The sequence below is a fragment of the Brevibacterium pigmentatum genome (genome assembly GCF_011617465.1).
GTDB classification, from domain to species: Bacteria; Actinomycetota; Actinomycetes; order Actinomycetales; family Brevibacteriaceae; genus Brevibacterium; species Brevibacterium pigmentatum.
Window position 1 is genome coordinate 3,275,853 of sequence record NZ_CP050153.1, and the last position, 115,343, is coordinate 3,391,195.

At 65.6% G+C, this 115,343-nt stretch carries 98 protein-coding genes, 2 tRNA genes and 2 pseudogenes (2 of these 102 cut by a window edge); 28 read left to right on the top strand and 74 right to left on the bottom strand.

The window, feature by feature from the left end; all coding sequences use genetic code 11:
* A protein-coding gene (gene pepN, locus GUY30_RS14900) for an aminopeptidase N (RefSeq protein ID WP_167199227.1) crosses the window boundary here: on the top strand, positions 1 to 1,492 show its end. The gene continues 1,556 nt to the left of window position 1, outside the view; the window shows 1,492 of its 3,048 coding nt (coding positions 1,557-3,048); its start codon lies off the left edge, out of view; its stop codon occupies positions 1,490 to 1,492.
* Positions 1,493 to 1,779: 287 nt separating this feature from the next.
* Here pepN and GUY30_RS14905 read toward each other — a convergent pair whose 3' ends face one another.
* The 5 genes and pseudogenes from GUY30_RS14905 to GUY30_RS14925 all read right to left on the bottom strand — a co-directional run bounded on the left by GUY30_RS14905 (position 1,780) and on the right by GUY30_RS14925 (position 8,684).
* On the bottom strand, positions 1,780 to 2,772 hold the full coding sequence (locus tag GUY30_RS14905) for a C40 family peptidase (protein WP_228281409.1): 993 nt from the start codon (positions 2,770 to 2,772) through the stop codon (positions 1,780 to 1,782).
* A gap of 324 nt (positions 2,773 to 3,096) precedes the next feature.
* Positions 3,097 to 4,227, bottom strand: a complete 1,131-nt coding sequence (locus GUY30_RS14910) for an LLM class flavin-dependent oxidoreductase (RefSeq protein WP_167199230.1) — start codon at positions 4,225 to 4,227, stop codon at positions 3,097 to 3,099.
* A gap of 67 nt (positions 4,228 to 4,294) precedes the next feature.
* Positions 4,295 to 5,486 (bottom strand): annotated as a pseudogene (locus tag GUY30_RS14915) (IS3 family transposase).
* A 162-nt stretch (positions 5,487 to 5,648) separates the two neighbouring features.
* Complete coding sequence (locus GUY30_RS17970; protein ID WP_228281411.1) at positions 5,649 to 7,844, bottom strand: DUF222 domain-containing protein; 2,196 nt, start codon at positions 7,842 to 7,844, stop codon at positions 5,649 to 5,651.
* 231 nt (positions 7,845 to 8,075) lie between these two features.
* Positions 8,076 to 8,684 carry a helix-turn-helix domain-containing protein gene (locus GUY30_RS14925; protein ID WP_167199233.1) on the bottom strand — a complete coding sequence of 203 codons (609 nt, stop codon included), beginning with the start codon at positions 8,682 to 8,684 and terminating at the stop codon, positions 8,076 to 8,078.
* Between the two features lie 194 nt (positions 8,685 to 8,878).
* Between GUY30_RS14925 and GUY30_RS14930 the strand changes: the two genes are divergently transcribed.
* Complete coding sequence (locus GUY30_RS14930; RefSeq protein ID WP_167199236.1) at positions 8,879 to 9,907, top strand: NAD(P)/FAD-dependent oxidoreductase; 1,029 nt, start codon at positions 8,879 to 8,881, stop codon at positions 9,905 to 9,907.
* Positions 9,908 to 9,982: 75 nt separating this feature from the next.
* On the opposite strand, the gene GUY30_RS14935 is transcribed toward GUY30_RS14930, so the two are convergent.
* The 20 genes from GUY30_RS14935 to GUY30_RS15030 form a co-directional block, all read right to left on the bottom strand.
* Positions 9,983 to 10,378: a universal stress protein gene (locus GUY30_RS14935; protein ID WP_167199239.1), complete on the bottom strand. Its 396-nt coding sequence runs from the start codon at positions 10,376 to 10,378 to the stop codon at positions 9,983 to 9,985.
* A 140-nt stretch (positions 10,379 to 10,518) separates the two neighbouring features.
* Positions 10,519 to 11,988 carry an APC family permease gene (locus GUY30_RS14940; protein ID WP_407645285.1) on the bottom strand — a complete coding sequence of 490 codons (1,470 nt, stop codon included), beginning with the start codon at positions 11,986 to 11,988 and terminating at the stop codon, positions 10,519 to 10,521.
* 69 nt (positions 11,989 to 12,057) lie between these two features.
* Entirely contained in the window at positions 12,058 to 12,759 is a 702-nt protein-coding gene (locus tag GUY30_RS14945; RefSeq protein WP_167199242.1) for a type 1 glutamine amidotransferase, read from the bottom strand.
* The gene (locus GUY30_RS14950; protein ID WP_228281415.1) at positions 12,756 to 14,060 is read right to left on the bottom strand and encodes a dipeptidase; all 1,305 of its coding nucleotides are present in this window, start codon (positions 14,058 to 14,060) and stop codon (positions 12,756 to 12,758) included. The genes GUY30_RS14945 and GUY30_RS14950 overlap by 4 nt, the downstream gene beginning before the upstream one ends.
* Positions 14,061 to 14,145: 85 nt before the next feature.
* The gene (locus GUY30_RS14955; RefSeq protein WP_167201105.1) at positions 14,146 to 15,303 is read right to left on the bottom strand and encodes a DUF819 family protein; all 1,158 of its coding nucleotides are present in this window, start codon (positions 15,301 to 15,303) and stop codon (positions 14,146 to 14,148) included.
* Positions 15,304 to 15,514: 211 nt separating this feature from the next.
* Positions 15,515 to 15,823: a DUF3870 domain-containing protein gene (locus GUY30_RS14960; RefSeq protein ID WP_035321156.1), complete on the bottom strand. Its 309-nt coding sequence runs from the start codon at positions 15,821 to 15,823 to the stop codon at positions 15,515 to 15,517.
* A 121-nt stretch (positions 15,824 to 15,944) separates the two neighbouring features.
* A complete protein-coding gene (locus tag GUY30_RS14965) occupies positions 15,945 to 16,745 on the bottom strand; it encodes a serine hydrolase (RefSeq protein WP_228281417.1) in 801 nt (266 codons plus the stop codon).
* 93 nt (positions 16,746 to 16,838) lie between these two features.
* A complete protein-coding gene (locus GUY30_RS14970) occupies positions 16,839 to 17,972 on the bottom strand; it encodes a S66 peptidase family protein (RefSeq protein WP_167199248.1) in 1,134 nt (377 codons plus the stop codon).
* Entirely contained in the window at positions 17,965 to 19,620 is a 1,656-nt protein-coding gene (locus GUY30_RS14975) for an ATP-binding cassette domain-containing protein (RefSeq protein WP_167199251.1), read from the bottom strand. Before GUY30_RS14975 ends, GUY30_RS14970 begins: the two co-directional genes overlap by 8 nt.
* On the bottom strand, positions 19,620 to 20,603 hold the full coding sequence (locus GUY30_RS14980; protein ID WP_228281419.1) for an ABC transporter permease: 984 nt from the start codon (positions 20,601 to 20,603) through the stop codon (positions 19,620 to 19,622). The genes GUY30_RS14975 and GUY30_RS14980 overlap by 1 nt, the downstream gene beginning before the upstream one ends.
* On the bottom strand, positions 20,603 to 21,691 hold the full coding sequence (locus GUY30_RS14985) for an ABC transporter permease (protein ID WP_228281420.1): 1,089 nt from the start codon (positions 21,689 to 21,691) through the stop codon (positions 20,603 to 20,605). The genes GUY30_RS14980 and GUY30_RS14985 overlap by 1 nt, the downstream gene beginning before the upstream one ends.
* Before the next feature lie 99 nt (positions 21,692 to 21,790).
* The gene (locus GUY30_RS14990; RefSeq protein WP_167199254.1) at positions 21,791 to 23,611 is read right to left on the bottom strand and encodes an ABC transporter substrate-binding protein; all 1,821 of its coding nucleotides are present in this window, start codon (positions 23,609 to 23,611) and stop codon (positions 21,791 to 21,793) included.
* A 258-nt stretch (positions 23,612 to 23,869) separates the two neighbouring features.
* On the bottom strand, positions 23,870 to 25,297 hold the full coding sequence (locus GUY30_RS14995) for a type III PLP-dependent enzyme domain-containing protein (RefSeq protein ID WP_167199258.1): 1,428 nt from the start codon (positions 25,295 to 25,297) through the stop codon (positions 23,870 to 23,872).
* Positions 25,298 to 25,395: 98 nt separating this feature from the next.
* Positions 25,396 to 27,225, bottom strand: coding sequence for a PucR family transcriptional regulator (locus tag GUY30_RS15000; RefSeq protein ID WP_167199261.1), 1,830 nt, complete (start codon positions 27,223 to 27,225; stop codon positions 25,396 to 25,398).
* Between the two features lie 115 nt (positions 27,226 to 27,340).
* Positions 27,341 to 28,075 (bottom strand): response regulator transcription factor, encoded by a 735-nt coding sequence (locus GUY30_RS15005; RefSeq protein ID WP_228281421.1) that lies wholly within the window; start codon positions 28,073 to 28,075, stop codon positions 27,341 to 27,343.
* Positions 28,075 to 29,493, bottom strand: coding sequence for a sensor histidine kinase (locus GUY30_RS15010; protein WP_167199264.1), 1,419 nt, complete (start codon positions 29,491 to 29,493; stop codon positions 28,075 to 28,077). Before GUY30_RS15010 ends, GUY30_RS15005 begins: the two co-directional genes overlap by 1 nt.
* A 103-nt stretch (positions 29,494 to 29,596) precedes the next feature.
* On the bottom strand, positions 29,597 to 30,961 hold the full coding sequence (gabT, locus tag GUY30_RS15015) for a 4-aminobutyrate--2-oxoglutarate transaminase (RefSeq protein ID WP_167199267.1): 1,365 nt from the start codon (positions 30,959 to 30,961) through the stop codon (positions 29,597 to 29,599).
* Positions 30,962 to 31,190: 229 nt separating this feature from the next.
* Positions 31,191 to 32,396 (bottom strand): CAF17-like 4Fe-4S cluster assembly/insertion protein YgfZ, encoded by a 1,206-nt coding sequence (gene ygfZ, locus GUY30_RS15020; RefSeq protein WP_167199270.1) that lies wholly within the window; start codon positions 32,394 to 32,396, stop codon positions 31,191 to 31,193.
* 1 nt (position 32,397) lies between these two features.
* Positions 32,398 to 33,000: a heme-binding beta-barrel domain-containing protein gene (locus GUY30_RS15025; RefSeq protein ID WP_167199273.1), complete on the bottom strand. Its 603-nt coding sequence runs from the start codon at positions 32,998 to 33,000 to the stop codon at positions 32,398 to 32,400.
* Between the two features lie 196 nt (positions 33,001 to 33,196).
* On the bottom strand, positions 33,197 to 34,000 hold the full coding sequence (locus GUY30_RS15030) for an ammonia permease (protein ID WP_228281422.1): 804 nt from the start codon (positions 33,998 to 34,000) through the stop codon (positions 33,197 to 33,199).
* Positions 34,001 to 34,116: 116 nt separating this feature from the next.
* Between GUY30_RS15030 and GUY30_RS15035 the strand changes: the two genes are divergently transcribed.
* The 4 genes from GUY30_RS15035 to GUY30_RS15050 are packed head-to-tail and all read left to right on the top strand — an operon-like array spanning position 34,117 to position 39,128.
* Positions 34,117 to 35,010 carry a winged helix-turn-helix domain-containing protein gene (locus tag GUY30_RS15035; protein WP_228281423.1) on the top strand — a complete coding sequence of 298 codons (894 nt, stop codon included), beginning with the start codon at positions 34,117 to 34,119 and terminating at the stop codon, positions 35,008 to 35,010.
* The gene (mshD, locus tag GUY30_RS15040) at positions 35,007 to 36,008 is read left to right on the top strand and encodes a mycothiol synthase (protein WP_167199276.1); all 1,002 of its coding nucleotides are present in this window, start codon (positions 35,007 to 35,009) and stop codon (positions 36,006 to 36,008) included. The genes GUY30_RS15035 and mshD overlap by 4 nt, the downstream gene beginning before the upstream one ends.
* A gap of 4 nt (positions 36,009 to 36,012) precedes the next feature.
* Positions 36,013 to 38,157, top strand: coding sequence for an RNA degradosome polyphosphate kinase (locus GUY30_RS15045; RefSeq protein ID WP_228281424.1), 2,145 nt, complete (start codon positions 36,013 to 36,015; stop codon positions 38,155 to 38,157).
* A complete protein-coding gene (locus GUY30_RS15050; RefSeq protein ID WP_167199282.1) occupies positions 38,154 to 39,128 on the top strand; it encodes an NUDIX hydrolase in 975 nt (324 codons plus the stop codon). Before GUY30_RS15045 ends, GUY30_RS15050 begins: the two co-directional genes overlap by 4 nt.
* Positions 39,129 to 39,137: 9 nt before the next feature.
* Here the strand turns inward: GUY30_RS15050 and GUY30_RS15055 are convergent, their stop codons facing one another.
* Positions 39,138 to 39,947: a methyltransferase domain-containing protein gene (locus tag GUY30_RS15055; protein ID WP_167199286.1), complete on the bottom strand. Its 810-nt coding sequence runs from the start codon at positions 39,945 to 39,947 to the stop codon at positions 39,138 to 39,140.
* Between the two features lie 325 nt (positions 39,948 to 40,272).
* Between GUY30_RS15055 and pstS the strand changes: the two genes are divergently transcribed.
* The 4 genes from pstS to pstB all read left to right on the top strand — a co-directional run bounded on the left by pstS (position 40,273) and on the right by pstB (position 44,500).
* Positions 40,273 to 41,373, top strand: coding sequence for a phosphate ABC transporter substrate-binding protein PstS (pstS, locus tag GUY30_RS15060; protein ID WP_167201117.1), 1,101 nt, complete (start codon positions 40,273 to 40,275; stop codon positions 41,371 to 41,373).
* Between the two features lie 247 nt (positions 41,374 to 41,620).
* Positions 41,621 to 42,511, top strand: a complete 891-nt coding sequence (gene pstC / locus GUY30_RS15065) for a phosphate ABC transporter permease subunit PstC (protein ID WP_228281899.1) — start codon at positions 41,621 to 41,623, stop codon at positions 42,509 to 42,511.
* A gap of 14 nt (positions 42,512 to 42,525) precedes the next feature.
* Complete coding sequence (pstA, locus tag GUY30_RS15070; RefSeq protein WP_167199292.1) at positions 42,526 to 43,665, top strand: phosphate ABC transporter permease PstA; 1,140 nt, start codon at positions 42,526 to 42,528, stop codon at positions 43,663 to 43,665.
* Positions 43,666 to 43,720: 55 nt separating this feature from the next.
* Positions 43,721 to 44,500, top strand: coding sequence for a phosphate ABC transporter ATP-binding protein PstB (gene pstB, locus GUY30_RS15075; RefSeq protein WP_167199296.1), 780 nt, complete (start codon positions 43,721 to 43,723; stop codon positions 44,498 to 44,500).
* Positions 44,501 to 44,863: 363 nt separating this feature from the next.
* Here the strand turns inward: pstB and GUY30_RS15080 are convergent, their stop codons facing one another.
* Entirely contained in the window at positions 44,864 to 45,517 is a 654-nt protein-coding gene (locus GUY30_RS15080) for a winged helix-turn-helix transcriptional regulator (protein WP_167199300.1), read from the bottom strand.
* A gap of 161 nt (positions 45,518 to 45,678) precedes the next feature.
* On the opposite strand from GUY30_RS15080, the gene GUY30_RS15085 reads away from it, so the two are divergent.
* Positions 45,679 to 46,239 (top strand): dihydrofolate reductase family protein, encoded by a 561-nt coding sequence (locus GUY30_RS15085; protein ID WP_167199304.1) that lies wholly within the window; start codon positions 45,679 to 45,681, stop codon positions 46,237 to 46,239.
* Between the two features lie 182 nt (positions 46,240 to 46,421).
* Entirely contained in the window at positions 46,422 to 46,880 is a 459-nt protein-coding gene (locus tag GUY30_RS15090; RefSeq protein ID WP_228281428.1) for a DUF4383 domain-containing protein, read from the top strand.
* Between the two features lie 91 nt (positions 46,881 to 46,971).
* Here GUY30_RS15090 and GUY30_RS15095 read toward each other — a convergent pair whose 3' ends face one another.
* The 3 genes from GUY30_RS15095 to GUY30_RS15105 all read right to left on the bottom strand — a co-directional run bounded on the left by GUY30_RS15095 (position 46,972) and on the right by GUY30_RS15105 (position 49,537).
* Positions 46,972 to 47,985 carry an inorganic phosphate transporter gene (locus GUY30_RS15095; protein WP_167199307.1) on the bottom strand — a complete coding sequence of 338 codons (1,014 nt, stop codon included), beginning with the start codon at positions 47,983 to 47,985 and terminating at the stop codon, positions 46,972 to 46,974.
* Positions 47,986 to 47,988: 3 nt separating this feature from the next.
* Complete coding sequence (locus GUY30_RS15100; RefSeq protein ID WP_228281430.1) at positions 47,989 to 48,654, bottom strand: DUF47 domain-containing protein; 666 nt, start codon at positions 48,652 to 48,654, stop codon at positions 47,989 to 47,991.
* Between the two features lie 295 nt (positions 48,655 to 48,949).
* Complete coding sequence (locus tag GUY30_RS15105; protein ID WP_228281431.1) at positions 48,950 to 49,537, bottom strand: hypothetical protein; 588 nt, start codon at positions 49,535 to 49,537, stop codon at positions 48,950 to 48,952.
* A gap of 175 nt (positions 49,538 to 49,712) precedes the next feature.
* On the opposite strand from GUY30_RS15105, the gene GUY30_RS15110 reads away from it, so the two are divergent.
* From GUY30_RS15110 to GUY30_RS15120, 3 genes are all read left to right on the top strand, one after another.
* On the top strand, positions 49,713 to 50,651 hold the full coding sequence (locus tag GUY30_RS15110; protein WP_228281432.1) for a hypothetical protein: 939 nt from the start codon (positions 49,713 to 49,715) through the stop codon (positions 50,649 to 50,651).
* 104 nt (positions 50,652 to 50,755) lie between these two features.
* A tRNA-Lys gene (locus GUY30_RS15115) sits at positions 50,756 to 50,828 on the top strand.
* Between the two features lie 204 nt (positions 50,829 to 51,032).
* Complete coding sequence (locus tag GUY30_RS15120; RefSeq protein ID WP_167199309.1) at positions 51,033 to 51,512, top strand: RDD family protein; 480 nt, start codon at positions 51,033 to 51,035, stop codon at positions 51,510 to 51,512.
* Between the two features lie 20 nt (positions 51,513 to 51,532).
* Here the strand turns inward: GUY30_RS15120 and GUY30_RS15125 are convergent, their stop codons facing one another.
* Both GUY30_RS15125 and GUY30_RS15130 read right to left on the bottom strand, forming a co-directional pair.
* The gene (locus GUY30_RS15125) at positions 51,533 to 52,237 is read right to left on the bottom strand and encodes an O-methyltransferase (protein ID WP_167199311.1); all 705 of its coding nucleotides are present in this window, start codon (positions 52,235 to 52,237) and stop codon (positions 51,533 to 51,535) included.
* 39 nt (positions 52,238 to 52,276) lie between these two features.
* Positions 52,277 to 52,528 (bottom strand): PspC domain-containing protein, encoded by a 252-nt coding sequence (locus tag GUY30_RS15130; RefSeq protein ID WP_167199316.1) that lies wholly within the window; start codon positions 52,526 to 52,528, stop codon positions 52,277 to 52,279.
* 448 nt (positions 52,529 to 52,976) lie between these two features.
* On the opposite strand from GUY30_RS15130, the gene GUY30_RS15135 reads away from it, so the two are divergent.
* Positions 52,977 to 54,218: a PH domain-containing protein gene (locus tag GUY30_RS15135; protein WP_167199333.1), complete on the top strand. Its 1,242-nt coding sequence runs from the start codon at positions 52,977 to 52,979 to the stop codon at positions 54,216 to 54,218.
* A gap of 66 nt (positions 54,219 to 54,284) precedes the next feature.
* On the opposite strand, the gene GUY30_RS17975 is transcribed toward GUY30_RS15135, so the two are convergent.
* The 4 genes from GUY30_RS17975 to GUY30_RS15150 form a co-directional block, all read right to left on the bottom strand.
* On the bottom strand, positions 54,285 to 54,509 hold the full coding sequence (locus tag GUY30_RS17975) for a GNAT family N-acetyltransferase (RefSeq protein ID WP_228281903.1): 225 nt from the start codon (positions 54,507 to 54,509) through the stop codon (positions 54,285 to 54,287).
* Between the two features lie 32 nt (positions 54,510 to 54,541).
* Positions 54,542 to 54,697: a hypothetical protein gene (locus GUY30_RS17980; RefSeq protein WP_228281433.1), complete on the bottom strand. Its 156-nt coding sequence runs from the start codon at positions 54,695 to 54,697 to the stop codon at positions 54,542 to 54,544.
* Complete coding sequence (locus GUY30_RS15145; protein ID WP_167199336.1) at positions 54,694 to 56,043, bottom strand: FAD-dependent oxidoreductase; 1,350 nt, start codon at positions 56,041 to 56,043, stop codon at positions 54,694 to 54,696. Before GUY30_RS15145 ends, GUY30_RS17980 begins: the two co-directional genes overlap by 4 nt.
* Positions 56,044 to 56,158: 115 nt before the next feature.
* Positions 56,159 to 57,886, bottom strand: coding sequence for a glycosyltransferase family protein (locus GUY30_RS15150; protein WP_208091435.1), 1,728 nt, complete (start codon positions 57,884 to 57,886; stop codon positions 56,159 to 56,161).
* A gap of 115 nt (positions 57,887 to 58,001) precedes the next feature.
* Here GUY30_RS15150 and GUY30_RS15155 point away from each other — a divergent pair, with 115 nt between their 5' ends.
* Positions 58,002 to 58,574, top strand: coding sequence for a GNAT family N-acetyltransferase (locus tag GUY30_RS15155; RefSeq protein ID WP_208091436.1), 573 nt, complete (start codon positions 58,002 to 58,004; stop codon positions 58,572 to 58,574).
* A gap of 80 nt (positions 58,575 to 58,654) precedes the next feature.
* Here GUY30_RS15155 and GUY30_RS15160 read toward each other — a convergent pair whose 3' ends face one another.
* From GUY30_RS15160 to GUY30_RS15180, 5 genes are all read right to left on the bottom strand, one after another.
* Complete coding sequence (locus GUY30_RS15160; protein ID WP_167199338.1) at positions 58,655 to 59,716, bottom strand: N-acetylglucosamine kinase; 1,062 nt, start codon at positions 59,714 to 59,716, stop codon at positions 58,655 to 58,657.
* A complete protein-coding gene (murQ, locus tag GUY30_RS15165; RefSeq protein WP_167199341.1) occupies positions 59,713 to 60,744 on the bottom strand; it encodes an N-acetylmuramic acid 6-phosphate etherase in 1,032 nt (343 codons plus the stop codon). Before murQ ends, GUY30_RS15160 begins: the two co-directional genes overlap by 4 nt.
* Positions 60,741 to 62,249, bottom strand: a complete 1,509-nt coding sequence (locus GUY30_RS15170) for a sodium:solute symporter (protein ID WP_167199344.1) — start codon at positions 62,247 to 62,249, stop codon at positions 60,741 to 60,743. The genes murQ and GUY30_RS15170 overlap by 4 nt, the downstream gene beginning before the upstream one ends.
* A 103-nt stretch (positions 62,250 to 62,352) precedes the next feature.
* Complete coding sequence (locus tag GUY30_RS15175) at positions 62,353 to 63,558, bottom strand: anhydro-N-acetylmuramic acid kinase (RefSeq protein ID WP_167199347.1); 1,206 nt, start codon at positions 63,556 to 63,558, stop codon at positions 62,353 to 62,355.
* A complete protein-coding gene (locus tag GUY30_RS15180) occupies positions 63,555 to 64,277 on the bottom strand; it encodes a GntR family transcriptional regulator (RefSeq protein ID WP_167199350.1) in 723 nt (240 codons plus the stop codon). Before GUY30_RS15180 ends, GUY30_RS15175 begins: the two co-directional genes overlap by 4 nt.
* Positions 64,278 to 64,495: 218 nt before the next feature.
* Here GUY30_RS15180 and GUY30_RS15185 point away from each other — a divergent pair, with 218 nt between their 5' ends.
* On the top strand, positions 64,496 to 65,158 hold the full coding sequence (locus tag GUY30_RS15185; RefSeq protein WP_167199353.1) for a 4a-hydroxytetrahydrobiopterin dehydratase: 663 nt from the start codon (positions 64,496 to 64,498) through the stop codon (positions 65,156 to 65,158).
* Positions 65,159 to 65,271: 113 nt separating this feature from the next.
* The gene (gene mgrA, locus GUY30_RS15190) at positions 65,272 to 66,312 is read left to right on the top strand and encodes an L-glyceraldehyde 3-phosphate reductase (RefSeq protein WP_167199356.1); all 1,041 of its coding nucleotides are present in this window, start codon (positions 65,272 to 65,274) and stop codon (positions 66,310 to 66,312) included.
* 13 nt (positions 66,313 to 66,325) lie between these two features.
* Here the strand turns inward: mgrA and GUY30_RS15195 are convergent, their stop codons facing one another.
* The 10 genes from GUY30_RS15195 to GUY30_RS15240 form a co-directional block, all read right to left on the bottom strand.
* A complete protein-coding gene (locus GUY30_RS15195) occupies positions 66,326 to 66,901 on the bottom strand; it encodes a hypothetical protein (protein ID WP_167199359.1) in 576 nt (191 codons plus the stop codon).
* A gap of 69 nt (positions 66,902 to 66,970) precedes the next feature.
* Positions 66,971 to 68,221, bottom strand: a complete 1,251-nt coding sequence (locus GUY30_RS15200) for a phosphotransferase (protein WP_167199363.1) — start codon at positions 68,219 to 68,221, stop codon at positions 66,971 to 66,973.
* Positions 68,218 to 69,438, bottom strand: a complete 1,221-nt coding sequence (locus GUY30_RS15205; protein ID WP_167199365.1) for a phosphotransferase — start codon at positions 69,436 to 69,438, stop codon at positions 68,218 to 68,220. Before GUY30_RS15205 ends, GUY30_RS15200 begins: the two co-directional genes overlap by 4 nt.
* The gene (locus tag GUY30_RS15210) at positions 69,435 to 71,393 is read right to left on the bottom strand and encodes an ABC transporter ATP-binding protein (protein ID WP_167201125.1); all 1,959 of its coding nucleotides are present in this window, start codon (positions 71,391 to 71,393) and stop codon (positions 69,435 to 69,437) included. The genes GUY30_RS15205 and GUY30_RS15210 overlap by 4 nt, the downstream gene beginning before the upstream one ends.
* Positions 71,390 to 72,586 (bottom strand): glycosyltransferase family 4 protein, encoded by a 1,197-nt coding sequence (locus GUY30_RS15215; RefSeq protein ID WP_167199367.1) that lies wholly within the window; start codon positions 72,584 to 72,586, stop codon positions 71,390 to 71,392. The genes GUY30_RS15210 and GUY30_RS15215 overlap by 4 nt, the downstream gene beginning before the upstream one ends.
* Positions 72,583 to 73,902, bottom strand: a complete 1,320-nt coding sequence (locus tag GUY30_RS15220) for a glycosyltransferase family 4 protein (protein WP_456061986.1) — start codon at positions 73,900 to 73,902, stop codon at positions 72,583 to 72,585. Before GUY30_RS15220 ends, GUY30_RS15215 begins: the two co-directional genes overlap by 4 nt.
* An 82-nt stretch (positions 73,903 to 73,984) precedes the next feature.
* Positions 73,985 to 75,304 carry a glycosyltransferase family protein gene (locus tag GUY30_RS15225; protein WP_228281438.1) on the bottom strand — a complete coding sequence of 440 codons (1,320 nt, stop codon included), beginning with the start codon at positions 75,302 to 75,304 and terminating at the stop codon, positions 73,985 to 73,987.
* 75 nt (positions 75,305 to 75,379) lie between these two features.
* Positions 75,380 to 76,039, bottom strand: a complete 660-nt coding sequence (locus GUY30_RS15230; RefSeq protein ID WP_167199374.1) for a response regulator transcription factor — start codon at positions 76,037 to 76,039, stop codon at positions 75,380 to 75,382.
* Complete coding sequence (locus tag GUY30_RS15235; RefSeq protein ID WP_228281439.1) at positions 76,036 to 77,535, bottom strand: sensor histidine kinase; 1,500 nt, start codon at positions 77,533 to 77,535, stop codon at positions 76,036 to 76,038. The genes GUY30_RS15230 and GUY30_RS15235 overlap by 4 nt, the downstream gene beginning before the upstream one ends.
* Positions 77,525 to 77,953: a hypothetical protein gene (locus GUY30_RS15240; RefSeq protein WP_167199376.1), complete on the bottom strand. Its 429-nt coding sequence runs from the start codon at positions 77,951 to 77,953 to the stop codon at positions 77,525 to 77,527. Before GUY30_RS15240 ends, GUY30_RS15235 begins: the two co-directional genes overlap by 11 nt.
* Before the next feature lie 129 nt (positions 77,954 to 78,082).
* On the opposite strand from GUY30_RS15240, the gene GUY30_RS15245 reads away from it, so the two are divergent.
* A complete protein-coding gene (locus GUY30_RS15245) occupies positions 78,083 to 78,907 on the top strand; it encodes a DedA family protein (RefSeq protein ID WP_167199378.1) in 825 nt (274 codons plus the stop codon).
* Between the two features lie 67 nt (positions 78,908 to 78,974).
* On the opposite strand, the gene GUY30_RS15250 is transcribed toward GUY30_RS15245, so the two are convergent.
* From GUY30_RS15250 to GUY30_RS15260, 3 genes are read right to left on the bottom strand one after another with little or no spacing between them, the layout of a single operon-like run.
* The gene (locus GUY30_RS15250; RefSeq protein WP_167199380.1) at positions 78,975 to 79,835 is read right to left on the bottom strand and encodes a shikimate dehydrogenase; all 861 of its coding nucleotides are present in this window, start codon (positions 79,833 to 79,835) and stop codon (positions 78,975 to 78,977) included.
* The gene (aroQ, locus tag GUY30_RS15255; protein WP_167199382.1) at positions 79,832 to 80,284 is read right to left on the bottom strand and encodes a type II 3-dehydroquinate dehydratase; all 453 of its coding nucleotides are present in this window, start codon (positions 80,282 to 80,284) and stop codon (positions 79,832 to 79,834) included. The genes GUY30_RS15250 and aroQ overlap by 4 nt, the downstream gene beginning before the upstream one ends.
* A gap of 2 nt (positions 80,285 to 80,286) precedes the next feature.
* A complete protein-coding gene (locus GUY30_RS15260) occupies positions 80,287 to 81,036 on the bottom strand; it encodes an IclR family transcriptional regulator (protein ID WP_167199384.1) in 750 nt (249 codons plus the stop codon).
* A 241-nt stretch (positions 81,037 to 81,277) separates the two neighbouring features.
* On the opposite strand from GUY30_RS15260, the gene GUY30_RS15265 reads away from it, so the two are divergent.
* Positions 81,278 to 82,603 carry an MFS transporter gene (locus GUY30_RS15265; protein WP_167199386.1) on the top strand — a complete coding sequence of 442 codons (1,326 nt, stop codon included), beginning with the start codon at positions 81,278 to 81,280 and terminating at the stop codon, positions 82,601 to 82,603.
* Positions 82,600 to 84,498, top strand: a complete 1,899-nt coding sequence (locus GUY30_RS15270) for a bifunctional sugar phosphate isomerase/epimerase/4-hydroxyphenylpyruvate dioxygenase family protein (protein WP_167199388.1) — start codon at positions 82,600 to 82,602, stop codon at positions 84,496 to 84,498. The genes GUY30_RS15265 and GUY30_RS15270 overlap by 4 nt, the downstream gene beginning before the upstream one ends.
* A 28-nt stretch (positions 84,499 to 84,526) precedes the next feature.
* On the opposite strand, the gene GUY30_RS15275 is transcribed toward GUY30_RS15270, so the two are convergent.
* Positions 84,527 to 85,444: a DUF8548 family protein gene (locus tag GUY30_RS15275; protein WP_167199391.1), complete on the bottom strand. Its 918-nt coding sequence runs from the start codon at positions 85,442 to 85,444 to the stop codon at positions 84,527 to 84,529.
* Positions 85,445 to 85,704: 260 nt separating this feature from the next.
* On the opposite strand from GUY30_RS15275, the gene GUY30_RS15280 reads away from it, so the two are divergent.
* Positions 85,705 to 86,022 (top strand): XRE family transcriptional regulator, encoded by a 318-nt coding sequence (locus GUY30_RS15280; protein ID WP_208091437.1) that lies wholly within the window; start codon positions 85,705 to 85,707, stop codon positions 86,020 to 86,022.
* A 193-nt stretch (positions 86,023 to 86,215) separates the two neighbouring features.
* Here the strand turns inward: GUY30_RS15280 and gap are convergent, their stop codons facing one another.
* The 11 genes from gap to GUY30_RS15335 form a co-directional block, all read right to left on the bottom strand.
* Positions 86,216 to 87,211, bottom strand: coding sequence for a type I glyceraldehyde-3-phosphate dehydrogenase (gene gap / locus GUY30_RS15285; RefSeq protein ID WP_167199394.1), 996 nt, complete (start codon positions 87,209 to 87,211; stop codon positions 86,216 to 86,218).
* 245 nt (positions 87,212 to 87,456) lie between these two features.
* Positions 87,457 to 88,554 (bottom strand): GlxA family transcriptional regulator, encoded by a 1,098-nt coding sequence (locus tag GUY30_RS15290; protein ID WP_167199397.1) that lies wholly within the window; start codon positions 88,552 to 88,554, stop codon positions 87,457 to 87,459.
* Between the two features lie 44 nt (positions 88,555 to 88,598).
* On the bottom strand, positions 88,599 to 88,967 hold the full coding sequence (locus GUY30_RS15295) for a carboxymuconolactone decarboxylase family protein (RefSeq protein ID WP_228281440.1): 369 nt from the start codon (positions 88,965 to 88,967) through the stop codon (positions 88,599 to 88,601).
* A 160-nt stretch (positions 88,968 to 89,127) separates the two neighbouring features.
* Positions 89,128 to 90,984, bottom strand: coding sequence for a serine hydrolase domain-containing protein (locus GUY30_RS15300; RefSeq protein ID WP_228281441.1), 1,857 nt, complete (start codon positions 90,982 to 90,984; stop codon positions 89,128 to 89,130).
* Between the two features lie 319 nt (positions 90,985 to 91,303).
* Positions 91,304 to 92,794 (bottom strand): PQQ-binding-like beta-propeller repeat protein, encoded by a 1,491-nt coding sequence (locus tag GUY30_RS15305; RefSeq protein ID WP_167199400.1) that lies wholly within the window; start codon positions 92,792 to 92,794, stop codon positions 91,304 to 91,306.
* A 195-nt stretch (positions 92,795 to 92,989) separates the two neighbouring features.
* The gene (locus tag GUY30_RS15310; RefSeq protein WP_167199403.1) at positions 92,990 to 93,610 is read right to left on the bottom strand and encodes a response regulator; all 621 of its coding nucleotides are present in this window, start codon (positions 93,608 to 93,610) and stop codon (positions 92,990 to 92,992) included.
* Positions 93,607 to 94,980 (bottom strand): sensor histidine kinase, encoded by a 1,374-nt coding sequence (locus GUY30_RS15315; RefSeq protein WP_228281443.1) that lies wholly within the window; start codon positions 94,978 to 94,980, stop codon positions 93,607 to 93,609. Before GUY30_RS15315 ends, GUY30_RS15310 begins: the two co-directional genes overlap by 4 nt.
* Positions 94,981 to 95,128: 148 nt before the next feature.
* Complete coding sequence (locus tag GUY30_RS15320; RefSeq protein WP_167199406.1) at positions 95,129 to 97,426, bottom strand: MMPL family transporter; 2,298 nt, start codon at positions 97,424 to 97,426, stop codon at positions 95,129 to 95,131.
* A gap of 128 nt (positions 97,427 to 97,554) precedes the next feature.
* Positions 97,555 to 98,121 (bottom strand): isochorismatase family protein, encoded by a 567-nt coding sequence (locus tag GUY30_RS15325; RefSeq protein ID WP_167199409.1) that lies wholly within the window; start codon positions 98,119 to 98,121, stop codon positions 97,555 to 97,557.
* A gap of 168 nt (positions 98,122 to 98,289) precedes the next feature.
* Positions 98,290 to 98,778, bottom strand: coding sequence for a DoxX family protein (locus tag GUY30_RS15330; RefSeq protein WP_167199412.1), 489 nt, complete (start codon positions 98,776 to 98,778; stop codon positions 98,290 to 98,292).
* A gap of 70 nt (positions 98,779 to 98,848) precedes the next feature.
* Entirely contained in the window at positions 98,849 to 100,009 is a 1,161-nt protein-coding gene (locus tag GUY30_RS15335) for a CPBP family intramembrane glutamic endopeptidase (protein ID WP_228281444.1), read from the bottom strand.
* Positions 100,010 to 100,202: 193 nt separating this feature from the next.
* Here GUY30_RS15335 and GUY30_RS15340 point away from each other — a divergent pair, with 193 nt between their 5' ends.
* Complete coding sequence (locus GUY30_RS15340; RefSeq protein ID WP_228281448.1) at positions 100,203 to 101,753, top strand: APC family permease; 1,551 nt, start codon at positions 100,203 to 100,205, stop codon at positions 101,751 to 101,753.
* Positions 101,754 to 101,813: 60 nt separating this feature from the next.
* Here GUY30_RS15340 and GUY30_RS15345 read toward each other — a convergent pair whose 3' ends face one another.
* A complete protein-coding gene (locus GUY30_RS15345) occupies positions 101,814 to 102,326 on the bottom strand; it encodes a GNAT family N-acetyltransferase (RefSeq protein ID WP_167199415.1) in 513 nt (170 codons plus the stop codon).
* A 144-nt stretch (positions 102,327 to 102,470) separates the two neighbouring features.
* Between GUY30_RS15345 and argG the strand changes: the two genes are divergently transcribed.
* Both argG and GUY30_RS15355 read left to right on the top strand, forming a co-directional pair.
* Positions 102,471 to 103,892, top strand: a complete 1,422-nt coding sequence (gene argG, locus GUY30_RS15350) for an argininosuccinate synthase (RefSeq protein ID WP_139467983.1) — start codon at positions 102,471 to 102,473, stop codon at positions 103,890 to 103,892.
* 259 nt (positions 103,893 to 104,151) lie between these two features.
* The gene (locus GUY30_RS15355) at positions 104,152 to 104,901 is read left to right on the top strand and encodes a DNA alkylation repair protein (protein WP_228281449.1); all 750 of its coding nucleotides are present in this window, start codon (positions 104,152 to 104,154) and stop codon (positions 104,899 to 104,901) included.
* A gap of 12 nt (positions 104,902 to 104,913) precedes the next feature.
* On the opposite strand, the gene GUY30_RS15360 is transcribed toward GUY30_RS15355, so the two are convergent.
* Positions 104,914 to 105,627, bottom strand: a complete 714-nt coding sequence (locus tag GUY30_RS15360) for a hypothetical protein (RefSeq protein WP_167199421.1) — start codon at positions 105,625 to 105,627, stop codon at positions 104,914 to 104,916.
* 191 nt (positions 105,628 to 105,818) lie between these two features.
* Positions 105,819 to 105,891, bottom strand: a tRNA-Arg gene (locus GUY30_RS15365).
* 374 nt (positions 105,892 to 106,265) lie between these two features.
* Here GUY30_RS15365 and GUY30_RS15370 point away from each other — a divergent pair.
* Positions 106,266 to 108,098, top strand: coding sequence for a phosphoenolpyruvate carboxykinase (GTP) (locus GUY30_RS15370; RefSeq protein ID WP_167199424.1), 1,833 nt, complete (start codon positions 106,266 to 106,268; stop codon positions 108,096 to 108,098).
* Positions 108,099 to 108,518: 420 nt separating this feature from the next.
* Here the strand turns inward: GUY30_RS15370 and GUY30_RS15375 are convergent, their stop codons facing one another.
* The 4 genes and pseudogenes from GUY30_RS15375 to GUY30_RS15390 form a co-directional block, all read right to left on the bottom strand.
* On the bottom strand, positions 108,519 to 108,752 hold the full coding sequence (locus GUY30_RS15375) for a hypothetical protein (protein ID WP_167199427.1): 234 nt from the start codon (positions 108,750 to 108,752) through the stop codon (positions 108,519 to 108,521).
* Positions 108,749 to 110,110, bottom strand: coding sequence for an inorganic phosphate transporter (locus tag GUY30_RS15380; protein WP_167199430.1), 1,362 nt, complete (start codon positions 110,108 to 110,110; stop codon positions 108,749 to 108,751). Before GUY30_RS15380 ends, GUY30_RS15375 begins: the two co-directional genes overlap by 4 nt.
* A gap of 319 nt (positions 110,111 to 110,429) precedes the next feature.
* Complete coding sequence (locus GUY30_RS15385; protein ID WP_167199433.1) at positions 110,430 to 111,845, bottom strand: aspartate aminotransferase family protein; 1,416 nt, start codon at positions 111,843 to 111,845, stop codon at positions 110,430 to 110,432.
* Positions 111,846 to 111,917: 72 nt separating this feature from the next.
* Positions 111,918 to 113,402 (bottom strand): annotated as a pseudogene (locus GUY30_RS15390) (CoA-acylating methylmalonate-semialdehyde dehydrogenase).
* A 113-nt stretch (positions 113,403 to 113,515) separates the two neighbouring features.
* On the opposite strand from GUY30_RS15390, the gene GUY30_RS15395 reads away from it, so the two are divergent.
* Complete coding sequence (locus GUY30_RS15395; protein ID WP_167199436.1) at positions 113,516 to 115,225, top strand: PucR family transcriptional regulator; 1,710 nt, start codon at positions 113,516 to 113,518, stop codon at positions 115,223 to 115,225.
* Between the two features lie 87 nt (positions 115,226 to 115,312).
* On the opposite strand, the gene GUY30_RS15400 is transcribed toward GUY30_RS15395, so the two are convergent.
* Positions 115,313 to 115,343: the final stretch of an Ldh family oxidoreductase gene (locus GUY30_RS15400; protein WP_167199439.1), read on the bottom strand. Its footprint extends 974 nt past the window's final position; the window shows 31 of its 1,005 coding nt (coding positions 975-1,005); the start codon falls outside the window, past its right edge; its stop codon occupies positions 115,313 to 115,315.

Here is a 115,343-nt window from a genome sequence, read left to right on the forward strand (position 1 = left end):
CGTGACGTCGAGTTCGGGTACGCGGCTGCGCAGCCCGGATGCGGTCGACGACAGCATCGACGGTGCGACCGGAGCCGCTCACGAGGCCGGGTCCGGTGCGAGCGGCAGAGCTGAGCCGCCGCGGCGCCGGTCCGGGTCGGAGAAGATCACGGGGGCCACCATCACTCAGGCCGATTCGGCCGAGGGCTCGGCTCTGCTGCGTCCGCACACGATCGAGATCGCGACACTCGGACGGCCGGGGCGGGCGATCGTCCCCCTCGATTCCTTCCGCTTCGAGTTCTCGAGCGAGTCGGCCGATGTGGAGCAGCTCATCGGTCGCAGTGCCGGCGTGATCACTCTGCTCAACTTCAATGATCTGGACTATGCGCGGGTGCGCTTGGATCCGGAGTCGGTGGAGGCGGCGGTCACCTCGGCGTCGCGGATTGCGGACCCGTTGTCGCGGGCTCTGGTGTGGTCGGCGTTGGACAATGCCGTCCGCGATGGGCTCATGCCGGTGCAGAAGTACCTCACGGCTTATGCCCGCAGTCTGGGCAAGGAGAGTCACGCCGGGATCATGGCGGGACTCAGTCAGACCTCTCTGACTTGCATCGACCAGTGGGTGGCGGATCGGAACTTCGATGCCGCGATCATGGGCCTGCTGGGAGCAGCGCTGGATGCGTTGGCTGCGGCGAAAGCCGGGTCGGATGCGCAGCTGCATCTGGCCAATCTGGTGTTGGCGCTGACGTCGCGGACGGCGCGATGCGCGGCCGGCAGCTCGGCCGTGGCCATGGGGCGTGGATTCGCCAGTCAGATCCTAGCAGTGCCGGTCGGCGAGGAGATCGACCGGATGTACGCCGGTGCTCCGGGTCAGTCGGGGCAGGTTGCTTCTGCGGGACAGTCTGATTCCGTGGGGCATTCGGCGGAGGCTTCCGGCGGTTCCGGTGCAGGTCGCGGTGCCGACCATTCGACTGCGACACTGCCGTTCCGCGGTCTCATCAATGATCATGCGCTGAGGTGGAATGCGCTGACTGCGCTCGTGTGCCTCGGATGGGCGGATCAGACCGATATCGCGCGGGAGAATCATTCGGATCCCAGCTCTTCGGGTCGGCTTCACGCCGAGACTGCCAGTGCCGCCCTGCCCCTGCCGATCGTCAAGATCCGCGCATGGGAGGCGATCCGCGAGGCGGGTGCGCTGAGCAACGATGTGCTGTCGGCGATCATCTCCGGGTTCATCGCACCGAGTGCGATGCCGCTCATCGAGGAGTATGTCGATGAGTACTTCGACGGTCTGCTCGGTTTCTGGATGGACAATTCGATTGAGATCGCACGCCGTCTGGTGCTCGGCCTCTACCCTCGGTGGTCCGTCGACGAGGAGGCTGTGGTCGAGAAGACCGACGCTTGGCTGGCTGCCAACGTCGATGCGCCTGCGGCCCTGCGCCGGTTGGTCATCGAACGTCGCGATGATCTGGCCCGCGCCATCTTCCTGAAATCGACTCAGAGCTCGCGGCACTGATCGACTATCGCCTTGGCTGGCGCGCCTCGGCGATAACATTCTGAAACCACTGATGGCCGGGCCCTCATCGGGGCACCGGCCATCAGTGTGTCGGCTGGTCGCTGTTTCGATCTGGTCGGACTGGTCAGGTGCCCGACTCGGTCAGAATCAATCCAGAATCGGGACGTTCCGACTCAGCCCAGTCAGCACAGGTCAGAGGATCCGGCGGGCTCCGGAGAATTCGTTTCCTGTGTCCCACTTCTTCCAGTCGGTGACGTAGACGTCCTTCGACGCGTTCGGCGAGTGGATCATCTTGCCGTCGCCGACGTACATGCCGAGACGTGGTGGACAGTTCCCGAGCTGGTTGAGAAGAACAGCAGGTCACCGGGCTTGAGGTTCGACGAGGAGACTGCCTTGGCCTTCGCCTGTTCGCCCGAGTCACGGGGCAGGTCGATGCCGTGGGCTTTGAAGATCGAGTAGGTGAATCCGGAGCAGTCGAATCCGTAGGCAGAGACTCCGGCCCACAGGTAGCGCAGGCCTTCGAACTGCTTCGCGGTCTTCACGAGGTCTTTGCCGCTGGGCTTCTCGGGTTTGTCGCCGACATCGTAGACATCCACATCTTCGATGCCGATCCAGGCGGCTCCGCCACCGGGGAGTGCCACACGGACATCGTCGACGTCCTGCGCGATGAGGGGCAGGTCGACGTTGAAGCTCACATCGGCACCGGTGTCCTTGGTGAATTCGATGCCTTCGAGTTCGCTCTTGGGCTTCGTGACCACGGCGCGGGGCTGGTCTTCGCGGAGCTTTCCGAAGCGGTCGTTCTCAACAAGCTGCTTCTTGGGCAGCCAGCCCGGGTAGCCCTTTTCGTCCTTCGGGGTCTTCTGGTCGGTCACGGCGACCTTGGCCCAGCTGCCCTTGATGTCGAGGACGGAGACTTCCGAACCGTAGGTTGCCTGGGTCTCGGCCTTGCCGGTGAGTCCGCGGCGCACATCGGTGGGCTCGAGGTTCTCGTTCCACTTCTCGAGGTCGACGGGGTGCTGGAGCGCAGGCTTATCGACCTTGCGCGGTGCCTTCGGGTCAGTCCACAGCGTCGCTACCGTGACATCGACGTAGGCGGTCTCGCCCTTTTCGATCTTGCCGTCGGTGATTCGTTCGAGTTCTTGGCCGGGAACGACATCAGCTGAGATGCCGGACGTTTTTGCGGCGTCGGTCGAGGACAGATTGCTCGACAGTGCAGGAGCACCGGCGCCGAAAACCAGTCCGACCCCAAGTGCTGCCGAAACAGCAATTTTGGTACGCATTATTTCTCTTTCGGTCTGCGGGCCGCAGGCCCGCGCGGGGGAAGTCTCCGAAGGTGCGCGAGCGCATTCGGCGTACAGTTTTCGATTCCTACCCGGCCCTTCCGAATGGAGTGACCACGCTGGAAACGAGGTTCTGCACGGTGTCGATTCTACTGGCTGTCACTCGACTGTCAGCATTCATGACACTGTGACAGGGTAACGCGGATTGGTCGTGGATTGAAGCCCACTTGCTCGAATCGATGCTGAGCTGAGACTTCGATTCGGTGCCGACAGCCGTCCTCAAAGGTTGGCCGGAACCGATAAGAACCGAAATTCCACCCTGTGTCAGACGTCGGCCCCTGCGCCGGTCGCGCCGGAAGCAGCGGTGGCGGAAGCAGCGGTAGCGCCGAGGAACTCGGCGGCAAGCAGCTCGATCGTCTGGATCCGGCCCGGGTCTTTTCGTACGTCTTCACCTTCCATGGCGCCGGCAATCGGCTGGATCATGATCTCGTCGACGTCGAACCTCTCTGCCAGCTCTTCGAGCTGCGCGGCAGCGGATTTCGGGTCACCGATGATCCAATTGCTGGTGAGCTCTTCACCGACCATACGCTCTTGGTCGGTCATCACCGATCGGACGTCGTCGCCGGCCAAGCGCAGCTTCTCCATCGGCCCACCGGTGCGCATTCGGGACATCTGCAGCATGAAGGGCTCCGAGCGCAGCTGTGCCTCTTCCTCGGTGGGTGCCACGACAAGGTTGGCCGTGACGAACGTCTTGGGTTCGTCTCCATAGGCACCCGGAGTGAAGTTGTCTCGGTAGATCTTCATCCCGGTAGTGGCACCGGATGCGAAGTGGTTGGCAAAGACATAGGGCATGCCGAGTTCAGCCGCCAGCCGCGCAGAGTATCCGGATGAGCCGAGCAGCCAAGGCAACGGCTGCGTTCCCGGAGCCGCCGCGGGCGTCGCTTTGAGCACGTGCTCGCGCCCACCATGGAGCGGAACCCGCAGACCTTCGGGCTGCATGAGGCTGAGAGTGTCGATCACGTGTTGAGGGAACTGTTCGACAGGATCGATTGCGCGTCCTTCGCGGTCGACCATGCGCCCCTCACCGAGGTGGCCCCGCATTGCCGCCGAGGTGATCGGATCCGTCCCCGGCGCGCGCCCGATTCCCAGATCGATGCGGTCGCCGTAGACCGCAGACAGGAGGGCGAAGAGTTCGGCGACGGCCAGCGGGGCGTGGTTGGGAAGCATGACGCCCCCGGAACCGAGGCGGATCTGCTGAGTTCCCTGACCGAGGTGCATGAGCTCCGGCCCTGGCATCGTCGATGCGATCGAGGGCATATTGTGGTGCTCGGCCACCCAGTAGCGGGTGAATTCGAGCTTGTCAGCCGTGTCGATGATCTGCTTCGAGGCGGCGAAGGAGTCTGCTGTTGTCTGCCCTGTGCGCACAGGGACCAGGTCAAGGATCGAAAGCTTCATACCGAGGCAACAGCGTGCGCAAACGGAACATTCGGGACTGGTGCAGAGAGAGGTGACAATCGGGGTGTCACGCTGCGACTGCAGGTGACTCAATAATTGTTTCGTACTCAACAGGTGTCAAACGACCCAACCGAGCTTGCCGCCGACGTCGGTGATACGTCCGCTCAATCCACGTCACGATCGCGAGCCTCAACTGCTCTCGGCTCGCCCACCGGCGACGGTCGAGGACATTCCTCTGCAACAGAGCGAAGAAGCTCTCCATAGCCGCATTATCGCCAGCCGCGCCGACGCGGCCCATTGACCCGACGATGCCGTGGCGGGCCAATGCGCGGGTGAATTTCTTCGACCGGAATTGGCTGCCGCGATCGCTATGGACCACGCATCCGGCCACGTCACCACCGCGACGGGCCACAGCCATCTCGAGGGCATCAACGGCCAAGCGCGCCTTCATTCGGGCCCCGATGGAGTAGCCGACGATCCGCGAGGAGTAGATATCCTTGATCGCGCACATGTACAGCTTGCCCTCATCGGTGCGATGCTCAGTGATATCGGTTAGCCACAGCTGATTCGGTCCATCGGCCCGGAACTCGTGGCGGGTGCGCCCATCGGCGTCGGTAACGACACACAAGTCGTCGTGAACAGGTGGGCCGGGCTTCTTCCCATTCTTGGCCCGGGCCTTGCCGAAGACCGAGAACCAGGCGTTATCCGAGCACAGCCGCCATGCGGTGCGTACCGCCATGGGCTCGCCGGCGATCTCAGCTTCGTCGGCAAGATACCGGTACCCGAACTCGGGGTCGTCTCGGTGGGCGTCGAAGAGGGCGTTGGCCCGATACGCCTCATTCACCTCGGCTTCGGGGACAGGGGCCGCCAGCCATCGGTAGTAGGGCTGGCGGGAGAGCTTGAGAACCCGGCACGACACCGCCACGGGGATCCCGTCGCGGCGAGCTCTCTCACGAGCGGGTAGAGCCTTTTGACGGCAGATTCGCCTGCGACAGGTAGGCGGCAGCCCTGCGCAGGACCTCGTTCTCCTGTTCGAGCAGACGGGTTCGACGTCGCAGCTCGCGCAGCTCGGCGGACTCGTCCGTGGTGTTTCCGGGCTTGTTGCCGGCATCGATGTCTGCTTGGCGGAGCCATTTCGCGATGGTGCCTTCGTGGACGCCGAAGTCCTTGGCGATCTGGGCGATCGTGGTCTTCTCGTCGCGGTTCAAGGCGACGCGGACGACGTCGTCGCGGAACTCTTTCGGATAGGGCTGTGGCATGGTGTCAATCCTTCCAGGCTTGCCTGTGAACAAGCCAGATCAGATGTCCCCAAACCCTGCATCAGTCCCTTCCGTACTGCTCGTGTGAGGCACACTGTCCGTCGCAATGAAGCTCAGCTGCGGCGGCCGCCGGTCGGCTGGCCGCCCACAGGCCGCAGGCGATCAGCCGAAGAGGGTCTCTCCGATCTCACGTGCGATGAACCGTGCGTGCAGCACCGGTTCCTGCGCCGGATCGATGGTCGCCGGCGGTACCCAGGCGGGGCGCCCGTCGATGAGCATCCTGCAGTCCCAATCGGTGTAGTCAAGCAGGTGGTGATGAGCTGAGCAGGCCAAGGTGAGATTGTTGACGTCGGTCTTGCCGTTTTCCGCCCACGGGACGATATGGTGCGCTTCGCACCATCCGGGAGGAGTGTCGCATCCCGGGAACGTGCATCCCTGGTCACGACTGGCAAGAATCGCCAGCTGCTTCTCGGTGGCCAACCGTCGCTCTGTCGCCAGTGCCATCGATTTCGCCCTCTCCCCCATGAGGTGGAAGAAGACCGAACCATTGAGTCCTTCCAGAGCAGCGGAGTCGATCGGGAACGGTGCTTCTGCCCCGGTGATGGCTTTGCCGGTCTGGTTCGCCAGGTCTTCGGCCTCAGCAGTGACGACCAGCGCGTAGGCTGCTCCAGCCTTGATGCGGTTCATCTCGATGCTGCCGATGACGCTGGAGAAGCGCTCATAGATGCGACGGCGGACACTCGGCTGTTCAGCGGCCATAGCCACCAGGGTGCCATCCTGTTTCACACCGGCTCCGGGTGGGATCCTTCCATCCGCACCGACCTGCGGCGGGGTGAAGTCGAGCGAGGGGTCGAAACAGTCGGACCGGTCGCCACGCAGAACCTCGCGGAAGGTGTCCACGACTTCTTTGTCACGGTCACCCTCGCCGACTGCCGCATTCGCGCAGCTGTCCTCTTCCAACTGAGAATCGGTTTTGATTCGTGAGGTCAGCAGTCCGTTGAGGATTCCCCCGGTCTCCTCGTCCAGGCATCCCTTGAGGGTCCAGGTGCCGTCTTTCATCTGGCGAAGGTTCACGTTGAAGTTGTCCCGGTCACCTGCTTCCTTGGGCTCTTGACCGTCGGGATCGATCCAACCGAGGATCTCCTCGAACAGCTTGTGGATATCGCAGACACGGACGGTCGGAGCCTTTTCGACGAGCAGGCGCTCGGCCTCGATCTTGTCATCTTCCGACACTTTCGGCGGCAGACTGATCAGGCATTTGGAAATGGTCGACGCTTGATTCGACGACAGAGTTCCTTCACGTAGGGCGGCAGCGAGGATGGGGAATTTCGCTTCGATCGACTCTCCACTGATGCTGGTTCGCTTTCCCAGGAACTCAGCGAGCTGAGTCCTGCGGTAGGCCTCCTGACCCGACACGTTGAGTCGGTGCTGGACGAGCGCCTTCGTCGTCTTCGCTCCATAGTCGCGGGGCGTTCCGACTCGGTCGAATACCGAGAGCGTCACGATCGAGAGGGATTCGTTGAGACGGTTCAGGGTCTCAAGACCGTCGAGGAGTGTCACGGCGTCATCCGGCCCCATGGGGCGAGTGAAGTCGTCGAGCTCATTGAGCAGATGCTTCAGACTCTCGATGCTGCCGGTGACCTCCGGGGCCACGTGCTTGAGGTCCGACCAACGGTATTCGTCGAGCAGCGGATGGGCGTCGGATTCCGAGTCGACGCTTTCGGCCAGAGCCTTGTGCCGTTCAGCGCGTTCCGCCTCGGCGATTCGTTCAGCTTCTTCTTTCGCCTTCTTCCTCGCTTCGTATTCCTCTACGCGCGCATTCCACTCCGCTCTTTCGCGCTCGAGCGCTTCGTCCTCTTCGCGGGCCTGCGGGTTGTTCCGAAGGACTTCTTCGTGCTCGGCGGCGCGCTGGGCTTCTCGCTCTTCGCGCTTGGATTTCATCCACGCGCTTTGGCGTTCTTCGATCTCTTTGATGCACGCCTGAACTTCTTCTGCGGTCTCCGGCATGGTGGTTCTGCTTGTCCAGCGTCCGCCGCCGTCGGGAGGTTCGACGTGTTCGTCGCGGGTTTCGTTCTCACCCGCCTCCTCATCGGCCAGATTGTCGACGATCCCGTCGAATCTGTCGGCGAGGGGGTGGCCACTGAGGTCAAGTCCCGCCTCGGCGAGCAGCTCCCGATAGGTGGGCTCGGAGGATTCGCCGTCGGCAGATGCGGCAGACGGAGCAGCTGATGTCGCACCGGTCGTCGGGAAGTCGGTCGGCGGGGAACCTGGAGGGGATGGTGTCGGTGGTGCGGGTGAGGTCTTTCCTGCCTCGGAACAGTTGTGCTCGTTGTGCCTTCGGTCGGGGATGAGAGCCATATTCTCTGTGTCCGTTCATCATCGTTGATGGGTTCGGCTTAGCTCTATTCTAATTCATGATTAGAACAGACACCATAGTTTTGTACGATTTATTTGAGATACTTCCCCGGACTTACGATATATTTCTATTTACTGTGGTCGAACGGCGTTTTCACGATTCCCGAACGACAGGCCGGTCGATGGACGCTACAATACGGCTCGGCACTGACTCGAGAGTGGCGCCGACCCCTCTCAGCTCTTCATATGAACGCGCTGCCCCTCGGGGCCGAAGAGACTGAGATATTCGACGCCATCATCGTCGGCCCCACCGAACCAGTGCGGAGTTCGCGTATCGAACTCGGCGGCCTCACCAGCGTTGAGGATCATCGTCCGATCACCGAGGATGAGGGTGAGTCGACCGCGGATCACATACACCCATTCGAATCCGGGGTGAGTCTTCAGCGCACCGAGCTTCGGCGTCTGCCGACCGTCGACGATGTGCTTGAACGCCTGCACTCCGATCGCTCCGCGACTGAGAGGCAAGACGGTCTGGTCATGGAACTTCCGCGGCGAGATATGGATACGCGGATCACCGATCGGCGGAGTCCCCACCAGCTCATCCAGCGGGAGTCCATAGACCCCGGCGAGCGGCAGCAACAGCTCCAAGCTCGGCTTCCGCTTCCCGGATTCCAGGCGCGAGAGCGTACTCGTCGACATTCCAGCCAGCTCCGCCACCTCATCGAGAGTGCGATTCTGCTCCTGCCGCAGCCCCCGCAGTCGAGCTCCGACGCCGGCCAACGACTGCCTGATGGCCTCCTGCGCCTCGACCGGCGCGGAACTGCCTGCGAAACTGTCCGACATTCGGCCCGCAGCTTCAGTTCCCCGCGCGCCTGCCGAGCTGCGAGTCGCCCGTTCGCCTGGTTCCTTTGACTCTTCCATGCCTTCAGGATGACAGATTTTGCTGTTTCAGCAAATATGTTTGCGCATTCACATTCCCGAAGAGCACACTCGAAACAGCACCGCATCCCGGCTACCCGCCACCACCCAGGAGAATCATGACCACCCCGACCACGCCCAAGAACTCACAAGCGTCCGCCCCCGGCTCGGGTGCCGAATCCGCGCAGAACGCCTTCGATGTCGCCGTCATCGGCGGTGGCGCAGGGGGACTCGCCGCCTCGATCGCCTTAGCCCGATCGCTGCGTTCCGTTGTCGTCATCGACGCGGGCCAGCTCCGCAACTCTTCAAGCGCACACGCGCACAACGTCCTCGGCCACGAAGGCATCAAACCGCAGGATCTCGTGGCGAAAGGCCGCGCCGAGGCCGAAGAATACGGCGTCACCTTCATCGACGCGACGGTTCGACAAGCTCACTCGATCGAACCGGAGCCCAACCCCGCCGAGGAGGCTCAGCGGCATCGATTCGAACTGACCACCTCGGCGGGGGCCGAGATCAGGGCCCGCCGGATCATCATCGCCACGGGGCTGAGCGACGAACTTCCGGACATCCCCGGCCTGTCCGAAGGGTGGGGCGACACCGTCCTGCACTGCCCCTACTGCCACGGGTACGAAGTGCGCGGACAACGCATCGGGGTCATCGGCACGACACCCATGTCATACCACCAGGCGATGCTGTTCTCCCAACTCAGCGACCGGGTCAGCTTCATCAGCCACAACGCTCCGGCTCCCGATTCCGAGCAGCAGGCCATGCTCGATACGCTCGGAATCGAGTACATCGACTCCACCGTCAGCGAGGTGGACCGCACCGAGTCCGGAGCCGTCGTTTCGCTGGCGGCAGGCGAATCGGCGGAAGGAGCGAACACGCTCACCTTCGATGCGCTCACTGTCGGCGCGTATGGGCGAGCGAATGCCGAACTGTTCACTCAGCTCGGCGGCGAGGTCGTCGCTCACCCGAGCGGGATGGGGACCTACATCCCCACGCAGATGGCCGGGCAGACCGAAGTGCCCGGTGTCTGGGCGGTCGGCAACAGCGCTGATGTGTCGGCGATGGTCGTCGCCAGCACCGCCAGCGGCGTGATGGCCGGAGCGCACGTCAATGCCGACCTCGTCATGGAACGGCTCCGCTGAGGCAAGCACAATGCAGGCGTCACGCATTCGCGCCGTGGCCCGTTTCCACAGGCCACGTCCGCAGCTGTCACGGTCTCAGTGCGTGGCTTTGACGCACAGCACCGGGGCTTCGGCGTCGAGGATGACCTTCTGGATGGTCGACCCGAGCAGGAACTTCCCGACCGGGGTGCGTTTCCGGGTTCCGAGCACGATCAACTCGGCTCCCACCTCGGTGGCGGTGTCGAGGATCTGTTCGGCCGGATCGTATTCGCTGCCCAATGTGAGCACACGAAACTCGACATCCGACCTGGTCAGGTAGTCGTTGACCGACTTGAGCTCACCCTCGCCGAGGCGGTAGGAATCGCTGCGCTGAGCCGAGCGTGAGGCATTGACGACGACGAGTTCCTTGCCGTCCTTCTTCGCCTGCGCGATGCCGGCGTCGAGAGCAGCATGTCCGGCGGGATTGTTGACGTAACCGACGAGTACTGTCATTTTTCACCTTCGTTGGATTGAGCTGTTTGGATCCGAGTGCGCAGGTCGGGAACCCACCGTCCCAGCATATCGAGCGATACGGACATAAGTCGGCGGGCGGCCCCAGCGAGGGACCGCACCACCTCGGCGAGGGGATGGGCTCACGTCAGCTCTTCGGGATTGCGGAACCGGGTGCTCGTGCCCTTCGTCGAACGGTTCCAGAACCAGGTGATGGCCCACAGGACGACGCCGATTCCGACGAGCGCCGCGGCGATCTGATACTGGATCAGCTCGTCGAGGCGGGCCCACGGACCGACGAGGAACACGCAGGTGATGACGCCGATCCACGGCAGAACAGTCGGTGCCTTGAAGTGATCGGCATTGCCGGACTTGTCCTTGCGCAGGATGAGCACGGCGACGTTGACGACGGCGAACACCGCCAGGAGCAGCAGTGACGTGGTGCCGCCCAGGGAAGCCGTGACGGATTCCGGGAGAACAGTCGATACGACGAAGATGAGCCCGAAGGCGATCAGCGTCGTGAAGATGATCGACACCCACGGCGAACGGCGGCCGGCCAGGACCTTCGCGAACACGGGCGGGAGCACATTCTGCTTGGCCATTCCGTAGAGCAGACGGCTGGCCATGAGCATGTTGATCAGCGCCGAGTTCGCGACCGCGAACATCGTCATGAACGGGAAGATCGTATCGATCGGCAGTCCCGGGGCACCTTCGCGGACGACCTCGAGCAGCGGAGTCTCACTCTCCGTGAGCACGCCGATGGGCACGGCTGCGACGGTGACGAGGGAGACGAGGACGTAGATGATGCCGGTGATCGTCAGGCCCGAGAGCATGATCTTCGGGAACACCCGCGGGTCCTTCGTCTCCTCGACCATGTTGACCGAATCCTCGAATCCGACCATCGAGAAGAAGGCGAGCGCCGTGGCACCGGTGACCGCGAGGAAGACGCTCTTGTCGCCTTCGGTCTCGAAGATCATCACGCGCGAGAAGTCGGCGTCGCCCGAACCGAGCGCGAAGAATCCGACGACGATGACCAGCAGCAGACCGCTCAGTTCGATGAGGGTGAGGACGACGTTGAACCACACGCTCTCGCCGACTCCGCGGAGGTTGATGAGCGCGATGAGGGTGAGGAACGCCAGCGCGATCCACATCACTCCTGTGGCGGATATGTCCCAGCCGAAGCCGGCCACGAGGTTCGCGGCGAAGACGTTCGATGCCGTCGACGCCGAGGTGATTCCGGAGCTGAGCACGGCGAAGGCGACGAGGAACGTCACGAAGTGGATCCCGAACGCCTTGTGCGTATACAGCGCGGCACCCGCGGCCTGCGGGTACTTCGTCACGAGCTCCATATAGGAGAACGCGGTGATCAGCGCGATGAGGAAGGCGAGGATCACCGGTGCCCAACCGGCACCGCCGACCTGCCCGGCCACCTTGCCGGTCAGAGCATAGACGCCTGTTCCGAGGATGTCACCGACGATGAACAGCAGCAGCAGCTTCGGCCCCATGACCCGCTTGAGGGTCTCGGGCTGGTGTCCGTCACCGGGGTCGATTGTCGTCGTGGGTTCTCTGTCGCTCACGATTCCTCCGTGTCCAATGCGGCGGCTGTGCCGCATACTTGGCAACCCTGACTGTGGTCAGAGCCTCGCCTAGTATGCCTCAGATACGAGCCTGGCACACAAGCTTCAGTTCCGAACCACTGCCAGAAACGCCGAGAACAGGGCCTTCGAGTCACTTTCGCTCTCCGGCCCGAGCTCCGTCGCTTCTTCCAACAGGGTATCTTTATCGAACCCCAATGTCTGCAGTTTCTCCGCGTCCCAGCGCTCGATGTTCGCCCGTGTCGACTCCGGATGGAACTGCGTCCCCCACGCCCGCCCAACTCGGAACGCTTGGAATTCGCAGGCCTCGCTCGTGGCCAGCAGCGTCGCCTCCTCGGGGAGGGCGACGATCCGGTCGACGTGGCTTTCGACGAACGCCGTCCGCGGCCGGATCGCCGAGAACACGGGGTCCGCGGCCGCCTCGGCGGTGGTGTCGATCCGCGTGTATCCCTTCTCCGGCGCCCCGGTCTGAGCACGCACATCACCTCCGACGACGTGGGCGATGAGCTGCCCGCCGAGGCAGATCCCGAACTGCGGCAGATCAGTCTCCAAGCCGCGGCGGACGAGTTCGGCCTCATCGGCCAACCACGGAGCACGATCCGTCTCATCGGGCATGTACCCGCCGCCCAGCATGACGAGCCCGTCATAGGCATCGAGCTCGGCAGGGCTCGGCAGCGGCGAGACTCCACCGATGCGCAGATCGAACTCGACGTTCTCGCTGATCATCCACCGTGTCAGCAGCCCCGGCTGAGACTCGATGTCATTGACGATGACGAGCAGCCGGGTCATGATTCCACCCCCGCCGAGGCAGCCGAGCCGTTGGCGGCTGAAGCGGCGTTAGCGGCTGAAGCGGTGTTGGCGGCGACGCCGCCCTCCCCCGCCGAGGCAGCCGAGCCGTTGGCGGCTGAAGCGGTGTTAGCGGCTGAAGCGGTGTTGGCGGCGACGCCGCCCTCCCCCGCCGAGGCGGCCCGGCCGTTGTCCGCGGAAGTAACGTTGGCAGCGGACGGTGCCTCGTCCGCGGAGCCGAGGAACGCCGCGTACGCGTCCTCATGTGCGTCGAGGACGCGCATCGCATTGTCGAAGCCGATCTTGCGCAGGTCGGTCTGCGACCAGCCGCGCGAGGCGAGCTCGGCGAACAGGTTCGGATACTGACCGGCGTCGCCGAGTCCGGTCGGCAGCTCGTCGACTCCGCAGATGTCGCCACCGAGGCCGATGTGGTCGATGCCGATCCGCTCGCGTACGTAATCGCAGTGGTCGGCGACCTGGGCCACGGTCACCTCGGGGGCGGTTCCCTGCTCTCCGGCGTCGACCCATTCGCGGCGGGCGTTCGAGACGAACGAGGGAACGAAGGTCATCATCGCCACTCCCCCGTTGCCGGGCACGCGGTCGAGGACGTCGTCCGGGATATTGCGCGGGTGCGGGTTGAGCCCGTACGCGCAGGAATGGGTGAAGAGCACGGGCAGTCTGCTCTGGTCCAGCGACTGGTGCATGACCGACGGCGCGACGTGGGAGAGGTCGAGGATCATGCCGATCCGGTTCATCTCCGCCACGACTTCACGGCCGAAGGCGCTCAAGCCCCCGTGGACCGGTTCGTCGGTAGCCGAGTCGGCCCAGGAATGGGTGGTCGACCAGGTCAGCGTCATATAGCGAGCACCTGCGCGGGCGTAGGACCGCAGCACCGCCAGGGACTCGTCGATCTGCTGACCGCCTTCGACCCCCATGAGGGAGGCGACCTTGCCGGCGGTGCGCGCGGCTCGAACGTCGGCGGCGGTGCGGGCGAAGGCGAGGCGTTCGGGGTAGGCGGTGACGAAGCGCCGGACGGCGTCGATCTGCTCCCACGTGGCCTTGATCGCGTCGGCGCCGGTGATCGAGGAGTGGACGTAGACAGACCAGTACTGTGCCGCCACGTGACCGGCCGCCAGCTGGTCCATCGTGGTGAACGGGGAGACGCTCGGGTCGTTGAGCCCCTCCACGCTGTAGTCGCGTTCCTCGCGCAGATACCAGGCGAGGTCGTTGTGTCCGTCGAAGACGTCGACGGCTTCGGGTGCGGATGCTGTGTCAGGTGCAGCTGCTGTGTCGGGTGCGGTCATGGTCGGGTCCTTCCGGTCGGGCGGATTCGGTCAGGGCTGGAGCAGTGCGGTCGGCCGCCTCGGCGAGGTTGGGGTGGTCCGTTCATCATGCCAGCCCGGACAGGATCTGGGCCGACCAGAGGCCGAGGAACGTGCCGAGGAACGTGCCCATCAGCGCGAACAGCACACCGACGGGGACGAGCTGCCGGTTGAAGGCACCCGCGACGACCGGCGCCGAGGCGATTCCGCCGATGTTCGCGGTGCTGGCCACGGCGATGCTGAAGAGCTCGGTGCGGGTGAGCTTCGCGTAGGTGAGCATGATGGCGATATGGACGACCAGGACGATGATGCCCGCGACCAGGTAGAGCGGCGCTTCGGCCAGGGAGGTGAAGTCCGAGCCGGAGGCGATGATGCCGATGATGAGGTAGAGCAGGATCGTCGCCAGCTCGTTGGATCCGGCGGTCTTGCCGAACCGGGTCGCTCCGATGGCGAGGCCGAGGATGCTGACGATGAGGATCGTCCACGCTGTGCCGTCGATGACCGCTCCGACCTCGGGCAGCAGTTCGCCGAGGCGGATCGCCAGGGCGGAGGCCAGAAGCGCGAACCCGATGAGCCCGAAGATCGACGACAGCGTCATCGACTTCTCCTCCTCGGCGGAGACGCGGTCGGTGAAGTCGAGCTTCGACATATCGGCTTTCGTCCACTTGTCGAACTTGTCGGACACGGTAACGGAGGAGAAGATGAGCAGCAGCCAGAAGGAGTAGAGCACCGTGTCGACGATGAGGACATAGCCGAACACATTCTTCGGTGCTTGGAGGACCTCCTGCACCGCGACCATGTTCGCCGAACCGCCCGTCCACGAGGCATTGAGCGCACCAAGGGCCTTCCACGCTTCGGGGTCGAGGCTGGAATTCAGGATGAGGTAGCTGATGATAAAGCCGACGATGATGCTCGCCGCGGTCACGGCGAAGGTGAGCAGCAGCTTCGGTCCGAGCTTGATGATCTGCCGGACATCGCACTTGAACAGCATGAGCAGGATCATCGCGGGCAGCAGCACCTCGCGCAGGGTGTCGCCTACGGCCGTGATGTCCCCGCCCTCGTGGTCGAAGACTCCGATGGTGTTGAGCAGCGCGGCCACGATGTAGAGGATGACGAAGCCGGGCACATACTTGAAGAGTTTGAAACGCCCGCTCCGGTTCGCAACGACGAGCGCTGCGGAGATCGCCAGAAGCAGGCTGATGAATAGATAACCGTCCGTGATCACTAACGACACTTCCTCATTGAATTCGGCCATCCCGACAGGGGCATTGCGGGAGACGCAGCAGTTGGCGCCGTTGCCGGCGCCACTGGCAGTGCAACCGATGGCAGTGCCGACAGCGGCACCGAGGATGCCCTCCGGGATGGAGCAATGTGCAGTTGTCGATCGGATCCGGTCCGGTGAGGGCCCGGGCAATCGGGATGGTCGGACGTGCTGCTTAAGCGGCAACCTCGCGGTACTTCTTCGCGGCGTTGTTCACTGCCGTGATCAGCGCCTTCTGCGAGGAACCGTGGTAGCGGCGCTGGATGCGCTCGATCAGTCGACCAGGGTCCGTGATGTCGGCATCGACGAACAGGCTCCGAATGAAGTTCCGGGTCAGAGCCAACGTCGCCGTGCAGTCCACATCGAGGATTCGGTGGGTATCCGGCGCGATCTCGAAAGCCACGTAGAACAGACCGAACTGGCTGGTGATCGGGTTGTTCGACGGAGCCTTCGCTTCGCCTGTGAGGTAGATCGTGTCGGACATCGCCCACCAGACTACCCGACAGTTCTCCGCGGCGGTTCGCGGTCGACGGCCGCCGGGACCATCATGGTCACGCGCAGCAGGGGCACGCTCAGCAGGGTCACGCTTGCCACCGAAGTCACGCTCAGAGGAACCGGTGTATCGCGTCGCCGGCCTCGCGCATGACCGGCATGACGTCGACGACGCGGTCAGTGCCCGGCTCCCAGTTCGCGAACACCGCATAGGCGACGCGACGCGTAGGCGTCATCACGATCCCAGCATCGGCCCTGATCGTCCCATTGGTGCCGGTCTTGTTCCACACCCACACGTCGCGCTGATAGTTGTAATGCGCGAGCGGATCGAGGTCGAACGCCGAGACGACCATCGAGGTGTCCGCGCCGGCGCCCAACCAGCGCCGGAAGACCTCGTTCGTCGACTCGTCCCAGAACTCGTCCTTGGCATGCCGTGCCATGAAGTCACTGAGCTCGGCGGCGGTCCCCGTCGACAGGGTGCGCGGCGCTTTGGCCGGACGCGGCCAGCGCAGAAAGTCGTGCAGACCCGAGTTCCGGTACCCGAGCTTCTCCACCTGATCCGCAACATTCTCAAGCCCGACCCGGCGGATGAGCACGTTCGTGGCGAAGTTGTCGCTGAACGCCCCGATGAGCAGTGCGACGTCGAAGATGCTCAGATCGTCCTGCTCCATGAGGTACCAGATCCCGGACTCGTCGACTCGCTCCGACGGCCGCCGATGCAGGCGCTCCTCCAGGTCAAGAGTGCCGTCTCCGTACATCTGCAGGGCCGTGTGGAGCAGGAAGACCTTGCCCATGCTGGCGGTGTCGAGTTCATCGTTCTCATTGTGGGCGAACACCCGTTCCCCACTGTCGACGTCGAAGGCCAGAGCGCTGAAGCGCACTCCGGGCAGTCCATCGAAATTCAATTCGCTCATCATCGTGCTCCTATCAGTCTCGTTTCGTTCATGTCCGCCCACCCGCGATTCGCCCGCCCATCAGATGTGGGCATCTGCACGTGGTCGGCTCCGTCATGTCCGCGCACCCGCTTGATCCACCCACAGCCGCGGTCGCTCCCCGGGTTCCGCCTCGAGCGTGACGTCGACGCCGAGTGGGGCACTCGGCGCATCGGGATCGTGGCCGAAGCCCATCTCCGACACGATCGGTATTCCCAGACCGCCGAGGTAGTCGATCATCAGCGCCTCCAGCTCGTGGACGGGCGCGCAGTCCTGCCAGGACCCCAGCACCACCGCATCCGCCGAGGTGAACCACCCACCGCGGACCAGCTGCACCATGAGATTGTCGAGCCGGTACAGCTCCTCGTCGACGTCCTCGAGCATGAGAATGCTCGGACCGCGCCGCTCGCGTCGTTCCCGCACATCGATGAGCTCGGGACTGCCCATCCCAGCGGCGACGAGACTGAGATTTCCCCCGCCGAGGCGGCCCTGCGCCGTCCCCGGAACGAGAGTCTGAGCCCGGCTGAGCGGGCGAGCCGCAGCGGTCTCCTCCGCTGTACCGTCTTGGGTGGTAGAAATGGTCTCGCCGTCGCCGATTTTCTGTGACCATGTCGACCACTTAAGCGACGTTTCGGTCGCAGATGCGCCCGCAGGCTCCTCGGCGGGGAAGCCGAGTTCGCGGCCGCCCCAGGGACGGAACAGCCATGAGGCCACCTCGTCCGGGACGACCGTCGAGTTCTTGAACGGGTCGTTGCCGACCATCGGGCAGAACAGAGTCGCCACGCCGAGGTGGTGCTCCCATGCCTGGTGGAGTGCTGTGATGTCCGAAGACCCGGTGAGCAGTTTGGGACGGCCGTCCCTGCGCAGCATGTGCTCGCGCATGTGCTCGAAGTCGATGCCGTCGAGCAGTCGCATGGCTCCGAAGCCTCCGCGCAGCGCGATGACCGCGTCGGTGTCCGGATCGCACCAGGCGTCGACGAGATCGGAGCGGCGCTCGGCGTCCGTGCCGGCCAGGTACTTCACCCGCGGATGGCGGCCGCGGACGTTGTCACCCGGCACGACGTTGAGTCCCCAGGATTCGAGCTGGGCGATCGCGCGCTGCAGCGACTCCTCATCGGTCGGCCCCGACGGCGCGATCAGCCGGACGGTGTCGCCGGCCGCCAAAGGGGCCGTATCGAGATATGGGCTCAATGCCTCCGACTCACTCATTCCTCACCAGACTCTGACTTCCCAGTCGCGGAACCGCGGCGAGCAGCTCCTGCGTGTATTCGTGCTGCGGATCGGACAGCACCCTGTCGACCTCACCGTATTCGACGATCTCGCCTCTTCTCATCACGGCCACCGTATCCGCGATGTTCCACGCCAGTCCGAGGTCGTGGGTGATGATGAGCGCACTCATTCCGAGGTTCTTCTTCAGCGCGAGGAACAGCGACAGGATCTCTCCGCGCACGGACGCGTCCAAGGACGCCACGGGCTCATCGGCGATGAGCACCTGCGGGTCGAGAGCCAGTGCGCCGGCGATGACGACGCGCTGCCGCTGTCCGCCGGAGAGTTCCTGCGGAATCGATTCGAGGTAGTCCTCGGCCGGGGTCAGCTCGGCGGCTTCGAGCGCACCGACGACCCGCTCGTACTCGCGGTCCTTGATCCCCTGCACTTTCAGGCCTTCGACCACGGCTTCGTACACGCTGCGCTTCGGATTGAGCGACCCGGCCGGATCCTGCAGAATCATCTGCACTTGCCGCCGGAACGTCCGCAGCTCCTTCGCCTTCCGCGGCAGCGGCTTACCGGCGAACGACAGCTGCGAACCCGGTTCCGCCTCCTGCAGACCGAGCAGCGACCGCGCCAGAGTCGTCTTCCCCGATCCGGACTGGCCGACGACGGCGAGGATCTCCGCCTTCCTCAGCTGCAGATCCACCCGGCGCACCGCGCGTTCGCGGCCCCGCCGGGTATCGAAGGAGACACTGAGGTCCTTCGCCTCGAGCACCACCTCATCCGTCATGGTGAATGGTTCGGCCAGGACCACCTCGGCGGGTTTGAGCGTTCTTGGATTCAGCCGGGATGCGGGGTCCCCGATCTGCGGAAACGCATTGGCGAGCTGCTTCGTGTAGTCCTCCTGTGGGCACAGGCACACCGTGTCGCTGGGACCGTATTCGACGAGGCGGCCGTGGCGCATGATCGCGAGGTCCGCGCAGACGACCGAGAGCACGGCGAGGTCGTGGCTGATCATCAGCAGGGAGATCCCGCGTTCGGCGACGAGGCGGGCCAGGCCGATGAGGATCTGCTTCTGCACGATGACGTCGAGGGCAGTCGTCGGCTCGTCGGCGATGATGATGTCGGGCTCGCAGGCGAGCGCCATGGCGATCATGATCCGCTGTTTCTGCCCGCCGGAGAGCTCGTGCGGATACGCACTCGACTTCGCCACTTCGAGGTTGACCTCGGAGAGGAGTTCGAACATCCGGTCGCGGCGCTTCTGCGGAGTCGTCCACGTGTCCTTCGAGTGGTGCTCGAGGGCTTCGATGATCTGACTCCCGACCTCGCGGACGGGGTTGAGCGAGTGCAGGGCACCTTGGAAGACGATCGAGGCCTGCGCCCATCGGACCGCACGGATCTGGCCGAAGTTCAGCTCCCGGATGTCCTGACCGCCGAGGAGCACCCGACCGTCGAGGCGAGCCGACTTCGGCAGCAGGCGCAGAGCCGACATGATCAGGGTCGACTTCCCCGAGCCGGACTCCCCCGCGATGCCTAGGGTGGCACCGGCGGGCAGGTCGAGGCTGACGTCGTTGACGGCGACGACGTCGCCGCGGTCGGAGGAGGATCGGTAGGTGATCGAGACGTTCTCGAACTGCAGATCGGTCATCAGCGGCTCCTCAGCGCGGGGTTGATGATGGCCTCGAATGCGCGCCCGACCATTGTGAACGCGAGCACGACCAGCAGAATCGCGATGCCCGGGGTGAGCACGTACCACCAGTAGCCGGAGGTCGCCGCGGACACGTCCATCGAGTTCTTCAGGATCGTGCCCCACGATTCCTTGGACGTATCGCCGAGGCCGAGGAACGACAGCGTCGATTCGGCGATGATCGCGCTGCCGACGGTCAGGGTCGTGTTCGCGAGCACGAGCGGCATCACCGCCGGCAGCAGGTGACGGAACAGGATATGGGAATGTCCGGCACCGAGGATGCGCGCCCTTTCGATGTAGAGCCGGGATTCGACGCTCAACGTCTGCGACCGCACGATCCGTGCGGTCGACGCCCATGAGGTCAGTCCGATGGCGACGACGATCGTGAAGACTCCGCGCTCCAACACGGAGGACAGGACGATCGCGAGCAGCAGGGAGGGCAGGACGATGAAGAAGTCGACGATGCGCAGGATGATTCCGCCGAACAGTCCCGTGAAGTGACCGGCGGCCAGGCCCATGATGGTGCCGATGACCATCGACATGACGGTCGCGGCGACACCGACGAGGATCGACACGCGCGCTCCCCAGAGGATGCGCACCCAGAGCTCCCGGCCCAGGTCGTCGGTGCCCAAGGGGTGGTCGAGGCTCGGCGGGGCGTAGCGGGGAACGTCGAGCTGCTTCGTGACATCGAGCATCGAGGCCGGGGCGATGAGCGGAGCGGCGATTGCGATGATGATGAAGAAGAGGAGCACGACGGCACCGATGAGTGCGGGGACGTCGGAGCGGAAGAGCGCCCAGTTCTTCTTCGCATTCTTCAGCCGGCGCTCGCGCACGAGCATGGCGCCGTCGACGGCGGGGGTCGATCCCCGTGTTCCCGATCCACGCGGTTCCGGTTCGTTCGATGAGGGGCCCGGGGCCGCCTCGGCGGGGGTGTTCGCGCTCATCAGGCCCTCCTGACGCGGGGATCGAGGAATCGGTAGACGATGTCGGCGGCGAGGTTCATCACGATGATGATCGCCGAGAACACCACGAAGGTGCCCTGCAGCAGCGGCAGGTCGGGGCCGCGGATGGCTTCGAAGGTGAGTTTGCCCAGTCCCGGCCACGAGAACACGGCTTCGACGGTGACCGCGCCTGCGATGAGTCCGCCGAGGTGGAGGAAGACGACGGTGACGGTCGGCAGCAGCGCGTTGGGTACGGCGTGACGGCGGCGGACCTCATCCTCGGTGAGTCCCTTCGCACGCGCGGTCGTGAGGTAGTCCTCGCTCATCTCCTCGAGCAGTGAGGCGCGCATGATCATGAGGAACTGCGCATAGACGACGGCGACGAGCGAGATGACGGGGAGAATGAGGTGCTTGATGACGTCGATGATCCCGGCCGGTGACCACGGGTCGAGGCCGGGGGTGATCATGCCGCCGGTGGGCAGCCATTGGAGGGTGCCGCCGAAGATCATGAGCAGGATGAGTCCGAGCCAGAACGTCGGTACGGACCAGAAGATCAGCGACGTCGAGGACGCGATCTTGTCGAACAGGGAATTGCGCCGCCAGGCCGAGATCTGTCCGAGCCACAGGCCTAAGACGATTGCGATGACGGCCGCGGTGGCGGTGAGCAGCAGGGTGGGGCCGAGGTATTCGCCGATGAGCGAGGACACCGATTTCCGGTACACGTAGGACTCGCCGAGGTCGCCGGTGACGATGCCGACGAGGTAGTCCCAGAACTGGACGATGACGGGTTTGTCGAGTCCGTATTGGCTGCGCAGTTCGGCGATCTGCGCCGGGGACATCGGTCGTTCCTTCGCGATCTTGAGCACGGGGTCGCCGGGCAGCATGCGGAAAGCGAAGAAGCCGAGCACGATGACGAGGACCATCGAGGTCGCGGCACCGCCGAGTTTGCGCAGGAAGTAGCGGGTGAACGATCCGCCGGCCGGTGGTTCGTCCATATCGACGGTGGCGGGGTTCGTGGGGTCCGGGTTCGCCGTGCCCGTTCCTCGGTCAGGGCGATCCCCGGAATGGGGATCGTGGGTGGGTGTGCTCAATGTGGTGCTCCAGGTGGTGGGGACTGGCCCGTGAGTCCGGGTGCCGCAGCTGGTGCGGGCGGTGCCGGCAGCGCGGCACCCGGGCTGTGGGCGTGGGGACTACTCGCGGTCGTCGGACTTCTTACGACGGCTGAGCAGCCAGCCGCCTCCGCCGAGGACGACGATGACCGCTGCCGCGATGCCGATCCAGCCGCCGGCGCCCATTCCGCCGCCGGTGGCTTCCTCCTCGCTGGCGGGTTCGACCGAGGAGTATCCCCAGTAGCCGACCTGGTTGGCGATGGCGCCGCCGTCGGAGGGCTGTTTGGTGAAGTTGTCGAACCGGTCGGAGCGGTAGGCCTCGAGCTGGTTCGGGTACCACAGCGTCACCGAGGGCGCTTCCTCGTAGTGGATGGCCAGAGCCTTCTGCACGAGGTCCTGACGCTTGGCCTTGTCGAGCTCGACGTGCTGAGCCTTGTAGAGCTTGTCGAATTCCTTGTTGCACCAGCCGTCCTGGCTGGTGCCGCCGTTGCCGTCGGCGTCGGGGCGCTGACCGCAGGTGTTGATGCTCAGCTGGTAGTCGGGATCGGGGTTGATCGACCAGCCGGAGAAGTACATGTCGTAGTCGCCCTTGGTGGTGCGTTCGGACACCGTGTCGACGTCGGAGGACTCGTTCTTCAGGTCGATGCCGATGTCCTTCATCCACGGTTTGATGAACTTCGCGGTGCTCTGCTCGATCGGCGCGTCGGCGTCGGTGAGGAAGCGCAGCTGCAGCTTCTCGCCGTCCTTCTCACGGATGCCGCCGGATCCTTCCTTCCAGCCGGCGTCGTCGAGGAGCTTTTTCGCACGGTCGACGTCGAATCCGCTGATGACGGAGTTGTCGGACTTGAGTGCCCAGTCCGGGTAGACGGCAGGAATGAAGCTCGTGGCCGGCTGGGCATAGTCCTGCATGACCTGTTTGCGCAGGGTCTCGGTGTCGATGCCGGCGCGGATGGCCTGGCGGACCTTCTTGTCCTTCAGCGCCTCGTGGCCGGTACCGAATTCCTTGCCCTTGGCGTCGGCGACGCCCGGGTTGATGGAGATTCCGTTGAAGCGGCGGCCGTTGCCGTCGTTGAGTTCGACGTTGTCCGCGTTCTCCAGCGCCGTGAACTGGTCGGGGCTGAGCCCGGTGATGAAGTCGACTTCGCCGGAGCGGATCGCCTGTACCTGCGCATCGGAGTTCGTGTAGTAGCGGTACTGGATCTCGTCGAGCTTCGGCTTGCCGCGCCAGAAGTTCGGATTCGCTTTGAGCGTGATCGACTTGTTCGCCTCGTAGCTCTCGAGCTGGAAGGGTCCCGAGCCGACGGACTTCTCATCGTTCTTGAATTCGCCGGGCTTGTCGATCTTCGACCAGACGTGCTCGGGCACGACGGGGATCTCTTGGCCGGGGTTGTTCGCCTGCGGCTTCTTCAGGGTGATCTTGACGGTGCCGTCGTCGGGGGTCTCGACCTTGTCGAAGTTCTCGACGAGGCTGCCGTTCGCCACCGCCATCTCTTCCTTCTCCATCATCTGGTTGTAGGTCCAGGCGACGTCTTTCGAGGTCAGCGGTTCACCGTCGGACCATTTCATGTCCGGACGGATCGTGTAGGTCCAGACCTTGCCCTCGGAGTCCGTGTTCCATTCGGTGGCGAGCCCCTCGGTGATCGAACCGTCCTTGGCGTCGTTGGCCACAAGGTTCTCGTACATGTACCGGAAGGTGTTCGTCGGCACGAGGTAGAAGGAGGTGAATGGGTTGAAGGAGTCGATGAATCCGTCGGTGGCGATCCGCAACACGTTGTCGGAGGCCGGAGCCGGCGAGGTGGCGGCCTGTGCCGGTGAGGCGGCCATCGATCCGGCAAGAGCCAGTGCTGCGACGCCGGCCAGGCATCGCTGCCAGCCCCTGCGCAGTGAGTGTGAAGTGAACATCTTTGTCTTTCTTCTCGTGCGGTGATTCACTTGTCCTCCTCTGACCCGGGCGAATCGGAGTGTTCTCCCGGGTCAGAGCAGATGTGTTCTCCATCACTCTACGTTCGAAGTGAGGTGAAAACGGCACAACAACACACAAATCTGCTTGCCGATCACTGTGCAGATGCCACAGGCGGCCCGAAATCAGCTGCCTCGTGCGATCTCGACGCCAACTGCCTCGTGCGATCTCGAAATCAGCCCCCTGGTGCGACCTCGACATCAGCCGACGTGCGCGGTCTGTTCGGCAGAGGAGTGACTGCTGTCCGGACTCAGCGGGCGCAGTTCGGGCTCCCCCGCCTCGGCGAGGATTTCAGCGACCGCCTGCCCGCGGCGGATGAGGCTGAACTCGATGCCGCCGTCAGTAGCGGTGCGGTAGCCGAAGATCGGCACACGCGGGAGCAGGTTGTAGGAGAACGGGTTCGAGAAGTAGTAGGCACCCGTCTCGGGCACGGCCACGAGGTCACCGGCGTCGAGCCGCGGCAGCATCCGCTCCCGGGCCAGGAGATCTCCGGAGAAGCAGGCGGGACCGGCGACGTCGGTCGGGACGATCTCGGTGTCGGCCGCTTCGGCGATCTTGGGGTTTCCGTCCGGGGTGAACGGCAGGATCCGCAGGGGCCAGTCGTTCGGGGCATAGGCGGTGCGGGTGGCGACCTGGACGCCGGCCTGGGTCATGACGATGCGGCGCCCGCCGGTGGTCTTCGCGTATTCGACGCGGGTGAGGATGGTCCCGGCCTTGGCGAGGAGGGCGCGGCCGAATTCGGTGACGATGTCGAAGTCGAACAGGCTCGGCACCTGCTCCTCGAGCACCGCGCGGTAGTCGGCGAAGGTCGGGGTGACGTCCTCGCCGTCGAAGTTCACCGATAGTCCCCCGCCGATGTCGATGCGCGAGATCCGGCGGGCCCCGGCGCGGGCGTTGATCTCCTCGGCGAGGTCGACGGCGGCGCGGATTCCGACGGCGGCCTTGTCGAGGCTGATGCCCTGCGATCCCGAGTGGACGTGGATCTGGTTCAGCCAGGGGCGGGCGAGGTAGGCTTCGATGAGGGCTTCTCTGGCGCCCGGGTCGGCAAGTCCGATACCGAACTTCGAGGTCTCCGTGGCGGTGCTCAGGGCGCCGATCGCGCCCGTGCCCGACTGCGGATTGATGCGGACCCCGATCCGCGCCGAGGCGGCCGTGGCAGTTGTGCTGTTCCGTTCGGCCAGGATCGAGTCGAGGCGGGCGAGTTCGTCGAAGTTGTCGGCGTTGATCGAGACGCCGAGGTCGACGGCTCGGCGCAGTTCGGCCCAGGTCTTGGCCGGGGAGTCGAAGACGATGCGGTCAGGGGCGAACCCGGCCGAGAGGGCGAGTTCGAGTTCGCCGGGGCTGGCGACTTCGCACCCGGCTCCGGCGTCGGCCAGCCGGCGCAGCAGCGACGGCAGCGGCACCGCCTTGCAGGCCACCGCGTGGAGCACCTCGCGATCCGATTCGAATGCCGACGTCAGCCGATCGAAGGCGGTGTCGACCCAGTCGAGGTCCATGAGCCCGAGCACGGCAGACTCGTCGCTCAGCTCGGGCACGGTACCCGACGGTGTGGGTGAGGCGCTGTTCTCTGCGATCGTTCGGACTGCTCGGGCGCGACGGTTCGGAATCGCATGGTGGTGGCTGGGCATAACATCCTTTGTTCGAGGTCTGTTGTCACTTTAGGACGGCTGACCTCGGAGAACGGACGATTATTCGCCAATCTTCGCGCGCGCTGATTGTAGGTTTCTCACGACCGGTCGTGAGCGAGCACCGAGAGTTCGAGCCAGAGCCTTTCGGCCGGCTCCGCCGTCGAGAGGCCGGTGATCTCCTCGATGCGGCCGAGGCGGTGTCGCAGCGAATTCGTGTGCACATGAAGTCGGCGCGATGCCTCGGCCGAGTTGCCGACCGTGGCGACGTAGACGCGCAGGGTCTCGAGCAGGCTGCCGTTGTGCTGCCCGTCGTGTGCGGCCAATGCCTGCGCTGGCCCGAGCACTCTGCCGATCATCGGCTCGTCTGCGGACAGCAGCACGTCGGCGACCTGCAGACCGACAACGCTCGCTGCGACGTCACGGATGGTCGCGCCGAGGATCCTGCCGTGGGCGCTCGGACTTCCGTAGGTGCCCGACCTCTTCTGTGTCCTCTCGTCCGCACTTCCATCCTCATTGGCACCAGAGTCGTCCCCGGTGCCGTCTCGCACGGCGTCGACGACGTACGCGGCTTCGGTCCACGATCGGTGCACGGCATCGAGGCGGTCGACCGGTGTGCCGACTCCGAAGCACAGGGTCTCCGACTTCGGCAGGGACCGGCGCAGGGCGGCGATGACGTGGTCGCGCACCTGATCGGCGGTGGTCGGCTCGCTCATCTGCACCAACGCTGCGAGGTGCACTCGTTCCCCGGCCGCCGATCGTCTCGCACCGGCCTGTGCGGAGACCGCGCGAGCAGAGCCGGCGGGCGCAGGCCCGACGGCCGCCGAACCAGCACGGGAAGGACCGGCGCCGGCGGAGCTCACGTGCGCGAGCACGGCATCGGCGAAGGCGGCCCGCAGATGGAACCGCAGGACAGGTTCTCGGTCGGGGGCCACCTCGGTGAAGGCGAGGACACAGAAGCTGCCCGCGAACGGCAGCGAAAGCAGAGTCGCCGAGGGCCCGAGGTCGGCCGAACCGGCGAGGATCGCGGCGAGCGCTTCCCGGCGGATGCGCTTCTCGAACGGTGACCGGCGCAGGGTCCGCAGCATCACGGGCAGGGCCGCGCGGGCGGCATCGCGCAGCACCTCGCGCAGCGGTGCGGGGTCGACCTCGGTCGGATAGGCCGCCCAGATCGTGCCGATGAGTTCGCCCTCGCTGCGCAGGGCGATGACCGACCGGGCCGGTGACGTGCCTTCGGCGGGGCGTTCGACGACGTCGGTCGAACGGCGGACCGTGTCGAGGAACCCGGATTCCTCAAGCTCGGCGATCCGCCAGTCGGGAATGGCCCCGGACAGGATCGTCTCGCGTCGGATCTCATCGAGTTCGTCGCCGAGGTTGGCATGAGCGAGCACTCGTGAGGCCGGGTCTTCGATCGTGATCGACGCACCGGTGGTTTCAGCGATGACGGCGGCCAGGGCGCTGAGGTCGTCGACGTCGGGCCAGGCCAGGGCGCTCGTCGCACCTTCGGTGAGCTGCCGCAGATGCACGAGGATCTCCGACCAGGTCACATGGGGTGAGCGTTCGAGGAGGACCGGCACATCGCCCGCGCTCCCCCGCAGGTCGACCCCGTCGCCGAGGTGGCTGTGCGTTCCGGACGGAACGACGAGGGCGGCGGCTCCCGCATAGGCGGTCAGCACGGCATCGAGTCCGGCAGAGCTGCGCACCGGTTCGGTGGCAAGGACGACGGTGCCGGCCAGGGAGGCGTGGCCGGCCGCCTCGGCGGGCGAAGCGGTGTGCGGTGCGGCCGACGAATCGGTGGGAGCCTTCGGCAGATCGAACCCGAATTCGACGCGAGTGATCGCGACGTCGTCAGCCGTTTCGGTCAACGGCAGGAGGAGCCCCTCCGTGTCCCGGATGAGGCGGGACAGTCGCGGGCTCGCGGTGTCGGTCATGCTCCCACTGTAGTCAACGGGCGACCCCGGTCGGGAGGGGCAGTTTCGACGGGGCCGGCCGCCTCGGCGAGGTGGGAGTGAGCCAGACGGGCAGGGCCGCCTCGGCGGGGGTGGGTCATTCCGGGGAGAAGAATTTGAACTGCAGCGCGCGGACGACGAGCTGAGCGAGGTTGCGCGCGCCCAGTTTGATGCGCAGGTTGCGCGCGTGCGATTTCACGGTGGACATGGCCACGGATTGGGCGGCGGCGATCTCCTCGTAGCCGTGGCCCTGGCAGAGCAGGGTGAGCAGCTCCATCTCGCGAGCGGTCAGCCGCGGAGCCTCGCCGGGGGCATCGGGCAGGTGGTCACCGCTGATGACGATGTCCTCGGCCAGTCCTCTGAGCAGTTCGGGGCTCTCCCCCGCCGAGGCGGCCCGCACGATCGAGACGAGTTCCCTCTCCCCGGCCATCTTGTTGAGAACGGCGAGTGCGCCGGCCTCGAGCCCGCGGGCGATTCCGGGGCCGGGTGACACGGTCGTCAGCAGCACGATGCGGGCGTCGGGGTCGAGGTCCATGATCGCCGCGGTCGCATCGACGCCGTTCATTCCCGGCGGCATGTTGACGTCCATGAGGACGAGGTCGGGACGCTGGGCTGCGAAGGCGGCGATGGCCTCTTCGCCGGAGTGGACGGGGTCGAGGACACGGAAGGAACCCGCATCGGTCAGCGCCGCTCCGACCGCCCGCGTCGTCCATGAATCGTCATCGATGACGAGGACGGAGGTGTGGTCGGTGGATTCCGAGGTCATGACTTTACTGGTCGACTGAGCGGTCGCCGGAGTCGCGTCCGAGACCGTGTTTGGGCGCGACGTCATCAGGCGTCGACCTTGTCGCGGTCGCCCTTCGTGCGGCGGTCGTCGGTGCTGAGGTCGGTCTTCCCGTCAGCAGCGTCGGCGGAGACAGCAGTGCCGGAGTCAGCGGAGCTGGCGGGCCCAGTGATCGGAACAGACGCTGTCGTCGCACCGGCCGCCTCGGGGCTGGCGTCGAAGTCGTCATCGACGACGTCGATCATGGCTTCGTCGGAGGCAGCCGACACGGAACCGGAGATGAAACGGATCGGCAGGGCCACCTCGACGACGGTTCTCTTCTGGTCATCCGCGCCCACCCGGCAGACGCCGCCCATGGCCGTGGCACGGCGCGACAGCGACCGCGGCGCCTGGGTCAGCTCGGTCGGGGATTCGTTCGTGCTGCGGCAGAGCAGCTCGGCACGGTCACCGCTGCCACCGCGCATTTCGACGGCGAGGGTGGACGGGGTGCCCGGAGCGGAGTGGCGGATGACGTTCGTGGCGAGCTCGAGCATGACAGCTCGGAAATGGTGCGACAGGGTGCCGCTCGCATGGGTCGGCAGCGGGGAGAGTGCGGTGGTCAGCGGAACGGAACCGGCCGCGCACCCGTCTTCGATCGCGGTCGTCAGCTGCTCCGCCTCGGCGCGGAATCGGATCCGGGAGGTCGCGGAGTCCCCGGTGCAGCTTTCGGTCTCCCACTTGCTCAGGCTCGTCACCAGCTGCCGGAGGCGTTTGGTGGCTTCGGCATTGACCAGCGCCAGCTCGGCGAGGAGGCGGTCCGCTGTCTCGGAATCGCTTTCCCTTGCCAGGGTGCGGATGATCGCGGACTCGGTGGTCAGCGAGTGCGAGATGGTGTCGTGCATATCGCTGGTGAACCGGGCGCGCATGGCATCGAGGGACTTCTGGTGATCGACTGCAGCACGTTCGCGGCGGTCGATCTCGCTGCGGATGCGGGCCTCGACGAAGGACGCGCACAGGCCGAGGATCGAGTAGGTCAGCCAGCCGTAGCCTAAGTCGGTGAGTCCTTCGAAACCGGCGTCATAGGATCCGAGCCGGGTCGAGGCGCCGAGGTAGACGGCCAGTCCGATGGTGCCGAGGGCGAAGCCGATCCAGCGGCGGCGGCTGATGAGGACCGCGGTGGCGAGGATGAGCGCCTCGGGGAACATGTTCTCGAGATCCGGGTAGAGCATGGAGAATCCGATGCCCAGACCGGTCGTTGCGATGACGATGCTCAGCGGCAGGAAGCTGGCTAAGACGACGAGTCCGTAGGCGAGGATGAGCAGGCCTGCGTAGCGGGGTTCGGTGATCTCGAAGGAACCGGGCACGAGGATCGTCAGCCCCATGATGAGGGCGAGCAGACGGATCGGCAGATCGATGAAGCGCGGTCCCCTGAGGAAGTTCCACACCCGGGACGGGACGCCGGTCGATCCGTCGATGTCTGAAGTCATGGCCCCTATTGTGCTACAACTGTATTCCCCGAACTACCTGACGGCGGCCCAGCAACCTCGCGCGAGGTTGCTGGGCCGCCGTCAGGTAGCAATTGGGGGTGGATTAACCTAGGAGCTCTGTGAGGCCTGCCTCGATGACGTCGAAGGCGTCGTGGAGGAGCTCGTCGGAGATCGTCAGCGGCGGCAGGAAGCGCAGGATGTTGCCGAAGGTTCCCGTGACGAGCACGAGGACGCCGTTCTTCGCACAGTAGTCCGCGACCTTCTTGACCAGGTCCGCGTTCGGCTCGATCGAGTCGTGCTCGACGAACTCGGCGGCGATCATGGCTCCGCGTCCGCGGATGTCGCCGACCTCGGGGTACTTCGACTGCAGCTTCGTCAGACGGTCGACGAGGATCTCGCCGATGTGCCCGGCCCGATCGGCCAGTCCGTCCTCTTCGTAGGCTGCGATCGCGCCGAGGGCAGCGGCACAGGCGGTGGGGTTGCCGCCGTAGGTTCCGCCGAGGCGGCCCGGTCCGACCGAGTCCATGATGTCCGCACGACCGGTCACGGCCGACAGCGGCAGACCGCCGGCGATGCCCTTGGCCGTGGTGATGAGGTCGGGCACGATGCCCTCCCATTCGGAGGCGAACATCTTGCCGGTGCGCGCGAAACCGGCCTGCACTTCGTCGGCGACGAAGACGATGCCCTTTTCGCGGGCGTAGTCGACGAGCGTGGGCAGGAAGCCCTCGGCCGGAACGATGAAGCCGCCCTCACCCTGGATGGGTTCGATGACGATCGCGGCGACGTACTCGGAGCCGATCTGCTTCTCGATCATCGTGATGACGCGCTTGGCCGCGTCCTCACCGCTGATCTTCGTGCCGGCCGCGTCGTTGTCGCGGTACGGGTAGGACATGGGTGCGCGGTAGACCTCACCGGCAAAGGGACCGAAGCCGGCCTTGTAGGGGGCGGCCTTCGCGGTCATCGCCATGGTCAGATTCGTCCGGCCGTGGTAGGCGTGGTCGAAGACGACGACGGCATCGCGGCCGGTGTGGGCGCGAGCGATCTTCACAGCGTTCTCGACAGCCTCGGCACCGGAGTTGAGCAGCACGGTGCGCTTCTCGTGATCACCGGGGGTCAGACGGTTGAGAGCTTCGGCGACCTCGACGTAGCTCTCGTACGGGTTGACCATGAAGCAGGTGTGGGTGAAGGCCTCGAGCTGGGCCTTCGCGGCCTCGACCACGCGGGGGTTCGAGTTGCCGGCCGTGGTCACGGCGATTCCCGATCCGAGGTCGATGAGCTGGTTGCCGTCGGCGTCCTTGAGGATGCCGCCGCCGGCCGCCACCACGTAGGCGGGCAGGCTCGAGCCGACACCGGTCGCCACTGCTGACTTGCGACGTTCCTCGATCTCACGGGACTTCGGTCCCGGAATCTCGGTGACGATCTTACGTTCCTGCGGCAGAGCTTCGCCGCCAATCTCCAAAGCTGTCATAAGGGGAGAATAGGGGCAAACGACGGTTTTTGTCACTTGCCGTCCGAGGGCTGAGCACAACCGCCCTCCGCGGAGAGACGAACCCGTTGGTTCGGCACCGATCGGGTACGGAATCCGTTGCCGTGCCCCGCCCGCCGATTCCTCGTCTCGGGCCGCGGAAATCGGCCCTCGATTCCTCGTTTCGAACCGCGCCCGGCACTCACCTTGAACTGCGGTCGCGCGCCTGGAATCAGCGGTTCTGGCTGCGGGCGTCGACGTCCTTGTTGCGTGCCGGAAGCACGCGCTCGTGTTCGCGCATCGGCACGACGATCGTCTCCTGAGCACCGATGACGCGTTCGCCGTCGCCGATTTCGAAGCTCAGCTGCGCCTCGGGGGCCAGGTTCCGCTTGACCACGGCCAGACCGATCGGTCCGAGCTCCCAGTGCACGGTCACCGAGGTCAGAGTACCCACGGATCGTTCGGACCCGCGGACCTCGGCGAGCGCCTCGGTGCCGGGATCCGGGGCGATATGCCCGGACCCGTCGAGATGAACGAAGGTCAATCGCCGAGGCGGCTGACCGAGATTGTGAACGCGGGCCACCGCTTCCTGACCCCGGTAGCAGCCCTTGGCCAGGTGCACGGCCGTGCGCAGCAGGTCGAGTTCGCCGACGAGGGCTTTGTGGTCGATCTCGTTCCGGCCCGGCCGCCACGCGGCGATTCGCAGCGCCTCCCAAGCGTCGAAGCCGGCCATGTCGAAGCTGTTCGCAGACAGTCCCTGCAGGTCGGAGCGCTTGACGATGCCGATGACGAACGGAGTCTCGAGCCCGGGGTGGTCGGTGCCGGCGACGTCCTTGCCGATGTCGATCTGCGCATAGGAGGCCGAACCGCTGCCGATATGCGGCCATGGGTCGGACCAGGTCCGGGTGACGGGCAGAGCTTCCGGCAGTGAGGTGATGGCGCCGAAGCACTGGTAGTCGTCGCTGAGGTCCTCGATCTCAACACGCATCATGAAGACCATCTTGCGCAGGAAGTCCAGGGTTGCGTCGGTGTCGAGATCGCTGATCGCCCACAGAGCCTCACCGTCGTCGACGAGCCTGAGCCAGCCCTCGATGCGACCGTTCGGGTCGAGCACGAGGGTTTCGGTGGACACACCGGGCGCCAGGTTGTCGATCTTCTGCGTGGTGATCGAGTTCAGCCAGGTCAGACGGTCGGGTCCGTTCAGACGCAGCACGCGGAGGTGGGCGAGGTCGACGAGACCGTCCTTCTCCGCGAGCACCCGCTGCTCACGCAGGGAGGCTCCGTAGTGGATGGGCGTCTCGGCGAGGCCGCCGGCCCCGAGCACCGCGGTCGAGCTCAGTCCGCGCGCCAGCGACGAACGTCGGACCGCCTCGGCGGGGGTGTTCTCCGGCGACGGCGAATCGGAGGTTTCAGAATTCGGCGACACTGGATCAGTCATCTTAAGACAGCTTCTTCAATCTGGCAGAGGAGTGTGAGGCGAGTTCGTGGCCCATTGCTGCCATGTCCCAGGCCCACATGAGTTCGCCGCCGACGAGGCCGTACATCCGCGTCGAGGCGGTGTATTCCTTCGCGGTCTTGGTTCGGGCCACGACGTCGGTGGCCAGGTCGATGCGCGGGCCCTTGACCGTACCGGCGTAGAGTTCCATGACTCCGTGCGGGTGAACGATCTCGGCTTCGATCTCGAAGGCGTCATCGTTCGTGCGCAGGGTCTCGACCGCGGCGGCCGAGGTGAAGCTCTGCGGTTCGGTCGGCACCATCATCCCCGGGCCGACGTCGCCGTCGTCGTGCTGGCGCACGAGCTGCCAGATTCCGGTCTCGAGAGTCAGAGTCGACTCAAGTTCACCGGATTCGCTGAGCAGCCACGCATGCGCGGTGTACTGCAGGAAGGGCGTGCCCTCATGGGCGACGAAGTCGATGCGCTGGCCGAACTGCTTCTCAGGAGTGTCCGCATAGCCGACGACACCGACGCCTTCCCACGACCCGATCAGCCAGGACAGCGGGACGAGCTCGGGATGGACCGAGGCATCGAGTTCGATCACCATAAGGGATCAGCGGTTGTCTTTGAACAGCGCCGTGACGACCTTGATCCCCACACCCAGGGCACCGAGAGCGGCAACGCCGACGAGGCTGGTGAAGACGATTTCGAGAGCAACAAGATTTTCCATGCTCCCAGTCTACAGTTCCTGACAAAGTGATGTGCATCCAGCCCGGGGCCGCGGAACAGAGCCGCCGCCCAGATCAGGAGGCGATGCGTTCGAGAGCGTAGACGACGACTCCGCCGAGTGCGATCGGAGCGGCACCGAGGGCAAGCTGGACGGCGAAGCTGCGCGCCTTCTCGACGTTCTTCTTCACCTCGATGTTCTGCGAGGCTTCGAGATTCGCGGCCTGGAACTTCGCATACGCTACGAGCCCGAGCATCCGATCGACCGCCGCCACGAGCAGACCCATGACCACACCGAGGACGAGCGCAGTGGCCAGGGAGATCGCCGAGGCGAACACGAGCACCGACAGGATCCCCGCCACGGCCGTGGACATGGCGATGGCCAACGGCGAGGTGTAGATCGCCGGCCACGGCAGCGCGGTCATGCACTGCGCCACGATGAGCGAGGCGAGGCCGATGACGATGGCCTCCTTGTCACCGGGGACCGTGATCGCCGCGACCCAGGTGCTCGCGGACAGGACGATGACGAGACCGGAGACCTGAGCGGACACGTTCGCCACCGCATAGGAGGCGCCGATTCCGCGCGTGAGGTTCTGCACGAAGGTCCACAGCAGACCCAGGCCGGCCAGCACGGGCAACCAGTCGAGGTAGGGAGCCGTGGAATCCTGCCAGGCGGCGTAGAGTCCGCCGACTCCGAAGAGGGCGAGCATGATCGAGGTCGCCCGCGGCTGCGGCGAGTCCGTCAGGCGCGGCCATCCATAGGCGACGCCGAGGACGATGAGCCCGGTCGCCAGCAGGAACAGCGTATACCCCCAGTACACGGAGGCACTCAGGGACAACACCAGCACCAAGGCGACGGCTACTCGAATCCATCTGATCACAGCACTATCGTGCCTTATCCGGCGACACCCACGGTAACCACCCCGTGGTCGTGCGTCGGTGCCGTCCCCGTCGCCTCGCTATAATCTTCCCTAGACGACGGGCGCCGAGGAGGTGGATGCAGCACATGCGGATTCTGCACATCTGCCCCACGGCCAGGCTCGACGCTCCGCTCGCCCCCGAATCCCTGCAGTACCTCGGCCATCGGATCGACCGCTGCGGCCCCGATGACCTCCCCGACCGTTCCGATTCCGCTGCGGTCGATGTCGTCATCGCCGACGCTTGCCTCGACCTGTCCCTGGCCCCGCGGATCTCTGAACTCCTCGCCGAGGCGCGGATCACCGCGCCTATCATCGTCGTTCTCGGCGAAGGCGGGCTGGCGACGGCCTCGGCGAAATGGAACGTCGCCGACCTCATCCTCACCACGGCCGGCCCCGCCGAGGTGGAAGCGCGGCTGCGCGTGGCCCGTGACCGTTACGTCGCCTCTTCGTCCACCCACTCCGGCGGATTCCCCGGTGGGACGCATTCCGGATCCGGCCGCCTCGGCGCGAACGGCAGCACTGGAGGCTGGGGACCGGTGCGCACCGGCCGCGGTCCCGCCGGCCGGGGCAGCGGATACGGAGAGTCCGGCCGCCAAGGCGCTGCGGGTGATGGACTCTGGAATGCCGACGGCGAACCGATGGTCGTCGTCACCGGCGACCTGCGCATCGACGAGACCGCGTTCACCGCCGAGCTCGGCGGCCGCAGCCTCGACCTCACCTACCGAGAGTTCGCCCTGCTGAAATTCTTCGCGATGCATCCCGAACGCGTCTTCACCCGCGACGAGATCCTGCTCGCCGTGTGGGGCGACGACTACTTCGGCGGTACCCGCACCGTTGACGTGCATGTTCGCCGCCTCCGTGCGAAACTCGGCAAAGACCTTGAGAACGCCATCCACACCGTACGCAACGTCGGCTACCGCTTCAGCGCCGACAGCGTCACGGACACAGATTCAGAGGACGTGACGGCATGAGAATCCAGGCCAGCGGGGCAATCGCCTCCACACCGATCGACACCCTCACCGAGGATGTGCTCAAATTCCTCGACGATGTGGCGGCGACCGATGGCGCTCCCGAGATCTCCGGCGGACTCATGGCCATCGCCACCGGTGAGGACACCGCCCACGAAGCACAGACCGCCTCGAGCGTGTGGCGCATCTATGCCGGCGACGACACTCGCGACAACTCCGGTAACAGCGCCGGCGACCTCATCGGCTTCGGAATCCGCGCCCTGCAGGGCGATCGTCACGCCGCCGAATTCCTCATCGCCCCCGACCACCGCGGCCAGGGCCTCGGCGAGCGGCTGCTGGCGACGATCCTCGACGAAGAACCCGACGCCTGGTGCTGGTCGCACGGTGACCATCCAGCGGCCAAGCACCTCGCGCAGAAGCACGGGCTCGGCCGTGACCGGGTGCTCTATCAGATGCGCACCGACACCGGACTGAGCCTCGACGCCCTGCCCGAGACCCAGAGTCCAGAGGGAGTCGAGATCCGCTCCTTCGCTCCCGGCGACGAGGACGGCTGGTTGTCGGTGAACAACTCCGCATTCGACTGGCATCCCGAACAGGGCGGCCAGACCCGCGCCGATATCGACGCCGTCGTCACCGCCGCGGACTTCGACCCCGACACCTTCATCATCGCCGCCCGCGACGGTGAGGTGATCGGATTCCACCAGACGAAGATCACGGATACGGAGACCGAGGGCCGCCTCGGCGAGGTCTATGTGGTCGGTGTCGATCCGCGCATTCACGCCAAGGGCGTGGGCAAGGCGCTGACGGTCGAGGGCATGCGACGGATGGTGGCCGCCGGAGCCGAGACAATCGAACTCTACGTCGAATCGGACAACGCCCCGGCGCTAGGCTTGTACGAGCGGCTGGGCTTCCATGTCGCGGTCGCGCACGTGGCCTATGCACCGGCCTCCGCGGAGTCCACCGGCACCGATTCCGGCACCGCGCCGAACGAGAAGGAGTAGAGCGTTGTACGACATCGCAGCCTCGGGCAGGGAACTGGGCCTGCCCGAACCGGCAGATCGTTTCCTCGATCGCGAACTCAGCTGGCTGGCCTTCAACGAACGCGTCCTCGACCTCGCCTCGGATCCGGAGATCCCGCTGCTCGAACGCGTCCGGTTCCTCTCGATCTTCGCGACCAACCTCGACGAGTTCTTCATGGTCCGCGTCGCCGGCCTCAAACGCCGCATCAACACCGGACTGGCCGTGCCCAGCGTCACCGGCCGCATGCCCGCGCAGGTCATGCACGATATCGGAGTGCGCGCATTCGAACTGATGAGCCGGCACGCCGCCCTGCTCAAAGACGATATCGGGCCCCGCCTCGACACGGAATCGATCACGAAGGTCCAGGTTGAAGACCTCACCGAGGATGAGCGGCACCGCGTCGACGAATTCTTCTTCGGCCACGTCTATCCCGTCCTCACCCCGCTGGCCGTCGACCCGGCCCACCCGTTCCCCTATATCTCGGGCCTCTCGCTCAACCTCGGCGTGCTCCTGCGCGCGCCGGAGACGGGCAAGGAGTTCTTCGCCCGCGTCAAGGTTCCCCCGCGTCTGCCCCGGTTCTTCAACGTCGCCGAGGCGACCGACCGACCCGCCGGACGCGACGTCCCCGCCCGCTTCGTCGCCCTCGAGGACATCATCGCCGAACACCTCGGCACCCTCTTCGACGGCATGGAGATCGTCCACCATTCGACCTTCCGCGTCACCCGCAACGAGGACCTCGAGGTCGAGGAGGACGATGCGGAGAACCTGCTCAAGGCACTGGAGAAGGAGCTCCTGCGCAGGCGCTTCGGTCCTGCCGTGCGGATGGAGATCACGGAGAACATCCACCCCCGGGTCCTGCAGATGCTCAAGGACGAATTGGGCATCCACGATTCGGAGATCTACCACTTGCCCAGCCCCTTGGACCTGTCGGGAATGTCCGATATCGCCGATGTGCCGCGCGATGACCTGCACTATCCGAAGATGGTCCCGCAGATGAACAAGGACCTGTCGCTGCGGGAGTCCAGCGACCAGGTCGACGTCTTCGACGCGGTGGCCAGCCGGGACATCCTGCTGCATCACCCCTACGATTCGTTCTCCACGAGTGTGCAGGCCTTCCTCGAGCAGGCCGCGTCGGACAAGAACGTCCTGGCGATCAAGCAGACGCTCTACCGCACCTCCGGAGATTCGCCGATCATCGATGCCCTCGTCGATGCCGCGCAGTCCGGAATCCAGGTACTCGCCGTCGTCGAGATCAAGGCTCGATTCGATGAGGAGGCCAACATCACGTGGGCCCGCAAGCTGGAGCGCGCAGGAGTCCACGTCGTCTACGGAATCGTCGGGCTCAAAACTCATGCGAAGCTCTCCCTCGTCGTCCGCCAGGAGGCCGACGGGCTGGCCCGGTACTGCCACGTCGGCACCGGCAACTACCATCCGAAAACCGCGCGCGGCTACGAGGACTTCGGCCTGCTGACTCGCGATCGGGGCGTGGCGGATGATCTGACGAAGCTGTTCAACCAGCTCTCCGGCTACGCACCCAAGTCCGAATACTCCCGGTTCCTCGTCGCCCCCAGCAATGTGCGCACCGGACTCATCGACCTCATCGAATCCGAGATCGCGATCGCACAGTCCGGCGGACAGGGACAGGTGCGGATCAAGGTCAACTCGATCGTCGACGAGGCCGTCATCGATGCCCTCTACCGGGCGTCGCAGGCCGGGGTCACCGTCGAAGTCTTCGTCCGCGGCATCTGCGCCCTGCGCCCGGGCATCGAAGGACTGAGCGAGAACATCACCGTGCGGTCCGTGCTCGGACGCTTCCTCGAGCACTCCCGCGCCTTCGTCTTCGGCAACAGCGGCGACCCGCTCGTCTACATCGGTTCGGCTGATATGATGCACCGCAACCTCGACCGTCGGGTCGAAGCTCTCGTGCAGATCGTCGACGACGGTCACCGGGCGGAGATCATCGAACTCTTCGATCTCGCCTTCGCCCCGACCACCTCGGCGTTCGACCTGGCCGGCGACGGCCGATGGACACGGCGGACCCACGACGACGAGGGCAACCTCCTCGGCGACTATCAGACGGAGCTCATCCGTCGGCACCGGATGCGTCGGCGAATCGGGGATGAGGCGTGAGCCCGTCCGAGGTCTCTTCGGCGCAGGCGTCATCACGCGTCACGGCCGATGTCCTGGCCGCCGGGGCCGTGTGCTGGAGACAGGGTCCGAAAGGTCTCGAGGTGGTGCTCATCCACCGCCCGAAGTACAACGACTGGTCGTGGCCCAAAGGCAAGGTCGACCCGGGAGAGACCCTGCCGGAGGCCGCGATCCGCGAGGTCAAGGAGGAGACGGGGTTCGACATCCACCTCGGCATCCCTCTGCCCTCCGCCGAATACACGGTCGGCAGGAACACGCTGAAGAAGGTCTTCTACTGGTCGGCCGAAGTCAAGGACGAGGCTGACTTCGCCCCGGTCAACAAGCGGGAGGTCGACACTGCCGCGTGGTTCCCGGTCGACCAGGCGCGGGCGAAGCTGACGTCGTACTCGGATCGGGAGCAGCTCGACGCTTTGGAGAAGTTCGCGCAGACGGATGCTCTGCGGGCGTGGCCGCTCATCCTCGTCCGCCATGGGAAGGCGTTCCCGCGTGCGAAATGGTACGAGACCGAGCACGTGCGTCCGCTGCTCAAACTCGGCACCAGGCAAGCCATGGCGCTGACCGGTCTGTTGGGGGCCTGGGGTGTCCGCAAGCTCGCCTCGAGTCCATGGAAGCGGTGCATGGCGACGCTGACCCCGCTGTCCGCGGCGACGGGAAAATCGATCAAGAAGGTGTCGACGCTCAGCGAGAAGGCGACCGCTGCGAATCCGGACAAGACCGTCCGCTATATCGAGAAGCTGCTGGCAAAGGGCAAACCGATCATCTACTGCACGCACCGGCCGGTGCTGCCGACGATCTTCTCCGTCTACGCCGCCCATTCCCCGAAACGTGTCGAGGCGAAGCTGCCGAAAGACGATCCGTACCTCAAACCCGGCGAGGTCCTCATCGCCTATGTGCGCCCCGGACCGGTGCCGCGCATCGTCGAGATCGAACGCGTCCGCCCCATCGACAGTTGATCGGAGCGCTCAGTCGACTGTGCAGTACGCGCCGTACAACAGCGGCCCGAGGAGGGTGGCGTCCTCGGCATCCAGCTCGGCGGTCAGGCGCTGCGTGAGCGAGTCGATTCCGATCTCGTCGGCGCTCACGATCCCCTGCTGTTCGAGATGGGGCAGCAGTCCGGCCAGGGCGTTCACCCAGCCGAAGCTGGGCGCCTCTTCTCCGCCGCCCAACGGTGCGCTCAAGCTCAGGTGCGGGTCGGGCAGACCGGCGGAACGGTATGCGGCGAAGAGGTCCCGTCCCATCCTGCCGTGGATCCCGACAGCCTCGAACGCCTGCAGAATCAATTCTCTCACTCGTCTCACCAGCGGCGTGTCCACGCTCGCCCACTCCTGGGTGACGTCGAACTCGTGCATGACCAGCAGGCCTCCTGGACACAGGTGGCGTCCGAGTCGCTCCAACGCTTCGACGGGGTTGCCGAGATGCATGAGCACGGCCCTGCCGACGATCGCATCGAACTGCCGGTCGAGGTCGAGGGAGTCGAGGTCCGCCTCGGCGAATTCGATCTCTTGCCGATGTCCCAGCCGGTCGCGGGCCCCGTCGAGTGCTTCGGGATTACGGCCGACGGCGAGCACCTGTCCGTGGGGACCGACGAGATCGGCGGCGATGGCGGCAACGTGTCCGGCACCGGTGCCGATGTCGAGGACGCTCATGCCCGCAGTGATTCCCGCTTCGATGTGCAGCTGTCTGGTCAATGGGTCGAGCACGACCGACTGGTCGCGCAGTCGGGAGTGTTCGCTCTCGGACTCGCCGAGGACGTATCGATTCTGTTCCTTCATGGCAGCGACCGTAGGGACACAGGTCGGACCGGGGCAAGGGATCGACGAACCTCAGAAGCGTGCACGGGTACTGGGCGGGCAGCCTCGGCGACTTTGTGCGCGCACCGGGCGGGCCACCTCGGCGCGGAAATGCCGGTCCCGACAACGATCCTTTCATGAAACCGACGAGATCTGTGATCGAGCACTCACGACGGTTCCAACTCTTCGCCGCTCATTCACCTTCCATTCATGTTCCAACTCCTTGCACTTCACGACTGATCTTTAGCGTGGGGCACGAGCAATCGAGAACTCTCGAGCTGTGTCCACAAACATGAAAGGCATCTTCGTGAAGATGAAGCATCTCGCCCCCTCCGCTGCGATCCTCGCGGTCGGCGCCATCACCCTCTCGGCTTGCGGCGGCCAGTCCGCTACCGGCGAAGAGGCCTCCGGCGGCAGCAGCGACCTGCAGGGCACCCTGACCGGTATCGGCGCCTCCTCGCAGAAGGCGGCCATGGATGCCTGGACCGCGGACTTCACCTCGCAGAACTCCGGTGTGACCGTCAACTACTCCCCCGACGGCTCGGGCGCCGGCCGTGAACAGTTCCTCGCCGGCAATGCGCAGTTCGCCGGCTCCGATGCCCACCTCGACGATGACGAGGTCAAGGCCGGAGAGGAAGCCTGCGGCGCCGAGGGAGCCTACGAGTTCCCCGTCTACATCTCCCCCATCGCCGTGACCTTCAACGTCAAGGGCGTCGACGAGCTCAATCTCTCGCCCGAAACGATGGCGAAGATCTTCAAGGGCGACATCACCAACTGGAACGACAAGGCCATCAAGGCCGACAACCCGGATGCCGACCTGCCGGATCTCAAGATCACCGCCGTTCACCGTGCCGATGATTCGGGCACCACGGAGAACTTCGCCGAGTACCTCAAGGCCACCGCCGAGAAGGACTGGGACGCCGAGGTCGACGGCAACTTCCCGAAGGAGTACGGCGGCGAGGCTGCGCAGGGCACCGACGGTGTCATCCAGACCGTCTCCGACACCGACGGAGCCATCGGCTACGCGGATGCCTCGGCCGTCGGCGAGCTCTCCACCGCCAAGGTCAAGGTCGGCGACGAATTCGTCGAGCTCTCCCCGGAAGCCGCGACCAAGGTCGTCGACGCCTCCGAGAAGGTCGAAGGCCGCAGCGAAGGCGACCTCGCCTTCGATCTGGCCCGCGACACCACCGAGTCCGGTGCCTACCCGATCGTGCTCGTCTCCTACCACCTCGTCTGCTCGTCCTACAAGGACCAGGAGACCGTGGACATGGTCAAGGCCTGGGAGAAGTTCGTGGTCTCGGAAGAGGGACAGAAGTCCGCAGCCGAATCCGCCGGGTCCGCACCCCTGTCGGACGACCTGCGCAAGCAGATCGAAGAAGTCATCGACTCGATCAAGGCTGAAGGCTGATTTCAGCCTCTGACCTGGAGAAATAGCCAGTCGGGAGCGGCGCAGAACCCCTGCGCCGCTTTTCCGCGCCTGTGGAACCGCACCGGTTTCACCACAAGTCACATGAGGAGTACTTGTGCCGATCAGCACAGAGACAACTGAGTCAGGCCCCACAGGGCCCGGCTCCCCATCAGAGACCGGAACTCAGCCGCAGAGCAGCAGTCCCGCGTCTCGGCAGCAGAAGGCAGTCGTCCGCCCCGGCGACCGCATCTTCTCCGCCGCCACACTCATCGCCGGCATCCTGATCCTGGTGATCCTCGCCGGAGTCGCCCTGTTCCTTCTCGCGCAGTCGTCGGACACAATCGCCGCCCAGATCAGCGATCCCTCCCAGATCACCGGCGGCAAGGGCTTCTTCTCCTATGTCTGGCCGCTGGTCATCGGCACGCTCATCTCCGCAGCCATCGCGCTCATCGTCGCGACCCCCTTCTCGCTGGGCATCGCACTGTTCACCACGCATATGGCACCGCGCAGGCTCGCACCCGTGCTCGGGTACGTCATCGACCTGCTCGCGGCGATCCCCTCCGTCGTCTACGGTCTGTGGGGCATCGCGCTGGCCGGCAACCTCACCGGTTTCTACCTGTGGCTGTCGAAGTGGTTCGGCTGGATTCCGATCTTCGCTCCGGCAGCAGACGGATCCGTGTCGCAGACCGGCCGCACCCTGCTCACCGCCTCCCTCGTGCTCTCGATCATGATCCTGCCGATCATCACCTCCCTGACCCGCGAGATCTTCCTCCAGACCCCGCGCCTGCAGGAAGAGGCGGCACTGGCGCTCGGCGCCACGCGCTGGGAGATGATCCGCATGGCTGTGCTGCCCTTCGGCAAGTCCGGAATCGTCTCGGCCACGATGCTCGGCCTCGGACGCGCACTCGGTGAGACCATGGCCGTGGCCATGATCCTCTCGCCCGGCGTCCTCACCGCTTCGCTCGTCGTCAGCGGCAACCAAACCATCGCATCCGAGATCGCGCAGAACTTCCCCGAAGCCGCGGGACTGCGCCTGTCCGAGCTCATCACGGTCGGCCTCGTGCTCTTCGTCATCACCCTGCTGGTGAACATGGGAGCCCGCGCGATCGTCGCCCGCACCTCGGTGAAGGGAAGTTGAGACCAATGACCACCATGAACACCACCACCGAGGCGGCTGCCTCGAAACCGGCGAAGCTGACCTCCAAGCAGCTGCCGAAGGCCACCCCGTGGATCATCGCCGTCGCGTCGATCATCGTGGCGATCGTCATCAGCTTCATCGCATTCGGCGGATTCAACATCCCCGTCGTCGCCGTCCTCGCCGGGGCCATCAACGCGATCGCCGTTTTCGCGATCTCCGCGTCCTACGAAGGCCGCCGCAAGGCCGTCGACCGGATCGCGACCACCATCGTCACCTCGACGTTCGTCCTCGCATGTGTCCCCCTCATCTCCCTCCTGTGGCTGACCGTGTCCAAGGGCGGTGCCGCGATCAGCGGCGACCTGCTCACCCGCACCATGCTCGGCATGAAGGGCGTCCTCGATCAGCAGTACGTCGCCGGTGAGGCGACTCTGGCGGGAGGCTTCTACCACGCCATCGTCGGCACCGTGCTCATCACTGCGGCCGCCTGCGTCATCTCGATCCCGATCGGCGTCCTCACCGCCATCTACCTCGTCGAGTACTCGAACAAGAACCGCCTGGGCAAGGCGATCACCTTCCTCGTCGACGTGATGACCGGAATCCCCTCCATCGTCGCCGGTCTGTTCGCCTTCGCTCTGTTCTCCACGATCGCGAATGTGCTCATGCCCAGCTCTGCTGGAATCGCGAAGACCGGATTCACTGCGGCCGTCGCACTGTCTGTGCTGATGATCCCGATCGTCGTGCGCAACACGGAGGAGATCCTCCGCCTGGTGCCGATGGATCTGCGCGAGGCCTCCTACGCTCTGGGCGTGCCGAAGTGGAAGACGATCGTGAAGATCGTTCTGCCCACCTCGGTGTCGGGAATCCTCTCCGGTGTCACCATCGCCATCGCCCGCGTCATCGGTGAGACCGCCCCCATCATGGTCACCGCCGGGTTCGCGAAGACGCTCAACTGGAACCTCTTCTCCGGTTGGATGTCGACGCTGCCGACGTTCATCTACGACTCGCAGCTGCGGCCGGTCTCACCGGGTGCCGCCGCCCTCGCCAGCTCGGAGCGCGCATGGGCCGCAGCCCTTGTGCTCGTCGCTCTCGTCATGGTGCTCAACCTGCTCGCTCGCATCATCGCTAAGGTGCTCGCACCGAAGGCCGGCCGCTGACCGGCGACGGCTCACAGACTTCCAGACTCACCCATATCCACGGATAGGAAACACAATGTCCAAGCAGATCGACATCAAGGATCTCGACATCTTCTACGGCGACTTCCGCGCCGTCGACGGAGTGGAGATGCAGATCAAGCCGCGCTCCGTCACCGCCTTCATCGGCCCCTCCGGCTGCGGCAAGTCCACGGTGCTGCGCACCCTCAACCGCATGCACGAGGTCATCCCCGGCGCCAGCGTCTCCGGTGAGGTCCTCATGGACGGCAATGACATCTACGGAGCCGGCGTCGACCCGGTCAACGTCCGCCGCGAGGTGGGCATGGTCTTCCAGCGGGCGAACCCGTTCCCGACGATGAGCATCAAGGAGAACGTGCTCGCCGGTGTGCGTCTGAACAACCGGCGCCTGTCGAAGACCGAAGCCGACGACCTCACCGAGCGCGCCCTGCGCGGTGCGAACCTCTGGAACGAGGTCAAGGACCGCCTCAACCTGCCCGGTTCGGGCCTCTCCGGCGGGCAGCAGCAGCGTCTGTGCATCGCTCGCGCCATCGCCGTCGAGCCGCAAGTCCTGCTCATGGACGAACCGTGCTCGGCTCTCGACCCGATCTCGACCCTGGCGATCGAGGACCTCATCAACGACCTCAAGGACAAATACACGGTCGTCATCGTCACGCACAACATGCAGCAGGCTGCTCGTGTGTCCGACAAGACCGCGTTCTTCAACATCGCCGGCACCGGCAAGCCCGGAAAGCTCATCGAGTTCAACGAGACCTCGACGATCTTCTCGAACCCGGACAAGGAAGAGACCGAGAACTACATCTCCGGTCGCTTCGGATGACCTGAGGGCTCGTCGCGGCGGGGTGGGTTCAGTCTCCGTCTCGTCTCGGCGGGAGCCGAAGCGCATCGTCGTGACGAGGTCCCATGCGCGCCTCTGCGACAATGCCTGTCGCCGCAGCAATGCGCGTCACTCAGTGGTCGTTTTGGTCACGCTCTGCTCAGCGGAACGTGACCAGAACGACCACTTTGCGTTGGGGCGATCCGGTGCGCGATCCGGCAGGCGCCGGCGGGATTCGTCCGTGACATGTCATTGTTTGGTCGATCCGCGGCGTTCTGAGCTCCACAATCACCGCGGATCGACCAGAGAATGCACCCTCCCGGACGATCCGCCCCGCGGTTCTCTCACCGCAGGAGCCATCGGTGCCTATTTCTCTCGCGCCGCGTTGCCGTTATTGTCGTCGAGAGGTGCGCGGAAGGCGCGAACGAACTCAGTCAGCAGCGACTCGTCCCCGTCGACGGATACCGTCCCGACGGCCACGGCCGTCTCCGCATCACCATCAGCAAGGAGGCCCCGCAGACCCGGGCCGCTGATGAACAGCTGCGCGGTCGGATCGGCGCCTTCGGCCACGTTCACGCCCGACTCGTCCACTTCAGCATGAGCGACCGCCGGGCCGGCCGTCACTTCCACCTTGAAAGCCCGCACCTTCGCCTCGGTGCGAGAGGTGAGCAACGCGGCGGCCAAGGAACTGTCGGTCGGAATCTCACCCTCACGTGCCTCAAGCATGCGCCGTGAGCCCCAGCGACCGAGTTCGATGAGCACCGGACCGAGTCCCGAACCGTAGTCGCTGAGGCAGTAGACCACACTGCGCCCGTCGATGCTGCGCTCGAGAATTCCTGCTGCTTCGAGTTCGCGCAATCGCGTGGTCAGGAGGTTCGAGGGAATTCCGGGGTTTCCCTGCCGAAGCTCGTTGAACCGCTTGGGACCGACGAGGAGATCGCGGAGGATGATGAGCGACCATCGCTCCCCCAGCACCTCGGCTGCCCGAGCAAGACCGCAGAACTGTCCGTACGACTTCATGCTTGACAGCATAGCAATGTGAGTTCACTATTGAAACTATAGTTCACTTTCTGAACTTAAACGGATATCGGGAATCACGGCCCGCACGAAACACATGAGCCCACATAGAGCGCAATGGTCCGCATGAAGCTCAAACCCCGCCCGACACTCAATGGATCGCCATGCCACGCACAGTCATCGCCGCACTGTTCCAGTCACTCGACGGGATCGCATCCGATCCGTTCAACTTCCAATTCGACTCCTTCGACCAGGAGATGGGCGAATGGATGACCACGGCCATCGGAGGAGTCGACGACTGCATCCTCGGCCGGGTCACCTACCAGGAGTGGGAGAACCACTGGCCGAACCACACGGAAGGCGAGGACGCACCGTTCGCGAACTTCATCAACTCGACTCCCAAGCACATCGCCTCGACGACGCTGTCGCAGCCTGACCTCAAGTGGGAGAACTCGACACTCATCCGGTGCGACCTCGCTGACTTCGTCCGCGATCTCAAAGCCGGCGAAGGCGGCAAGATCGCCATCGAGGGTTCGATGTCGATCGTCCGTCAGCTCGTCGAAGCGAACCTCGTCGACGAACTGACGGTGGCCATCCACCCGGTCGTCGCCGGCAGCGGTCGGTCCCTCTTCGAGGGCGGAACGACGACGAGGCTGGCGCTCAAAGACGTGCAGCGCACCAGCAAGGGCAACCTGTTGGCTACGTACGGTCCGTTCGCCGGCTGATCCTGTGGGTGGATCCGCCTCGATATCGATGCCGTTGTCCAGGTGGATCCACCCACAGGAGACGTCACGGACACCGAGGGGACCGTTCAGGAAGGCGCTGCCGAAAAACTTCGCCCATCGGCCATCCGAATCGGCATCTGCTCCGAACCATCGGTATCAGCCACCTTTGGGAAAGGATCATCATGAATATCTCGATGTCGTCACAGTCGCCCACCGCCTCACGCAGCACCCGCTCGCAGGTGCAGATGGCCTCCGGGCTCTTCGGTGCCGTGTTCCTGCTCGTGGGCATCCTCGGATTCGTCCCGGGGATCACCGCGAACCTCGGCTCGATCACCTTCGCCGGACATCACACCGACGCCGCACTGCTCGGCCTCTTCCAGGTCACGGTGCTCCACAACATCGTCCACCTGCTCTTCGGAGTCGTCGGGATGCTCGGACTCCGCTCGCATGCACTGGCGAAGAACTACCTCATCGTCGGCGGAATCATCTACGCGGTGCTGTGGATCTACGGAATGGTGATTCCGATGGAGTCGATGGGCAACTTCGTCGGACTCAACACCGCCGACAACTGGCTGCACTTCGTCCTCGCCGCGGCCATGATCACCACCGGCTTCGTCTTCGGGCGGAAGCCTCGGGGCTGATTCGTCGGCCCCGTTGTCAGTGATTTCGCCAGAGCCGAGTCCGGGCGCCTCTCGCTCCCGGGCTCGGCTTCGGCGTCAACCGGGCGGCCTGTCAGAGCCCGACGGAGGTCTTGACGATCCAGCCGAGCACCACCGCAAGGAGTGCTGCGGCGGGGATCGTCAGGAGCCAGACTCCGAACATCGGCAGGAAGTATCTCGCCCTGGCATGGCCCTTGCGCCCGGCGTACTGCGTGCCGAGGATCGACGAGCCGAGAACGAAGGTCAGAGACACCGGAACCCGCATGATCAAGGCTGCGGTGTACATAAGGATCGTGGCTGCGCCATCGGCGATGGAGGATTTGAGGGGGTCGAGGCGGACCATCCGCACGGACAGCGTCTGGACCACTCGCCACCCGCTCAGTCCGGTGCCCAGAGCCAGAGCCGCGGCGATGAGGAGGCGCACCGGCCAGGAGATTTCGACGATGGACAGACCATCGTGCGGCGTCGCCTCGACGGCGAGGATGCCGACCATGACCAGGGCCGCGACTTTCTGAGCGTCCTGGACCCCGTGGACGAGCGACAGAGACGCAGTGAGAACGGAATCGACCATGCGTGCGCCCCGGAACAGCGGTTTCGGCGGGGTGGAAGCCAGTGACTTCGACAGGATGAGTGTGAGCACCCACGCCAGAATGAAGCCGAGGATGGGTGAGAGCACCAGCGGCCACACGACGTTGTTCATTGCGTGCTCGGCATTGACGGAGAAGCCGAAGACGATTCCCGCGCCGAGCAGACCGCCGATGAGACAGTGGGTCGACGACACCGGCAGCGCCAAGTAGTAGGTGAACAGGCTCCACGTCGTCGCCGCCACGAAGGCGATGATCAGGCTGGTGAGGATGAGGTCGGCCGAACCGGAGAAGAGCACGATCTGGTTGGCCACGACGATGGCGATTCCCTCACCGAGGAGGGCGCCGATGAAGTTGAAGATGACAGCCAGGCTGAGCGCCCACCCGGGTCGCATCGCGCGTCCGACGACCGCGTTGCCGACGGTCAGGGCGGCGTCGTGGAAACCGTTCGAGCCGGCGAAGATCACCGCGGCGATGACGACTGCCGCCAAGAGCAGCTCCACGGACTACGACTCCTTGATCGCGATGGCTGCGACGACTTTGCCGAGTTCGGTGAACCCATGGGCGGCCCGGACGAACGCCTGCCCGAGTTGGGATACGGCCGCCATATAGGTCAGCCCGCGTTTGGAGTTCGGCACCGCGTCCGACATCCGCCACTGCAGGCTCTCGACCTGGTAGGTCAGCCGGTTGATCGCGTCGACGTAGTCCCACTGGTCGAGTTTGCCCGGCAGCCGGGTGATCATCCGCGAGGTGTGGTCGGTCTGGTTCGACAGCACGGCCAGGGTCTCGGGAACGCCGGACGGCAGCGGGTCGAAGGCTCCGGAGGCGAGGACGTATCCGACTCCGTGCAGCCGATGGCAGATATCGCGCATGTGGTGGCTGAGCAGGTAGAGGTCGTTGCGGTCGAACGGGGTGATGTAGTTCTCGCGCAGCGCACGCAGCATCGCGCCCATGTCCTCATCGGCTCTGTCGCCGATCTCGCGGAGGCGGTCGGCGACGTCGCGTCGTTCGCTGATTTCGATTCCGGACAGTTCGGCGAGCACCAGATTGCACTGCCGCATCTGAGAGACGAGATCGGACAACCGCTCGTAGAACACCTTGTCCTGCGGTACCCGCTTGAGCCGCATGCGCTCCTCCTGCCCGGGGCCCGGACGAGCCGGACGAATATGCATGGTGCCTGGGTGGTATGTGCCGGACGCTGAACCGAGAGCGCCTCTCGGCGGAAGGCCGCTCGAAGCGGCTGAATTTGGAGCCCGGGGCTTCAGCGATCCAGCGTCCGGTGGCCCGAAGGCCACCTCCTACGATACTCGTTCGTGCTCATGAATCCACCGCCGAGGCGGCTCTTCGTCCGTTGAGAATCTCACAGTCGATGTCGTGGTCGGGTGGGAATATCCGGTCCCGACGAGGACCGCGCTCATTTGATTGGGCGGGACCGCCTCGGCGAGGGGATTGCCGGCGGGCTGAGGATCAGTCGAGGCCGCCTCGGCGGTGGGCGACGGCGGCGTCGGACAGGTCCTGGGAGAGCTGGCGCAGGCGCGTGCCGGTGTCGCGGTCGTCGGTGCCTGCGGCGCAGATGCCGACGAAGGCGGCCGCGCGCAGCAGCGCGATGACGACGTCACCGCGGAAGGCGCCGACGAGGATCTCGTCGATGGCGTGTGCCACTTCGTCGGGGCCGGCGGGCAGTTCGACGCCGGCGAGGATCTCGTCGTAGCCGATGCCTTCGGTGACGCGGCGTTGGCCGTCGGAGAACATCTCGGAGAGTTCACGCGGTGCGGACTTGATCCATTGGCGCAGGGCATAGAGGCGCCACAGTGCGCCGGGTGCGGAGACGGCGGGCGCGGCGGACCACATCTCGGCGATGACCTCGAAACCGATGTCATCGGCGAGCTCGACGAAGCGCCTGGTGGCAGCCTCGTCGCGGTTGCCGTGCGCATCGCCGAGCAGCAGTGCCGCGGTCGCATGCGAGGTCTCCGACCGGGCGACGGGATCATCGACGGCTCCGACGGAGTCGAGATCGGCCAGGGGAACGGGACGGTGGAAAGCGCGCTGTGACATGGTCAGGGCAGTTTAGTCCCTGCGGGGGTGCGCGGACTAGGACGTGGAGCACATTCGGGCTTTCGCCGCACGGTCAGGTTCTGCTCCCCGGACTCACAACGGACGCTATTAAACTGGGGTCTGATTCGTGACTGCGACCCGCAGCCGCGAGTGACCGATACGAGGAGGAACTCTCGTGGCACAATCATCAGTGGCGAAGAAGGGTCTCGACAAGGCTGCGAAGCTGGCAGTCAATGACGATGGCACACTCAATCCCCGCGCCCAATCGATGTTGTCGCGTCTGCTGTCCGTGCAGCGCCCCGTCGCCCTGGCCTATGTGCGCAGTCTGCGCCGTCGGCATCCGGATGCGACCCCCGAAGAGCTCATCAAGATCATCCGCCGCCATTACCTGACCCTGACGACCTCGGGCGGCGCGGCAGTCGGTGCGACTGCGGCCGTTCCGGGGCTGGGCACGACGGCCGCGCTCGGTGTGGCCGGAGCAGAGACCGCAGGTTTCCTCGAAGGCACAGCACTGTTCGCCCAGGCGATCGCAGAGATCCACGGGCTGCCGGTGGCCGATGCCAAGCGGGCGAACGCCCTGGTGCTCGGACTCATGCTGGGCAAGGACGGGAAGAACCTCATCCAGAAGTTCGGCAAGCAGAACGGCGGCGTGGAGTCGATGTTCGGCAGCTGGGGTGCCACCGTGACCAAGCAGTTGCCGACTCCCGTGGTCGATCTGCTCGTGCGCAAGCTGCGCAAGACTTTCATCCGCAAGTTCGCAACTCGTGCCGGTGGTTCGCTGGTCGGTCGTCTGCTGCCCTTCGGCGTCGGCGCGGTCATCGGAGCTGTGGTGAACGGCCAGATGGCGCGGAAGGTCGCCGACGAATCGAAGGAAGCCTTCGGCGCTGCGCCGACGGTCTTCCCCATCGAAACCGACCCTGAATACGTCGCGCCGAAGAAGGACCGGAAGCTGCTCGCGGGGCTGCGCAATGTCCGTGCCCTGGTCGGGAAGCTGAAGAAGGACAAGGCCATCGAGTCCGACGTCATCGAACCCCTTGACCCCGACGAGCTCGAGTCACCGGACGGTCTGCCTCGAACCTACACGGGTGAGGATCGGCGCGGACTGGAGAAGTGATCCTTGGGGCCGACCTGGTTTGAGTAAATCGGGCGCGAAGCTCTACTATTGGTTCGTCTCCATCATGCGTCAGCAGGCCTGTGTCCTGCGCTTGTGATGGGGCGGGGCCTCTAGCTCAGTTGGTAGAGCAGCGGACTTTTAATCCGCGGGTCGTGGGTTCGATCCCCACGGGGCCCACCGCAGAGAATGTGCCGCAACATCGTTCACTCGATGTCGCGGCACATTTCTCATTCCCCGCTGCTTTCGCTGCCCGTTCGCAGAGGGGCGAGCGAGGCTGTACCGGAACTGACACAGGATGTTTCCTGACGAGCACCCGCTGCAGGCCGGCGACCGCATAGAGTCAGAGGCATCGGCCGGTCATCAGCGAGAAGGATACACACAATGAGTTCGAACTACCGCGCCCAAGCCGGGCTTGCCGACCACGGCCCCGGTCCTTGGCGCAGCCGCGGACCGCTGACGCCGGCGCCATCGGTTCGGCGCTGGTGGGCGAGGATCCTCGACGCGGTCTTCGTGCTCTTCTTCACCGGCTTGGTCATCGGCATCGCACTGGCTCTCACGGCGGTGAACATCATCTCGATCGACGATGCCACCAAAGTCGCTCTCATCAGCTATCCGCTGATGGCGCTGGTGTTCGGAGCTCTCTACGGTTGCACGGTCTCCCCCGGCCAGGCGCTGTGCGGTGTCGTCACGCTCAAGCACAGCGGCAGACGCGTCGGATTCTGGCGGGGAATGGTGCATTATGTGGCGGTCGCATTCTTCCCGATCACCATCGTGCTGCTCATCTGGACGTTCTTCGACGCGCCGACGATGGACCTCGACCCGATCGATGTCTACTACCGGAGGTCGCCGCAGGTCTGGTAGATCCTGCGCTCAGCTTCGGATCAGCGCCGACGCGCGATGATGAGTCCGTCCCATCCCTTCTCACCGACGGCCTGCAGGGCCGTGGCATCCAGGTCGGGGTTCGCCGTGATGGCGTCGACGACGCTTCGCACTCCTTGGACCCGCGGATCGCTGCTGTCGCCATCGACGACTGCCCCATTTCGGACGACATTGTCGATGACGATCACTGCGCCGGATCGGGTGAGTTCGAGCGCCGCCGCGAGATAGGCAGGATTGCTCGGTTTGTCAGCGTCGATGAACACGAAGTCGAATGGTTCGACACTGTCGCTGATCAGTTGAGCGGCAGACTCCGTCGCCGGACCGACGATCGTCTCGACGCGCTCTGCGACTCCGGCGGCGCGGAAGTTCTCTTCAACGACTGCCACGTTCTGCGGTTCGAGTTCGAGCGTGACGACGTGTCCGCTTTCTCCCACTGATCGGGCGAGCCAGATAGTCGAGTAGCCGGCGAGTGTGCCGAATTCGAGGACGCGTTTCGCGCCGGCGATCTTGACCAGGAGCCCAAGAAACGCCCCTTGGTTGGCTGCGACTTCGGCATTCGGCATCGTCGTCTCTCCGCCGGACTTGCGCGCTGCGACCAAGGTAGGGTCTTCGCCGACGAGCGTCTCGGTGAAATACTTGTCGACCGTCTGCCATTCGGCAGCCGCCGGATAGCGATTTGACGGTGCGGCGGGTTCGCGTTCACTCATGCCCTCATTCTTGCGCATAGAGCGATCGCCGCTCACGTGTCACTCGAGCGAGCGACCGCCGAAGACCTGCTGCAACGGGATCGAATTGTCCTGCCACGGGGTGAGGATCCACGCGACGAGGTAGGCGCCGATTCCGAGCACGGGGAGGAGGAACGAAGCGAGGACGATGAGTCGCATGATCCAGACATTGACGCCGGTCACCTGAGCAAGGCCCCCGGCGATGCCGCCGAGGATGCGGTCGGGACCGCGACGGAAGCCGATCTTGCGGATGGAGTCGAATAGTGAGTTCATGTCTCCGACTCTACGGATCCGCCTGCTCTGAGACACTAGTGCTGACCGTCGAGGCCGATTGAGGAAAACCGGAACCTGCGTAGCTAGAAGCGGATCCTGCGAGCTCCCCACCAGCCAGAATCTCAGTCGTTGAGACAGCGATCACAATTCCTTGGCGCGTCCGCCGGACTCGAAAGTGCATGGGCCGTTACGCTGGTTGAGTTGTGCAATCAAATGTCCGCTTCCGCTGCCACAGCGATGCGGCACAGAGGACTCCATTGTGAAGTGGGTTAAGAAGGCCGTACTCACACTCGTCGTCATTTTCGTGGCGTTCTATCTGTTCAGCCGGCCGGAGGATTCCGCGGAGGCGGTCCGAACCGCATTTGCCGCAGTCGGCACGGGCGTCGGCTCCTTGGTTACGTTCTTCACCTCACTCTCGGCATAGCCGATCCGTGCGCAGGCGACAGTGTTGAGTTCGCTGACCGACCCTCAGGTCGAGAACCACCTCATCAGCGAAGAAGGTGAGGTCATCGTCGATGAAGTGCGGCGGCATCCGCTCGCCTTCGTCACTCCCACACTCATCATCCTCCTGGGACTGGCTCTCGCTGCCATGTCCTTCGCTGTTCCGCCCGAGTATGCCGCGGTCCCACTGGGCATCGGCTGCGCCGTCATGCTCTTCGGCGTCTACCGCGCGCTCTTCGTGCACATGGACCGCTTCGTCATCACGAACATGCGGGTGTTCCGGATTCACGGGATCTTCACGCAGCACAAGGCGACGATGCCGATGGCGCGAATCCTCGACATCTCAGTCCACAAACCCCTCATGGGTCGGATCTTCCGCTACGGCCACTTCGTCTTCGAATCGGCTGCCCAGGACCAGGGCCTTCGCGACATCAGATACGTCGGTCGACCTGACGAACGCGACCTCACGATCCAGACCGTCATCCAGCGCTCCGGACTGCGGGCGACCATCAAGTCCTTCAATACCAAATCCGAGGGCGATGATGACTACTCGACGGAAGACGAAGGCACAGCCGATGACCTCCTGACCGATAAGGACCTCGCCGCTTCCGACTCCCACGCTGAGAACAGCGAGAGCGACGAGGTGCGCGAGCGCATCTTCGACACCGGCGCCGAATCGTCGGTCAACACCGAAGAGTGGAACACGATGGAGCTCGACGTCGGCTACCGGCAGAGGGAGTCCGAAGAGTTCAGAGTCGGCAGTGCACTGCCGGTCTTCGAGGACGCCATCTCAGAGGCGGCAGGCGAATGGGAACTGCGCTGGCCCGAACGCAACCGGATGCAGGCCGCCACGGAACTCATGCACGCCCACCGACGCCTCATCACGGACCTCGATGAGAAACTGCGCCCTCTGGGACTGAACTACGCACGGTACGAGATCCTGCTCCTTCTGTTCTTCGAGCCCAGCGGAGCCATCCCCCTCGTCGATCTCACCGACCGGCTACAGGTCGAAGCCAGCTCGTCCTTCCACTCGGTGAGGTGGCTCGAGGAGAACGGCCTCATCGAGCGGATCCTGGAACCCGGGGATGACGGAGAGGTTCTCGCCGAGCTCACGCCGAAGGGACGCGCCCTGACCGACCGGGCCAGCCACCTCGTCGCCGATATCCGCTTCGGGCTGGGCACGATGTCCACCTCCGAATGCCACCAGCTGACGGCTCTGCTGTCTCGCCAGCGCCGGCTCAGGGACTGAGGCTCAGACCTTCTCGGGGCGCGGGAGCGCGAAGTCCGGCCCACGAAGTCCGCTGCGCACTCAGATCTAATGCCCTTCCCGAGGATCCGCGTCGATCCAGTAACGCCGTTTGGGCGGTCCATCACCGTTCTCGCGCACGTCCTCAAGGACTCCCCCGCACTGTTCGATCACACTCGCCGAGGCGGTGTTCGTCTCATCGCAGGTCACGAGCACACGCTCGACTCCGGCCGAACGCAGACGTTCGACCGAGCGCGACAGAATCTGTCGGGCATATCCTCGGCGACGAGGAATTCAGAGCGCACTCGCCCAGGCCGGAGGTCGATTCACTGCGCCTCGCGCTCGTGGGTGGCGATGATGTCGGCCCAGAACCCCTCGGCCTGGAGGAATTCGAAGTCGTCGGCGCGCAGCTGCTCATGGAACGTCCGCAGATCCGCCTCATCGGTGAGCGCCAATGGGCGCAAGCGCAGGATGTCGTTCATCGTGTCCTTTCGACGGTCGGTTCCTCGCGTCGGGCGAAGTCCGGGGCGTGTTCGGCAGTGATGCCGACACCGAGGATGCGCGCCGGTATGCGGGTGAGCGCGGGGAACGTCGTCAGCAGCCACTCCACCGGTGCAGGTGGGCGGATGGGTCGGTGTCCGTGGACGGCCGGTTCGACCATCCGGTGGATTCCCGATTGGAGGAGTTCGACGGCGCGAGTGGTCGGGAGCCGTCTCAGCTGCAGGCGTCGCAGCTCTGCGGTCCGCACCGATCCTGAACGCAGCGGTTCGGCAAGCGTCCGGGCGACGGCGATTCCGTCCTGCACCGCGAGGTTGACTCCGACTCCGCCGAGCGGGCTCATCGCGTGCACGGAATCGCCGATGCACAGCAGACCGTCGGCGAACCAGCGTCTGGCCTCATTGCGGCGAACGTCGAGAAGCTTCACATCATCGAACTCGATCTGGCCGACGTCTGCCGCGAGCTGCGGATAGGTCTCCGCGACTGCGTCACGCAGCGCTTCGATGCCCTCGGCGCGCAGACGCTCGTCCGCGCCCTTCGGAATGAGGCGGGCGATCTGAACGTGTCCATCGCGGGGAATCGCGACGAAGAGCTTACCGTCCCCGCCTCGTGGGGCCACCGAATCGGGGAGGACTGCCGCGGTGTCGATGCGGAACCACCACACATCGATCGTCGATGTCAGCTCTCTTATGGGCAGCCCCGCCTCGGCGCGGGCCTTCGACCACCTGCCGTCGGCGGCGATGACGAGAGGGGCGCGGAACTCGACAGCGGCCGGGGCGGTAGTCGTGGCTGGAGCATCGGCGTCAACGGTTGGAGGTGCTGCCTCGGTGCCGGAGGAATTCCGCGCGCGCAGACCGACCACACGGTCGTTGTCCCAGATCAACGAGGTGGCCTCGAGCCCCATCCGGAGGTCGAAGTTCGGCTCGTCCTCCCCCGCCTCGGCGAGCAGGTTGAGGAAGTCCCACTGGGGCGCGATCGTCATGAACGGATGGGGCAGGTCGAGTCGGGTGAAGTCGGCGAGCATGATGTCCTCACCGCCTCGTCCGGTGAGGGTGACGCCCTCGACGCGACGGTGCGTGATGCGGGCGAAACGGTGATAGAGCCCGAGTTCGTCGAGCAGCCGCAGGGTCGAGGGGTGGATGGTGTCGCCGCGGAAGTCGCGGAAGAAGTCCTCGTGCTTCTCGAGCACCACGACCTTCACCCCGCCTCGGGCGAGCAGCAGGCCGGCGACAATCCCAGCGGGGCCGCCTCCGCTGATGATGCAGTCGACGTGTTCCGTGTCGTGCCCGGAGGCGTGCGTGCTGTCGGTGGCGGTTGCGGTGTCGACCATGACACCCTCCTCGGCTGGTCGGCGCTTCGGCTCTCGGCACGTTGGATTCGATGGACAGCGTTCACGTCCCAGCGTAGACCTCGAAACGGACGGCGGAAATGGGGTGCGCGGTCGGTCAGCTGGACCGGCCGCCGGCCATCTTCTCCGTGACGTCGAAGCGTTCGCGGTAGCGGCCGGTGAGCAGGCACCACTGCGAGTACAGCGCCGTCGACGAATTGAACACGAGCAGCGTGAGCGGATAGAGCAGCCACTGCAGCCACATCGTCAGGCGGCGTTCGCGCGGAACATGGATCGGCCGCGGCGGCAGCAGGGCGTTGAACACGACGATGGAGACGATGAGACCGATCATGCCGATCTGCTGAATGATGCCCACGGTCATCGGCATCCGCTCCACCAACGAGGTGACCTGCCCCGTCTGCGAAGCCACGACGAAGGGGATCCAGCCGCCGATGGCGATGATGATCAAGATCGAGGCGAGGCTGACGTGGCCCTCGAGCAGGGAGAAGAACCGGAGCACACCTGGCCAGAACGGTGCGCGGGCCGCGGGAGCGAAGACGCGCACTCCGACGTAGGGCACGTCGGAGGCGCCGTAGGACCAGCGGCTGAGCTGTTTGAACTGGGCGACCATCGTGGACTTGAATGTTCCGGCCTGCACCGCGTCCTGGAAGATCGGGACGTGGATCGGCACGACCCGGTAGTCGCCGTCGAAATGGAACCAGCTGCGCCAGTACTGGTGACCGTCCTCGACGATGGTCCGCTTCGACCAGAACCCCATCTCGACCAGCGCGGTCAGCGGCTGCGCGTGGGAGGCGAAATTGCGCAGAGCCAGTCGCCGGACAGTGGTCGTGAGGTTCCAGAAGCAGTTCGCGCTGGCGACCACTCGCGACGGCGCCGGCACGTCCCAGATGTTCGTGATGTAGAGGCTGATCGGCTGGAACGACAGACGCTCCCGATCCGGCGCGACCGCATATTCGTAGGCAACGCAGTCGAAGTAGGACTCGTGCGGAATGTTGTCGCAGTCGAGGCTCGTGACGATCACCCCGCGCGGGTCGATGGCCTGGTCGCGGACCCATTCGGCCAGGCGGTGGCCGGCGTAGGTGATGTTCGCTCCCTTGCCGGCGATCTCATCGGGCAGTCCGGCCGGATGTTCGACGAGGACGAAGGCCCCGAAGCGGTGGCCGTATTCGGCTTCGAGCCGACGCGCGGTCTCGGCCATCGCCGGACCTCCGCGTTCCTCGTGGGCGAAGAAGATGAGGAGCTGTTCAGGCTTCGTCGACGTGTGGAGCAGAGTGCGGATGGTGTCTGCAATGACCGGGTAGGGCTCGTTGTACGCGGCCACGACGACCGCGTGGAACAGGGTCGAGGGCCGCATGATCGAGTGCGGATCGGCGCCGACTTTCGCGACCATGGCTGCGTGATCGGCGGCCCGGAATCCGCCGCGCGGGTGTGCCAAGGAGGATCGTCCGTCCATGGCTCGTTCGAGATCTGTGAGTCGGGCCGCCCAGTCGACGCGGGCACTGCGCCGGTAGCGGAGGAATCCGCGGGCGACGTCGACGGCGCCGAGCATGGCGCGGACGAACATCAATCCGACGATGGAGAGCACATAGACGGCTCCGAGCATCGCATCGACGAACGGGAGGATGAACACGAGGCCCACCGCTGTGAAGCTGATCGCCGCCGGCAGAGCTTCGAAGAACCGGTAGGCGGGAGTCCGCTGCCCGGTCGGAAGCTCGAGGTCGGTGGGTGGAAGTCCTGGATCGGAGCTGGCCTTGAGACGCGCAGAGATCCGTGGACGTGCAGAGTGTGTTTCGACGGCGGTGACTGGTTCGCGGTTCGCTCTCACTCTCTTGATCCTGGGTGCCCCGGCTGGACAGCTGTTTGTCGGAAGATGCAGGTCAGGTGAATTTTTCGTGCCGGACACCGTTCGTCCCGCCTGCCCCGGCCGGTAGCATCCAGTCATGGCCCACACAGTCCGCCCGCCTGAGCCAGCCGATGCCGCGGCCATGGCGCGTGTCCACGTCGACACCTGGAGTGAGACGTACCGCGGGATCATGCCCGACGATCTCCTCGATGCTCCCGACCTCCTCGATCGCCGGCAGCGGATGTGGACGCAGATCCTCGCCGAGGCGGCCCCGACGAAATTCACCTGCGCCGTCGCCGAATCCGATGGACGGTTGGTCGGCATTGCGATGTCGGGCCCCCCGGAAAGCGACTCGGGTCCTTTGGAAAGCGACGGAGACTCGAATGACGGTGCCGGCCCCGAGCACTCGCAGGGCCGAACATCGCGTCCCGAGAGTCGACACCTCTACGTTCTCTACGCCTATCGATCCATGCACGGGACGGGCGTCGGCCAGGACCTCCTCGACGCCGTCATCGATCCGTCCGTGACGACTGCGCTGTGGGTGGCCGATCCGAATCCGCGTGCTCAGGCGTTCTACTCGAAGAACGGCTTCATCGCCGACGGCACCATCAAGACCGACGACTACGACGGAATGCGCGAATTGCGCATGGTGCGGCAAGCACAGGCGTGAATTCGCCTCAGTCAACGCGAAGTGCGAAATAGTCGTCGCTGGAGACGACTTATTCGACTTTCGCGTTGGCTGACGCCTTGTCAGGTCCAGATGACCCTGTCCTGCGCGCTCAGCTTCCCACCGGCACCGAGGTGGCCCAGCGTGAGTGCCCCAACGAGCGGTCCGCCGGCGGGTTCCACGATGGTGACGTTCCGGTCCAGACGACCGGTTTCGGTGCGGAATCCCTCGACGAGGTGGCTCCCTGCGGCGGCGACTCCCCCGGTGAGCGCGATGCGCACGGGTTCTTCTGTACTTCGGTTATCTGCGGACGCGGCGGCAGAGAGCGGGGTGCCGCCGGCAGGGGCCGATGTCGACAGAGCGTTGATCCGGTGGGCCGTGCGCGCGGCGGCGATGGCGCTGCGAGCCGCTTCCTGTCCCGCCTCACGGAGCAGTTCGGCCGATGCTGTATCGCCGACTCGAGCCGTCTCGGCGATGTCGACTGCGAATTCGGCAAGCAGTCCTGCACGGTTGTTGCGGGTATAGAACTGCCCCGGCCACGAGGCAGGTGGTCCGAACCGTCGGGAGGCGGCTTCAAGCAACGCACGCCCTCGTTCGTCGATTCCGTCGTGCGTGCGCAGAGCGAGTTCGAGTCCCTGTCGGCCGAGCCAGGCTCCGCCCCCGCGATCGCCGAAGAGGTGCCCCCAGCCGTCGGCGCGTGACCAAGCTGATGACCAGGTGCCTGATTCGTCCGGCCCCGGATGAGCGATGGCAATGGCCCCGGTTCCGAGCACTGTGATCGCCCCACCGGTCCCGCCGAGTGCGCCGAGGTGGGCGGTCACAGCATCGATGGCGGCGACCGCCGGCACTCCATGCTCGGCAGAGATCTCCGCCAGGACGGCGGAAGGATCTTCGGCGAGCGATGCGATGCCGGTCGCGCCGATGCCGATGCCGCTGACCTCTGAGAAACGGTCGGGCCAGGTCTCGGCGGCCGACCTCACGAGTTCCCGGACAACGTCGAGGACCGTGCTGCCGCTCGATCCGATCTCGATGCGAGTGCCGGTGAGTTGGTCGATGATGCGTGGGGCGGACCCCGCGTCATCGACCTCGCCGAGCGCGGCCCGGCTGCCGGTGCCGCCGATGTCGATGCCGAGAACGAGGGTCATGCGCCCACGGTACCCGGGCCGGTGTCGTCCGGTCCGGAGGCCTTGTCCGACTCGGTTGGCGCATCTGCACCGACGAGTTCGGCGATCGCTGCCCTGACCGAACCGTCATGGGTCTCCAGGGTCGACGCTGCCAGGGAGGGGGCCGCCTCGGTGAAGGAGACGACGATGGCGGTCTTGAGATCGCCGTCGCAGCGCTCGAGCAGGGTCCGCGCGTCGGCATCGCCCAGGTCGGCGGCTTCGCGGAGGATGCGCACGGTGCGTTCGCGCAGCTTCGCGTTCGTCGCGACGACCGAGACCATGAGGTTGTCCCAGGTGCGGCCGAGGGCGACCATGAGCGCGGTCGAGAACCCGTTGAGGGTGAGCTTCTGCGCGGTGCCTGCCTTGAGGCGCGTGGAGCCGGTGATCACCTCGGGACCGGTGTCGAGCACGATATGAACATCGGCTTTCGCGGCCAGGGAGGCGTGCGGGTTGTTCGAGATGAGCACCGTGTGGGCACCGTTCGCCCGTGCCGCGTCGAGCGCCCCGCCGACGTAGGGGGTCGACCCGCTCGCGGCAATGCCGATGGCCACATCGTCTGGCCCGAGCTCCGCACCGGCCGCGGATCCGTCGGCACCGGAATCCTCGGCGTTCTCGACGGCGTTGACCAGGGCCGCCTGACCACCAGCGATGTGTCCGATGACCCGGCCCGGCTCGAGGTTGAACGTCGGCAGGAGTTCGCTCGCGTCGAGGACTCCCAACCGTCCCGAGGTGCCCGCGCCGAAGTAGTGGACACGACCGCCTCGGCGCATGCGGTCAGCGGCAATGTCGACGAGTTCGGCCAGCTGCGGCAGGGCAGCGGCGACCGCATCGATGACCGCGTGGTCTTCGGCGTTGAGGACTCGCAGCACCCCGAGGGTGTCGAGGTCGTCGAGGCCGGAGCTCGCCGGATTGCGCTGCTCCGTCGGTGACAGGGGACGTCCGGTCGACTTCGCCGGCGTCGATTCCGACGGCGGGGACGGGCGGGCTGAGCCCGGCTGGGAGGAGGTCATGGACGGGTGCTTCCTTCCGCCTCGGCGATGGTGGGTTCTTCGACCTTGGTCTTGTGGCGCAGACCGAGCAGGCCGCCGACGATGAAGGTGACGATGACACCGAGCAGCGGGTACCACTGCCACGCGACCCACACCTCACCGGTGACGTACTTCTCCATGACGAAGAAGAACGCGTTGACGGCCACGGCCAGGGCGAACGCGATGTTCGCATCGACGGCTCGGGCCCGTTTGTTGACGATGCCGAAGACGAAGGCACCGAGCAGACCGCCGTACGTGATGCCGGCGATGCCGAGGGCAACGATGACGATGTTGCCGGAGTCGGATTCGAAGACCGTGGCAGGCAGGATGAACGCGATGCCCCAGCCGATCGTCGCCCAGCGGCCGACCTTGAATCCCTGTTCGTCGGTCATCGGGGTGCGCTTGAGCTTCGCGAACACGTCGTTGACCGTCGACGACGACAGGGCCGACAGCGACGAGGACAGCGTCGACATCGCGGCGGCGAGGATGCCGGCCAGCAGCAGTCCGGAGATTCCCGTGGGCAGGCCTTCGATGATGAACAGCGGGAAGATCTCGTCGTCGCGGGTCAGACCGAGGTCCGCCGGCAGCGCGTGATCGTAGTACGCCCACAGTGCCAGGCCGACGAGGAGGAAGATCGCGAACTGGACGACCACGACGAAGCCCGAGGTGATGAGGGCCTTCTGCGCCTCGATCTTCGACCGGCACGACAGCAGACGCTGGACGATGAGCTGATCGGAGCCGTGCGAGGCCATGGCGAACACGGCACCGCCGAGCACCGATGGAATGAACGAAGTGTCTGCGGAGATCGGGTTGCCTTCGAAGACGAAGATGTTCGCCTTTCCGGCTTCGACCGCCTCGGCGAACCATCCGCCGCCGATCGATGCGGAGATGATGATGATCGCCAGGATCCCGCCGAGGACGTAGAGGATCATCTGCGCCACATCGACCCAGACCACGGCCTTGATGCCGCCGATGAACGTGTACACGATCGTGACCAGGGAGAGGACGACGATGATGACAAAGTAGTTCGTGTGGATGCCGAGCCCGTCGAGGATGACCTTGAGCGGGATGGCCGCGGCGAGCACGCGGATGCCGTCAGCGAGCAGGCGGGTGAAGAGGAAGGTCACGCCGGCCGTGGTCTGCGTCGACTGGCCAAAGCGTTTGCCGAGGTAGGCGTAGGCGGTGATCATCTCGCCGTCGTAGTAGCGCGGCAGCATGAAGTAGGCGACGATGACGCGGCCGAGGATGTAGCCGAGTCCCAGCTGCAGGTAGTTGAGGTCGCCGAGGTAGCTCATGACGGGGATGCCGATGACGGTGAGCGCGCTCGTCTCGGTGGCGACGACGGACAGGCAGACGGCCCACCACGGCAGGTCGCGCCCGCCGAGGAAGTAGCCCTTGAGGCTGCTCTGCTTTCCGCTCAGCGCCAGTCCCAGCCACGCCGTTGCGACGAGATAGGCGACGATCACCAGGAGGTCGATGATCTGCATTGGTCTCTCCTTGTCGGGGGTGTGGAGTGTGTCGGGGTCAGTTGTGGAGTTGTGGTCGGGTTGTCAGTGGGGCCGTACGGGCGGTGCCGGTGACGGCCGCGGGTCAGTCGCTCAGCCTCAGTCGGGTGGGTCGCCGGTGGAGGGGCTCGGACAGATGCAGCGGCCCGTCACCGGGTGTGAACCGGCCCGCGATGCGCGGCCCGGTCGCCCCGGTCAGGCTCGGCGCGGTGCCGTCGAGTCCGTGCCAGCTCAGCCATCCGAGAAGCGCCATGAGCAGCGCTTCCTTGCTGCCTTCGGGCAGGCCGAAGGCCTCATCCGTGCTAGTGAGGGTCACACCTTCACCCAGTTCCTCGTCGAGGCGGCGCATGAGTTCCGGATTCCTCGTCCCACCTCCCGAGGCGATGACGGTGGTGACATCGTGGTCTCGTGCCGCCTCGGCGATGGTGCGAGCGGTCAGCGCCGTGACCGTGGCGATCTGATCATGCTCGCCGAGGTGGGGGTGGGTTTCGAGGAATGAGTCGAGGTAGGCGGCGTGGAAGAGTTCCTTGCCCGTCGATTTCGGAGCCGGGCGGCCGTAGAAGGGTTCGGTCAGGAGCGCGGTGAGCAGGTCCTCGTCGACAGTGCCTGCCGCGGCGAGTGCGCCGTCACGGTCATAGCTCTGCCGGCCGTCGGTGATGCGGCGGGCGAGGATGTCGATGAGGGCGTTGGCCGGGCCTGTGTCGAAGGCTATGGGGGCCTCACCGGGAGCGATGACGGTGATGTTCGCGATTCCGCCGAGGTTGAGCACCGCGGTCGGAGTCTCGACGTCGGAGAGCAGAAGAGAATCGAGCAGGCCGACGAGTGGGGCGCCCTGCCCTCCGGCGGCGACATCGCGGGACCGAACATCGGAGAGCACAGGGACTCCGAGTCGTTCGGCGATGAAGGCCGGCTGCCCGAGCTGGAGGGTCGAGGTGGCGAGGCCGTCGGTGATGTCGTGACGAACCGTCTGTCCGTGGCTGACGACGAGGTCGGGTGAGAGGTCATGGTCGGTGCAGAGTTCCGACAGAGCCTCGGCGCAGAAACGGCCGAGGCGGGCGTCGACGCTGCTGACCAGGGACAGCGGAAGGTCTGCCGGTTCGAGGAGGCGGAGGATGTCGGCGGCGAGCTGGTCGTCGAACGGGGTTTCGCGTTCGGCGAGGATCCGCACGGTCAGGGTGGTGGGATCCGCGCCGACGAGGTCGGAGCCGACGGTGGGGTCGGGCATGAACTCGGCGATGACGAGGTCGAGGCCATCGGCGGAGGTTCCGGTCATGAGTCCGGCGATGATCATGGCTGCTCTCCTCCTGTGTGGGCGGGGACGGTCAGCTCGGTGCGGACCTTGTACCGGTCGCCGCGGTAGACGGAGCGGACGAATTCGAAGGGCCGGTCATCGGCGCCGCGGGAGATGCGTTCGAACAGCAGCGCAGGTGAGAGCTCTTCGACCCCGAGGTGCTGGGCTTCGCCAGCGTCGAGAAGGGTCGGTTCGATCGTCTGCATGCTGTGATTGAGGCTGATGCCGAAGTTGCGGCGCAGCAGCTCGTAGAAGGACTGGTTCTCGAGGTCATCGGCGCTCAGCCCCGGGACGAGGGCGGAGGGGACGTGGAGTTCCTCGAGGGCGATCGGTTCGTCATCAGCCAGGCGCAGGCGCAGGATCGCGATCACTTCGTCGTCTTCGGCGATGTGGAGGCGGCGGGCGATGTGCGCGCCCGCCTCGGCGGTGTCGAAGCTGAGGATATGGGACCCGGGCCGCATTCCGCGGGCGAGCATATCCTCGGTGAAGGAACTCGCGGCCAACGGCTGATCGAGCTTCGGCCCGAGGGCGAAGACGCCGGTGCCGTGACGCCTGCGCACCATGCCTTTGGCGACGAGTTCGTCGATGGCGCGGCGCAGGGTCATCCGCGAGATGCCGAGGGTCTCGGCGAGCTGTCGTTCCGGAGGGAACTGCTCACCGGCGGCCATGCCCTCGAGGCGGTCGAGGAGCTGGTCGCGGATGGCGTGGAATTTCGTCACGACACTATTGAGGCATAGGACACACCACTAAATCAAGACCAGTGGTCTATTTTGCGTCGCGGCATCCGCTCACTCAAGGCTTGGCGCGGATATGTCGTCGTCGACGACGCGATTTACGCGCCCCCGCTTGATCGACGCACGTTCAGCCCGAGGGATGCTTTTGGCGGCGGACGCACAGGGGGGTTCACGCGGGACCGGTGAGTCCCTAGCATGAAGCCATGACTGCATATACCGGACAGAATCTGCTCGCAGCACTCGACTCCGAAGGACTCGGCGACTGGCAGGGCCTGCCGGACTGCATCGGTGCCCGGTTCCTCACCGGCGATTTCGCGACCGGGCTCGATCTCGTCACCGAGATCGGCAACCTCGCCGAGGCGGCTGGCCACCATCCCGATGTGACCCTGACGTTCCCACACGTCGATATCAGACTGACCAGCCACGACACCGGTGCCGTGACCGAACGCGATCTCAACCTCGCCGGTCAGATCAGCGAGGCGGCCGCCTCGGCGGGAGTGAAGGCGGATCCGAGCGTCCCTGCGCTGCTCGAGCTCGGCCTCGACACCGCACATCAGGAAGCCATCGCCCCGTTCTGGGCGGCGCTCCTGACCGGGGACGCGAGCAACGTCTCCGGCCCCGACGTCATCGATCCCGCCGGTCAGATGCCGCTGCTGTGGTTCCAGGACTGCGAAGAGCACGAGGTTCCGCACCAGCGTCTGCACGTCGACGTCTCCGTGCCGGCGGCGGTCGCACCAGTTCGGATCAAGGCCGCGGTCGAGGCCGGAGGCACGATCGTCGACGAATCCCAAGCGCCGTCTTTCACCGTCCTCGCCGATGCTGACGGCAACCGCGCATGTGTGTGCACGCTGGCGGGACGGGACTGACCCTACCGCCGGCGGCCATCCGGACACTGCCGGATCGCGCCGCGGCGGCTCACTGGCTGCGTCCACGCATATTAGGCTGAGAGCACAGACATTCCGGCAACCCAGGAGGACGTGTGTACCAAGCCGCCGAGAACCGCTACGACTCGATGACCTTCCGCCCGGTCGGCCGGTCCGGGCTCGTCCTTCCCGCCCTGTCGCTGGGACTGTGGCACAACTTCGGCGATGACGTCGCCTTCCAGAACCAACGCGACATCGTCCGACGTGCCTTCGACATGGGCATCACACACTTCGACCTGGCGAACAACTACGGCCCTCCTCCGGGTTCGGCGGAGACGAACTTCGGCCGACTGCTGCGCGAGGATCTCCACCCTTACCGCGATGAGCTCATCATCTCGACGAAGGCCGGCTGGAACATGCACCCGGGCCCCTATGGAGGTCCCGGAGGCAGCCGCAAATACCTGCTGGCCAGCCTCGATGCATCTCTGCGCCGGTTGGGCCTCGACTATGTCGACATCTTCTACTCCCACCGCCCCGATGCATCGACGCCTCTCGAAGAGACCATCGGCGCACTCGATACCGCAGTGCGGTCGGGTCGTGCCCTCTACGCCGGCATCTCCTCCTACTCGGCTGCCGATACTGCCCGGGCTTCGCAGATCGCTCGCGACCTGGGCACTCCCCTGCTCATCCACCAGCCGTCGTACTCGATGATCAACCGCTGGATCGAAGACGACGGACTGCTCGCGACCACGGACGAGGAGGGACTCGGCGTCATCTGCTTCTCCCCGCTCGCCCAAGGCCTCCTCACGGATAAGTACCTCGGCGGAGTTCCTGACGATTCGCGCGCCGGCAAAGCGAAGCCGTCATTCAAGGACGGGTTCCTCAGCACAGACAACCTCTCCCGGATCAAGTCTCTGGACGACATCGCCGCCGCCCGTGGACAGTCCCTGGCACAGATGGCCCTGGCCTGGGCGCTGCGCGACGAACGAGTGTCCTCGCTGGTCATCGGGGCCAGCCGCGTCGAACAGCTCGAACACAATGTGGCAGCCCTCGACGCGGCACCCTTGGGTGACGATGAGCTGAAGGCGATCGACGAGTTCGCCGTCGATTCCGGCGTCGACATCTGGGGAGACGCCCGCCGCAGCACCGCCGAATGAGGTGCCGCCGCACTCAGCGGTGAAGTTCGACGGGGATCGAATACGGTGCGAGGAGCCCCCGCAGCTGATCGACGAACTGCGAGAAGCTCGCGGGGCTTGTGCGCATCGAAAGGTCGCCGCGGATGTCCGGTCCGCTGCGCCGATGGATGACGAATTCGTGGATGGTCCGCGATCTGCCGACCCGCGTGGCCGCCAGCTCATTGCCTGCGGTCTTGGCCATGGTCGTCGACCATTGGATCGGCCGGGGCCCGATGCGAGCGTGGATCGAGACCAGATCCGCGTAGGGCACCGAGCCCATTCCGACCACCGAGACTCCGTGCACATCGACGGTGAGCACCGGCTGCTGCGGTGCCTTCCGCAGGGATCGTACCCGACGGAGAATGACGACGGCGACAATCGTGAAAACGACTCCGCACACAGTGATTCCGCCGCCGATCCCCCACCTTGCGATGGCTTTGCTGCCAGAATCAGCCGTGGGGATCGCGTCGAAGATGAAGCCTCCGAACAGCAGGAAGCCGAGGCCGCAGAGCAGTGCCCATCCGCCGATGATCACGCAGACGATCCCGACGATCTGCGAATACCGTGACATCCTTCGCACGGCACGGGGATTCGCCGGCAGCACCCACCTGTCCCGGTCACGCACCAACATGCGCCCAGATCAGCGTGTCGACGCCTGCCTGCCCACTGACTCGGACCGGCTCGCTGCGACGGCATCGAGCAGCGCCCCCGTGCGATCGCGCCAGGCTGGCCGGAATGCGTAGACGCAGGCGAGCCGGATGAGGGTGGCCCGTTCGTAGACGTTCACCCTGACCGGGTCGGTCTCCGCCGCCGAGGCGGCTCTTGTGATCTCGTCGATGACCACGGCCGCCTCGGCGGGGGTCCACAGTCCCTGCATGGTGCGCCACCGGGCATGTGCGCGGAGGTTGCCGAGATCGAGTGCGCGTTCGCCCAGGCACGCCGTGTCGACGTCGAGCAGTCCCGGCCCGGCGATCGGATCCCACATGATCTGCTTGTCGTGCAGATCCCGGTGGATGAGCCCGATCGATCGTTCCCTCGCCGAGGCGGCCCCGTCGTCGAGTTCGGCCGTGACCTCTGCGATGAGTTCGTCCACACCGAAGAGCACCGTTTCCGTCTGGTTCAGAGTCTGCGTTTGTGTCTGGAGCCGTGTCTGCGCCTGGTGCGGAGTCTGCGCCTGCGCACTCTCCGCGGATTCGAGCATGGGGCGAGCGCGTTCACGCCAGGTATGGAGAACCTCGACCTCGGCGGCAGCATCATGGATCGGCATCGACGACGAGGACGCCGCCGGCGACAGGTGCGCCCCTGCCTGAGCCCAGGCGTCGAGGGATTCGGCCCAGGCGCGTGACCAATCCGCGCCGAGCTCGGCAGGCTCGTGGAGTTCGACCCCGGGCACCACACCGAGCACAACGGTCGAAGAATCGGACCGGAGGACCTGCGGGAGGGTAAAACCGGGAAGGAATCCAGCGGCCCTGCGCTGTCCTGCGAGGACGTCGGACGCCTTTCCGTCGCGGACACATTTGGCGAAGCTGCCGTCGGGCAGGCGGACGACGGCGCGCTTGCCCGGCCGGTGAGAGACCAGGCGGCCGCCGCTATCGAGCAGCCTGGCGAGTCCCGGCAGCTTCGGATCTCGATCCGCGGCGAGGACCTTCACGCCGTATGCATCGAGGTAGCCGACTCGGATCCCGTGGTCGGGAAGCGTCGCCTCCCAAGCGATTCGACCGTCTCCTGCGGGCCAGGCTCGGCGCACGGTCCAGTCCTGTCCGTCGATCGTGACGGCATCGGGAATGTACAGAGTCGGCGCCCCTGTCGCGACCCGCTGCATCTGGCCCAACATCGTCTCACCCTGCTTCCTACCGGTCTGCTTCACCGCCCCCAGATTCGTCGCGGTCATGATGCGACCTGCGTTGTCGGGACTTTCTCGTCCAGGGCGGTACGTGCGAGGTCGACGATCCTCTTGGTCTCGTCTCTCCAAGGCGCGGAGCAGCTGCGCCAGGGCTCGAGTGCGGCCACGAGCATCGCCCACGCCGTCCAGGCACCTGGGTCGACCACTTCGCCGCCCGCGGATCGGTAGCCGTCGAGGAACGGCCGTTCGAGTCCGTTCTGCACTGGGTCGACACGACAGGCAGCGATCCACCGGCCCAGGTCCACCCCGACCGGCCCATACCCGGTTCGGTCGAGGTCGATGATCCGACACTCGGAATTCGCCAGAAGCACCTGGTCAGGGCTGAGATCTCCGTGGATCTCCCGCAGTTCCCGACTCGGCCCGAGGCGGCGGCTCAACTCAGCCAACAGCTCGGCAAAGACCGTCTCTCGTTCCGGGAGCAGCCGGACCAGTGACCGACCGACGGTCTCGAGCTGGTCGAGCGGAGAGCCGATCGCACGTCCGTCCTCGCCTGCCACAGCGCTTCTGTGCAGTTCGGCGATGATCACGCCGACCTCCTCGGCGATGTTCGGATCCGGGCGATCGCGCAGGTCACCGGTCCCCCACCACGGCGAACGCGTGGCCGTGTCACGTCCGCCGACGAACTCGACCGGCAGACTCGGAAGGTCCGCCCGCTGCCACCGCTGCCCCGCCTCGACGAGGTGGAGCTGGGAATCGCCAGCGATCCGCACGATCTCCGGCAGCCCATCGATCGGGGTGTGCTTGAGCAGCAGCCGCCGGGCGGGGTTGTATCCGATGATCTCCAGATCCCCGCCGAGGTGGTCGAGCGTCCGCGCCACATGCTTCCCGATCCTCGGGTCGGCCAGGACTCCACCGCTGACTAGGACGGCACCGGTTGCACCGGCCGACCGTGGATCGGCCGCCTCGTGGACGGTCAGGTCCTGCCCGTGCCGGGCAGCTCGTCGCCGCGCATTGGCGAGTTTGTCCGGGCTCGTCATCACCGCAGTGAATCCCCAGTCCGCGAACTCGCCGAGGTGGCCGGGCTCGTCCCGCTGCCACGCGACGATGGCGCTCTGCCCCGGTTTGACGCGGATCCGGCGGGGCCGGACCGCAAAGCCGAGGCGGTGGGAGAGGCCCTCCGCCGATCGCAGCTCATCGATATAGGGCAGCATCGCGAATCTCGAGCCCGCGAGGTCGTTCACTGGATCGGTAATCGATGCGGTCATGATGAGGCTCCTGCATAGCGTGGTGAGCTGCCGACGGTGGGCGGCACTGTCGGGCGAGGCCCTGCACCCGCTGGCAGCACGGGTGGACGCGGGTCTGCTTCCGCCTGCAGCACGGTCGGAGCCGGCGTCGCCTCCACCGGTCGGCTCGGCACGCTGCCGGATTCGTCCGCCTGCGAGCGGATCCATCGGGCGAAGCGTGAGTCCGCGACCGCGGCCAGCTCGCTCGGTGCCCCGTCTTCGACGATCTGTCCGTCCTCGAGCCACACCACGCGGTCGAGTCCGCGGATCATCGCCACGTCGTGGCTGATGACGATGCTCGTGCGCCCCTGTGTCAACGCGGACACGGAGTCGGCCACCTCGGCGCGGGTCTGCGGGTCGAGGCCCGTCGTCGCTTCGTCGAAGACGACGACCGGGGCGTCGCGGACCAGCGCCCGGGCGATGGCCAGCCGCTGCCGTTGCCCTCCCGAGAGCGTGTCTCCGCGGTTGCCGAGTTCGGTGTCGTAGCCGTCGGGGAGGGAGCGGATGAACTCATCGGCTCGCGCCGCGCGGGCGGCGGCGACCACCTCGGCGTCGGTGGCGTCGAGCCGGCCGTAGCGGATGTTCTCGCGCACGCTCGCGGCGAAGAGCACGGACTCCTGGAGGAGGACGGACACGTTCTGCCGCAGGGAGGCGCGAGTGACGTTGTGGGTGTCGTAGCCGTCGAGGTAGATCGACCCGGAGTCCGGCTGCGACAGTCGCAGAAGGTAGCTCATCAGGGTCGACTTGCCGGCCCCGGATGCACCGAGGATGCCGACCTTCTGACCGGCCGGAATGAGCAGATCGAGTTCGTCGAACAGCGGCCGCCCGTGCCCGTCGGTCGAGGTGACCTGGTTGAAGACGACGTCACCGCAGACCGGACCCATGGTCACGGCATCGGGTGCGTCGGCGATCTCGACGGGTTCGTCGAGGAGGTCGGCGATCCGCTCCCCCGAGGCGGCCGCGCGGGCGATCCGGCCGGTGTACTTGGCCATGTCCCGCAGCGGTTTCATCGCGATCTTGAGGTAGAGGAGGAAGAGGACGAGGTCGCCCGGGGACATCGCCCCGCGCAGGACCTGCCACCCGCCGAAGGCGAGCACAAGGGCCTGCGAGATGCCGACGAGGACGTCGGTGGAGCGTTCGAGTCCGGCGGCCAGACGGCGTGCTCGCACCCCCGCCTTGAGGGCGCGTTCGTTGCCGTCGGCGAAGTCGCGGGCCACGGTCTTCTCGAGTCCGTAGGCCTGGACGACGCGGATGGCTCCGAGCGCCTCGGCGGCGGATCCGACCAGACGGCCCTCGCCCTTGCGGGTGGATCGGGAGGCCTTCGTGATCTTCGGGGTCGCCACCTTCGACAGCAGTCCGTACACCGCGGCGGTGGCGAGCACGATCGCGCTGAGAACCGGGTCGAGGACGACCATGACGACGAGGAGGACGGCGAGGGTGATGACATTGCCGACCAGCGGCAGGCCTGCGGTGACGGCGACCTCCTGCAGCCGCCCGATGTCACCGACGAGTCGCTGTGAGGTATCTCCGATCGACGCCTTCGAGTGGTAGCGCAGCGACAGGGACTGAACATGGTCGAACACGCGTGAGCGCAGCTGGGTGGCCACGCGGGCGCCGACGAGGGCGAAGCAGATCGTCGACGCGTAGTTCGCCGCGGCCCGTCCGCCGACGATGACGGCCAGTCCGATGGCCACGACCGCGAGCGTGGTGCCGACTCCGGCGTCGAGTCCGAACGTCGGTGCGATCTGGGCGCCCAGAGCCGCGGTGACGGCGTCCACGGCGATCTTGATCGGCCATGGTTCGAGGATGCGGAAGACGACGTCGGCCAGCAGGGCGGCCATTCCGCCGATGATCAGCCACGTGTGCCGGCGCAGGTGCGGGCGGATGATCCGCAGGGTCCGCCGCAGCGCCGACGCGGTCAGCTTCTTCCCCGTCATGAGATCACCGCCGGGGTTCTGGGTCTCGACCCGACCGGCGCGAGGATCTGTTGGCACCGGCGAGTCCAGGAATGGCTGGTCAAAGCCTCTTCCCGAGCGCGCTGCCCCATCGTCGCACGCAGTTCGGCATCGTCGATGAGTCTCTGCAGCGCGTCGGTGAGGTCCGCGGTGTCGGCCGGGTCGGTGAGGATCGCGGCCCCGGTGTCTGCGAGCACGCCGGGGATCGCGCCGACCGCCGATGCGACGACGGGCAGGCCCGCCGCCAGATATTCGTAGACCTTGAGCGGTGAGAAGTAGTTCTCGCCTGCTGGGTACGGGGCGACCGCGATGTCGAATTCGCGCAGAGCCTGAGGCACCGCTTCCGGCGCCAGCGCACCGTGGAAGCGCACTCGTCCTCCCAACCCGAGCCTGCGCACCTGGTTCTCGAGCGCCTCGGCTTCGGGGCCGTGGCCGACGATGTCGACGCGGAAGTCCCCGACCAGACCAGCGCAGGCGGCAAGGAGCCGATCCGTGCCGTGCCAGGGTTTGAGCGTGCCGACGAACCCGATCCGCACCGGACCGTGTTCCTGACGGATCCCATCGCCGAGGCGGTCGTGACCTTCCGCAGGGGTGATCCGTTCCGTGTTCACTCCGTTCGGGACGACGCTGACATCGTCGAGGCCGGGATAGTCTCGGCGGACCCAGTCCGCGACGAGTTCGCTCACGCATACGATGCGTTCGGCTCCGGCGAAGCTGGCCGCGGTGGCGCGGGCGGCATGTTCGGTATGGACGAGTCCGCGGTGGGTGCGCTGCTCGTCGAGCAGAGGCGCATTGACCTCCATGATCAGGGGCACGTCGAGGCGCTGACTGATCCGAGCCCCTGCGGTGGAGAACAGGGAATACCGTTCGTAGACGAGGTCGAAACCCTGCCCCGAGGCGGCCACCGTGTCCGTGACCATGTCGGCGAGCATATCGGACAGCCGCAGCAGGGCGATCTCACGCTGGGAGCGGTCGAGGCCGCACGGCACCTCGAGTCGGGTGACGTCGAGATCGGCGAGGTCGGCGGGCACGTCGTCATCGGTGCGAGTGCAGAAGACGCTGACCTCGTGACCGAGTGCTCGGAAGGTGCGCACGACCTCCTGGACATGGACGCTGGCCCCCTTCGTGCCGAAGACCCCGATGCCTGAGTCGAGCAGGACATAGGCGATTCTCATGACACTGACTCCATTTCACGAACGGACTCAAACTCGGTGGTCGCGGCCGTGGTCGGAGCGGCCGCGACCTCGCTCGCTGCGACCGCCGCACCGGCCCGATCGTCGAAGCGGTCGGCCGCACGATCGGCGGCCGCGGCCGCGAGACGTCCGAGCCGACCGGCCTGGACGGTCGAGTCGTGCAGGCGGCTCACGCGGTCACGGGCGGCATCGGTGACGGCACGGATTCCGGCGGGGCCCGTACGCAGGGCGGCGACCACCTCGGCGATGGTGGAGGCGATGTTCTGCTCATCGGTGCCGTCGACAAGCCACCCGGTGCGACCGTGGTCGATGACCTCGGGCACTGCGGTGACGGTGCCGGCGATGCAGGGAATTCCGGTGGCCATGCCCTCCAGCAGCACTGTGGGCAGGCCGTCGGCGTTGCCGTCGGAGCCGATGACGAATGGGGAGACGAGGATGTCGTGGTCGGTGAGCATGTCACGGACCTCTGCCTGGGTGAGCGCTCCGTGGAACGTCACGAGCTCATCGAGCCCGAGCGTGCGGGACTGCGCGCGCAGCTCCTCCTCCAAGGGGCCCGTGCCCACGAGATCGAGGCAGCAGCTCGTTCCCTCGTCCCGGAGGCCGGCGAGCGCGTCGAGGAGGTGGGTGAACCCCTTCTTCTCGACGAGGCGGCCGACAGCCAGCAGCGAGGGAACCTCGCCCGTTGCTCCCTGCCTGGGCCGGTACGGGAAGCGGTCGAGTTCGAGGCCGTTGCGCACGACGACGATCCGGTCGGCCAGCTCGGGCCCGAGCACCGTGGACAGGTAGCGGCGATTGAATTCGCTGATCGCGATCACATGGTCGGCGTCCGCGGTCTTGCGGGCGAGGTCGGTGAGCACGACATCCTCGTGGAAGATGTCCTTCGCATGCGTGGTGAAGGAGTACGGGATCCCCGTCAGCGCCGAGGCGGCCCGGGCCACCGTCGTCGCCACCGACGCGAAGTGCGCGTGCAGGTGCGTCACTTCGTGGTCGAGTGCCAACCGGGCGAGGGTGAGCGCTTGGATCACATCATCGTGGCTCAGTTCCATGAGCTCGCCGAGGTGGCCCGGCACTGCCGCGGCCACGCGCGGTTCCGCTGCGGCCTCGGCGAAGGTCCGCCAGAAGCTGCGGGCGCTCGAGGGCCGATCGATGTGGATGACCTCGGCGCGGACGCGGGCGAGTTCGGGGTGGAAGCGGGTGTCCGTGCTCGGGCGCAGGGAGAAGATCACGAGGTCTTCTCCGGCGGCTTCGCGGGCGAGGATCTCGGAGACGATGAAGGTCTCGGAGAACCGCGGGTACATCTTGAGTACATAGGCACGGCGGCCGGACTGTCGTGCCTGCGGTGTTGACGCCGCTGCCGGCGTCGAAATGGTGTGTGTCTGTTCAGACAGCATGGCTGGTCTCCTCCAAGGTGATGGGCAGACGGGCGGATGAGGCTGTGCCGCGAGGCGCGGTCGGTCGGTGCGCCGCTGTCGGTGCGGCTTCGGGGACAAAGGCCGGCGCCTCGGCGCGGGCATCGGCGATGAGTCCGGCCGCCAGGCGCGGCACGGTGGTCAGACCCGTGAGGTCGATATGGGAACGATCGGTGGGACGTCCGACTCGGTCGGCGAACCATTCGCTGAGCACCTCGGCGTCGAGGCTGTCGATCGTGTGGGCATCGACCGCGCCGGCAGCGGCGAGGGCGAATGCCCGTCTGGGCTGCTCGGCCCGGTGTCCCTTGCGTGGGACGACGAGTGCCGGAGTGTCGGTGGCCATCAGTTCGGCCAGAGTGTTGTACCCGCCCATGCACACGACCGCCTCGGCGGAGGCGACGAGTCCGGGGATGTCTTTGTGGTGGCGGATGACGGTGGTGGTCGCACCGGCGCGCGCACGCAGTCGGTCGAACTCCTCGGTGTCCATCTGCGGACCGGTGACGATGAGGTGACGGTGACCATCGGGCGGTTGTGCGTCGACGGCGATGGAGGCGAGGCTGCCGCCGTCGGATCCCCCGCCGAGGCAGGTGAGGACGAAACGCTGGGATCCGACCCCTGGAGACTCGGTCCCGGCCGACCCGACGCGCGCCGCCTCGACTCCCTCAGGAAGGGCACAGCCGTCGTCGGGACGGTCCTGGGACAGGTAGCCGGTGGTGACGGCCCTGGCCGCCAAGGTCGCGGGAACTTCGCCGGTGGACCGGGGATCGTAGACGTCCGGGTCACCGTAGATCCAGACTTCATCGAAGGCATCGGCCACGCGTGCAGGTCCTCCGACCTTCTCCCATTCGGCGTCGATGACCGACGGGGTGTCAAGGACTTCGCGCAGACCGAGGACCGTACGGCCGCCGTGGCCGCGGACCTGGTCGATGGCCGCGGCGAGTTCGCCGCCGATGCCGAACGGATGCCGGTCGACGATGAACAGCTCGGGTCTCTGCTGGTCGAGGATCGCGGAGACCGCCGCCGCCCGCAGCGCCCGCAGACCCTGCATCGAGGAGGCGAGCGCCCGTGGGACATAGCCGCCGGGTGCGGGAGTGACTCCGGGCAGGATGACCCAGTCCCAGCCATCGGGCAGGTCGAATCGCGCGGCCTCGGGGCTGCTGGCGATGAGCAGGCCGGAGACCTCTCGGCCGGTCAGTGCCGGCAGGTCCCGGGCGAGCGCGAAGGCCAGAGCCCGGTTGCGGCGGATGTGGCCCAGTCCCAGCGAGTCGTGGGAGAACAGTGCGACTCTCAATCGTCTTCTCATACATCTCAGCTTGTCGGCTGTGATTAAGATGAAATTAAGACGCGGATGAGAAAGATCTTAGGTTCAGTCCACGCGGTATCCGAAGCCGCGCACGGTGGTGACGAAATCAGAGCCGAGCTTCTTGCGCAGGTACCCGATATAGACGTCGACGACGTTCGATCCGGGGTCGAAGTCGAATCCCCACACATGGGAGAGCAGCTGTTCGCGTGAGAGGACGTTGCCGCGGTTGCGCAGCAGGATCTCGGCCAGCGACAGCTCCCGGGCCGAGAGTTCGACGAGACGGTCATCGACCCACACCTGCCGTTTGAGCAGGTCGATGCGCACATCATCGCGGATGAGCTCCGTGACCTCCTGCCCCTGCGGGCTCTCCTTGAGCCGCAGACGGACCCGAGCCAGCAGCTCCGCGAACCGGAAGGGTTTGATCATATAGTCGACCGCCCCGGACTCGAGGGCATAGATCGTGTCGTCCGGGTTGTCCCGGGCGGTGAGCACGAGCACGGGAAGTTCGGGCCGCCGCTCGCGCAGCTGGCCCAGCACGCTGAAGCCGTCGAGACCGGGCAGACCGATGTCGAGGATCACGAGCGTGAAGTCGCCCGTCAATGCCAGGTCTCGTCCGGTGAAGCCGTCGGCGGCGATCTGCGGGCTGAATCCGGCGGCGGTCAGGCCCTTCGAGATGAAGGCGGAGATCCGCTCTTCGTCCTCGATCACGAGAATGCTCTTCACTTGTGTCCTTTCGGCAGGATCATGCGGAACTGTGCACCGATGGAGGTCTGGTCGAGAACGACTCTGCCGCCATGCGCCTCGGCGATGGCGGAGATGATCGACAGCCCCAGCCCGAAGCCGGCCCCGTCGGTCGAGCCGCGGCAGAAGCGGTCGAAGATGTCCTCGGCGATCTCGTCGGGCACCCCTTGGCCTTCGTCACGGACCCAGATGTGCACGGATTCGGCGTCGTCGCGGGCACCGAACACGATCACCTGGCCGTCCTCGGTGTGCTCGACGGCATTGGCCGCCAGCTGCAGGAGCGCCTGCGTCAGGCGCTGTCGGTCCCCGTGGAAGCTCAGCGATTCGGGCACCTCGAGGCCCCATTCCCGGTCCCCGAGCCCCTTGGCCTTCGCCAGGGAGTCGGACACGACCCCGCTGAGGTCCACCTCGGCGAAGCGCACGAAGTCAGGGCGTCGGGCGCGGGCCAGCAGGAGCAGCTCTTCGACGAGGCGGCCCATCCGATCCGTCTCATCGAGCAGCATCGCCCGGGTCTCCTCGACGTCACCGACGTCCTCTGCATTCATCGTCTCGAGGTGACCGCCGAGGATGGTCAGCGGGGTGCGCAGCTCGTGCCCGACATCGTCAAGGAACCGCCGCTGCGCTTCGAAGGCGGCTTCGAGACGGTCGAGCATGTCGTTGAACGTGTGCCCGAGTTCGGCGATGTCGTCGTGGCCCTTCGTCTCCAGGCGGCTGCTGAGATCACCGCCGGAGATCGACTGCGCGGTCCGCCTCAGCTCGGTCACCGGAGACAGCAGCCTCCGCGCCAGGAGTGAGGAGAGACCCGCGATGAGCAGGGTGGCGGCGAGCGCGACGACGACGTAGATCTGCATGATCTGTCCGAGGTCGGCATGGCTGGCCGTGACGTTGTGGACGACGACGAAGGCTCCGACCCCATTCGTCGCGGCCGCTCCGCCCGCCACTTCGCTGATGCCCTCCGTGCGGTCTGTCGGGTCGGTGGGCGCGGCCTGGGTATCCGTGTTCGTGCCCGTTGCCGCCTCGGTGCCGGTGATGGGCAGGACGAAGCCTTCGTATTCGACGTCGCCGACGGTCAGGCGGATCTCCCCGCCTTTCTCCGCCGCCCCGGCCACGGCTTCCTCGAAGGCGCTCGAACTGCCGAGAAGGTCCTTCGGTTCACCCTGGTAGAGCACCCTGCCGTCAGTGAGGAAGGAGAAGAGCACCTCGTCTTCGTCCGGCCTGTTCTGGGCGAGGAAGTTGCTGAGGATCTCATCGACGGAGGTGAACGGTTTGCCTGTCTGCGGATCGATCCCGTTCTCGGAGAACGTTCGCATCTCGTCGATCTCTTGGGACATCGAGGCGGTGATTCGGCCGGAGACGTTGTTCGACTCCACGGTGTAGAGGATGAGGCCGACGATGGAGAGAGTGAGGACGGACAGCACGGCGACGGTGATGGTCAGGCGGTTCTGAACGGTCAGCCCGACGCGCCGTTCAGTCGTCATCGTCGTCGTCCCCGTCATCGCCGTCGTCCCCGTCATCGCCGTCGTCGCCGTCGTCGCCGTCGTCGTCCCCGCCGCCGGGGACTTCGCGAGGCGGGTTCGGCACCGGTTCGTAGGAGTGCTCGATCTCCTGCGGGTCCTTCGAGTCCGCATCTCCGGACTCGCTGCCCTCCGATGCGCGGCCGTCGGCGGCGCTGCTATCAGATGCGCTGCCGTTGGAGTCTGCCTCGACAGAGCTGTCGGCATCGGCTTCGGAATTCTTCGGCTCGGAGGTCTCCGTCGGTTCGGGGGTGACTTCCACCGGGCTGAGATCCGGCGGTTCTGATTGGGTGGTGTTGCGCACGATGAGCACGGTCAGCAGTGCGAGCATGACGACGAGACCGGCCACAACCCCGCCGAGGATCTTCGATCGTCCACCCATACCGTCCACATTGCCCAAGGCCCGCGGCAAAGTCGAGCCGGAGGCGATGAGAGTCTTCTTAAGTGGAGTGAACGGTTGCCTGTGATACCGTAAGCGCCGACCGCCACGACGACCCGCAGGAGCCCACCGATGAGCGACGATCGCGCGGACCGCGACGAGGCAGAGCCCGTATCTGCAGACTCCTCATCGACGACGTCCGACGCCACCGAGCCGGCCGCCGGCTCCGATGCCGCTGCTGGTCCCGAGGCGGAGGCCAAGGAGAATCCGTGGGCGGCGATCAAACCCTGGCAGGGCAAAGCTGCCGGCCTCGACAAGCTGCTGCTGTTCATCATCATCGGCGTCCCTCTCATCTACCTCGGCCTCATGCCGCTGCGACCGTGGATGCTCGTCAATGCCCCGGTCGTCCAGGAGTTCATCAACGGTGCGAAGACCTCGATCGTCGCGGCCGCCGCCTATGCCCGGGTCGGTGAGATCCCGCTGTGGCTGGTCATCGTCGCGGGCTTCGTCGGCATGGCCAAACTCGATTGGGCGTTCTGGCTGGCCGGGCGCCGCTGGGGCGACGGTGTGCTGAGGCTCTTCGCGCAGAACGAGCGCCAGCTCAAACGCATCAACCAGCTGAAGAAGATCCCGAACTGGGCACTGTTCCTCATGACGCTGATCTCGCGCTGCCCGGGAATCCCCGGCACGCTCGTCTACCTCGTCGTCGGGTGGACCCGGATGCGCCTGTCGCTGTTCCTCGTCGCCGACCTCCTCGGCTGCCTCATCTTCACTCTCATCTGGACGTTCCTGGGCTATCAGCTCGGCGAGGCCGCCGTCGACATCCTCGAGGTCATCGACAAATACGCACTGTGGCTGACCCTGGCCCTCATCGTCGGCATCTTCGCCATCAGCTTCTTCAAGGAATACCGCAAGCAGAAGAAAGCCGAAGCCGCCGGCGACACCTCCGAAGACTGACTGTGCGCGCCTGGCCGGAAGCCGGTCAGGCTCCGCGGGTCAGGCGCCTCGAATCAGGCTCGTCGTGTCAGGCGCCGAAGGACAGGAACGTCTCGCGCATGCGCTGCGGGTCCGCCTTCTGTCCGCTGAAGAGTTCGAACGCGTCGATGGCCTGATTGACCGCCATCCCCGATCCGTCGAGCGTGCGGCAGCCCTTCGCCCTGGCTTCGGCGAGCAGCTGCGTCTCGAGCGGGAAGTACACGACATCGGCCACCCAGGTCTCCGATCCGAATGCCGAGGTGTCGACCGGGGTTCCCGGGTACGCCTTCATCCCCACCGGGGTGGCGTTGACGATCCCCTGCGCCGAGGCGGCCGCCCCTCCCAGCTCATCGAGTCCGATCGCTCTCGCCCGGGTTCCGACCGAGGTCGCTGCGACGATGTCCGCGGCCAATCCGTCGGCACGCTGCACATCGGTGTCGGCGATGACGAGGTCGCCGATCCCGAGTTCGGCGAGGGCGAACCCGACCGCACGGCCGGCTCCACCCGCACCGATCTGCACGACCGCCTCGGTGGCGGCACCGTCCAATCCGGCACGGAATCCGGCGGCGAAACCGGTGACGTCGGTGTTGTACCCGGTCGTCCGGCCGGCACCGTCGATGACGACGGTGTTGACCGAATTGATGCGCGCGGCCACCGGATCGACCTCATCGAGGAGGCCGATGACCTGCTGTTTGAACGGGTGGGTGATGTTGAGTCCGTCGAAGCCGAGCCGGACCGCGCCGGCGAGCAGCTCCTCGAGTCCCACCTCCGCGAGGCGGGGTGTGCCGATGTCGATGGTGCGGTAGATCGTGGGGATGGAGTGCGCGGCGCCTTCGTTCTCGTGCATCCGCGGGGTGCGGGAGGCGGAGATGCCGTCGCCGATGAGGCCGAGGAGGAGGGATGAGGTCATAGTCTCGCTTTCGCGTTCGTGAGGTGGTCGACGAGGATCTCGATCGCGTGGACGTAGCCCATTGCGCCGGCTCCGGCGATGACGGCTGCGGCCACGGGTGAGAGGTACGAGTGGTGGCGCACGGCTTCCCGGGCATGCGGGTTGCTCAGGTGCACCTCGATGATCGGGTGGTCGTAGGATTTCAGCGCATCGTGCAGGGCCAGGGAGGTGTGCGTGTACGCTCCGGCGTTGATGATCGCGCCGACCGTGGAGTGCCGGGCGGCGTGGACGGCGTCGATGAGCCCGCCCTCATGGTTGCTCTGGATGCAGCGGACGCCGAGTCCCGCCTCGGCGGCGGTGTCGGCGCACATGGCCTCGATATCGGCCAAGGTGGTGCGGCCGTAGATCTCCGGTTCGCGTTCTCCGAGGAGGTTGAGGTTGGGGCCGTTGAGGACGAGGATCTCAGGCATGGTCACCTCGGGAACCGGGCGGCGATGGCTGCCGCGGTCTCAGTCAGTTGGGGGACGAATCCGATGAGCGCGTCGAGGCTGCGGCGGAAGACCGGTGCGGCGAGCGCGAGCGAGGCCAACAGCGTGCCGTCGAGGTCGAAGACAGGCACGGCCAGGGCGTTCATGCCGATGTCGTTCTCTTCGGACTGTCCCGCCCACCCATCGGTGCGGATCTGTTCGAGGCGCTTGAGCATCTTCTGTGGGTCGGTGATCGAGTTCGGGGTGCGGGCGGTCAGCTCGAGGGCACCGACCGTGGTGTCGGCGTGCGGATCGTGGGCGAGCAGAGCCTGACCGATCGCCGAGGTATGCAGCGGAGATTCGTCTCCCGGATCGGTGGTCGTGCGGAACTGCGGGCCGTCGACGGTGAGCACGGTCAGTGCCGCATTGCCGCGACGCACGGCGAGGATGCTCGATTCGCCGGTCGACGCCGTCAGTTCCTGCAACAGGCCCTTCGTCGCTCCGGACAGTCCCTGTCGGTGCGCCACCTTCTGTGCGAGACGGAAGACCTCCATCCCGAGGGAGTAGATCTTCGTGCGTGCGTCGAAGCTCGCATAGCCGGATTCGACGAGTCCGCCGAGGAGACGGTAGGCCGTCGAGAACGGGTAGCCGGTGGTCTCGGCGGCCTGAGCGGCGCTGACCCCCTCGGATGAGTCTCCGAGGAGTTCGAGCATCTCGAAGGTCTTCGTCACCGAGTTCGAGCCCTTGGGCGGCATGCTTCGCCTCCTTGCGTTGCTGTGTCGGTTCGGTGGTACTGGGCAGTGTGGGCATAGAAGTCATGTGTCCGGAAAGCAGACTTCCTGCGTTCCACGTTGACAGGCTATGTCATCTCAATCACACTGTAAACCACAATGTAACAATGATTGCCACACTATGGCAATAAAACGTCGGCCTGATGACCGCTCGACAGCGCTGAGGCCGCCGCCATGTCCCTGAGAGTGAGAGATGCGAGGAAGCATGAGCAACGCGATCGAGGAAGCTCGCCCCACGAAGAAGACACCGCTGCGCGCGGCCCTGTCGAGTTGGACGGGCTCTGCACTGGAGTACTACGACTTCGCGGTCTATGGAACCGCGGCGGCACTGGTGCTCAACACTCTGTTCTTCCCCGAGACCACCGCGCCGGGAATCGCCATTCTGCTGGCCATGGGCACAGTCGGTGTCGCCTATGTCGTGCGACCGCTGGGCGCGCTCATCATGGGGCCACTCGGTGACCGCTTCGGTCGCAAGTTCGTCCTCATGCTCACCTTGTTCATGATGGGCATCTCGACCTTCGTCGTCGGCTGCCTGCCGACCTATGATCAGGTCGGAATGCTCGCTCCTATCCTGCTCGTGCTCTGCCGCATCATCCAGGGCCTGTCGGCCTCGGGCGAACAGGCGAGCGCGATCTCCGTCTCCCTCGAGCATTCGGCCGAGGAGAAGCGGTCGTGGACGACGAGCTGGACGCTGCACGGCACCCAGTTCGGCACCCTGCTCGCCACGGCAGTCTTCATTCCCTTCACCGCCTTCCTGCCGGACGATGCACTGTTCAGCTGGGGTTGGCGCGTACCGTTCTGGCTCTCGGCGATCGTCGTGCTCACTGCCTGGCTCATCCGTCGCGGACTCGACGAGCCGCCGGCGTTCAAGGAGGCGCGCGCCGACAACCCGCCGCTCATGCAGGTCTTCCGGTGGCATAAGGCCGCGGTCGTCCGCGTGGCCGTATGCGCCATGGTCAACACCGTGAACATGGTCTTCACCGTCTGGTCACTGTCGTTCGCCACGTCGATCGTCGGACTCGAACGGTCGACCATGCTCCTCGTCTCGGTCATCGCCAATGGTGTCGCTCTGTTCGCGATTCCGGCTGCCGCACTGCTCTCCGACCGGTTCGGCCGGAAACCGGTCTTCATCACCGGCGCCGTCGGGTCGGGCCTCATGATGTTCCCGTACCTGGGCGCGGTCTCGGCCGGGAATTGGCTGCTCATCTTCCTCTTCGGCGCCATCATGTCCGGCTGCGCTTATTCGCTGGCCAATTCGATCTGGCCCTCGTTCTACGCCGAGATGTTCCCGACGACGGCACGAGTGACAGGATTGGCCTTGGGCACCCAGGTCGGATTCGCGGTCTCCGGTGGCTTGGCTCCGGTGCTCGCTTCCGCTGTCGCCGGTGCCGGAGGAGAGAATTGGGTATCGGTCGCCGCCTTCACCGCGGGTGTCTGCATCGTGGTCGGTCTTGTTGCACTGACGGCGAAGGAGACGAAGGGACTGAGCCTGGAAGAGATCGATGTCGTCCATGAGGAAAGGTCACGATGAGAACCTCGATTGCCACGGTGTGCCTGTCGGGCACGCTCGAAGAGAAGCTGCAGGCTGCCGCGACGGCAGGGTTCGATGGGGTCGAGATCTTCGAACAGGACCTCATCGTCTCCCCCAACTCCCCCGAGGCGACGGCGGCGCTGGCTGCCGGTCTCGGGCTGAGCCTTGACCTCTATCAGCCCTTCCGTGATTTCGAAGGCGTCGATGAGGAACAGTTCGCCGCCAGCCTGGCCCGGGCCGAGGCGAAGTTCCAGCTGATGAAGCGAATGGGCGTGAGCACGATCCTGCTTTGCTCGAACGTGGCCACCGCGACCATCGACGATGATGAGGTCGTCGTCGATCAGCTGCGCCGCCTCGGCGATCTGGCCGAGAAGTACGACGTGGACGTTGCCTACGAAGCTTTGGCCTGGGGCCGCTTCGTCTCCGAATACGATCGCGCCTGGGATCTCGTGAAAGCCGCCGACCATCCGCGCATCGGCACTTGCCTCGACAGCTTCCACATCCTCTCCCGCGGCACGGATCTGTCCCGTATCGCCGAGATTCCGGGCGAGAAGATCTTCTTCCTCCAGCTCGCCGACGCCCCGGCCCTATCGATGGACGTCCTCAGCTGGTCCCGCCACCACCGCGTGTTCCCCGGTGAAGGCGCCTGGGATCTCACGGACTTCCTCACTCGCGTCGCTCTGACCGGTTATGCCGGACCGGTGTCGCTTGAGGTCTTCAACGATTCCTTCCGTCAGGCCGACACCCAGCGCACCGCTCTCGACGGCCTGCGATCTCTGCGGTGGCTCGAAGCCGATGTGTCTGCCGCGCGCGCTGGAAGCGATCGGGTGCGGCTCGATCTGCATCCCCTGCCGCAGGTCTCGGAGCCTCGAGGCATCGACTACGTCGAGCTGAGCACCGATGATCTGGGCGCACTCACCCGGCAGATCCATCAGCTCGGTTTCCGATTCGTCGGCTTCCACCGCACGAAACCACATGTGCAGCTGTGGCGGCGCGGCCAGGCTCGAATCGTCGTCACCGAATCCACCGATTCAGCGATCGACCCCGCCGTTCCGGTTGCCGAATCTGCCAGTCCAGCAGCCGATTCCGCTGCGTCCGGGACTCATCTGCGAGGCATCGGCTTCGCAGTCGATGAAGCCGATGCCGCGATGGAACGCGCGCTTCTGCTTTCGGCCACCGAGGTCCCCCGCGAGCAGGCTCATGACGAAGAGGTGCTGCGCGGGGTCTACGCGCCCGACGGGTCGGAGGTCTTCTTCGGTGATGGAACCGGTGAGGATCCGCAGTGGACCGGCGAATTCGGCACCGTCCCTGACGACCGACAGTCGACGATCGACCACATCAACCTCGCGCAGCCTGCCCATCACTACGACGAAGCAGTGCTCTTCTATACCTCCCTGCTCGCGCTGAACGCACTGCCGTCCCAAGACGTACCGAGCCCATCCGGTCTTGTGCGCTCTCAAGTGATGTCGAGTGCGGACGGGGCGGTGAGGATGCCGCTCAACGTCTCCCCCGATCACAGCCCGAACGCACTGAGCCGAGGCGCCGGGTCACCCGGAGAGACTTACCCGGAGCATGTGGCCATCGCCTGCGATGACATCTTCACTGCGGCAATGACCGCGGTCGCGCGAGGCTTGAAGTTCCTGGCAGTGCCGCAGAACTACTATGAGGACCTGGCCGCACGCTTCGACCTCGCACCGGAGCTGCTGGACCGGCTGCGCGAGCACAATATCCTCTATGACCGTGACGACCGCGGCGAGTTCCTACATTTCTACACATCGACGATCGGCTCGGTGTTCTTCGAAATGGTCGAACGCCGCACCGGCTATCTCGGCTTCGGCGCCCCGAACGCGCCGGTGCGGCTGGCAGCCCAGTATCGGCGGAATTCGGAGAGCTGAGCCGCCGAGCCTGTCCTGAAGTCCCCACTCAGAATGGGGCGGGGCCCCGCTCATCGGGCACTGGCTGCGGCACCGGCATCAGCTCTGGAAGCGACCGCACCGACCCCAGATGGAATTCGGCTTCGCGCTCCCTTGCCAGCGCCTCCGACTCATCCTCATCATCGAACACATCTGCAGACCCGTCGACGGCTCCGGCGTCGGAAGGCTCGGACCATTCTGCCGCGTGTCGATGCAGAAACAGGTCTTCTTGTGTGCGTTTCGACAGGATCCGCCGGTGAGAGACCTGCCAGACGATCCGTTTGGCCACTCGATCGTCGACTCCGAGGAGGTCCGCGGCAGCCGCGATGGTCCCGAGCGCATATTCACTGTCGACCTCGCCGAAGTGCGGGGCCACTTCGGCGACATAGTTCACCACTCCCCTGTCGATCTCGAAGTGCGTTGACTCGGCGAGCACGAGCAGGTTCCGCCACGAGGTCCCCGAGCTCTGACTGGGCAGATCCCGCCAGCGGCGGGCCACCTCGTTGGCCCCGTGTCCGCTCGAGGGTTCGTCGCCGACGGCTGAGAGGAGGTCGTCGACGGTGTCGATGCCGTGATCGGCCATCAAGCGGGTGGCGCGATCGACTACCTCGGCTTTGAGCACCGCCCCGGAATGGGTGCTCGCGGGTTTGAGGTTGTGGATCTCTGACCGCGCCCAGATGTCTGCCCCGCCGGCAGCCGCGATCGAGTAGCGCAGGGACTTCGCCCCGTCGTCGCGGCGGTGGCGGGCGATGTATCTGTCGACGACGTTGTCGACCGCCTTCGGATGCGACCCTGTCGCAAAGATCGCATCGAGGATGCACAGCGCGAGGCTGCCCGGATAGCTGACCGTCAGCGGCTCTGCTCGCTCGTCGAGGAACTCTTCACAGCGCCAAGCCAATTCCCTGATGCTGCTGGTCGTGATCTCCATTGTTCTGACCTTCCGTCATGCATCGCACCCTGCGATGCGTCGCCCCGACTCCGCTGTCGGAGGCGTGAGAGAAACAGTATCCGCAGGCACTGACACAACTTGATCGGAGTCAAATCGAGCAGGCAGTTCTTTTGAAGTCATCAATGAAGACACCTATCAGACGAAATGCGGCATGCGTCCCGCCTCACCAGGGAATTCACTCGCATCATCAACGGACTCGCTGTCTTGGCACACCTGGTGGGCTCTGGCATGGTGGACTCATGAGCACAGAAGAGATCATCATCGATGGCCCCCTCGCACGCGCAACGCGGATCCTCTGCCAGGTATCGGTCAAGCATGTGGCAGACAGAGCCGAGATCGAGAAGGCGGAACTCAAGGACTACGAAAAGGGAAGAGCGGACATCACCGCCGAGCAGGAGCGTCGCCTCATCCTGGCCCTCGAGGAGTACGGCGCGCGGTTCATTCCCGACGGATCGGAGGGCGGTTACGGCGTCCGCCTGAAGTTCAGCCGCGCGAAGGTCCGCGCCATCGAACGCTGGGAGGACGAAGGCGGCACCCCCGGCGCCGATGACGTCTGAGCCCTCCGCAGAAGGATTCTGTGCGCCCAGGCATCTTCAGTGAAGATCCGGCGTTTGAACCATCAAAAAGGCTGTGGCCTCGAATCTGCATTGAGCAGATTCGAGGCCACAGTTGCATCCGTTGGCATCGAGGGACCACCTCGGCGCCGAAATGTCGCCGGCGTCGAGCGCCGGGAAACATCAGCGGGGAACGTCAGTTCTTGCCGATGAACTCGAGGTTGTCGACGACACGATTGGAGAAGCCCCACTCGTTGTCATACCAAGCCACGACCTTGACATGCTTGCCGTCAACTCGGGTCAGCGCCGAGTCGAAGATGGACGAAGCGGGCTGGCCGACGATGTCGGAGGAGACGACGGGCTCGGTCTCATAGTCGAGGACGCCCTTGAGCTCCCCCTCGGCGGCCTTCTTGTAGGCGTCGAGCACCTCGTCGCGGGTGACCTCGCGGGACACGGTCGTGTTGATCTCGACGATCGATCCGACCGGGACGGGCACGCGGATGGCATCGCCGGACAGCTTGCCGTCGAGCTGCGGGAGGACGAGGCCGATGGCCTTGGCCGCACCCGTCGACGTGGGGATCATGTTCTCGGCGGCGGCGCGGGCACGTCGGGGGTCCTTGTGCGGGCCGTCCTGGACCATCTGGTCACCGGTGTAGGCGTGGACAGTGGTCATGAAGCCCTGCTCGATTCCGGCGAGGTCGTCGAGGACCTTGGCCAGCGGGGCCAAGGCGTTCGTCGTGCAGGAGGCGTTGGAGATGACGGTGTGCTCGGGCTTGTACGCCTCATTGTTCACTCCGTAGGCGAGGGTGACGTCGGCACCCTTCGAGGGAGCGGAGACGAGGACCTTCTTCGCGCCGGCGGTGATGTGGGCGCTGGCCTTTTCGGCCTTGGTGAAGCGGCCGGTCGATTCGAGCGCGATGTCGATGCCGAGCTCACCCCAGGGCAGTTCGGCCGGATCCTTCTCGGCGAAGACCTTGATGGCCTTGCCGTCGATGACGAGGGAATCTTCGGTGGCCTCGACGTCATGGTTGAAGCGCCCGAGGGTGGTGTCGAACTTCAGCAGCCGAGCGAGATCGTCCACGGGACCCAGATCGTTGATGGCCACGACCTCGAGCTCGCTGCCGCGCTCGATCAGCGCGCGCAGGGTGCTGCGTCCGATGCGACCGAAACCATTGATGGCAATGCGAGTCAATGTCACTCCTTGTAGATGTTGAACACGGGATTCGTCTTGATATCTCCATCATGGGCGCTTTCCACGAACGAAAACAGTGGCCAGCCAGACAATCTACGCAAGGTTCTCGCCAGTTGTATTGCCAGATGCCGAAAGTTTCTCGCCAAGGCAGTTTTCGTGTGGTCCAGGGCACTGAAATCCGACAGAATGCGCCCGGTTCTCAGCGTGTGAATCGGCCTATGTTCGCCCCCGGGTTCGGCCTGTGTTCAGCCTTGGAAGGAGTGGCGATAGTCGTTCGGTGAGGTCGAGAGGATGCGCTGGAAGTGCATCCGCAGATTCGCCCCGGTTCCGAGTCCCACCTGGTCAGCGATCTGCTCGATGCCCAGGTCGGAGTTCTCCAAAAGCTCTCGGGCGACATCGACTCGGGCTCTGAGAACCCACTGCATGGGGGTGTAGCCGGTGTCTTCGACGAAGCGCCGGGAGAAGGTGCGTACGGAGACTCCGGCATTGGCGGCGAGGTCGCGCAGGGTGATCTTCTCCCCGATGTGCTGCAGCGCCCATTCGCGGGTGTCGGCGAAGTCTTCTCCGAGCGGGTCGGGCACGCTGCGCGGAACGTACTGTGCCTGGCCGGCGCTGCGGTAGGCGGCCGCGACCAGACGCCGGGCGACCTGGTTGGACAGGCCGACGCCGTGATCGCTGCGAATGAGATGAAGACACAGATCGATCGCCGAGGCGGCTCCGGCGGAGGTCAGCAGCTGGCCTTCGTCGATGAAGAGGACGTTCTCGTCGACCTTGATCGAGGGGAACCGTCGGGCGAGCTCCTTCGCCGTCGACCAGTGCGTGGTGGCTCGCCGTCCGACGAGCAGACCCGTGCGCGCGAGGACGAAGGTGCCGGTGGAGATCGCGGCGATCCGCGCGCCGCGTTCGAATGCCGAGAGCAGGGCCCCGATGACCGCGGCGGGCGGTTCGTCCGCCACCGCCGAGGTGGCACCCGGCAGGATGACCGTGTCTGCGATCTCCAGAGCTTCGAGACCCCGATCCACCGAATAGTCCAGCCCGTCCGATCCGGCCACTGTGCCTGCGGTGATCCCGCAGATCTCGACCTGATAGGGCCAGATTCCTGCAGGGACGGTCGCCGGTCGTGCACCGGGAACGGCGGAAGCCGCCTCGCCGCTCGGGTTCGGCTGGGAGCGCAGGGCCGCCTCGGTGCGGGTGCGGTCCGTGGCGGCGTTCGACTCGCGGCCGAAGACCTGGACGGGGACGCCGAGATCCATGGCAGACACCCCGTCCAATGCCAGCACGAGGACGCGGTGCGGGCGGGAACGGGGTGTCCTGCGCGGAAGGGTGCGGGGTTCGTCACTCATGATCGCCTCTCAGTCTAGGCAATCGGGACTCACCCCGGGTGGACTCAGTGCTCGTGGGCGCCGGTGAGTTTGAAGCCCAGACGACCGTGGGCGAAGGCTCCGCCGGCGCGGATCGCCGAGGCGGTCCATGCGGTCTCGGCCAGCTCGGTCTCTGTGGCGCCGGCCCTGACGGCGGCGTTCGAGTGCGAGTCGATGCAGTAGGCGCACTGGGTGGTCAGGCCGACGGCGTAGGCGATGAGTTCGCGGTACTTCAGCGGGATCTCACGGCCTTCTGCGGCGAAGACGGCGTCGTTGAATCCGCCGAATGCCTTGAGGATGTCGGGGGTCGTCTCTTTGTAGGCTTTGTCGTACTTCCCGTCGTTCTCGCGGTCGAAGAAGTCGGTCATCGCGGTGCCTCCTGTGATCGGTGTCATTCCGATCCTCACGCTACCGATCTCGCTTCACGACCGCACGGGTTTCGTCGGATGATCTCACCCCTTGTCTCCTGTGGGTGGGTCCGCCTCGATTTTCCGTGCTGGTTCGAGGTGGATCCTCCCGCAGGAGGACTCGAATGAGAACTCGAACCGCTCTGTCTCAGTAGAGCGTGTTCTGGCCGATGAGTGGGGCGGCCTGGCCCTCCGGCAGAGGTGGCGCCTGAGGCGCAGCTGCGCGAGGCACTGCTGCACTCTCCGGGGGAACGGGTGCTGCCGGGGTCGGATCTGCGGGAGCCGGCGACACGGGCGCGGCCTCCGCCGGAGCGGGCAGGGTGTCTGCGGGGACCGATTCGACAGATGTCGCGGCTGCCTGCACCGCTTCGGCTGGTGCTGCAGCAAGCGGACCGGCCTCGGTCGCCAAGGCTTCCGCACCCTCTGTTTCGGGAGTGCCGATGTTTGGGCCGGCGGGAGCAGCCGCAGTCGGGTCGGCATGAGCAGCGGTGGTCGGCGCTGCGGACGGGGCACTCGATGCATCGCCCCGAGGATCCGCCTCGGTGGGGGCAGGATCGGCGGGCGTCTGGCCGGTGGTCGGGACCGCCTCGGCGATGGCTTCGAACATGGCCAGGGTGCCGTGCTGGGCGGCGAGGCTCACCGGTTCGGGGTCGCTCGAGAGTTTGATGCCGACGGTCTGAGTGGCGCGGTCGATGTAGAGCATCTGTCCGTGGATGCCGATGCCGATGACGACGTTGCGGTCGGCCGAGGGCAGCCAGAACTGACTGCGGTACATGCCGCCCGGATAAGAGCGTCCCGAAGGGGATGCGGCGAAGATCTTTGCCGAGTCCTCGGCGCCGGTGAAGATGTCGTCGACCCATTCCGCCGAGAGCACCCGTTCGCCGTTTTCGGTGGTGCCGCCGCGAGCGATCATCTCACCGAAGCGGGCGAGGTCGCGCAGGGTGGCGCTGATGGCGCCGTCAGCGATCGATCCGCCCCACCGGTCCTGACAGACCTGGGCGGCGTGGGCGGCGCCGATCCGCGACCACACGTATTCGCTGGCGACGATGGAGAAGGGCTGGCCGGTGACCGCCTCGGCGATCCAGGCGAGCACGTCGGTCTCGCAGCTGCGGTAGACGAAGGCCGAGCCGTGCTCGCGGTCGGCGGTCAGCCCGGTGAGGAAGTTCTTGATCCCCTTCGCCGAGGTGGCCGATCGGGGCGCGAAATCGACCGCTTCGAACAGGGCTCGGATCTCGGAGCCCTTCTCGAGGTATTCCTCGGAGAACTTGATGCCCGAGCGCATGTCGAGCAGGTCGCGGATGGTCGCTCCCGCATAGCCGCTCTTCGCCAGGGCGGGCACATGCGTGGTGACGAGGTCGGTGGGGCGCAGCAGTCCGGCGTCGGCGAGGGCACCGATGACGGTGGCGACGATGGACTTGCTCACGGAGAAGAGCATGTGCTGGCGGGCGGGCTTCATCGGCCAGGCGTATTCCTCGGCCAGCGCCACTCCGTTGCGGGTGACGAGCCAGGCGTCGGTGTGGGTGTTGGCGAGGACGTCGCCGACGGTGGTCCAGTCCTCGTCGGCGGCCGGCCATTTCTCGCGGTCGATGGCCAAGGGCCGGAAGTCATTGTCTTCGGTGAGGAATTCGCGGACCGGCCCGATGCCGCGCGGGATGCCGCCGGTCGGGAAGATCTCCTGCATTCTGGTGAGCGCGAAGGCGAAGAACTCGGGCCACTTCCAGGTGTCGAGGTCGATGCTCTCGAGCACCGCTTCGGAAGGGTCGACGATGGCATCTTCACTGGCCGAGGTCAGCTCGCCGACGTGCGGCAGGGTGATATCCAGCGCCGAGGCGGCGTCGCCGTCTGCTTCGGACTGCGCGGTTCCGCGGTCCGGGGTAACCGGTGGCTGCTGGGAGTCCACGTACGAGGATTGGGTCGGGGCCGCCTCGGCGGCGGTGCCCTTGGATGCGCTGATGCCCTTGGTATTGCCGGACAGCGCACCGATGCGGCGGTTCGGTGGGGTCACCGGGCAGGGCGGAAACCTTTCATCTTCGCCTGCCATGTCACCTCCACTGTCTCGATCCGATCGGTTCCGTGCATGTGCGCGGTCGTCCCGATGCGCAGAGAACAGACTACCGGCAGGAGGTGAAACTCCGCAGTCGAAACGGGGTGATTCGGGCGGAATCACATGGTTCACTTGGATGCCCCGAACCCCTCACCAGGTGTGATGCCGAAGATCATTACCAATCAGTTATTCATCTGACAGTCGGTCTCGGCGCCGGTGCGGCACGCTCGGTTCCCGACCTACCGGGCTTCCACCCCCGGTCTGCCCCGTGGACCGACCTTCATTTGTCGACGACGGCCCACATCGTGCTCGTGTCCTCATTCGTTGCGATGACGAACCTCTGGCTCGAACTCAGGTCGGCGTAGTCCCCAGCCGGATGATCACTGACAGGCTTTCCGGTCTTCGCATCGAAGAACGTCGTCTTCTTGTTGTCGGTAACTACGACCAGCCCGACGTCCGGCAGCGCTCCCTGCCCACCCCAGCCTCCCGTTTGGCCTTCTTCGCGCATTCGGAGGCCGTCGGTCGTCCACACCGGCTTGCCGTCAGCAGCGTCCAAAGCGGCGATCCCACCATCGGCCGCAGGGACGACGACGAGCGTCTGATCGCCGTGGTCGACGGGTTCCCACCGCGGACCACCGAGACCGCCGATCCTCGCAACCGCGGCTTCCGGGGCGTCCGCGTACCAACCGTCGGCTGCTCCGTCAGATCCCTGGTATTTCACCGCCGAGGCGAACAGCTGAGTCTGTAAGCAGGCAGGATTCCCGTCGGCTGTGAAGCTCAGTTCGGTGCTGCACACGGCGTCGAAGGTGTCTTCCATGCTCACATCGACGGACTGGTCAGTGGCTGCCAGTGCGTCTGACTCGGAAGGCTTCACATCCGCGGGGACGGTCAGTTTCGCCGCCCGCGTCACGGCTGAGCTCATCGGGTCGTCGCCGTCCATCGACCCATACACGTACGTCAGGGTCTTCGGATCCGTGGTGGGATACACCGTGAAATAATCGGCGCCGGTGTCATCGATTTCGCGCGCCTCGGTGATGGGAACGGACACGTGCGAACCGTCCTCGAACGTCACCCTCGTGACCACCGATTCGCCCCCGTCCATCCACGACATGACCCCGGATTTCCGGTCGGGAGCGAGTTGAATGAGCTGCCCGCCGAAAGTCTCTCCGTCCGCATCGACCGACAGTGCTGGCCAGGCTTCCTTCCCGGTTTCCGGATCGATGGCGTAGACGACTGCGTCTCCTTCTGCTGACGTTTCGCAGTTCTCTTCGGGGTTCATCCAGGTGTTCTCGAGGAGGATGAGGTCCCCCTCGCCGAGGCGGTCTCCGCCGCTGGTCGATTGCGACCCGAAAGATTGGGCCGGGCGACAGGAACTGGCTGCGTCTGGGAGTTCGAAGGACCAGACCTTCTGCCCATCGGCCCACGAGTATGCCGTCGTCGTACCCGAGTAGTCGTGGACGATAACGTTCTCACCCGCCGAGTAGGCTTCAGTGGCGCTGTCGTCTTCATTGACGTTGGAGTCGATGCTCCACTTCTCGTCGCCCTTGGCATCGACGACTCGCAGCTTCTGACTCATCACGTCTCCGACGAGGGCCAGATCCGATCCGTTGTCGGTGATCACTGAAGCGTAGTAGTCGAGTTCGACGGGGTCGGCCAAGGTCGGGGTGGTCGTCGGCGACGGTGTCCCCTCGGACTTTTCGGCGCCGTCGTTGCTGCAACCGCTCAGTGCCACCAAACTGACAGCCATAACTGCCGCCCAGATCCGCTTCATGATGCGCTTCTCCTGCTCATACCCCGATTCATAGCTTGATCATAGGCGGCGGCATTCCCATTGGCACTTCGGGTGTGGTGAGTGGTGTGCTGGTCGTTCATCGATAAACGGGACAAGCGTCGAGAAACGCATGTGCACACCCGTGCGTCGACGCTCAGTGCGTTTTTCGGTGAAGGCAGGCCAACCTGCCTGCCTCTACACCAGCCCCTGGTCCTCCGCGACCCGGATGGCGCGGGCCCGTGAGTCCACTCCGAGCTTCGTGAACACGTTGACGAGGTGGCTCTTCACGGTCGCCTCGGTGACGAAGAGCTCCTGGGCGATCTGGGCGTTGGAGGCCCCGGTGGCCAGAAGTTTGACGACGTCGCGCTCTCTTCGGGTCAGCTTCGGACTCGGGTTGCGCATCGCGGCGAAGACCTTCGACGAGATCTCCGGGGGCATATAGGTCTCCCCCCTCGCCGCCTTCTCGATCGCCGTTGAGATGTCTCCCGGGTCGATGTCTTTGAGCAGGTACCCCGAGGCCCCGGCGTTGAGCGCGGCGACGATCTCCGAGTCGAGGTCGAAGGTGGTGAGGATGAGCACTGCCGGCGGGTTCGGCCGTGCCCGCAGCCGCTTCGTCACCTCGATTCCATCGATCCCCTCCCCCAGCCGGAGGTCGCACAGGACGACGTCGGGACCCAGTTCGTCGACGACGGAGAGCACCTCCTCTCCGCTTCCGGCTTCACCGATCACGGCGATGTGGTCCGGCGCGTCGATGACAGACTTCAACCCTGCGCGTACGACCGGGTGATCGTCGACGAGGACGACTCGAATGCTCATGCGTTCTCTCCTGTGTCGGTGCTCTCACGTGTGCCGTCACCCTCGCCGAGGCGGCCCGCCGTTTCCGTGCCCGGACCCTCGTCAGCGGTGCTGAGGCCCTCACCGCGGGTGTGCAGCTGGGATTGGCTGGGCAGAGTCGCGGAAATTGCGAAGCCGGATCCCTGACTCGATTCGATGACGAGCTCGCCGCCGAGTTCACGCATCCTGGATCCGATGAAGTCGAGGCCGAAGCCTGAATCCGGGTTCCGCTGTCGTTTCTCGGGGTCGGCCATGCCCACTCCGTCATCGACGATGTCCATCCTGATCGCCCCGTCGAGGTCCATGAGACTGACCATCACCCGGCCGGCCTGCGAGTGCTGGCGGACATTGGCCAGCGCCGACTGTGCAGTTCGCAGCAGTGCCACCTCCACCTCGGCGGACAGTGTCGGCAGTGTCTCGTCGACGTCGAGGCGACCGGCAATCGAACTGTCTTCCTCGAGGCGGGTGAGCAGACGACGGATCGCTGCGGTCAGAGCCCCGTCCTCGAGTTCGGCCGGGGCGAGCGCGGCGATGATGCGACGCACGTCCCGGGAACTCTGTGCGGCGAGATCCTCGACCTGGGCGAGCACCTGCCCGGCATGGCCATCGGTGGTGCGCTCCGCCTCGGCGTGGGCGATGAGCCGGATCGACGAGATCGACTGAGCGATCGTGTCATGGATATCGCGGGAGACGCGGGTGCGTTCTTGGATCTCGCCGGCATGCCGCTGGGTCAGAGCGAGCTCGTCCTGCAGATCGAGCAGATTCTGGTGGGCAAGTTCGAGGGAGCGCAGCAGCTCCTCACGACGGCGGCCTTCGCGCAGCAGTTCGATATAGCCGCGGGACAACCCGAGGGCGAAGACGGCACCGATGAGGGAGCCGATGATGCTCGGGGTCGGCACCTGTCCGTAGTGCGCGAGCGGAGCGACGACCGTCGCGATGTAGGTGAGCGCGGTGAAGACGATGGCGATGCGCAGGGAGAAGAGATGGCCGGCCAGCAGCCAGAGGAGGAAGGCGACCCAGATGAATTCAGCGGACACGAGCAGGGTGCACAGCCAGGCGACAGCGAGGACGATGAGCCACCATTTCGCCAGCACCAGTGCGCCCGAACGAGCCGCGCGCACGGCACCGAGGGCGTACCAGGCGAGGAACACCACGCTCACGGCGACGGTGGGCAGCAGCGGAGCGCCGCCGGAGACCGCCCGGAGGCCGGAGATGAGCATGAGGACGAGCGCGATGGCGTGCTGACCGAACTCCATCGTGCGTTCTGTCCATCTGCGTGCGCCCACGTTGCCTCCTTCCTGCTGGTCAGCCTCGGCGATGAAAGTGCCTAAGCGGTGATCCTGTGCTGTCATGATCTCCCTGCCAACTCAACCACATCCCGGACCCCGGTGGTGTGACATCTGCGCGACCAGGTGCAGAGGCCGAGGGGGTCCGGCACAGAGGCTGAAGCGGCCCGGGCGACGATCCGCATCATCGCCCGGGCTCACCCAGCGTGAGTGCTCAGTGCTTGCCGCGATGAGTTCCGGAACCGGAGTCCGCGAATTCCTTCTCAGCGAGCAGATGGGTGGAGTGTTCGTCACCGTCCGCCGTGCTGCCGTCCGACGCTCCACTGGGCACACCGGCTTCCGCGTTCTCATGGAAGTGGGTGATCGACTTATTCGGCCACCACATCCTGTCGCCCACGAGCCCGAAGATCGAGGGCACGATGACGGTGCGCACGATGATCGTGTCGACGAGCACTCCGACTCCGACGATGAGGCCGAGCTGGCCGAGGACCATCAGCGGTAGCATGCCCAGTGCCGCGAATACTCCGGCCAGGACGATTCCGGCGCTGGTGATGACGCCGCCGGTGTGGGCCACGGCTTCGATCATGCCCTGGCGTCCGCCGTGGAGGACGGACTCCTTCTTCGCACGGTGGGCGAGGAAGATCGAGTAATCGATGCCGAGCGCCACGAGGAAGAGGAACGCGAGGATCGGCACCTGCGCATCGAGCGCGGACTGACCGAAGATCGTCCGTGACAGGAAGGCCCCGAGTCCGATCGCCGCGGCCGAGGACACCACGTTGACGAGCAGCAGGGTGAACGCCGCGATGGGTGCGCGGAGGATGCCCAGCAGAATGATGAAGCTGATCGCCAGGACCAGCGGGACGATCGTGAAGAAGTCCGTCTGGTTGCCGTCGCGGGCGTCGAGTTCTGTGGCCGCAGCCCCGCCCACCTGGGCGTTCGCTCCGTCGATGGCGTGGACGTCACTGCGGATGTCCTCGACGAGGTCGAGTCCCTTCGCGCTGTCGGGTTCGTACTCGCCGGTGACCATGATCTTCGTGACGGAGGTGCCATCGACGTTCGTATCCTCGATCGCCGAGGCGCGGACGACGCCATTCATATCGCTGACCGAATCGACGACGTCATCGGCACGGTCGGTATCAGCCACGATCCAGATCGGCTGGGATTCGCCGGGCGGGAAGTGGTCGGCCAGGACGTCGAGCCCCTGCGCCGATTCGGACTGGGCCCGGAACTTCTCGGTCTGATCGAGACCGATCGACGATCCGATGAAACCGGTGGCCATGACACCGAGGATGACGATCCCGGCACCGAGGTGGAGCCCGGGTCTGCGGACCACGCGGGTGGCGATGGTCCGCCAGATCGAAGGCTTGGCCGCACCTGCAGGTGCGGTGGAACGGTCGGCGGCGGCCGCCTCGGCGGGGGTGAGCTCTTCGTCCTTGTTCTGCTCTGCGTCAGCGTCCTCGACCTTCGGAATGAAGGGCCAGAACATCTTCTTCCCGCAGATCGCGAGCACCGGGGGCAGGGCGAACAGGACGGCGGCGGCAGCGATGAGGAGGCCGACGGCGGCGGTGATGCCCAGGCCGCGGGTGCCGGGGATGATGGCGAAGACGAGGCTGAGCAAGGACAGGACGACGGTGAGGTTCGACGCGAGGATCGTCGTCGCAGTGTGCGTCCAAGCTTCGGCGAGCGCTGAGCGGTGGTCGACGAAGCGACGCAGCTCCTCGCGGTAGCGGGAGATGAACAGCAGCGCGTAGTTCGCGCCGGCGCCGAAGACGAGGACGCTGATGATTCCCGCATCGAACTGCAGGTCGAGCCAGTCGCCGACGGCCGCGGTCACGGTCGAGGCCAGCCCGTCGGCGGTGCCGATGACGATGAGCGGCAGCAGCCACAGGATCGGTGAGCGGTAGGTGATGATGAGTAGGAGGGCCACGATGACGATGGTGACGATGAGCAGCGTGAAGTCTGCGCCGTTGAACGCCGACGCGATGTCGGCGCCGATCGCGGGCCCGCCGGTGACCAGCAGGGACATGCCCGCGTCGGTGAGTCCTGAAGCGGTCGGGTCGTCGGTGATGGCGGTGCGCAGGTCATCGACGGTCTCGGCGGTGTCCGAGTTCGTCATGCCCACCGTGATGGGGACCATGAGCAGGGCTGCCTGCTTGTCGTCACTGAGGATCGGCCCGGTGACGGGGTCCATGGATTCGTCTCCGACGGAGTCGCCGAGCGAGGTGCCGAGTTCCTTGAGTTCGGCCTGATCGTCGGCGGAGAGTTCGGATCCGTCCTCGTTCGAGGCCACGACCATGACGGACTGCTTGTCCGCCTCGGGGAATTCGTCGAGGATCTTCTGCGCCTGTGTGGATTCGGAGTTCGCCGGTGCGGATTCGTTGGCCCGGTCTTCTCCTGCCCCGGACAGGAGTCCGAAGATCAGAGCGACGAGGACGACGATCCCGCCGAGGACGAGCCACGAACCGCGCTTCGAGGTCAGCGTATGTGCGGTTTTCGCCAGTGGTGAGTTCATGACTCCAGTCCATCAGCCCGCGGACCGGCGCACATCGCCGAAGAGTTCGGAATCGACCTCCAACTTTCGATGGAGAAAATCCTCTGACCTGGGGCGATGTCAGAGGCGAAGGGTTGAGAGTCAGCGACTCACACCAGGTCGGCTCCCGCCTTTTCGACCTCCGTGAGGGCTGCCTTGCTCGAGTCTTCACCGACCCCTGCGACGAGGTCCGTGAGCACGCGGACCTTCAGGCCCGCGCTCAGGGCGTCGAGAGTGGAGGCGCGCACGCAATGGTCGGTGGCGATCCCGACGACGTCCACCTCGGTGACGGTGAGATCGTCCAGAAGCTCGCCGAGGCGGCTCCCCGTTTCCGTGATCCCCTGGAAGGCCGAATAGTCGGGTTTGCCCTGGCCCTTGCGGACCTCATGCGTGATGAGAGCGGTGTCGAGGAGCGGGTCGAATGCCGCACCCGCGGTGTCTGCGACGCAGTGGACCGGCCAGCTGTCGACGAAGTCCGGGGCGTCGCTGAAGTGGCCGCCGTTGTCATTGTCGGCGTCGTGCCAGTCGCGGGAGGCGATGACGGCGTCGTAGTCACCGGCCTGGGTGGCGAGGTGGGCGCTGATGCCTTCGGCGACCGCGTCGCCGCCGGTCACGCCGAGCGCGCCGCCTTCGGTGAAATCGTTCTGGACATCGACGATGAGGAGTGCCTTGGCCATGGTTGAAGCATAGGCGTTTCTGCGCGGATTTCCAGGGGTCGTCGCAGGATTCTGTCGGTCGGGCGGACGAGCGCAGACTGTGGGCTCGTCGGCGGACATCGAAGCGGCAGGCACACCATCCGCGGCCTCCTGCCCGGAGGCATCACAGGCGGACGGGTGCGTCATGCCTCAGGCCTGCTTGAGGGCGCGCTTCTCCGCCTTCTTCGCAGCCTTCGCCGCGGCTTTGGCAGCTGCTTTGTCGATGGCCTTCTGATTCTCGCCGGCTCCGAGGAGGAGCAGCAGCCCGCCGAGAGTGGCGAGGTTCTTCGAGAACTGCGTCTGGTGGGCCTTCGCCTCTCCGCCTTCCATCTCCCAGAAGGAGTGTCCGGCGAGGGTGGTCGGGATGAGGGACCCGGCGAGTGCGAGTGCCGAGAGTCGCGGCTTGATTCCGAGCAGCAGGGTGGTGCCGGCGAGGATCTGGACGCCGCCGTTGATGCGCACGAGCAGCTCGTTGTCTTCGGGAAGTCCGGGCACATATTCGCGGATGGCGTCCAGGGTCGATTCGGCCATCGCCGCCTTGCCTGCCGGATCTGTGACGGCCGAGTAGCCGCCGCTGATGAAGATCGGTGCGGTGAACACGCGTCCGGCGGTCTGCAGCAGCGAAGGTCCGAAGGTCATATGAGGCTCCTGTGAGGGTTGGGATTCCGGTTGATCGGATTTTGAGCCTAGCCGACGCCGGGGCCGGGCCTCAAAATTCGAGGTCGGCCTGCACTCGCTTGGCTTTCTTGATTCCGAGCTCCGGCTGCTTCCGGAACTGCCCGGTGGCCATGAGCACCGCGATGACGATCGCGGAGACGATCCAGCCGGCGACACCGAGGAATGCGGTGAGAGCAGGATCCGGAGTCTGCGCCCCTGTGTCGAGGAACAGCGCGAGCAACATGCCTGCGGATCCGTTGAGTGCGGCGTGGGCGAACACGGCCGGCCAGACGGATCCGGTGCGCAGGCGCAACCAGCCGAAGAGGATGCCGACCATGATGCAGCCGCCGACCATGAAGCCCACTCCGGTGATGTCGGGGCGGCCGAAGTTGTAGCCGAGCAGGATGAGCGGTGCATGCCACAGACCCCAGACGATGCCGATGATGAGCAGTGCGGGCCAGGCGCCCAAGGGGCGCAGGCTGGTGAGCAGCCATCCGCGCCAGCCGAATTCCTCGCCGATCGTCACGCCGATGTTGGCCGCCGAGCCGACGACCATGAGCAGCAGATAGATGGCGATGGCGGCTGCCGTGGGAAGTGCGTTCGCCCCGGGAATCATGTCCAGCTGCGCCTTGAACCCGGACAGTCCGTCGAGGTCGAGAGTGAGCCATCCGAAAGCCGAGCTGACAAGGTAGCCGAGGACGACGAGCACCATGATCCCGAAGAAGGAGGCGATGGTCGTTCCGAGGACGCGCCCGAAGCTGCGTAGGGGCCAGAAGCCGAAGTAGCGGGGAGCGCTGGCCAGGACCTCTCCTCTGGCTCGGGCCCGTCGCCGCTGGACGATGGAGGCGATGATGCTGGCGATGAGCGGAGTGAACATCATGGCGCTGCCGCAGGTCAGGAGCAGGGCCGGGTCGCCGATCCCCTCTTCGGAGATCCACAGCGGCAGGCAGACCAGCCATGCGACGCCGAAGGCAATGACAGCGAAGACGCCGATCTCCAGCCACGGGGCCCGGGAGGGCACGACGGCGAGTGGTCGCCCTTTCGCGTCGACCTCCTCGGTGGGGGTGTGCGATCCATCCATCGCCGAGGCGGCAGGACCGGGCATGGAATCCGTCGTTCCGGGCGGGTGGGGTGGGACAGCGGGCTGAGGTGATGGCTCGGTCGGTCCGGTCGCCTCGGCGAATCCTGCCTGAGTGTGCGTCTGCGTGTTCACGGTTCCTCCTCGTTCCTGCACTGTGTCCACCGGTTCGACGGTGATCCGTGCCTGTGATTCCACGCTATGACGGGGCGTCGCCCGGCACCTCCGCCGCGAGGATGAAATCGCAGTCAGCCGTGAGGCGGGGAATCGGGGTTACGATGACGAACGGAAACGGAATCAACGACGATTCGAATGAAGGAACATCACCATGTCCGACCATCTCCCCGACGCCCATCACCCTTCGGGCGCCGACAATTCCCCCGGCCGCCGCGGCACCGGCGACCACCTCTCCGACTCCGACCACCTTGCTGTCCTCGGCTACGGTGACTCGTTCGAGCGGTCGATGAGTCCGTGGGCGAACTTCGCCCTCGGCTTCACCTACCTCTCCCCGCTCGTCGGCGTCTATTCCCTGCTGGCCGTGGCACTGTCCACGGGAGGCCCACCGTCGATCTGGTGGATCGTCATCGTCGCCTGCGGTCAGCTGCTCGTCGCCCTCGTCTTCGGCGAGGTCGTCTCCCAGTTCCCCATCGCCGGCGGCATCTACCCCTGGGCCCGACGCCTGTGGAGCAAGCGCTACGCGTGGATGGCCGCCTGGGTCTACATCTGCGCACTCATCGTCACGATCACCTCGGTGTCGGAGTTCGGTGCCGGATTCCTCGCGAGCCTGTTCGGGCTCGAGCTCAACCGCACCACCACTCTCGTTCTCGCTCTGGTTCTGCTCGTGCTTGCTCTGGCGATCAACTTCTCGGGCACGAAGTGGTTGGCCCGAATCGCCCGCATCGGGCTCTTCGCCGAGCTCATCGGAGTCATCGGCCTCGGCCTGTTCCTGCTCATCTTCGAACGCAAGCACAGCTTCTCAGTCTTCTTCGACACCATGGGCACCGCCGGCGACGGCAGCTATCTGCCCGTGTTCCTGGGTGCCGCCGTCGCCGGGCTCTTCCTCTTCTACGGCTTCGAAGCCTGCGGCGACGTCGCCGAGGAGGTTTCGAACCCGGCTCGCGGAATCCCGAAGGCCATGCTCATGACGATCTTCGTCGGCGCGATCTCGGCCCTGTTCTCCTTCGGCGGGTATGTGCTCGCGGCACCGAACCTCGATGAGATCGTCGCCGGCGAGGTCGCCGACCCGATTCCCGCGATCCTCGCCGGCAGCCTCGGCGATGTCGGTGCGAAGATCTTCCTGCTCGTTGCGATCCTCGCGTTCATCTCCTGCGTGCTCAGCCTGCAGGCCGCCGCGTCGAGGCTGATCTTCAGCTTCGCCCGCGACGGAATGATGCCCGGCCACCGGTGGCTGTCGAAGGTCACCGACGGGACGAAGATCCCACACAACGCTCTCATCGTCGCCTGCACGGCACCCGCTCTCATCTGCGTGCTCATCTGGTTCAACGACGGCATCCTCGTCGCCGTGACCTCGTTTGCGATCCTCGGCATCTACCTCGCCTTCCAGATGGTCGTCCTCGGCGCGCTGCGACAGCGGGTCAAGGGCTGGAAGCCGGCGGGACCGTGGTCGCTTGGCGGCTGGGGCATCGTCGTCAACATCGCGGCCCTTGCTTACGGAGTTTTCGCGATGATCCTGTTGTCGCTGCCCGGCGACTCCGGGTCGTTCTTCGCCGACTGGATCGTGATCATCGGTCTGGCCGTCGTGCTTGTCGCCGGATTCATCTACCTGTTCACGGCACGTCCGGATCGGAAGTCCGACGCTCCCGAAGGTGACGCCATCGCCGTCGCCGAGGCGATCCGCACCCACCGTGCGAAGCTGTAGGTGGCGCGGGGTCGGGCGTGGATCCTTCCGGCGAACGGGGTGAGGCGCGGCGGCCCCGGATCAGACCCCGAACTCTGGCGCGAAGACCAATGCCCCGGCAGACGCCTCGCCGGCCAACGGCATCGCCATGAGCGCTTCGTCGGGGACGTCGACGTGGAGGGTGATGCCGAATCCGGATGCCGGGGTGAACCCGAAGCGCGGGTAGTACTCGGGGTGGCCGAGGACGACGGCGAACGCCTCACCCCTGTGGGACGCCTCGGTCAGCAACGCCTCGATGACGGCGGTGCCGACGCCGGTGCGCTGATGCTCGGGCTGGACCGAACAGGGGGCGAGGCAGGCTCCGGGGACCTCACCGACGAAGCAGCGGGAGAGCATGGCGTGGGCGATGACCTCACCGTCGAGGACGCCGACGAACGAGAGTCCTTCGATCCCGTTGCCGGAAGCGCGGAGAGCGTCGACGATCTCCGCCTCGTCCACCTGGCTGAAGGCGGCCGCGGTCAATGCGTGGATGGCGTCGATGTCATCGGACGTCTCGGCGCGGATGGCGAACTGGGGCGCGGGAGGATTCGTCATCCGCACACGATAGCCATCATCGGGGCCGCCTCGGCGAGATTTACGGTAGGGACGGCCGCCGTCCCGTCCGCCCTGATCACATAAAAATACATTCCCATGCATAACAATTCGACAATCGCACCAAAGAGCCGTTACGCTGGTGCCATGTCGAAAGTACTGTCTTCGCTCCCAGTCGGTGAGCACGTTGGAATCGCCTTCTCCGGCGGACTGGACACCTCCTGCGCGGTCGCGTGGATGCGCCACAAGGGCGCCATCCCGTGCACGTACACGGCCGATATCGGCCAGTACGACGAACCGGATCTGGAATCGGTGACCGATCGCGCCAAAGAATACGGCGCCGAGATCGCCCGCTTCGTCGACGCCAAGCGTCTGCTCGTCGAGGAGGGCTTCGTCGCCCTGCAGTGCGGTGCGTTCAACGTCCGCTCCGGCGGCAAGACCTACTTCAACACCACTCCCCTCGGCCGTGCTGTCACCGGCACGATGCTGGTGCGCGCCATGAAGGAAGACGGCGTCGACATCTGGGGCGACGGCTCGACCTACAAGGGCAACGACATCGAGCGGTTCTACCGCTACGGACTCATGGCCAACCCGAAGCTGCGCATCTACAAGCCGTGGCTCGACTCGGAGTTCGTCGATGAGCTCGGCGGCCGGCAGGAGATGAGCGAATGGCTCGTCGAGCACGGCTACCCCTACCGCGACTCGGCCGAGAAGGCCTACTCCACGGATGCGAACATCTGGGGCGCCACCCACGAGGCGAAGACCCTGGAGTTCCTCGACGCCGGACTCGACATCGTCGAACCGATCATGGGCGTCGCCGCCTGGCGTGACGACGTCGAAGTCAAGTCCGAAGAGGTCTCCGTCCGCTTCGAGGCAGGCCGGCCAGTCGCCATCAACGGCGAAGTCTTCGATGATCCCGTTGCCCTGGTCTTCAAGGCCAACGAGATCGGCGGCCGCCACGGACTCGGCGTGTCCGACCAGATCGAGAACCGCATCATCGAGGCGAAGTCCCGCGGAATCTACGAAGCCCCGGGCATGGCGCTGCTGCACGTGACTTACGAACGCCTGCTCAACGCCATCCACAACGAGGACACCATCGCCCTCTACCACGAGGAGGGCCGCCGCCTCGGTCGCCGGATGTACGAGGGACGCTGGCTCGACCCGCAGTCGCTCATGCTCCGCGAATCCATGCAGCGGTGGGTCGCCTCGGCGATCACCGGCGAGGTCACCTTGCGCCTGCGCCGCGGCGACGACTACACGATCGTCAACACCGAGGGCCCGAACCTGTCCTACCACCCGGAGAAGCTGTCGATGGAGCGCGTGGGCGACTCCGCCTTCGGCCCCGAGGACCGCATCGGCCAGATGACCATGCGCAACCTCGACATCGCCGACTCGCGTGCCCGCCTCGAGCAGTACGCTGCCATGGGCATCGTGTCCGGCCCGACCTCTGAGCTCGTCGGCTCGCTGGAAGCCGGAGGCGCCGAGGAGATCGCGAACTCCAACGCCGAAGTGGACGAGGCCAGCGACCTCGCCAACCTCTCCTCGGCCTTCGACGCCGGCACGGACTGAGGTCCCGAACGGGCTGAGGCCCATCCGAGTCAGAGGCCCCCAGAACTTCCGGAGGTACCGCGCAGCATGAGACTCGCGGCCTCCGGTTGAGAACAGAGAACGGCCGGCGGGCGCACTCCCCGATCAATGCGATCGACGGAGTCCGCCTGCCGGCCGTTTCGCATTCACCGCGGACTGCCGCGTGCATCCTCGCGGTGCGCGGTCACCGTGACCCGCGGTGCACATAAGAGCTGTGCGCGGCCGTGGAATGATTCATTCCATGACTTCCGAATCCCGGATCGACGTCGGGACCCTCGCCGAGGCGGTCGACCGAGACCTGCGTGCCCGTGGCGGCAGCGAACGCGCCCAAAAGGAGAAGGCCTACCTCAAGAGCGAACTCATCCATTTCGGAGTGAGCGTCCCGGATACTCGAGCCGTCGTCCGTGCGGCCTTGCGCGGGACGAGGCTGAGCCACGACGAGGTCACCGAGCTGGTGCGGCTCCTCTGGGCCGCCCCGACAGATTCATCCGGGCCTGTCCATGAACGTCGCGCCGCGGCCACGATGGTGCTCATCCAATCGCAGGACCGCCTCGGCGCTGGGGATGCCGACCTCATCGAGAGCCTGCTTCGCGAGGCGAAGACCTGGGCTCTCGTCGATCCTCTGGCCGGGGATCTCGTCGGCCCGCTGAGCGAACAGGATCCCGGTTTCGATCCTGTTCTCGAACGCTGGGCGCACGATGACGACTTTTGGATTCGCCGCTCGGCACTGCTGGCGCACTTGGTTCCGCTGCGGCAGGGACGCGGGGACTTCGACCGGTTCTCTCGCTTCGCCGATGCGATGCTCGAGGAGAAAGAGTTCTTCATCCGCAAGGCCATCGGCTGGGTGCTGCGCGATACCTCGCGCAAACGCCCCGACCTCGTCTTCGACTGTATCCTCCCGCCTGCTCACCGTGCCTCCGGGGTGACACTTCGCGAGGCCGTCAAGCGCCTCTCGATCGAACAGCGTGAGGCCGTTCTCGCCGCCAGATGACCCGAGTCTCTGCTACCTGACCCCGCCTCGGCGGACCGGCGGGTGGCCGGGCATCTGGCGGTGCGCGTTCTCGGGGTTGCCCGTCAGCTCGACGACTCCGCGGTCGAGCGCAGCCTGAGCCAGTTGCGGATACCCCGCCGCCGAGGCGGCCCGTGCGATAACCTCGATCGCCGAGTTCGCGGACTGTCGGCCTGTTCCGGCGAACCAGATCCAGCGGCCGTCGATCGACCGTGGAATCGGGTCGAGCGCCAGCGTGAAACGCCTGCGCCCGCGCCTGGCACCATCAGCCGAACAGGCAACGAAGTGGACGCCGTTCTTCGTCCACCACGACGCCCGCAGAGTCGACTGCGCCAGCTGTCCCTGCAGTCCGACCTCTTTGAGATATCTGTTCGCGCCGGTAACCCCGGCAATGCTGCCGCGCGTGATCTGCTGGTAGGGGATGGCGTAGGGGCGAATGCCCGGAGCAATGGAGCCGACAAGGATCCCACGTTCACAGACGATGAGGCGCTCACCGGAGAGATAGAGAAGGATCAGACCGAACATCACCGCGAAGATGATGCCGGGAGCCACCGCCAGCACTGGCGTCTCCCCCGGGTTGATGAACGTCAGACCGGTGAAGATCACCCACCCGAGGACGAATGCCGTCACGGTCTTCGGCCCTGGGCGGTCGGCGAAGACCATGATGACCTCGCCGAACTCCTCACGATGACGACGGGCCTTCCTCATCACAGCACTCAACAGAACCCAACTTTCGGATCAATAGTCATGTTCAACCTGCCCTGCTCTCTGCTGGGCAGGCGAGCCATCCTGTACACACTTTTCGGCCTATAACCCTCATCAACCCCAGATCGGCCGACTCCAGGCATACGAAAAAGTCCCTCACCGGCAATCCTGCCTGGTGAGGGACTTTCCTTCGGTGCGCCACGAGGGATTCGAACCCCCAACCTTCTGATCCGTAGTCAGATGCTCTATCCGTTGAGCTAGTGGCGCATGTCGCTCGGACTCACGCCCTGCAACTCGAACAACTATACACACCCGTTTCGCCGAAGCTCAAATCGCATCCACGTGCGCTTCGCCACATTCGCACTCACGGTCAGAACCGCCTCGGCGAAAGGGGATGAAATCGCAGATTTCAGCCGACAATGATCGGTGAAAAAATCAGTCAATGCAATGAAACAACACGTCATACATTTGCTTCATTCACGCCAAACAGTGCTCGGCTGTGATCCAATGCACATCTTCGAGTGACCGAAACTCGCGTATTTCGCTTCCGCCCCCATCCTACGGTGGATGTGTACCAACCGCTCGACGGACGCCAGCCGCCGGACACCTAACCCCATTCTCGATTGACCAGGAGACCACTCATGACTGTCCTCGACCATGATGTCGTCGCTGACCAGCTGAAGAACGCACCGACCGAAAACAAGTCGGTGCTCTCGTTCGTCAGCCGGATCGCCGCCCTGACCACCCCGGACGACATCGTCTGGATCGATGGTTCCGAAGCACAGAAGAACGAGATCGCTGAGAAGCTCGTCGAGGCCGGCACCATCCAGCGTGTCAAAGGCACCAAGGACTCCTACTACGCGGCCTCCGACCCCGAGGACGTCGCCCGTGTCGAGGGCCGGACCTACATCTGCTCCGAGGACGAGAAGGATGCCGGTCCGCTCAACAACTGGGTGGCTCCCGCGGAGATGAAGGAGACCCTCAATCCGCTGTTCGAGGGCGCGATGCGCGGACGCACCATGTACGTCATCCCCTTCGTCATGGGCCACGCCGAGGCGGACCAGCCGATGTTCGGCATCGAGGTCACCGATTCGGCCTACGTCGTGCTCTCCATGCTCGTCATGGCTCGCTCGGGCAAGTACGCCCTCGATGCGATCGACGCACAGGACGCGAAGTTCGTCGAGTGCGTCCACTCGGTCGGCGCGCCGCTGGAAGAGGGACAGGAAGACGTCGCCTGGCCCTGCAACACCACCAAGTACATCACCCACTTCCCCGAAGAACGCGCCATCTGGTCGTACGGTTCCGGCTACGGCGGCAACGCGCTGCTGGGCAAGAAGTGCTACGCGCTGCGCATCGCCTCGGCGATCGCCCGCGACGAAGGCTGGCTGGCCGAGCACATGCTCATCCTCAAGCTGACGAGCCCGGAAGGCGTCGTCAAGTACGTCGCCGCGGCGTTCCCCTCTGCCTGCGGCAAGACCAACCTCGCCATGATCGAACCCACCATCCCCGGTTGGAAGGCCGAGACCCTCGGTGATGACATCGCGTGGATGCGCTTCGGCGAGGACGGCCAGCTCTACGCCGTCAACCCCGAGTTCGGTCTCTTCGGCGTCGCCCCGGGCACCGGTTACACGACGAACCCGACCGCGATGCGCGCCATCGAGGCCGGCGGCAACATCTTCACCAACGTCGCTCTGACCGACGACGGTGACGTGTGGTGGGAAGGCAAGACCGACGAGGCGCCTGCTCACCTCACCGACTGGAGGGGCAACGACTGGACTCCAGAGTCCGACACCCCCGCCGCTCACCCGAACTCGCGTTTCTGCACCCCGATCGCGAACGTGCCGACCCTGGCTCCCGAGTGGACCAACCCGAACGGTGTGCCGATCTCGGCCATTCTCTTCGGCGGTCGCCGCAAGACCACGATGCCTCTGGTCACCGAGACCAAGGACTGGACCCACGGCGTGTTCATGGGCTCGGTGCTCTCCTCGGAGACCACCGCTGCTGCCACCGGTGCCGTCGGCGTCGTCCGCCGCGATCCCATGGCGATGCGCCCGTTCATCGGCTACAACGTCGGTGACTACCTGCAGCACTGGATCAACATCGGCAACACCGAGGGTGCCCAGCTGCCGAAGATCTTCTACGTCAACTGGTTCCGCCGCGACGACGACAACTCGTTCCTGTGGCCCGGATTCTCCGAGAACTCCCGCGTTCTCAAGTGGGTCTTCGAGCGCGTCACCGGCACCGCCGATGCTCAGGAATCCCCGCTCGGCCTCACCCCGGTCGAAGGCGGCCTGGACACCGAGGGGCTCGACTTCACCGACGAGCAGCTGCGCAAGGCTCTCGCCATCAAGCCCGAAGAGTGGGAGACCGAACTCGGCCTCATCGAGGAATGGTACGCCGAGCTCGGCGATTCGGTTCCGGCCGAACTCCGCGCCGAGGTCGAGAACCTTCGCGAGCGCCTCGGCCTCGCCTGAGTAGTTCGGCTGAGTCTCGCTTGATTGAGCAGTTCCGCTGAGTTGCCGACGGCCTGAGTCGTCCGCTCATCGACAATCCCCCAACCGCCGCCGAGGTGGTTGGGGGATTGTCGTATTCCGTGACAGCTGGGAGGCCTGCACCCCTCACCTTTGGTGCCGACTGTCGCCGCTACTCCCAAGGCACGAACATAGGTACCTGTTCACCACGGAGCATCCCTCACCGCTGCTGTCGCTGAGCACCGGTGGAAGCAAAACGTCGTCGCAGCGTCACGTTGTGCCGTTGCAGTTGTATGCGCTGCAGCTAAGGGTGAGTGATGGCGCGCTAAAGGGTGGACGTGACGCTGCCGGTGAGTGATGGTCGCTCAAAGCGGCTGTCGACGGCAGGCAGTGGCCGACGGCAAGCGATCGCCGCCCGAGTCGTCAGGCGCCGTGGAGCGCCGGGACGATGAGGTAGACGCCGAGCAGCACGACTGCTCCGCAGATTCCGAAGACCGTCCAGTAGGCGACCGGCAGCCCTGCGTTGCTGCGGCCCTCGTCGACCCGGTCGAGATGTGTCGCGCGCATGCGCACGGCAACGGAGAACAGCGTGATGACGACGATGGCCGAGATCCATGTGGCGGCCGCAACGATGGCAAACGAACTCCACTCGATCATTTCGCGTCTCCCCTATCGCTCGCATCTGAACGGCCCGCATCGGCTCCGGTGTTCGAGGCACTCCCCGCATCGGCAGGCACGGCCTCGTTCTTCTTGGTGTCGCGGTGAGCACGGCGCTTCTCTTTCGCCGCCTGTTTCTCGGCCCAGGCTTCGTAGCGGGCTTCCCGCTTCTCCTGAGCGCGTTTGCGGTTGCGGTCCTTGCGCAGCTTGCGCTTGCGGCCGCGGATGTTGACGGCTTCGCCGACGGTGTCGAAGTTCGAGATGTCCGTCTCCTCGACCCGGCGGGAGCTGAGATAGATCCACAGCACCACGGTGACGGCGACGATCGTGTCGACGACGACGCCGACCGTTCCCAGGTGAGCGATTCCGGCGGCGACACCGCCGACGATCGCGGCGGCCGGAATCGTCAGCAGCCAGCCGGAGGCGATCCGTCCGGCCGTCGACCACTGGACGTCGGCGCCCTTGCGGCCAAGTCCCGAACCGAGCACGGAACCGGAGGCGACTTGCGTCGTCGACAGAGCGAAGCCGAGGTGCGAGGAGGCGAGGATGGCCGCCGCCGTCGAGGTCTCAGCCGACAGGCCCTGTGCGGGCTTGACCGTCGTCAGCTTCGTGCCGAGGGTGTCGATGATGCGCCAACCGCCGACGTAGGTGCCCAGCGCGATGGCCAGAGCACATGCGGTGATCACCCAGAGGTGCGGGCCGGTGCCGTGCTCCTGCAGGTTCGCGGAGACGAGGACGAGGGTGATGACGCCCATCGTCTTCTGTGCGTCGTTCGTACCGTGGGCGAGCGCCACCAGCGAGGACGAGAAGATCTGTCCGTACTTGAACGGCGCACGGCGAGCGGTCTTGCCCTCTTCGTTGCGGCGGGTGATCGCGTAGGCGATGCGAGTGCACAGATAGGCGCTGAAGCCGGCGATGAGCGGAGCCGCCAGGGCCGGGATGACGACCTTGGACAGGAACACTCCGTAGTCGACGGAGCTGAACCCGGCACCGACGATGGCCGCGCCGATGAGGCCGCCGAAGAGTGCGTGGGACGAGGACGACGGAAGGCCGAAGCGCCACGTCGCCATGTTCCAGATGATGGCGCCGATGAGGCCGGCGAGGATGAACGAGGGGCTGATCTGGACTCCCCCGCCGCCTTCTTTGATGATGCCGCCCGAAATGGTCTTGGCCACCTCGGTGGAGAGGAAGGCGCCGACGAGGTTGAGGATCGCAGCGAGCGTGACCGCGGCCTTCGGTTTGATGGCTCCGGTCGCGATCGGGGTGGCCATGGCATTGGCCGTATCGTGAAAGCCATTGGTGAAGTCGAAGAACAGTGCCAGTGCGATGACGAGCACGACGACGAAGATGATTTCCACTAATCGACCTTGGGTGTAGACACTATTCGGACCGTGGATGATGCAGCTGACGGCCAGCCATCACTATCCCGCAGAAGTCTACCCACAGATTCAACTGCTCTTCACCCGCAATTCGACCCTACTCCACCTCGTTCACCTTTTGTTCACTTTTGACGTGCGCAAACGGTCCCCGTCCGGGTGAGAGTGCAATTCCTCTCACTTTCCGAACGGCGCCCGTGTACAGCGATCCCTCGCCGAGGCGGCTCCCACGTCCCGTGCTCATCCGCGGAATCCGCGGCGCAGCCTCGCCGAGGCGGCGCCTCCTGCAAACGTGCCGAATCTACTCCGCGACGTACCGATCCGCGACTTCGAGTGCCCGGCCCAGGGCGGCGAGCCCGAACCTGACGTCCTCATCCGGGGTGTTGAGCGGCGGCACGACGTGGATTCGGTTGAAGTTCGCGAACGGCAGCACGCCTTCGGCCTTGAGCGCGGCGATGATCTCGTTCATCTCCGGGGAGCTGCCGCCGTAGGCCGCCAGCGGCTTTTTCGTCGTCCGATCCTTCACGAGTTCGACCGCCCAGAAGCAGCCCAGTCCGCGCACGTCCCCGACCGAGGGGTGACACTCAGCGATCTCCCGCAGGGCCGGACCGATGATGTCCTCGCCGAGGCGGTCCGCATTGGCGATCATCCCCTCGTCCTCCATCGCGGTGATCGTCGCGACCGCTGCCGCGCAGGCGAGCGGGTGTCCCGAGTAGGTCAGTCCGCCCGGGTAGGCCCGGTCGCGGAAGGTCTCGAAGATCGCCTCGGAGATGGCGACCCCGCCGAGCGGGACGTACCCGGAGTTCACACCCTTGGCGAAGGTGATGAGGTCCGGGGTGACGTCCCAGTGGTCGAGGGCGAACCAGCGACCGGTGCGACCGAATCCGGCCATCACCTCGTCGGCGATGAAGACGATCCCGTACTTCGCCGTCAGCTCGCGCACGCCGGCGAGGTAGCCGGCCGGCGGCGCGTAGATCCCTGCGGTGCCCGGCACGGTTTCCAGGATGAGGGCTGCGATGTTTCCGGGTCCTTCGAGGATGATCATGTCCTCGAGGTGGGCCAGTGCCCGCTGGGTCTCATCGGCCTCGGACGTCGAGTTGAAGTACGACCGATACGGGTAGGCGGGCATGAAGTGGACGATGCCTTCGGCGGAGTAGTCATTGGCGAATCTGCGTGGGTCGCCGGTGACATTGACGGCCAACTGCGTGCCGCCGTGGTAGCTGCGATAGGCCGAGAGCACCTTCGTTCGGCCGGTGTGCAGCCGGGCCATCCGGATCGCGTGCTCATTCGCGTCGGCGCCCCCGTTCGTGAAGAACACGTGGTCGAGGTCGCCCGGGGTGCGTTCGGCGATGAGTCGTGCCGCCTCGGAGCGGGCATCGTTGACGTGCTGCGGCGCGATCGTGCACAGCTTGCCGGCCTGCTCTTGGATGGCGGCAACGACGGCAGGGTGCTGGTGGCCGATATTCGTGTTGACCAGCTGCGATGACATGTCGAGCAGCTTTCGGCCCTCACCGTCCCAGACGTAGGGTCCGGCGGCGTCGACGATCGTCATCGGGTCGAACGGTCCCTGTGCCTGCCAGGAGTGGAAGACGTGGGCGCGATCGAGTTCGTGGGCGCGGCGCCCGGCCTCGATGAGGTCGGGGCCGATCCGATCGGCACCCGTGCGATCAGCGCCGAGGGGCGATTCGGTGAGCGGGGAATCCGCGGTGGTGGTCATGGCTGCTCCTTCGCCGAAGTGGTTCGTCGTAACGCCCGCCCCTGGTCGGGGCGGACGTCCGTGGTGGTCTGATCAGTCGTGGGTCGGGAAGCCGAGGTTGAGTCCGCCGTGGCTGGGATCGAGCCAGCGTGAGGTCACGACCTTGCCGCGGGTGAAGAAGTGGACTCCTTCGTCGCCGTAGGCGTGGGTGTCGCCGAACAGCGAGTTCTTCCACCCGCCGAAGGAGTATTAGCCCACGGGCACGGGGATCGGCACATTGATGCCGACCATGCCGACCTCGACTTCGTTCTCGTAGCGGCGGGCCGCTCCCCCGTCGTTGGTGAAGATCGCGGTGCCGTTGCCGTACGGGTTGGCGTTGATGAGGTCGAGGCCCTCGTCGTAGCCGGGGACGCGGACGACGCAGAGCACTGGTCCGAAGATCTCGTCCGTGTAGATCGACATGTCGGTGGTCACGTCGTCGAACAGCGTCGGGTTGAGGAAGAACCCGTCGGTCGGGGTGTTCTCTCGACCGTCGAGAACGACCGTCGCCCCCGCCTCGGCGCCGGCATCGATGTAGCCGGCGACCTTATCGCGGTGGGCCGCGGTGACGAGCGGTCCCATGTCCGGCTCGGTCGCCCCGTCGCCCACGCGCAGGGTCGTGGTGCGCTCGGCGATCTTCGCCACGAGCTCATCGGCGATGGAGTCGACGGCGACGACCACGGAGATCGCCATGCAGCGCTCACCGGCTGCCCCGTAGCCGGCGTTGACGGCGGCGTCGGCGGCGAGGTCGAGGTCCGCATCGGGCAGGACGAGCATGTGGTTCTTCGCTCCGCCGAGCGCCTGGACGCGTTTGCCGGCGGCCGTGCCGTTCTCGTAGACGTATTTTGCGATCGGGGTCGACCCGACGAAGGACACCGAGGCGACGTCGGGGCTCTCAAGGATCGTGTCGACGGCTTCCTTGTCGCCGTGGACGACGTTGAACACGCCGTCGGGCAGGCCCGCTTCCCTCCACAGCTCGGCGAGCCAGTTCGCGGCCGTCGGGTCCTTCTCGGAGGGCTTGAGCACGACGGTGTTTCCTGAGGCGATGGCCACGGGGAAGAACCACATCGGAACCATGGCCGGGAAGTTGAAGGGGGAGATGATCGCGGCGACGCCGAGCGGCTGGCGAAGAGAGTGGACGTCGAGGCTCGTCGAGGCGTTCGCAGTATGGCCACCCTTGAGGTGGCCGGCGATGCCGCACGCGAATTCGACGACTTCCTGCCCGCGGGCGACTTCGCCGAGGGCGTCCGAGAGGACCTTGCCGTGTTCGGCGGTGATGATCTTGGCGAGCTCCTGCTTGCGGGCATTGAGCAGCTCTCGGAAGGAGAAGAGGATGGACGTCCGCCGAGACAGCGAGGTGTCGCGCCAGGCGGGGAAGGCGACCGAGGCCGCGGCGATCGCCGATTCCACGGTCGTCTTCGAGCCCAGTGCCACCTGGCCGCTGACGACCCCGGTGGCGGGGTTCGTGATGTCGCCGAGGCGGGTGTCGGTGTCTGCGGTGACGGTCTGTCCGTTGATCCAATGGGTCAGCGTTGCCATGTGGTGTCCTTCTGCGTCGTCGGTACGTCGGTTGAGTCCATCCTCGGTCGGCACCGCCGATCCCAACAGTGTCAAAGTGTCAGAATGTTCCACTCCGGCTTTACACTGTGTCAATGGATACTGCGATGGATTCGGATGGGCCGTCTCTGAGCATCGCCGGTCTGCTCGAGTTCGAGGAGATCAGCGTCGCCGGCCCGCAGGTGATCGCCGGCGACGCACGTCTCGATCGGGCGATCCGCTGGGTCCACATCGCCGATTCCGAACACGTCGAACTGTTCCTCGAAGGCGGGGAGCTCGTGCTCACCACGGCCACGGCCTTTCGCCACCGCCCCGAGGCGATGTCCGAGTTCCTCGACCAGCTCGAGCGGGCGGCAGCGGCGGGCACGATCATCGAACTCGTCGACGAGGACTCGGCCTTCGACGAGGCGGCGAGCGCGATCGTGCGGGAGGCCGCCTCGGCGAGGGATCTGCCCGTCGTGGTGCTCCCGCACCGGGTCAAGTTCGTGAAGATCACGGAGTTCGCCCATCGACGTCTCCTCGCGCAGCAGATCTCGCAGCTCGAGCATGCTCGGGAGATCCACGAGACCTACACGCAGCTGAGCCTGTATCGGGCCGGAGCGCAGACGATCGTCGACCGCACGGCCGAGCTGCTGGGGACTCCGGTGATACTCGAGGACGTCGCCCACCGGGTGCTCGCTCATGCGGGGCGAGGGTCGGCGACGCTGGCACAGAAGTGGGCGGGCCTCGTCACCGGGGCGAGCACCGAGCCCGGGGTGGAGGCCGCGGCGGATTGGCGGCAGACGCCGGTCGGGATGCGGGCACGCCGGTGGGGGCGGCTCGTCGTGCCCCGGCCGGCCGAGTCGACGGCGGCCCTCGATCAGATCATCGAACGGGCCGGAGAGGCACTGACGCTGACCCGCATGGCCGATCGGGACGAACAGGATCTGCTGCTGCAGGCCCAAAGCGGGCTGATCCGCGAGATCACGGGCTCGGAGGGTCTCGACGAACGGTCGGCGCTGGAGCGCGCTCGTTCCCTGGGTTTCACTCCCGCCGACGGCGTCGAACTCACCCCGGTCGTCGTCCGCATCGACCGGGAGTCCGACACCGATCCGACTCGGGTGCAGCTGCAGGAGCGCGGCCTGACGCAGGAGATCGCCTCTGCCGCCTCGCGCCTCAATCTGTGTCTGCTCATGACGAGCCTGCAGTCGGGTGTTTTCGGGTTCGTTCTGGGGCCCGGTCGCGGCAGAAACCGACGATCGCAGCCGAGTCCGCGCGGTACTGCGGAGGCCGACGACCGCCTCAACCGCCTTCTCGCCGAGCTCGAGGGGCTTGCTGCGAGCTGGGTGGTCGGGGTCGGCCGAGGCAGCACTTCTCTGCTTCGCGCTGTCGCCGGTCTCGAAGCGGCTTCTCACGTCGCCGAGGTCGCGTCGACGCTCGATGTGCGTGAGCGTGCGTTCTACCGCTCCTCGGACGTGCGCATCCGCGGGCTGCTGTCTCTGCTGGCCGAGGACTCGCGGCTGCGCGCCTTCGCCGAGGGAGAGCTGGGGCCGCTGCTCGGCGAACCGACGCGCGATGACCGGCGGGGAGACGACGTTCTGCCGTCGACCGCGTACGCCGCAGACGACGGACTGCTCGACTTCCTCGAGCTCTATCTCTCCCATGGCGGCAACAAGTCCGCGATGGCGCGGGCCGGGCACCTGTCCCGACCCGCGCTCTACTCACGGATCAGTCGTTTGCAAGACCGCCTCGGCGTCTCACTCGACGATGCGGAGTCACGCACGGCACTGCACGTGGCGCTGCTGTGGTGGCGGATGTACGGCTGAGGACCGTACTCGACGGAGTCGACGACTCCCTCCATCGGGGTCGTATGCCGTCCGGGACAGAGCAGGCTTCGGTCGGTCGACAGCAATTCAGTCGAACAGGGAGCGAATCGTCTCGGTG

Bases quoted from the DNA above. Each gene is read 5' to 3' on its own strand.
- GUY30_RS14905 (WP_228281409.1), bottom strand. From the start codon at position 2,772: ATGCGTACCAAAATTGCTGTTTCGGCAGCACTTGGGGTCGGACTGGTT.
- GUY30_RS14910 (WP_167199230.1), bottom strand. From the start codon at position 4,227: ATGAAGCTTTCGATCCTTGACCTGGTCCCTGTGCGCACAGGGCAGACA.
- GUY30_RS17970 (WP_228281411.1), bottom strand. From the start codon at position 7,844: ATGGCTCTCATCCCCGACCGAAGGCACAACGAGCACAACTGTTCCGAG.
- GUY30_RS14925 (WP_167199233.1), bottom strand. From the start codon at position 8,684: ATGTCGGACAGTTTCGCAGGCAGTTCCGCGCCGGTCGAGGCGCAGGAG.
- GUY30_RS14930 (WP_167199236.1), top strand. From the start codon at position 8,879: ATGACCACCCCGACCACGCCCAAGAACTCACAAGCGTCCGCCCCCGGC.
- GUY30_RS14935 (WP_167199239.1), bottom strand. From the start codon at position 10,378: ATGACAGTACTCGTCGGTTACGTCAACAATCCCGCCGGACATGCTGCT.
- GUY30_RS14940 (WP_407645285.1), bottom strand. From the start codon at position 11,988: ATGCGGCACAGCCGCCGCATTGGACACGGAGGAATCGTGAGCGACAGA.
- GUY30_RS14945 (WP_167199242.1), bottom strand. From the start codon at position 12,759: ATGACCCGGCTGCTCGTCATCGTCAATGACATCGAGTCTCAGCCGGGG.
- GUY30_RS14950 (WP_228281415.1), bottom strand. From the start codon at position 14,060: ATGACCGCACCCGACACAGCAGCTGCACCTGACACAGCATCCGCACCC.
- GUY30_RS14960 (WP_035321156.1), bottom strand. From the start codon at position 15,823: ATGTCCGACACGATCTACCTCACAGGCGAAGCGAAGGCTCCGTCGAAC.
- GUY30_RS14965 (WP_228281417.1), bottom strand. From the start codon at position 16,745: ATGAGCGAATTGAATTTCGATGGACTGCCCGGAGTGCGCTTCAGCGCT.
- GUY30_RS14970 (WP_167199248.1), bottom strand. From the start codon at position 17,972: ATGAGTGAGTCGGAGGCATTGAGCCCATATCTCGATACGGCCCCTTTG.
- GUY30_RS14975 (WP_167199251.1), bottom strand. From the start codon at position 19,620: ATGACCGATCTGCAGTTCGAGAACGTCTCGATCACCTACCGATCCTCC.
- GUY30_RS14980 (WP_228281419.1), bottom strand. From the start codon at position 20,603: ATGAGCGCGAACACCCCCGCCGAGGCGGCCCCGGGCCCCTCATCGAAC.
- GUY30_RS14990 (WP_167199254.1), bottom strand. From the start codon at position 23,611: ATGTTCACTTCACACTCACTGCGCAGGGGCTGGCAGCGATGCCTGGCC.
- GUY30_RS14995 (WP_167199258.1), bottom strand. From the start codon at position 25,297: ATGCCCAGCCACCACCATGCGATTCCGAACCGTCGCGCCCGAGCAGTC.
- GUY30_RS15000 (WP_167199261.1), bottom strand. From the start codon at position 27,225: ATGACCGACACCGCGAGCCCGCGACTGTCCCGCCTCATCCGGGACACG.
- GUY30_RS15005 (WP_228281421.1), bottom strand. From the start codon at position 28,075: ATGACGTCGCGCCCAAACACGGTCTCGGACGCGACTCCGGCGACCGCT.
- GUY30_RS15010 (WP_167199264.1), bottom strand. From the start codon at position 29,493: ATGACTTCAGACATCGACGGATCGACCGGCGTCCCGTCCCGGGTGTGG.
- gabT (WP_167199267.1), bottom strand. From the start codon at position 30,961: ATGACAGCTTTGGAGATTGGCGGCGAAGCTCTGCCGCAGGAACGTAAG.
- ygfZ (WP_167199270.1), bottom strand. From the start codon at position 32,396: ATGACTGATCCAGTGTCGCCGAATTCTGAAACCTCCGATTCGCCGTCG.
- GUY30_RS15025 (WP_167199273.1), bottom strand. From the start codon at position 33,000: ATGGTGATCGAACTCGATGCCTCGGTCCATCCCGAGCTCGTCCCGCTG.
- GUY30_RS15035 (WP_228281423.1), top strand. From the start codon at position 34,117: ATGCAGCACATGCGGATTCTGCACATCTGCCCCACGGCCAGGCTCGAC.
- mshD (WP_167199276.1), top strand. From the start codon at position 35,007: ATGAGAATCCAGGCCAGCGGGGCAATCGCCTCCACACCGATCGACACC.
- GUY30_RS15055 (WP_167199286.1), bottom strand. From the start codon at position 39,947: ATGAAGGAACAGAATCGATACGTCCTCGGCGAGTCCGAGAGCGAACAC.
- pstA (WP_167199292.1), top strand. From the start codon at position 42,526: ATGAACACCACCACCGAGGCGGCTGCCTCGAAACCGGCGAAGCTGACC.
- pstB (WP_167199296.1), top strand. From the start codon at position 43,721: ATGTCCAAGCAGATCGACATCAAGGATCTCGACATCTTCTACGGCGAC.
- GUY30_RS15080 (WP_167199300.1), bottom strand. From the start codon at position 45,517: ATGAAGTCGTACGGACAGTTCTGCGGTCTTGCTCGGGCAGCCGAGGTG.
- GUY30_RS15085 (WP_167199304.1), top strand. From the start codon at position 45,679: ATGCCACGCACAGTCATCGCCGCACTGTTCCAGTCACTCGACGGGATC.
- GUY30_RS15090 (WP_228281428.1), top strand. From the start codon at position 46,422: ATGAATATCTCGATGTCGTCACAGTCGCCCACCGCCTCACGCAGCACC.
- GUY30_RS15100 (WP_228281430.1), bottom strand. From the start codon at position 48,654: ATGCATATTCGTCCGGCTCGTCCGGGCCCCGGGCAGGAGGAGCGCATG.
- GUY30_RS15105 (WP_228281431.1), bottom strand. From the start codon at position 49,537: ATGTCACAGCGCGCTTTCCACCGTCCCGTTCCCCTGGCCGATCTCGAC.
- GUY30_RS15120 (WP_167199309.1), top strand. From the start codon at position 51,033: ATGAGTTCGAACTACCGCGCCCAAGCCGGGCTTGCCGACCACGGCCCC.
- GUY30_RS15125 (WP_167199311.1), bottom strand. From the start codon at position 52,237: ATGAGTGAACGCGAACCCGCCGCACCGTCAAATCGCTATCCGGCGGCT.
- GUY30_RS15130 (WP_167199316.1), bottom strand. From the start codon at position 52,528: ATGAACTCACTATTCGACTCCATCCGCAAGATCGGCTTCCGTCGCGGT.
- GUY30_RS17980 (WP_228281433.1), bottom strand. From the start codon at position 54,697: ATGAACGACATCCTGCGCTTGCGCCCATTGGCGCTCACCGATGAGGCG.
- GUY30_RS15145 (WP_167199336.1), bottom strand. From the start codon at position 56,043: ATGGTCGACACCGCAACCGCCACCGACAGCACGCACGCCTCCGGGCAC.
- GUY30_RS15155 (WP_208091436.1), top strand. From the start codon at position 58,002: ATGGCCCACACAGTCCGCCCGCCTGAGCCAGCCGATGCCGCGGCCATG.
- GUY30_RS15160 (WP_167199338.1), bottom strand. From the start codon at position 59,716: ATGACCCTCGTTCTCGGCATCGACATCGGCGGCACCGGCAGCCGGGCC.
- murQ (WP_167199341.1), bottom strand. From the start codon at position 60,744: ATGACCTCCTCCCAGCCGGGCTCAGCCCGCCCGTCCCCGCCGTCGGAA.
- GUY30_RS15170 (WP_167199344.1), bottom strand. From the start codon at position 62,249: ATGCAGATCATCGACCTCCTGGTGATCGTCGCCTATCTCGTCGCAACG.
- GUY30_RS15175 (WP_167199347.1), bottom strand. From the start codon at position 63,558: ATGATCATCGCCGGACTCATGACCGGAACCTCCGCCGATGGCCTCGAC.
- GUY30_RS15185 (WP_167199353.1), top strand. From the start codon at position 64,496: ATGACTGCATATACCGGACAGAATCTGCTCGCAGCACTCGACTCCGAA.
- GUY30_RS15195 (WP_167199359.1), bottom strand. From the start codon at position 66,901: ATGTCACGGTATTCGCAGATCGTCGGGATCGTCTGCGTGATCATCGGC.
- GUY30_RS15200 (WP_167199363.1), bottom strand. From the start codon at position 68,221: ATGACCGCGACGAATCTGGGGGCGGTGAAGCAGACCGGTAGGAAGCAG.
- GUY30_RS15205 (WP_167199365.1), bottom strand. From the start codon at position 69,438: ATGACCGCATCGATTACCGATCCAGTGAACGACCTCGCGGGCTCGAGA.
- GUY30_RS15210 (WP_167201125.1), bottom strand. From the start codon at position 71,393: ATGACGGGGAAGAAGCTGACCGCGTCGGCGCTGCGGCGGACCCTGCGG.
- GUY30_RS15215 (WP_167199367.1), bottom strand. From the start codon at position 72,586: ATGAGAATCGCCTATGTCCTGCTCGACTCAGGCATCGGGGTCTTCGGC.
- GUY30_RS15220 (WP_456061986.1), bottom strand. From the start codon at position 73,902: ATGTACCCGCGGTTCTCCGAGACCTTCATCGTCTCCGAGATCCTCGCC.
- GUY30_RS15235 (WP_228281439.1), bottom strand. From the start codon at position 77,535: ATGACGACTGAACGGCGCGTCGGGCTGACCGTTCAGAACCGCCTGACC.
- GUY30_RS15240 (WP_167199376.1), bottom strand. From the start codon at position 77,953: ATGGGTGGACGATCGAAGATCCTCGGCGGGGTTGTGGCCGGTCTCGTC.
- GUY30_RS15245 (WP_167199378.1), top strand. From the start codon at position 78,083: ATGAGCGACGATCGCGCGGACCGCGACGAGGCAGAGCCCGTATCTGCA.
- GUY30_RS15250 (WP_167199380.1), bottom strand. From the start codon at position 79,835: ATGACCTCATCCCTCCTCCTCGGCCTCATCGGCGACGGCATCTCCGCC.
- aroQ (WP_167199382.1), bottom strand. From the start codon at position 80,284: ATGCCTGAGATCCTCGTCCTCAACGGCCCCAACCTCAACCTCCTCGGA.
- GUY30_RS15260 (WP_167199384.1), bottom strand. From the start codon at position 81,036: ATGCCGCCCAAGGGCTCGAACTCGGTGACGAAGACCTTCGAGATGCTC.
- GUY30_RS15265 (WP_167199386.1), top strand. From the start codon at position 81,278: ATGAGCAACGCGATCGAGGAAGCTCGCCCCACGAAGAAGACACCGCTG.
- GUY30_RS15270 (WP_167199388.1), top strand. From the start codon at position 82,600: ATGAGAACCTCGATTGCCACGGTGTGCCTGTCGGGCACGCTCGAAGAG.
- GUY30_RS15275 (WP_167199391.1), bottom strand. From the start codon at position 85,444: ATGGAGATCACGACCAGCAGCATCAGGGAATTGGCTTGGCGCTGTGAA.
- GUY30_RS15280 (WP_208091437.1), top strand. From the start codon at position 85,705: ATGAGCACAGAAGAGATCATCATCGATGGCCCCCTCGCACGCGCAACG.
- GUY30_RS15290 (WP_167199397.1), bottom strand. From the start codon at position 88,554: ATGAGTGACGAACCCCGCACCCTTCCGCGCAGGACACCCCGTTCCCGC.
- GUY30_RS15295 (WP_228281440.1), bottom strand. From the start codon at position 88,967: ATGACACCGATCACAGGAGGCACCGCGATGACCGACTTCTTCGACCGC.
- GUY30_RS15305 (WP_167199400.1), bottom strand. From the start codon at position 92,794: ATGAAGCGGATCTGGGCGGCAGTTATGGCTGTCAGTTTGGTGGCACTG.
- GUY30_RS15310 (WP_167199403.1), bottom strand. From the start codon at position 93,610: ATGAGCATTCGAGTCGTCCTCGTCGACGATCACCCGGTCGTACGCGCA.
- GUY30_RS15315 (WP_228281443.1), bottom strand. From the start codon at position 94,980: ATGACAGCACAGGATCACCGCTTAGGCACTTTCATCGCCGAGGCTGAC.
- GUY30_RS15320 (WP_167199406.1), bottom strand. From the start codon at position 97,426: ATGAACTCACCACTGGCGAAAACCGCACATACGCTGACCTCGAAGCGC.
- GUY30_RS15325 (WP_167199409.1), bottom strand. From the start codon at position 98,121: ATGGCCAAGGCACTCCTCATCGTCGATGTCCAGAACGATTTCACCGAA.
- GUY30_RS15330 (WP_167199412.1), bottom strand. From the start codon at position 98,778: ATGACCTTCGGACCTTCGCTGCTGCAGACCGCCGGACGCGTGTTCACC.
- GUY30_RS15340 (WP_228281448.1), top strand. From the start codon at position 100,203: ATGTCCGACCATCTCCCCGACGCCCATCACCCTTCGGGCGCCGACAAT.
- GUY30_RS15345 (WP_167199415.1), bottom strand. From the start codon at position 102,326: ATGACGAATCCTCCCGCGCCCCAGTTCGCCATCCGCGCCGAGACGTCC.
- argG (WP_139467983.1), top strand. From the start codon at position 102,471: ATGTCGAAAGTACTGTCTTCGCTCCCAGTCGGTGAGCACGTTGGAATC.
- GUY30_RS15355 (WP_228281449.1), top strand. From the start codon at position 104,152: ATGACTTCCGAATCCCGGATCGACGTCGGGACCCTCGCCGAGGCGGTC.
- GUY30_RS15360 (WP_167199421.1), bottom strand. From the start codon at position 105,627: ATGAGGAAGGCCCGTCGTCATCGTGAGGAGTTCGGCGAGGTCATCATG.
- GUY30_RS15370 (WP_167199424.1), top strand. From the start codon at position 106,266: ATGACTGTCCTCGACCATGATGTCGTCGCTGACCAGCTGAAGAACGCA.
- GUY30_RS15375 (WP_167199427.1), bottom strand. From the start codon at position 108,752: ATGATCGAGTGGAGTTCGTTTGCCATCGTTGCGGCCGCCACATGGATC.
- GUY30_RS15385 (WP_167199433.1), bottom strand. From the start codon at position 111,845: ATGACCACCACCGCGGATTCCCCGCTCACCGAATCGCCCCTCGGCGCT.
- GUY30_RS15395 (WP_167199436.1), top strand. From the start codon at position 113,516: ATGGATACTGCGATGGATTCGGATGGGCCGTCTCTGAGCATCGCCGGT.